Source organism: Promicromonospora sp. NFX87 (assembly GCF_048564965.1).
In the GTDB taxonomy this organism is placed as follows: Bacteria; Actinomycetota; Actinomycetes; order Actinomycetales; family Cellulomonadaceae; genus Promicromonospora.
The window spans coordinates 3,747,687-3,861,490 of record NZ_CP183413.1 but is presented as its reverse complement, the minus strand read 5'-3'; the positions used below and the strand labels follow the sequence as shown (position 1 = coordinate 3,861,490).

Below are 113,804 nucleotides of genomic sequence, written 5' to 3'. Positions count from 1 at the left end.
GCGCTGGAGGCACTCGACCGTGCCGTCGCACACGTGCCGATCTCTGTGGTGATGTCGGGCAACGTGGCGAACCCGGCCATCGGGTCGGTCGAGCTCGACCAGGTGGAGGGCGCGCGCCTCGCCACCCGCCACCTGCTCGACCTCGGCCACCGCGACGTCGTCCACCTGAGCGGACGCATGGAGACCTACGACGCCCGGGCCCGCGTGGACGGTTGGCGCGCCGAGCTCCAGGACGCCGGGATCGCCGAGCCGCGCGTCCTGCACGGCGACTTCAGCGCGCGGAGCGGCTACGCGCTGGCCACCGGACTGGTCGACGCCGGCGACCTGCCGACCGCGATCTTTACCGGTAACGACCAGATGGCGGTCGGCGTGCTGTCGGCCCTGGCCGCCCGTGGCCTCTCGGCGCCAGACGACGTGTCACTGGTGGGGTTCGACGATATGGCTGGAGCCGACTACCTCGTGCCGGCCCTGACCACCGTCCGGCAGGACTTCGTGACGCTCGGCCGCCTCTCGATCGAGGTGCTGCTGGACCTGATCGGCGGGGGAGCCGCCAGGCACCACCTGCTCCCGCCGTCGCTCATCGTGCGCGCCAGCACCCGCGCCGTCTGACGTCGCCGTGGGCGCGGCGTACCGGACGCCACGGAACACCAGCGGATCGGCGCTCTCGGGCGCCTCGTTCACCAGACCGAGCAGCACCCCGACGAACCCGCCGGCGGTCTCCGTGCTCAGCGCGGTGTGCGGGAAGGTCGCCAGCACGTCCTCGCCGATCCGCGTGACGCAGGAGAACGTGTAGGACTGCCCGTCCGACCGGATCCGCAGCACGACGTCGCTCGCGACCGGCACCTCCGAGCGCACGACCTCCGCGCCGCCCACCCTTCCGGCCACGCGGACGACGCACCCGTCGGGCCGACGCCGGACCCGCGCGGCGAGGTACGTGTTCTCGTCCTGGAAGGCGACCACCCCGGCGTCGTGCCCCGCTATCCGGTCGGTCTCGAGCATCGTCTCGAAGACGAAGCGGTGCATGTCCTGGCGTCGTGCGAGGAGCGCCGGCCTCCCGCGTCCGGAGAGAGGTTCCGGCCGAGGGCGGAGCGTGATCGTGTCGTCCGCGACGTCGGCGGGCACCGGGCCACGCAGCGACACCCAGGTCGCCGGCCGGGTGGTGGTGTCCGGCAGACCCGGCAGCACCCCCTGCACCCGGCCGGCGCCCGGCGCGAACACCGGGCCGTGCTCGTCCCACTCCACCGGCACGAGCAGCACCTCACGGCCGAGCGTGTGGTGCCCGTGCACCGGGCGGACGCCGAGCACCAGCGCCCAGGCCGTGCCGTCCGGCGCCTCCACGATGTCGGCGTGGCCGACGTTCTGCACGAGCTCACCGGCACCGAGGTGCCGGTGCGTGAGCAGCGGGCTGCGCGGGTCGGTCCGGTACGGTCCGGTCACCGCGTCGGAGGTCGCGCTCGTGACCGCGTGGTTGCGCTCCGTGCCGCCCTCCGCGCCGATCAGGTGGTAACGGCCGTCGCGCTCGTAGATGTGCGGGGCCTCGACCCACTGCCCGCTGAGGGCGCCGTGCCACAGGACGTGCGTCGGGCCGACCAGCGTGAGCGACGGGAGGTCGAGCTCCCGCAGCCAGATCTCGCCCGGCCCGGTGGCGTCGGGCGCTTTCGCGTCGCGGGCGGCGGTGAACCACGCCCGGCCGTCGTGGTCGAAGAAGAGCGACGGGTCGATCCCGTCGGCCTCCAGCGGGGTCGGGACGGCCCACGGCCCGCCGGGGGTCGTCGCGGTGGTGACGTATGTGGTCGCGCCCTGCCGGTCCCGGGCGATGGTGAACACAACGTAGAACACGCCGTCGTGGTGCCGGATCGTCGGCGCCCAGACGCCGTCGGACACGGTGCTGCCGTCCAGCGGGATCCAGCTCTCGCCGTCCAGCACGTGCCCGGCGAGGCGCCAGGTGGCCAGGTCACGGCTGTGGTGGACGGGGATCCCCGGGTGGTAGGTGAACGTCGAGGTCACCATGTAGTAGTCCTCGCCGACCCGGCACACCGAGGGGTCGGGATGGCAGCCGGGCAGCACGGGATTGGGGACCAGACGCATCTGCGCTCCTTTGCGCGACGGCTCGCGCTTGACGAAATGGCAACGTTGCCATCAGCATAGGGGCATTCCCGAGGAGCCCTGGAACGACTTACCGGGTCCGGTCTGTCCCACATCGAAGGAGATGTGCCATGAGCACACACAGCAGTGAACCCAGGCGCGCCCGGCGCACCCTCGGCGCCGGTGCGGCAGTGGTCGCGGCAAGCCTTGCCCTGGCGGGATGCTCTGGCGGAGCCTCCGACGAACCGGCATCCGACGGCCCGGTCACCCTGGAGTTCTGGACCTGGTCGCTGAAGGAGGCGGACCCCGCGGCGCAGGCGATCGTCGAGCAGTACGAGGCCGAGAACTCTGGCGTCACGATCAAGCTGTCCGAGGTGGGCGGCACGCCCGAGACCTCGTCAAAGCTTCTCGCGGCCGACCGCGCCGACGAGGTGCCCGACGTCGTGCAGGTCGAGTACCGCGCGCTGCCATCCCTGGTGACGGCGGGCGTCGTCCGCGACATCACCGAGGACGTCGAGCCGAACCGCGCCGCCGTCGCCGACAACATCTGGGCGCTCAGCACGCTGGGCGAGAGCGTCTACGGCGTCCCGCAAGACATCGGCCCCATGATGCTCACCTACCGCACCGACCTGTTCGAGGAGTACGGCGTCGAGCCGCCGACGACCTGGGAGAAGTACGCCGAGGCGGCCGAGAAGATCCACGCCGAGGACCCTTCGGTGTACCTGGCCAGCTTCTCGGCGACGCAGTTCGAGTTCTTCGCGGCGCAGGCCGCACAGGCGGGCGGGAAGTGGTGGGACACCGACGGTGACACGTGGTCGGTAGGCATCGGCGACGATGCCTCCCTCGAGACCGCCGACTACTGGCAGGACCTCGTCGAACGGGACCTCCTGTCGGTCGAGCCGCTGCTCACGCCGGAGTGGAACGCCAAGGTCAACGACGGCAAGATCCTCAGCTGGGCCGCAGCCGCCTGGGCCCCGAGCGTCATCCAATCGGTGGCGCCCGACACCGCGGGCAAGTGGGCCTCGATCCCACTGCCGCAGTGGACCGAGGGCGATGCGTCGGTGCCGTTCCTCGGCGGGTCCACCTACCTGGTGCCCGAGAAGTCCGAGAACGCGGCGGAGGCCGCGAAGTTCGCGGCGTGGCTCGGCGCGTCCGACGAGGGCTCCGAGCTGCTGCTCACGCTCGACCTGTACCCGGGCGGCAACGCCGGCCGCGAGGCGACGCTCACGAACGAGCCGCCGCGCCTGATGCCGCAGCAGAACGACTTCTACGAGATCGCCGACCAGGTCATCGACGACACGACCATCCCGGTCGTGTGGGGCCCCAACGTCAACGTCGCCACCAACGCCTTCGGTGACGCGCTTAACAAGGCCGCGCTGGACGGCACGTCATTCCGGGACGTCTACACCGCTACCCAGGACACGGTGGTGGCCGACCTGGAGAAGTCCGGATACACGGTCGAGCAGCCATGACGGCCGTCGAACTCGCCCGCGGGCGTGGGGCCGCGCGCCTCCGCCCGCGCGGCAGCCGGAACCGCGAGCTGACACCGTGGCTGTTCGCGACCCCGGCGATCGTGCTGTTCGTCTGCTTCCTGCTCATCCCGATCGGCTACGCGCTCTACCTGAGCTTCCGCGGGCTCCGCATCGAGGGGGCCGGCGCGTTCGGACGGCGGACCGAGGGTTTCGTCGGCCTCGACAACTACGTCGCGGCGGTCACCAACCCCGAGCTGCTCGCCGGCTTCGGCCGGTCGCTGATCTACGGCGCCATCGCGATCCCCACGGTGCTCGGGCTGGCCCTGCTGTTCGCGCACCTGCTCGACACCCCGCGGGCACGGCTCACGAGCTTCGCGCGGACGGCGATCTTCCTCCCGTACGCGGTGCCCGGCGTGATCGCGAGCCTGCTGTGGGGCTTCCTCTACCTGCCCAGCACGAGCCCGATCAGCTACGTCGTCCGCGAGCTGGGCGGCAGCAGCCTGGACTTCTTCGGCCACCCGACGCTGTACTTCGCGCTCGCGAACATCGCGCTGTGGTCGGGTGTCGGCTTCAACATGATCATCATCTACACCTCGTTGCGGGCGATCCCGCAGGAGATCTACGAGGCCGCGCGGATCGACGGCGCCAACGAGTGGCACATCGCGTGGCGGATCAAGATCCCGCTCGTCACGCCGGCGCTCGTCCTGACGGGGCTGTTCTCGGTCATCGGGACGGTGCAGCTGTACAGCGAGCCGGCCACGCTGCGCCCGCTGGCCAGCACCATCTCGTCGACCTGGGTGCCGCTGATGGCGATCTACCAGGAGGCGTTCGGCAACGACAACCTGGGCGGTGCGGCCGCCGCGTCGGTGCTCCTCGCGGTCGGCACGCTCGTCCTCTCCCTGGTCATCCTGCGCTTCTTCCAGCGCCGAGCGTTCGGAGACGCCTGATGAGTACCCTCACCGCGCCCCGCCGCCCTGCGACGGCGACCACCACGGCCCGACGTCGGCCCGGGTTCTCGCCGGTCGCCACGATCGTGCTGCTCGCGGGCGCCGTCTACTGCCTGGTCCCCGTGGCCTGGGTGGTGATCGCCGCGTCGAAGTCGCCCCGCGAGCTGTTCACCAGCTTCTCGTTCGTGCCCGGGTCGGGCCTGGCCGACAACCTCGCCGACCTGGCCACCTACGGCGGCGGGGTGTTCTGGCAGTGGGGCGCCAACAGCCTCCTGTACGCGGGTGTCGGCGCGGTCGCCTCGACGATCGTGTCGGCGATGGCGGGGTACGCGCTCGCGAAGTTCCGCTTCCGCGGCAGCGAGACCCTGTTCGCCGCGATCCTCGCCGGTGTCCTCGTGCCCGGGATCGTCCTCGCGATCCCGCAGTACCTCCTGCTCGCGCAGCTCGGCCTGGCGGGGACGCTGTGGTCGGTCTTGTTGCCGTCGATCATCAACCCGTTCGGCATCTTCCTGTGCCGGGTGTTCGCGCAGGCGGCGGTGCCCACCGACACGCTCGAGGCGGCACGGCTCGACGGCGCGGGGGAGGCACGCATCTTCACCATGATCGTGCTGCCGATGATGGCCCAGGGTCTGGTGACGGTGTTCCTGCTGCAGTTCGTCGGCATCTGGAACAACTTCCTGCTGCCGTTCATCATGCTCTCGGACCAGCGCCTGTACCCGATCACACTGGGCCTTTACACGTTCCTCTCGCGGGGCGCCGGTGACTCCGACCTCTACCCGCTCGTGATCACGGGTTCGGCCGTCTCCGTGATTCCGCTGATCCTGATGGTGCTGCTGCTTCAGCGGTTCTGGCGGGCGGACCTGCTGGCCGGCGGCCTCAAGGGCTGAGGGACCGGGATCGAGCAGCCTGCCCCCGCGTCGGGGGCTGGCTGCGCAGCGGGTCCTGACGGCGGCCGCTCAACCGGATGTGGGCGACACGTCGGCCGTGGTAGTGACCCAGGTGCGCAGCAGGTCGAGCGCGTCGGCGGACGGGGTGCCGGGCTCGGCGAGGTAGGTGACGAGCCGCGCGTCTGCGACCGACCCGAGCGCCATCGACTCGTACTCGACGGTGACGTCGCCGACGACGGGGTGGTGGAGGGCCTTGGTGCCCGCGGAGTGGACGCGCACCGTATGACCTGCCCACCAGGTGCGGAACTCCGGGCTGCGGGTGGCGAGCTCGCCCACCAGCGCCGTGAGGGCCCGGTCGCCGGGGTCGCGGCCTGCGACGAGCCGCAGGGTGGACACCACATGGTGGCCACTGCGTTCCCAGTCGGCGTAGAAGTCTTGGGCGCGGCCGTCGAGAAACAGATACCGGGTGTGGTTGAGCGGCGCCTCGCCATCGGGGAACAGGTGGGGGAAGAGGGCGCGGCCGAGCGCGTTGGACCCCAATGGGTCGCCCAGTCGGCCGAGGACGATCGCCGGCACGTCGCCCATGGTCGCGAGAAGATGGCTGATCCGTGCGGGCAACAGAGGCCGCGGGCGCGGTCTTCGCGGGGGACCCCCATCGAAGGCGCGGGCCAGATCGAACAGGTGCTGCGTCTCTGCGTCGTTCATGGCAAGGGCACGCGCGAGAGCATGCAGCACGCTGCCCGAGACCCCGCGAAGGTCCCCGCGTTCTATCCGGGTGTAGTAAGCGGTGCTGACCCCAGCGAGCTGGGCGACCTCCTCGCGGCGCAGGCCCGGGACGCGACGCTCGCCGCCGAACACAGGCACGCCCGCCTGCTCCGGCGTGAGGCGCGCGCGCAGGCCCGTGAGGTACTGCTTGACGTCCTCGTGGAGATCCACGTCGTCGACGCTAGAGCCTGTGCCGCCGTCGAGGGAGGCACTGTTATTCACCCCCTTGGGGGATAACGCCAGTGACTCCCACCCCGTCCGCCGGGGTGCCTAGTGTCGATGCCGGACGACTAGCCACCGAAGTCGAAGGGACGAGCCATGGTTCAGCACGAATCGCCGGCAAACGATCCGCAGCGTCTGGGGCGGCGCGGCTTCCTCGCCGCTGCGGCCGGAGCGGCTGTGGCACCTGCGCTGCTCGGCGCGGGCGCCGGCGCCGCGGCGGCGCAGGAGGGCGGACGCGGTGGGGGCCGTGGACACGGCGGTCGCGACGCGGTGCGGAAGGCGACCACCCTTACCGGACGGCGGAGGCTCGGGAGGCTGGAGGTCTCGTCCCTGGGGCTCGGCTGCCAGACCATGCCGGGGAACTTGTACGGCCCCGTGAGCAGTCGCGAGAACATGGTGGCGCTGATCCGCACCGCGTACGACCGCGGCGTGACCTTCTTCGACACCGCCGAGGCGTACGGGCCGTTCGAGTCCGAGCGGATCGTGGGCGAGGCATTGCAGCGAGTCCGCAGGCACGTGGTGATCGCCACCAAGTTCGGGTGGAACATCGATCCGGACACCGGCGAGCGGCTGGAGGGCCTGAACAGCCGACCGGAGCACATTCGTCGCGCGGTCGACGGGATGCTCGGGAGGCTGCGCACCGACTACATCGACCTGCTCTATCAGCACCGCGTGGATCCTCAGGTGCCGATCGAGGATGTCGCGGGCGCGGTCAAGGAGCTTGTCGACGCGGGGAAGGTGCGGTACTGGGGACTGTCGGAGCCAGGCCTGCAGACCGTGCGGCGAGCGCACGCGGAGCATCCGCTGACCGCGATCCAGAACGAGTACTCCCCGACGTGGCTCGGGCCGGAGGCCGAGGTGCTGCCGCTGTGCGAGGAGCTCGGGATCGGCTTCGTCCCGTGGAGCCCGGTCAGCGCCGGGTTCAGCACCGGGACCATCAACCCGTCCACCCGGTTCGCCAGGGGGGACTACCGCGTCGCCATCCCGCGGCACTCACCTGACGCGATGCCGCACAACATGCAGCTGGTGCAGGTCCTGAGCGACTGGGCGGTCCGCAAGGGCGCGACCCCGACGCAGATCGCACTGGCCTGGCACCTGGCCAAGCGGCCCTGGATCGTACCCATCCCCAGCACAACCCGGCTCTCGCACCTGCTGGAGAACCTCGGCACCGAAGAGGTCGAGCTCGGCCGCTCCGAAGTCGAGGAACTGAACCGAGACATCGAGGGCGTCGAGATCCAGGGCGCCCGTCAGCCGGAAGGGGTGTTGGCGGCCTGCGGGGTCGAAGCACCGCTGCGCGCCACGAGTTAGTGCTCGGATCGTCGGTGATCCACCTTCTTGCTGGTCGGAGGATCAGTCGGAAACCCAGATCTCAATCCTTCTTCGCAGCAGACACGTCGACGCACAGGACTCCCTTGTTACCGTCCTGGTCGGCGATCACGGTGAGCATGGGCGAGTTGCTGTCATCGGCGACCGTCCCGCCCGCGGCGAGCGCGGCGGCAATCCGTTGCTCGGCGACCTCGGGCGCGACATAGACCTCGACGTGGAACCGCTGAAGCGGGGTCTCGTGCTCCTGGGCGTCCCCGAACCACAGGTTCGGAACCCGTCCTGTCGCATCCCGGATCTCGTCGCTGGGGGACCCGCGGCCCTGGGACTCGGCGCTCCCGGTCAGGAGGGCGGCCCACACCGGGGCGATGGTCGCGGAGTGCGTCGTGTCGAGCCCGAGCTCGATGTGACTGACCGAAGCGGGCTGGGCGTCGATCTCGTGGTCGGCGGCGATCTCGGTGATCCGTCGCGCGAGGTCGATGTCCTGATGGGTCACCCATTCGACGACATGTTCGGTGCCCTCCGCGTCGCGGTAGACGGCGTCATCGCTGACCAGCTTGAGATCGACGTACCCCTTGCCGATCGACACGCGCGGGTGGTGGCCGAGCGTGTCGCCCGCCTCGCCGACCGCGACGACGAACCGTGCGCCGGCGCCGAAGTCGTCAACCACGTAGCGGGCATGCAGTCCCTGGGCTAGCTTGCGCCAGTCGGTCAGGTCGGCCGCGGCGATCTGTGCACCGGTCAGCATGTCCATGGACGAAGACACTAGTCCGCGGACCTGTCGGGTGTCAGGCGCTCGGCGACGGCGGACTCCTGTGCCAGGCGTCGCAGGGCGGAGAGGACCGCGTCACCGAGCACGGTCGCCGCGATGACGGCCTCGGCGCGGGCCTCTTCGCCGTCGAGGGCGAGGAGCTCGTCGGTCTCCCGCCGCGCCAGGGTGTCGGCGGCGGCCGCGTAGGAGTCGAGGGCCGCGAGGAGCTCGTCGCGGCCGATCTCCTGCAGGGTCACGAGGGCGGAGGCGAGGGCAGCCCGCGCGGGGTTGTGGTCCCGTACCTGCCAGCCCTGCCGCGCGATGAGGTCGTTCACCCGCTCCACCGCGTCCGGCGGCAGGTCCGCGCCGGCGGGGCCCCGACCGACGGACAGGCCGTACTGCACCTGGCCGAGGACGCCGAACTCGTTGCCGGACTTGGCCGCCATGGCCGAGATCACGCCCTTCGCGGCTTCCACCGAGAGCCCGCCGACCTCGAGCAACGCTCGCACCAGGCGGAGCCGGCGGACGTGCGAGTCGTCGTACGCCGCCTGGTTGGGGCTCGTGAAGTGCCCCGGGGCAAGGAGGCCCTCACGCAGGTAGTACCGGATCGTGGGGGCGGGGACGCCGCTTCGCTCGCTCAACTCAGCCATCCGCATGGGCCCACCCTACCTTCGAGAGAAGCACAGATACATGTAGTGCTACTACATGTATCTGTGCTACACATGAGGCCTCGGTTCTCGAAGGAGGAGCTCATGGCCGTCCCCGCCCGTCTCTCGTCCCCTGGTTCGACACCTGATGCGATACCACCCCGGTCACCGTGGCCGCTCCGGATCACCCTGGGAGCGATCGAGGTGCTGACGATGACTCCCGCGCTCGCGCTGATCTCGCCCGGGCAGCTCGCCGGGTACGGCGTGACGTCACCCGACCTGGTGGTGACCACGCTGCTGCAGCACCGAGGTGCGCTTCAGCTCGCGCTCGGGGCGGCGATCGTCTGGGCGGGCTTCGACAGCCGGGTCCGCGTACCGATCGTCCTCGCCGCGACCTTCACCAAGGGTGTCGGGGTGCTGCTCACCGTCACGCGGCCGGAGGTCTTCACCGCGTCGTCGGGCAATGTCGGCCTCTGGTTCGACATGGCCTGCCTCGTGGTTCTCCCGGCGGTCGCGGTCATGACCTTGCGTCGCCAGCGTCTCGAGCGCACGCGATGAACACGACCGCACGGCGCCGCCGTGGGTGGGTGATCGCGGTCGCCGTGGTCGTCGCCGTGCCGGTCGTCGGACTGGCGGTGTTCCTCCTGGCAGTCCCCGCGCCGGTGGACGGGTTCGACCCCGAACCGTGGCGGCCGGGGCCGAGTGTCGAACTTCCCGAGGACATCACGACGTCCGTTCGGGTGGAGGACTTCACGACCGAGCCGATCCACGGCCCGGAGGACATCGTGACGGACGCCGACGGGAACCTGTACACCGGCGACCGCGGCGGCGTCATCTGGCGGTACACGGCCACGGGCGGCGGGCCGGTCAGGTTCGCCGAGCCCGGCGGGCGTCCGCTCGGGCTGGCCTTCGCCCCCGACGGGCGGCTCGTCGTGGCCAACCACGGCCTCGGCCTGCAGGCCGTCAGCCCTGACGGTGATGTCGAGACGCTGGTCGACGAGGTCGCCGGGGACCGAATCCTCTTCGCGAACGACCTCGACATCAGCGAGACCGGCGTCGTCTACTTCAGCGACTCCAGCTTCCGCTACAACACCACGACCCTCGGCGCGGAGTCCTCGTCGTACCTCCTCCCGGACGCGATCGACGGGCGGGCCTCCGGACGCCTGCTGTCGTACGATCTCGTCACCGGGCGCAGCGAGGTCCTGCTCGACGGTGTCCACTTCCCCAACGGGGTCGCGCTGACCGACGACGGCTCGGCGCTGTGGGTCGCCGAGTCCAACCGCTACCGGGTGTTCGAGTACGACCTCGCCACCGGCGCCACCGGGACCGTCTACGAGGACCTGCCGGGTACCCCCGACAACATCGACCGTGACGCGGACGGGCGCATGCTGCTGGCGATCTACGAGCGCAACCCCGCCCTGGACAACCTCGTGCTGCCCTACGCGGTCTCGCGCCAGGTCCTGATCCGGCTCCCCACCGACCTCTTCGTCAACGAGGAGGACCCGCTCAGCGGTGCCGTCCTCCTCGCGCGCGACGACGGCACCGCGGTCCACTACCTCACCGGCCTGACTCCCGCCGCCACCAGTGTCTACCCCGACGGCGACCGCTGGTACCTGGGCGCGCTCCTGGGCCAGCCGGTCCGATGGATGCCGGCGCCGTGAACGCGGACACGAGCACGCCGAAAGGCAACGGGCCCGCGTCGTTCGAGCGCGGCCACTCGGGCACACGACGCCAGCGGGTCCCATCGCCCGTCCCATGAGGTGATCGAGACCGCACGCTCAGCACGTCACGCACGCCCTTCTCGACGTCAACTCAGCGTTGAGCGACGCGGCGGTTCTGCATGGATTGCAGAAGGCGTCGACATGGTGCGGGGCAAGCGTGTGACTGTCTGAATCGGAAGACGACGCTCGAATCTGTCCTTGACACGAGCGGCTCGGCGATAGGGCGCCGAGGTTCGTGGGAGCACGGCGTAGGCAGCATGCTGCCCACAGGGGGCACGACAGAACCTCCCACGCGCATCCGGACCGACGTACGTTGAAGAGAGCCGACCTGCTCGGTCTTGATGTCTCCGTAGCCTCGGGCCACGCTCCACCTGCCAGACATCAAGAGCGTTCGGCAACGTCGGAACGAATTGAGGAAGCAAGGAGCAGCACATGACAGACCCAGCATCTACACCGTCGGACTCGGCCGCGTTCAGACTGGTCGGTGACCTCTCACCCAAGCTGGCGCAGCTGACCGACGACGTGCTCTTCGGCGACGTGTGGGAGCGCGTCGGGCTGAACAAGCGGGACCGGAGCCTGGCGACCATCTCGACGCTGGTCGCGACGGGAGCGTTCGAGCAGCTGCGGTCCCACATCGCGATCGGGCTGGGCAACGGGCTGACGCGAGACGAGATCGTCGAGACGATCGTGCATCTGGCGTTCTACGCGGGCTGGCCCAAGGCGATGTCGTCGATCGGGGTCGCCCGCGAGGTCTTCCAGGCCCAGGACGCGACCGAGGAGGCCCGATGAGCACCCGGATCCAGCCGAAGACACCGACCGCCAAGGGCCCCGCCGAGTGGTTCACGGGCGACGTGTACTTCAATGCGTACTACGCGGGTCAGGAGCCGTCCCGGTCGCGGCTCAACCTCGTGCGGTTCACGCCCGGTGCGCACACCGCCTGGCACAAGCACGCCGTCGGGCAGACGCTGCACGTGACCGAAGGCCTCGGATACGTGCAGAGCCGTGGCGAGGAGCTGATCGAGCTGCACCCGGGCGACACGGTCTACACGCCCGCGGGGGAGTGGCACTGGCACGGCGCGACAGCTGGCAACTTCATGTGCCACCTCGCGATGTGGGAGGCACCCAGCCCCGGTTCGGACGAGCCCGAGACCACCTGGGGCGACCTCCTGACCGGCGAGTACCCCGGCTGACCAACTGTCGCCCTCTGCCCTACCCACCGCCGAACTCAGGAGAACTCCATGTCACACACCTTCGCCGTCATCGGTGCTGGACCCGGCCTCGGCGCCGCCGTCGCGCGACGCTTCGGGCGCGAAGGCTTCCACGTCGCGCTCGTGGCCCGCACCCAGGAGAAGGTCGACACCCTGGCCACAGAGCTCCGACGCGAGGGCATCGAGGCTGCAGGTTTCGCCGCCGACGTCCGCGACCGGGCAGCTCTCACGACAGCGCTCACAGCAGCGGCAGAACAGCTCGGACCGATCGAGGCGGTGCAGTACAGCCCCGTTCCGGCGCGCGAGTTTATGAAGTCACTGCTCGAGACCACCCCGGAAGACTTGGCGGGCCCGCTCGAGTTCTCCGTGCTCGGACCCGTGGCTGTCGTCCAGCACGTGCTACCCGGCATGCGTGAACTGGGCCGCGGTACCTTCCTGTTCGTCAACGGAGCCAGTGCTGTGCGCCCGCGCGGCGCAGTGACCGGCACCTCCGTGGCCTTCGCCGGAGAGAGCGCCTACGCGCAACTGCTCCACGACGAGCTGGCCGGCTCCGGCATCCATGTGGGCCAGCTCATCATCCCGCGCGGCATCGGCGGGGGAGAGCCCTCGCACGAGCCCGACGCGCTCGCGGACAGGCTGTGGGAGATCCACAGTGAACGTGGCCCGTTCCGGACCTACGCCGCGAACCTCGACTGACATTCGTCTCGCGCGTGCTACCTGGCGAGCGCGCATATCAAAGGAGCGCAGATCTGATGGCCTTGAACGAGACATACACGCTGTCGAACGACGTCCGCATCCCGAAGCTCGGCCTCGGCACGTGGTTCATCGACGACGACAAGTCCGCCGAAGCAGTGCGGGCCGCGATATCGATCGGGTACCGCAACATCGACACCGCGCAGGCCTACGGCAACGAGCGCGGAGTGGGCGAAGGGGTCCGGATGAGCGGCGTCCCGCGTGAGGATCTGTTCGTGTCCACGAAGCTCGCGGCCGAGATCAAGGACTACGACGGAGCGGTCGCGGCGATCGACGGCTCGCTCGCCACGCTGGGTCTCGACTACATCGACCTGATGCTGATCCACAGCCCGCAGCCCTGGGACGACTTCCGCGGCGGGGACTACGCCGAGGGCAACCGTGCGGCGTGGCGCGCCCTGGAGGAGGCATACGAATCGGGCAAGGTGCGCTCGATCGGCGTGTCGAACTTCGAGGAGGCCGACCTTGAGAACATCCTCGGTTCGGCCACGGTGAAGCCCCATGTCAATCAGCTGCTCGTCCACGCAGGGAATACTCCCGCCGAGCTGATCGCCTACTGCGGGAGCAACGACATTCTGGTCGAGGCGTACTCGCCCATCGCGCACGGTGAGATCCTCCGGAACCCCGACGTCCAGGCGATCGCCGACCGGTACGGCGTGACTGTTCCGCAGCTGTGCATCCGCTACACCGTGCAACTGGGCACCGTGTCCCTGCCCAAGACCGCCAACCCCGAGCACATGCGCAGCAACGCGGAGATCGACTTCTCGATCTCCGAGGAAGACATGGCGGCGCTGCGCGACCTACGCGCTCAGGACTACGGGGAGCACAGTGTCTTCCCGGTCTACAGCGGCAAGTAGCACCGACACGGGCGGTCGGTTGTCGCGCGTCGCTCGGGCCGCGCAGTGCGTCTAACTCCAGGAACTCCTTGGGTGCGAAGGCCTCGCTCTCGCTGAGAGACGTCCAGCGACGTCTGGATACGGGAGCCACGGGAATCCGCCCGAGGCTCTGACCAGTCAGAACGGGCTTGACCTGGTCGGACGGCCATCACCCCAGAAGTCACACGGAGAAGTACTTCGGCTTCATCATGCTCCTCGACCTGTACACGGTGACGGTGCTGGGCATCTACTTCTGGAAGAAGTGGATCGCACCCGACGGCTACCTGGCCGGAACGGTCGTGAGCAACGAGGCGCGCGGGCGATCGACCCGCCGCATATTGGTGGGACTCGACGCGACGGCGGTGAACGTCCGGCCCGGGGACTTCTTCTTCCTCCAGTTCGAGGACTCGGCAGCAGTGAGTCGGGAGTGGCACCCGTTCTCGGTCACGGACGACGACCGGGACACCCTGAGCTTCACTGTTCGTCAGCGTGGAGACTTCACGCGGCGCGTCGGTGGCGTCCGGGAGGGCCCCCGGGTGCGGCTGGAGGGACCGTTCGGTCGTTTCGAATCGATCGTCCGGAAGCACGACGAGGATGCGCCCCTCGTGCTCATCGGGATGGGCGCCGGCGTCGCGCCGCTGCTCAGCCTCATGGCCGGCCACCACACCAGGCGAAGGATCCACGTGCTGTGGGCTGTGCGCCGTCCGGAAGACGCGTACTACCGGGACGTCCTCGCGCAGTACCAGCTCGCATCCGGGCGCCGCATGCAGGTGACGATCAAGGTCGGACGGTTTCGCCGCCAGTACCTCGACGGTCTGCTCCCGACGCCAGTCCTCAGGACGGGGGCGTTCTTCGTCGTGGGTCCCAACCCGGCCGTGCTGGCGACCCAGCGTCTCCTGCGCCAGATGGGTGTCCCTGCGCGGCGGATCCATCAGGAACGCCTCACGATGTGAGCAACGCGCGAGCCGGCTTCACTCTTCCGTGACGAGGCTGCGGGACGACTCGGCCCGGCTCGCGGCAAGGCTCCCGAGGAGCTTCATGCGCTCCTCGGTCGGCGAGCCGGCCGCGGTCGTGAAGACGAACAGCGTCCAGCCGGGGTCGCTCGGCAGGACCGTTCCCTCGTAGACGAACTCCAGGTCACCGACGTCCGGGTGGTGGATCCGCTTGGTTCCGGTGTCGTGGTAGCGGACGTCGTGCGCGGACCAGCGGTACCGGAACGCGTCGCTGCGCGTCACGAGCTCGCCGATGGTGTCCGTGAGGCCCTTGTCGTGGGGATTGCGCCCGGCCGCCGAACGGAGCGACGAGACCGTGTTGTCCGCACCCTGTTCCCAGTCCGGGTAGAAGTTGCGGGAGCCCGGGCTGAGGAACATGTACCGGGGCATGTTGCGCCCCACCGAGGGGTCGTCCAGCATCGGCGCGAGCAGCGCCCGGCCGAGCTGGTTGGTGGCCAGGATGTCCCCGCGCTGGTCGGCGATCCACGCCGGCGCCTCGGTGACCGCGTCGAGGAACCGCTGGAGCGAGGGGCGGACCGTCGTCCGCGCCGTCGGGCGCCTGCGGCGCCGGGCCGCCGATGCCGGTGCGGACGCGCGGGCGAGGTCGTTGAGGTGTGCCGTCTCGGCGTCGTCCAGATGGAGCGCCCGTGCGAGCGCGTCGAGCACCTCGGCGGAGACCCCGGCGAGACTCCCGCGTTCCATCTTCGCGTAGTAGTCGACGCTCATGCCCGCGAGCATCGCGACCTCCTCGCGCCGCAGCCCGGGCACCCGGCGGCGGATGCCGCCGATGATCCCGGCCTGCTCCGGGGTGATCCGTTCCCGTCGGGTGCGCAGAAACTCCCGTATCTCGGTCTTGCTGTCCATGCCATCCACGGTACGACCCGGGCCGAAGCGGAAGGAGTGACGGCCAGTACACGGATAAGCCGTCACTCCCGCGGCCGCTCGCGCGGTGCTGTGCTGGTGGCACCGGAACGAACACCACCATCACGAAAGACCACACCACCATGAGTGACTCCCAGAACCGCAGCCGCGTCGCCGTCATCACTGGCGCCTCCTCCGGCATCGGCGCGGCGACCGCCCGCTCCCTCCACGCAGCGGGCTACCGCGTCGCGCTCCTCGCGCGACGCGTGGACCGGATCGAAGCGCTCGCCGCCGAGCTCGGCGACGGCGCCGTCGCGATCGAGGCGGACGTGACCGACCGCGACGCGCTCGTCGCGGCCGCCGCTCGGGTGGAGCAGGAGCTCGGCACAGCCGACGTCCTGGTCAACAACGCCGGAATCATGCTGCTTGGCCCGTTCTCGTCAGGACAGCGCGAGGACTACCGAGCCATGATCGAGGTCAACCTCCTCGGGGCGATCACAACCACGGAGGTCTTCCTCGACCAGATCAAGGACGGGGGTGGCGACATCGTCAACATCTCCTCCGTGGCCGGGCGCGTCTCCGGCCCCGGCAGCGGCGTCTACTCCGCCTCCAAGTGGGGCGTCAACGGGTGGTCCGAGTCGCTCCGCCAGGAGCTGCTACCGGCGGTGCGGGTCACCCTCATCGAGCCCGGCATTGTCGCCACCGAGCTGCCCACGCACATCACCCACGAGGCCACTCGCACGGGAGTGCAGCAGGCCTACGACGTGGCCACGGTCACCGCCGAAGACGTCGCGGAGGTCATCACCTTCACGCTCGGGCGCCCGCGCCACCTGGCCATCAACGAGATCATGCTCCGCCCCGCGGACCAGGCCCTCTGACGACCCTGCCAACAAGAAAGCTGGAGAACCGCAATGTCTGATGCCACCCTGACCCTCAACAACGCCGTCGAGCTCCCACCGATCGGCCTCGGCGTCTTCCAGACGCCGCCCGACGCCACCACGTCCGCCGTCGAGGAGGCGCTCCGAATCGGCTATCGCCACGTCGACACCGCCGCGGCTTACGGGAACGAGCGCGAGGTCGGCGAAGGGATCCGCCGGTCCGGTGTCGCCCGCGAAGAGGTGTTCGTCGAGACCAAGCTCTGGATCAGCGACTACGGCTACGACGCCGCCCTGCACGCGTTCGACAAGAGCGCCGGCAAGCTCGGCGTCGAGCAGATCGACCTGCTCCTGCTGCACCAGCCGCTGACGAGCCGGTTCGACCTCACCCTCGACGCGTACCGCGCGCTCGAGACGCTCCTGTCGGACGGCAGGGTCCGCGCGATCGGCGTCAGCAACTTCATGCCCGAGGTGCTGACGCGCCTGCTGGACGAGACGTCGGTAGTGCCGGCCGTCAACCAGGTCGAGCTGCACCCTTACTTCCAACAGAAGGAACTGCAGGCTCTGCACGCCCAGCACGGCATCCTGACCCAGGCGTGGTCGCCCATCGGCGGCATCACGAGCTACGGCGGCGGGGAGAAGAGCACGTTCGACGACCCGACGCTGGTCGAGATCGCCCGCGAGCACGGGAAGTCGCCGGCACAGGTAATGCTGCGCTGGCACCTGCAGGAAGGGCGGTCCGCGATCCCGAAGTCGGTCAAGGCAGTACGGATTGCCGAGAACTTCGGGGTCTTCGACTTCGAGCTCTCCCCGGAGCAGCTCGCCGCCATCGACGGGCTCGACACGGGCGTGCGCGGCGGCCCGGACCCCGACTCCATCACACTGGAGAACTACGGGATGCCCATTCCCGAGGCGTGACGCGGGCGCAAACTCGCTGTGTGCCGGTCGCCCCGTCTCGGGGCGACCGGCACACAGCTTTCCTGCTACTCCGCCGCGCCCGGTGTCTGGTGCCCCGTCGTCTCGGACGCCACGAACGTGAAGTGCCCCGAGCCGACCGAGTAGACCGCGTACTCGCCGTCGACGCGCTCGAAGGTCGCACGGGGCGGCGTCCGGAGTGCCCGCTCCCCGCCCGTCGGGACCCAGACCTCGGCGGTCGTGTTCGCCGGCACCTCGACGGTGAGCTCGAACCGCCCGTCCGACCTCTTCCACGCACTGGCGGCTGTCCCGCGCGGCGTCTCGAAGCTGCCCCTGACGTGGGTGAGGTCGCCGACGGGCTTGGGCTGGAAGACGAGCTCGCCGTAGCCGGTAGTGCCCTCGGCGGCGCGGATGCCGACGAGGCCGGTCTGGAACCACTCGACGATCTGGGCGAGGATCATGTGGTTCTTCGAGCTGCCACGGGTCCACCGTTCACCGATGGTGGTGAAGCCGCCGGGGTTCTCGACCGTCGAAGCCATGAAGTGACCGTAGCTGGGCTCGGTGTCCTGCTGGACGACGTCCCACAGCAGCTCGTCGTTGCCGGTCGCGGTGAGCTGGCGCACGGTGGCGGCGAGGCCGATGGTGCCGGCGCTGAAGTGCGGGCCGTCACCGTTCGGGTGGAATTCCTCGACCGCCGCGACCAGCCGCGCCGTCACCGACTCCCGGTACTGCTCCGGCACCAGCCCTGCGTCGAGGGCGAGCGCCTGGGCGGCCTGGGTCGCGCCGGTCGTGCCGGCGTCGCCGTCGGCCGTGTAGTGGCCGAGCGTGGTGTTGAGGAAGGTCTCGTTGTACGCGGTCTTGATGTCGGCGGCGAGCTGCGTGTACCTCGCGGCGTCCTCGTCGTGGCCCGTCAGGTCCGCCATCATCGCCATCTTGGTGACCATGACGTAGTAGCCCCACGTGCCGGTGATGCGGCCGGAGGTCTGCTCGGCGGCGACCCAGTCGGCCAGGGCCGCGTTGACGATGTGCTCGCCTCCGCCGGTGCCGGCCTTCTCCCGCTGGATGTAGTCGACGAAGTCGACCATCCGGTCGTAGTAGCGCGTCATGGTCTCGGTGTCGCCGTAGTACTCGTAGAGGAACGCCGGCACGAGCACGATGCCGTTGCCCCAGTTGATCTCGTCGCCGAACTGGCCGGTGTAGCCCCAGTCGTACACGGGCGTCTTGAGGGCGACGTTCCCGAACATCGGCGTGTCTGCGACCGACTGGCCCTCCACCAGGTGCCGGGCAGTGGTGCGCAGGTAGGCGTCCAGCTCGAAGGTGCGGTGGATGCCGCCCATCGGCATGGTGTAGTCCGCCGGGTAGGAGAGCTTCTCCCGGCCGGGGCAGTCGGTGAACACCGACATGAAGTTTCCCGCGAACGAGTAGTGCACCATCTCGTTGATGCGGTTGAGCCGCTCGCTGGAGGAGCGGAACGTGTTCACGTCGGGTGCGTCGGCCTGCAGCCGGACGCCGGTCACGATCTCCGGTGCTGGTGTGAAGCCCGTGGGCAGTCCCTCGATCTGCACCCACTGCATGCCGAAGTAGTTGAACCTCGGGTGGTTCACCTCGCCGCCGCGGAGCCCGGCGGTGGTGTAGGTGTTGAACAGGTCTGCGCCCCGGCCGCCCGGGCCGAGGGAGGACTGGTTGACGGTCCCGTCGGCGTTGAGGGACTCGGCCGGCTTGACCTTGATGACGGTGCCCGCGGGCAGATTCGGCAGCCTGAGCTCCGGCCAGCCGACGATGTTCTGCCCGAGGTCGAACACCCACACACCGTCGCGCGGGCTGGTCACGCTGACCGGGGTGAAGCGCTCGCGTTCCACGATCGGCTCGGCGTCACGGGCCACGAGCCGGGTGGTGAGGTTGGGTGGCGGGGCGATCCCCGCGGCGGTCCAGTTCGCCGGGCTCCCGTCGCGCCGGGTGGCGGACGGCGTGAGGTCCGCGCCGGGCCGGTCCCAGCCCACCGGCTCGCGGCGGGCGTCGTAGTCCGACCCCGAGTACCAGGCATCGGTGACCAGCGGTCCGGAGGCCGCCCGCCACGAGCGGTCGGTGACGATCGTCGTCGCCGTCCCGTCGGTGTACCGCACCTCGATCCGCCCGATGAACCGCGGCGTCACCGCCGCACCCGCGCTCGGGTCGCTGGCCGCGAGGTTGTTGCCGGAGCCGGTCACGGCCGCGCCAGCCCCGTGGCCGGTCGTGAGCGCCGGCTCGAACGAGATGCCCGTGCCGTCCGGGCCGGCGGTGCCGATCGTGGTGATGCGCCGGGACTCGAGCCGCTCCCCACCGTCTCCGGTGTCGATGTTGATAGTGCCGCCCACGTGGTAGCCGGTCACCGAGCTGACCAGGACGCCGGTCGCTCCCGCCGCAACGTCGGCGGCGAGGGTGCCGGATCCCTTGAGCTGGCTCTGCCACCAGGAGTACGGAGAGGTGCGGCCGACGGCGGGGTTGGTGACGCTGCGGCGGACGTAGGCGGGTCCGTTGCCGAGCGCGACGCCGACGGCGTTCTCGCCGCGTGCGAGGTGCCGGGTGACGTCGTAGGTGCGGTACTCGCTGGAGAGCTGGTAGTTCGAGTTGCCCGGCGCGAGCACCTCGTTGGTGATCTGCCGGCCGTTGGCCGTCGCGTGGTGCAGGCCGACCCCGGAGAGGTACAGCGTCGCTGCTGCGACCCGCTTGCGGGCGGGTACCTCGAACTGGCGGGCGAAGATCGGCAGAGGGTCGGACTCGGCGCGCCCCGCCTGCTCGATCCAGCGTGCCTCGCCCCAGTCGTCCTGGTCGAGCAAGCCCACGCTGAACGATTCCGGCTGGCTCCACGCGGTGCGCTGGTTCAGCGCGTCCCAGACGCGAACCCGCCAGACGACCGTGTCGCGCGAGGCGAGCTCGACGCCGAACGGGACGTTGGCCTGGGCGTCCGACTCGACCCGGCCGGAGGTCCAGATCAGTTTTCCCGATTCGAGAGCTCGCCGGGACGTCGCGGCCTCGACCTCGTAGGCAATCTGCCGGTCGAGCGCGCAGACGCCGTGGGCCGCCACGCCGGAGCAGGGGTCGCCGCGTCGGTTGTCCGCGGTCATCTTCCAGCCCAGGCCCGGTCGCGAGGTGCCGATCCCGAGCGGTGCGTCGGTGCGCCCGTCCACGCTCAGGTCGACGATCTGGACTGCGCTCGGCCTGTTCCCAAGAAGGGACGGTGGGGCGGCGGTCGCGGCCGGGGGAGCGATCAGGGCCAGCACGACCACAGCGATCGCCGGAGCCCGCAGGCGCCGCCGGACGGACAGCCGAGGTCGAGACGAACGTCGTCCCGTGAAGCGAGCGACGATGTGATGGAACCACGGTGCTGTCGACATTCCACACTCCCTTGTGTGTCATGGACGGGCTGAATCGATTCATTCCAGGGGTAATGAACACGGTCGACCCGGGCGAGGGACGGATGTGCGACCACGGTATGACGCGGCCGCGCAGCTGTTTCACGTACCCTGACCTGCATGGGGTGGTACGAGCGGTGGGCGCTCTGGTCTGACGGGCATCGATTCGCGATGGACCTCGGCACAACCCTGCTGGCAGCCCTGGTTGCGGTCGCCGGGTCACTGATCGTCTTCGCCGACCAGTACGACGCGCGGTGGATCGTCATTGCCTCCATCCTCGTGCTTGCGCCGCTGTCCTGGAGCCGCACACGCCCCTTCGCATCCGCTACGGCGGTCTTCGTCGCCTGCATGGTGCAGCTCTGGGTGTTCGACATCCCCTACCTCATCGCCGATCTGGGCGTCATCATGTCGCTGTACTGCGTCACGGTGTACGGCTCTCGGCGGGCCTATCTGGCGGCCTGCGGCATGGCCGTGTCCGGCTCGGTGGCTCTCGGGCTCTCGTTTTCCCCGTCCCTGCACAGCCTGATCACGATCATCCCTACGTGGGCGATCCTCGCCTCGTCCTTCGCCTTCGGGCTCGTGCGGCGCTCGCGTCGGACGATGTTCGAGGCCATGCGAGACCGCACCGAGCGCCTCAAGATCGAGCGCGACCAGCAGGCCCAGATCGCCACGGCCGCCGAGCGTTCCCGCATCGCGCGCGAGATGCACGACATCGTCGCCCACTCCCTGTCGGTGGTCATAGCCCAGGCCGACGGCGGGCGGTACGTCGCGCCGGTCGATCCCGCCGCCACTGCGCGGTCCCTCGGAACGATCGCCGAGACGGGCCGCGCTGCCCTTGCCGACATGCGCCGGCTGCTCGGCGTGCTGCGGGACGACCAGCCCGGCAGCGCAATTCCGCCAGGCCTTGTGGCGCAGCCGGGCGTTCCACGCCGCACCATGGCGACGGCCGGACTGGCCTCGGGCGCGGGCACCAGCGGCACTGTGGGGGCGGCTGCCGGGCGGGAAAGCGTCCGGCAAGAGGCTTTGGCGCCGTCGGGCGGAGCTGCGCCCTTGCGGCCTCAGCCCGACACGGCTGACCTGGGCGATCTGGTGGACCAGGCCCGCGACGACGGCCTTCGGGTTTCCTTCGCTCGGGTGGGTGTCGAGCGGCGTCTTCCTCCCGGCGTCGGGCTCACCCTGTACCGGGTGTGCCAGGAGTCGCTCACCAACGTGCGCAAGCACGCCGGCCCGCGGCCCGCCGTCACCATCCTTGTGCGCTGGGGCGAGGACCAGGTGGAGCTGCGCGTGGACGACCAGGGGCGCGGGCTGGCCGCCGACGCGCCCGGCTCCGACGCGGCGCCGCCGGCCGTCGGCTACGGTCTGCTCGGCATGCGTGAGCGTGCAGAGATGTTCGGCGGTACGCTCACGGATGTTCGGCGGTACGCTCACGGCCGGACCGCGCCAGGGTGGCGGATTCTCCGTGCAGTTGGTGGTGCCCATCCCGCGGGCGTCCAACGCGCTGCCTGACCGCGACCAGTAGAGGTCCGCTTGTGCCCGATCGGGTCGCCACGAACGCCCATCGTGCGAGCTCGGACGTCTGTGGGACGGCCCTGCCCAGCCGCTCGCGGAGCCGCAGGCCGGCGACGAACCGGGTGGGTGCGCCCAGGCGGTCGAGGACGGCGCGATGTCGGCGCGCGCGGTCCGGACGCTCACTCCGAGCTTCCGCGCGATCTGCGGCCTTGCTGGCGGGCGAGTTCCTCATCGTCGCGTGCGTCTGAGCGATACACCGGTCGCCTCTCCCGGGATGGCTCATGGCCGGGGCTGCCTTTTTCGCGGTCATGACCTGGTACCCGATCGCGCGGTCGACGCAGCACCTGATCGTGCCGGCCGAGAACCCGGCCCGGGTAGAGCGAGCCCACCGGGTGGCGAGGCGGCCGCCACCGGGCAGGCTTCCAAGGAGAAGACGCAGCCCGGCGTGGAAGGGGAGAGGGACCGTGCCGTGGAGCTCACCGGTGCTTCGGTCGCGGCGCTCCGTCCGCGTGCCGACATGCCAGACGTCGACGCCTACGGCCAGTGGCTCGTCGGGATTGCCGAGCATGTCGCGAAGGCCACAGGGTCCAGGGATGGTGGGTTCTTCAGCAGGAGGCCAAGCTCTCGCGGGCTGAGCGGGAGTTCATCGAGCGGCTCGCGGCCGCGGTCGGGCAATGACCGCGGCCGCTAGGAGTTAGCCGGTGTGGACGCGGACGTTGGCCTCCCTCTCCACTTCGGCGACTCCTTGGAAGATGGCTCGGTGGCACTGGTCGTCCTCGACCGGTTTGCCCCAGACCCCGGTGTGGATACCGCGCGCCTTGTGGTTGGAGTAGATGGCGCCGCCGCTGTCCCCCGGGCCATGGCAGTAGTGCGCACGCGCCCAGCCGCCCGTTCCGCCGAGATTGAGCTCGACGACGTCGCCGCACGACGTGCCTGTCGTCCTTCCCGAGAGGCAGACCCTGGTTCCTACGGGGCTCGTCTCCGTTGCAGTGATCGTGTAGGACTCGTTCGGAACGGTGTCAGCGGAGTCGTAGACCCTGACCCAGTTGCGGGGTGCCCAGCCGCTGACGTTGTTGATCGTCACGATGCCCCAGTCGTCATTGTTGCTGTCGTTCCGGTTGTGCATGTGCCCGACCCGGTGGTACATGCCGGTCTTCGGCTGGTAGACGTCGAAGACGTGGTCGACGTACCCGCAGTGGCCGGCGGTCATCATGTACCAGTTGCCGTCGCTGACGCTGCGAGCGTTGAACGCCGTCGAGCAGTCACCGCCCGAGGTGTTCACCGTATGGAAGTTGATCCCGCCGCGCAGGGGCGCATCGCAGGTGCGCGGGCTCAGCATGCAGGCCTCGTTGTGGATCGTGGTCGCGTCGATGCTTGAGTCCACGGTCAAGCGGGACCCGAGGGATTCCTGCAGGGACTGGACGACCGTCGAAGCCGAACGGACAGCGAGCACCGTGTCGGGAGCGTAGAGAACGTTCCGGTTCTCTGATGGCCTTGTCGCGATGCCGGCGACCGGACCGGCCTGGCCGGACAGGTAACTGATCTGCTTGGTTGCGTCCTCGAGCTCCGCGAGGTCCTCGGTGAGCTGGGCCCAGGTGTTCTGGACCGGGACGATTGTCGTGGCTTCGCTGATCCCGGCGGCGTCGACCGCTTCTTGTGTCTCGGATGTCGAACCGACGACGCCGATCTTGACCTGGCCGCCCTCGGCCTGGTCGATCCAGAGGCCACCGAAGTGCTCGGCATCCTCGACCGCGAGCCTGTCGTGGAGTTCGATCGCGGCTTCCTGCCAACCGATGCGGGCCTGGGCCTCCTCGATCGAGATGTCGAACTCGGCGGCCAGCGACGTGACCGCGGGGTCGGTGGGATCGGCGAGATAGCCGACCGGAACCCTGGGATCTGATGATGTCCCCGATGCGGCGCTCGGACTCGCGAGCGCCATCACCAGGGTCGCAGCCGCGGCGGACACGACGACGGCGACCTTTGTTTTGCGCATACCTGCTCCTCGACATCGTGTTTGGTCGGAGTGCTCGGAGTGTCTGCGTACTCGGGCAGGACCTCACAGGTGTGTTCCGGTCGATACCCGGCAACCGTACGGAGACCGGGCATATCGGCGATGAACATCGAGTGAAATCCTTGACCGTCCGGACCGCGCCTGGTGGGGCGGAACGAAGTTGACGAGACAGCGATCGCTCAGACGTCGGGACTTGGCACGGACGAGCTGCGCGTGGCACTTACCGCGCTGGAGAGGGACAGGCTGGTCGTCCAGGTGCCGAGCGCACCGGGAACCTCGACGGACGGTCGTTGGACGGCCGGGCGTAGGCGTACGCCCACCTGGTCGAGGCCGCCCTGGCGGCCGATGGGATGCTCAAGTCGCGGGTGCAGCACCTGATCGAACCGGCTGTACCGGTCGGCGAGCGGACCGACGTGCCCGCCACCGCCCACATGTGCGGATGCTGGTCGAGCGTGCCCAGGCTGATCCGCCCGACTGGCTTGCCAACTCCGTCTGAGGCCTGCGACAGGAGCCGACGCTCAGCTCAGTGCCGTAGCGTCATCGGCGGCGGACACCGCGAAGCAGGTGATCAGCTGGTACATCTCCGCTCGTCCCTAGCAGCAGCGTCAGTTCGTCACGGGAGTGCTCCGGGCGGGGGGAGCGGCGTGTGGTCCACGACTTCGCAGTACTCCCGGCGGGTGACGCCGCGTGCCTGGCGGCAGCCCGTGGTTACTGGGATGCCGTGGCGGCCACGAGTTACCCATGCAACGCGGAGACGGCGGCGCTGGTCGAGGTGTCCCTGCGGCAGCGCCGCATCGTGACGCTCATGCTCACCAGTTCCTCGGACGAGCAGATCGCCGGCAAGCTCGGCGTGAGCGTTCGGACCGTGCGGGGGGGACATCGCTGCCGTTCTCAGCGTGCTGGACGCGCCCACGCGCTTCGTCGCCGGTCTTCGGCTCCGTGAGCGCCTCGGCGTTCCTGCTCCAGGGCCACCGGATTCGGTGCGCTAACCCAACGCCGTTCGGTCGGACGTCGTTTGTCGGTGCATCGTCGCGGGCGCCGATCTTTCGTAGTGGGTCACCAAGGGTGTCTTCGTGGCTTGCCGAAGAGGACGAGCGTGCGCACCTCCGGCACGCCGGATTCCTTCAGTGACTTGGAGCAGGGGATAGGCGTCCTCCTTCGTGCATACCAGACAGTGGTCTCGCATCGAGGCCGCGCGCCGCCCAGGAATTCGTCTCGCCTCTTGTCATGCGGGAATTTCATGCGCTACGTACTCTTCCTTCTGGAACACACCCGAAAGTCAGGTATCCGCGGAAAGGGGCCGTCGTGGCTCAGCAGGACGTTCCTTCCACACCGGTGTCCTCGGAGGGTGTTGCAAATGAATCGGCTGGCAAAGGCAGCGGCGCGCTGGACATCGGCGTCCACGGGCGCGACCGTGAATGCCGGGCGATCGGTGTGTTCGCAACAGACCTGGACTCGACGACACTTGTGGTGAGCGGCCTGAGCGGCACAGGAAAGACCTCGACAGTGCTTGCCGCTATGCGCGGTAGTGGTGTCCAGGAGTCGGTAGTGCGGCTGGTGCGCTCCTGTTCGTCCCGGCCGTACGCGCAGGTGCTGGCCGGCGGGCCGTGGCTCGATCTGTCGAGCTGGGTGGTGTCAGCCGGCGAGCAGTTCGAGCTTGACCCGGAGGGGCTGCTGGAGGCCCTCGAAACGGATCTTTCGACCGCGCGGCAGGACACTCGTCGTGTCTTGTTTGTCGATGACGTCGAAGTGCTCACACCTGACCGTGTCGGATGGTTGCAGCGACTGGCCGACCTGGCGTACGAGTGTGGTTGGCGTGTGATCGTCGCGGTCCGGCACGTCCCGCAGGATCGGTTGCCGGACGACATCCAGGTTCTCGCCCTCGGGCCGCTGGACGACGCGTCACTGCGTGCGGTCCTGGAAGAGGGGCTTCGAATGCCGGTCGCGAAGGACGTCGTGGCGCGACTGCGCTGGTGGAGCTCGGGTAATCCTCGCATTGCACTCGAGCTCAGCGGTGGTCTCAGTCCCGCTCAGCTGCGCGGCAGCACCGAGTGGGCCGGGCCGGGTCGTGTGGGTCGCGCTGCGCGGCGGGCCTATCGGGTGCTGCTGGACGGCCTCGATGTGCCCGAGCTCTCCGCACTTGCGCGAGCCACCGAGCACCCCCTGCTCGCGGTGCTGTGCCGGGAGATGGACGGCGGCTCGGAAGATTCCGCCGAGACGAGCATCGCGGACGACGAGGTCGATCTTCCCGGGGCGGTAGAAGCGGCACTGGACGCGCTTCATCTCGAGGACCTGGCGGGCATCTCAGCAGCCATGGTCACGCCGCGGGTCACGGCGGGCGTGGTCGGCGTCGCGCTCCTGACCGGGACCACGCTGATGACCGGGAGGGCCGGCGAGCGCTTCCTGAGACAGATGAGCACCGCGTGGACCGACCAGATCTGGTGGCGAGAACCCGCCGCCGTGGACGACGCGACGCGTGCTGCCGGTGCCCGCGTCGTCGTGGCCCTGATCGTCCTGGAGTGCACCGGCATTCTGATAGACCCCGTCGGTCTTCGCCGCGACCTCGCTCTGATCGACCTGGCGCCCGACCCGCACTGGGTCGGGCTCTGTATCCGGGTGCGGAGCCGCCTGCTGCTGGGCGAGCCGTTCGAGGCACGGAAGCTCCTGGAGGACCCGATCGGTGGGACTTCGGGTCGGTCGGTCGCGGAGATCGTGGCCAGAGACCTCGCGGGCGCGAGTGTCGCGCTCGCCGAAGGCCGCCCGGCGACTGCGGACGAGCATCTGTCGCACGCCGCGCAGCTGCGGCCCGGTATCGACAACTGGTTGCCGGTGCTGGGGCTGCGCGCAGTGACGGCGGCGTTGCTGGACGGGCAGGTGCCGACCGATCGCCTGCCCTCGACCGACGCCTGGTCGGTGCGGGCGGCGGGGGAGTTCGCCGTGAGCCTCGGAGTGGCACATCTTGCCGTCGGGCAGCCAGTGCAGGCTGCCGAGTTTCTGGGCACCGGGCTCGAACGCTGCGCTTGGTCATACTGGGGCCGGGCGCAGGCCCGGGCAGACCTGGTCGAGGCCGCCCTGGCTGCCGACGGCGTGCTCAAGCCGCGGGTGCAGCGCCTGATCGAACCGGCCGTACCGGTCGAGGAGCGGACCGACGTCCCCGCCGCCGCGGCGCATGCGCGGATGCTGGCCGTCCTGCGTGGCGCGAAGGCCCCGGCCGACCTTGAGGAATGGCTTCCCGCTCTGCGATCGCCGGTACCGCCATGGTTGCGGCTGCGGTCGCTGACCATCTACGGGCAGCACCTGCTGCTGGTACACGGCGACCGTGAGGCGTCCCGGCGAGTCCTGCGCGAGGCGCGATATCTCGCGAGCCTCGCCGGGGTGCCCGGTTGGCGGGCGGCCGTCGACGCACTGCTCGCTGGGTACACCCGTAGCCGGCCGGGCTGGGAACGCCTGAGTGATGACGAGCGCGCCCTTGTTCGGCTGGCCGTGCAGGGCGCGACCAGCGCGCAGGTCGCCGACGTGGTCTACCTCTCCGTGCGGTCGGTGGCCAACCGCTTCCGTCAGATCTACGAGCTGGTGCAGGTCCGAGACCGCAGGGAGCTGGTCGAGCGTGCCCAGGCCGATCCGCCCGACTGGCTTGCCGACTCCGTCTGAGCCATGGGAGTCGGCCGGTTCAGCTCAGCGCTATGGCATCAGCGGCCGCGGTCACCGCGAAACGGTTGATCAGCTGGTACATCTCTGTCCGTTCGTAGACCTGGCGGCCGAGCAGCAGCGCCAGTTCGTCGCGGGCATGCGCCGGGCAGTAGGCGCGGATCTCCGCAGCCTCGAACAAGTCCCATGACGGCATCATGTTCGACATGCACCCAGTACGGGCGAAGACCGCGGCTGTGGCGAGGTCGTCGAAGAATGCCCAGCGGTCTCCGACGTCGACGGCGGCCCCGCGCAACACGCTCACTCCGGGAGCGTTCTGTGCCGGGGGAAGCGGTGCGTGATCCAGGACCGTGCTGTACTCACCGGGATCCGACCGTGCAGGGGATCCGGGATACCGGCTGGAGCCTGGGCAGCTCAGCGCTCCGAGCTCGTGGTCAATGGCGGACAGTGGCATGAGGGTCACCAGAGGGGTCCTTCAAGGGTCGACGGCGTGATCGCGGCACGGCGAAACTGCCCGAGGGCGACCTTTTCGGCAGGGCTCTGGAGCACGTTCCACGTTAGCGGCAATTGGGGCAATTCGCGCGTTTTGGGCGCGGGGTGATGCCTGGGGTCGAGCGGTGAGCGGGCACTCACGTTCAACGCTTGAGTTCAGCTGGTGGATACCAGGCTGTCGGGCTTGAACTCGGTCCAGTCGACAGATGAGCTCAGTAGGTCGGTCAGGCCGATTTTTCTGACCGGGACATCTTGGTCCGAGATTGCGGTCTCGGCGTCGCTGTCCCAGGTGTCGGTCGTTGCGACCACGAGCCGTCCGGTGAACGGTGCTTTGCCCGACGCCGAGAGAAATTTCTCGATGTCTTTTTTCGGCAGCGGTGAATCCGGGTCGTGGAATACGCACCGGACTGCCGACAGGTCGCCGGTTTCCTGCTTGCGGGCGACCAGATCGACCCAGGCCTTGTCGCCCTCGCCGTCCGGCCACTGCTCCCACGTCCATACCTCGTCGAACTCCGCCGACCATAAGGTGTCGGTCCTGAGGAATTCCCTCACGAGGCCCTCGAACTTACGATCACGGTCTGCCTCGGAGGTGGACCTGAACAGGAAGTCGTCGAGGAGAGCGCCAAGTGTTGTCACACGGAAATCATGCCAAGAACCGATCCCGGACGGACGGGCAAGAGGCAAGGTGTGCACTTGCTTGCGTTGCTGCATGCGCGAGTCCTGTGGACCATTGCCCGCGCTGGCGAGGTACGTCGAGGCGGTGGTGTCCAGGTCCTGACTAGGTGGCCTCGATGGTGGATGCGCGACGAGCGCGGATCCGGTGGACGATTTCGATCAGGCCGCTCAGCATGAGTGCCAGGCCGATCCCGACACCGATGGCCAGCAGTTCGTTGTCCTGGAAGAGAGAGCCGCCGACATAGCCGGCAAGCGTGCGGTAGCTGCTCCACGCGAGCGCGGCGACGGCCGTGTAGCCCATGTACGTGACGATCGGGTACCGAACCAGACCCGCGCTGAGCGTCGGCAGGAATCGGAGGGGCAGGAACCGCGTCGAGACCAGGAAGAAGCCCCCACGGGCCTCCAGCTGGCGAGCGACCCAGTCGTGGGCCGTCCTGCGCTTCGTGCCCTCGGGCAGCCGCTTCAGCAGGCGGGGGCCGAACAACCTCCCGACGAGGTACGGGAACATATCGCCGAGAAATACCCCGAGTGTGACGCTGGCGACGACGAGGGCCAGATTCGTCTCACCGAGCGCGGCGTAGACGCCGGCCAGGACGATCACCGGTTCGCTCGGCACCACGGGTAGGAACGCGTCCAGCACGGAGATCCCGATCAGGACGAGATAGAGCCACGGTGAGCTGATCAACGACTCGGCGAGCTGTAGCCAGTCCATCAGAGGACCTCGGCCATCGAGTGCGTCGCGACCGAGATCTCGACGTCCTTGTCGAGATCGAGGGACATGAAGCGACCTGAGCTGCGGACGTGGTCGAGGTAGTCCGGAGCGCCATGGGCGTTGTCCGCCACGAGCAGCGATCCGGCGTCCAGGCGGGGCTCGAGCAGCCGGGCGATCTTGAGGTAGAGACTGCCGGCTCCGTCGAGGAACACGAGATCGATACTGTCGGGCAGGTCCCGCGCCAACGTCTCGACGGCGTCGCCCTCGCGGATCTCGACGATGTCGGACAGATGGGCCTCCGCGATGCTCGCACGCGCGGCGGCCACCTTCCCCGGCTCGAACTCCGTGCCGATCAGTCGGCCCCCGCCGTTGTCCCGGAGGGCGGCACCCAGGTGGAGGGTCGATATCCCGAACGACGTCCCGAACTCGACGATCGACCGAGCTCCCCGCGTGCGCGCGAGGATGTACAGCAGCGTTGCAGTTCGGCGGGACACCGCGAGGTGGATGTCCTTCGCCTTCGCGTAGAGCGCGCGATAGTCCAGCGTGTTCCCACGCCATGCCTCCAGCTCCTGCGGCGACAGATCGGCGAGGCGCGCCCGGAATACCGCCTTCGACGCCTCTGCGTCGACGTACAGCTTCTCGATCACGGCTGACACAGGATCTGATGTGAGCGCAGTACTCATTCTGGCCTCCAGCACGACGGGGACGGGTGGCGGCGCCAACGTTAGGAGGGAAAGCGAACTTGCATCAAGTGCATGTTGGTGAAGGGGTGGGTTACCCGGGTGCAATTTACTGGGGTTGGCGCGAACTGACGGCCCCGGCTCAGGCCTTGGGGGACAGGTGTCCAGGGGAGCAGGTCAAGCGGTGCATCCGGGTCTGCAGGTCGGTACGTCGTACTGCGCGCACGCCGGGATCGAGGACGAGAACGCTTGACGGAGAGGGGGTGGGAATCGATGTCGACGGCCGGGCCGTGGCCTGGTGTGGACGAGCGCGCAGGACAACGAGGGGACCGGGTATCTGCTTCTCGACGGCCGGATGTATCGGCTGCCCAAGCGGGCTAAGGCGCGCGCGTTCCCGTCTCACGCGGGCGGTTCGGTGTGGTCCTCGATCCAGTCGAGCATGGTGGCGAGGTGGCCGCGAAGCCCGCTGCCGAGGGGCGTCAGGCCGTAGGTGACCTGGGGCGGCGAGGTCGGCTCGACCTTGCGCCAGACCAGGCCGTCCTTCGCCAGGTTCCGGAGCGTCTGGGACAGCATCTTCTCGCTGATGCCCTCGATGTGGTTGCGTAGCTCGTAGAAGCGCAGCGGCTGCTCCTGGAGCCTGAGCAGGACCCAGACACCCCAGCGACTCGTCACATGGTCGAGCAGCTGCCGTGCCGAACAGTCGGTGTGAAACGGGTCACGATGCCTGGTCGTCCCGGGCTGCCCTTCCAAGATTCCGGTGCTCATGTCAGGACCTTACTTCGAGGTACGTCCTTTCGAGAAGTAAGTGCCTTTCCTAGAGTCTGCCGCGTACCTGACTCTGGAAGGAATTGTCATGATCGTAGTCACCGGATCCACCGGCAACATCGGGCGCCCGCTGCTCGATGCGCTCACCGCTGCGGGAGAGTCCGTCACCGCCGTGTCCCGCAACCCGATCGAGGTCCCGGACGGCGCCCGGCACTTCGCGGGGAGCCTCGCCGCCCCGGACAGCCTGGAGCCCGCCATCCGGGGCGCGGACCGGATGTTCCTCATGGTTCCCGACCCGGCGCTGCCGGTGGCGAGGATCGTCGAGACTGCGCGCGCCGCCGGCGTCGGCCGCATCGTCCTGCTGTCCTCCCAGCGCGCGCAGTCGAGGCGGGACCCTGTCCTGACGGACATGGAACGGACGGTCACCGAGGCCGTCCCGGAGTGGACGGTGCTGCGTCCGGGAGGCTTCGCCTCCAACGCGCTGCTATGGGCCGGTTCGGTCCGTTCCAGCAGGACGGTCCGAGCACCATTCGGCGACGTCGGGCTACCGCCGATCGACCCGGCCGACATCGCCGCCGCGGCCGCGGCGGCTCTGCTGGGCGACACCCATCTCGGCCGGACCTACACGCTGAACGGCCCGACCGCGGTGACGCCGCGCGAGCAGGTCGCCGCGATCGGCGCCGCGCTCGGGGAGGCGGTCGAGTACGTCGAACAGACCCGCGAGCAGGCGTTCGCCGAGCTGTCGCGGATCTGGCCGCCCGCCGTCGTCGACAAGACCCTCGACGCGCTCGGTACCCCGACCGACGACGAGCGCGAGCCCTCGCCCGACACCGCGCTGGCACTGGGCCGTGCCCCGCGTAACTTTACCGACTGGGTCGCCCGTAACATCGACGCCTTCCGGTAGACCCGCGAATCGCGCGTCTCGCCGCAACGCGCAGTGCCGGTCTGAAGGCGATGCGCCCGTCACCCCAGGAGGTGACGGGCGCATCGTCGTCCGCGCCCTCGGCCGCGGCGGCTACTTGCGGGCCCTGCCCCACGGCTTGAACACCGAGAGCACCATCGCGAAGCTCAGCAGGGCCAGGGCGGTGGTGGCAAGGAACGCGACGAACCAGATGTCCTGCAACGGCTGTTCGCCCGTCGATAGCTCCGTGATCGGTCCGAGGAACGCGACCAGCAGCACGCAGGCGACGACGTTGAGGACCAGCTTCACGGCGACCCACCAGTAGCGGACGAGACCCCACTTGGTCGCGAGGCCGAGAACGACACCGGTGGCGAGGCAGACGACTCCCGCGACGAGAGCCGCGACCAGCAGGGGAACCACGAAGAAGTCCGCAAGTGCCTGGTACACCTCGGCGCGGTCGCCGCCCGCGCGCAGCCAGCCGATCGCCACCAGGGCGACGGAGACGATGTCGATGCCGAGCCAGACGCCCGCCGACGCGACGTGCGTGACCAGGATGCTCTTGCGCAGTGCGGTCGGGATGTGCCAGAGGGCTCGGTTTGCCCTTGCAGCCGGGGTGGCTCGGGGAGCGGTGAGCGTGGTCATTGTTGTCCTTGTCTACGGATGCGAGGGGGGCGGTCGACGTCCGAGCGGGATCGGCTCACTCGACGGTGCGGGCCAGGATGCCGAGGGTCGCGCGCAGCGCGGACTCCCCGACGGTCGGGAAGGAGATCTTGCCGCGATAGCGCGGGTCGATCTGGCTCCAGTCGTAGTAGGAGCGGACAAGGGTTCCGGTGCCGAGCGGTTCGAGGCGGTAGCCGTAGCGGTGTCCGACCGGTACTTCGGTCCGTGCGGACAGGACGGTCCATTCCAGGTGGCTGTTCGTCTCGTAGCGGGTGATGAGCACGGTGACGTCGTACTTGCCGATCGGCGCGTCGTTGAGTGCCTCGCGGTCCATGTGGACGACGAACTCGTCTCCGACTGCTTCGACGAGCTTGCCGTCGGCGGCCTGGAGCATGCCGGAGCTGTCGATGGCGACGTGCCCCCGCGGTTCTGTCAGGAGCGCGAACACCTTCTCGGGCGGTGCGGCCACACTGCGGGACACCTCAAGACGTTCTGTGCTCTTGACGGACAGCTTTTCGCTCATGGGGTCCTCCGGGTGCTGATCGGTGCGGAACTAGGATCTGGTCTCGTGCGATGGGACCTGAATCTGCTGACAGTGCTGGACGCTCTGCTCGAAGAGGGCAGCGTGATGGGCGCGGCCGACCGGCTGCACCTGTCCTCACCTGCGGTCAGTCGCACCCTCGGCCGCCTTCGCGCTGTCACCGGGGACGACATCCTGGTGCGTACGGGGCACTCGATGGTTCCCACGCCGTACGCTCTGTCGGTCCGGGAGGACGTGCACCGGCTGGTCCGGCAGGCGCACGAGCTGCTGTCGCCGGTCCGCGAGCTGGATCTCGCCGCGCTGGAGCGCACGTTCACGATCCAGTGCCACGACGCGTTGGCCGCGTCGCTGGTACCGGTGCTGGTCGGGCGCATCCAGCAGCACGCTCCAGGGGTGCAGCTGCGGATACTCGCGGAGAAGCCCGTCGACACCGACGACCTACGACAGGGCCGCGTCGATCTCGAGCTGGGTGGCGACACGCCTCGTCTGCCCGAGTTCCGGTCCGAGCCGCTCGGCAAGGATCGGCTCGTCGTTGCGATGCGCGCGGGCCACCCCTGTGCCTCCGGTCTCGACCTGGCCGGCTACGCGGCGTACCCGCACGTGGTGATCTCACGGCGTGGCCGTCTCGCCGCGCCGATCGACGACGCCCTGGCCGCCGAAGGCTTGCGTCGCCGTGTCGTCGCGGCGGTGGCCACGGTGTCCACCGCCCTGCAGATCGCCGCCCGCGGCGACATGCTGGTCACCTGTACGGCGAGCCTCGGCCGCCCGCTCATGGAGGTGTTCGGACTTGTTGCCCGGCCGTTGCCGATCGAGGCCCCGGCGGCCACGATCAACAGCATCTGGCACCAGCGCTACGACTCCGACCCCGCCCACGCCTGGCTCCGCGAGCAGGTCCGGGCGTCGCTCGAGGAGATCACCGGTCCCTGACGGCTCCGCCAGCGGCAGTGCTACGGCACCGGGAAACCTGGGTGTCTCTGCCTCGTCGAGCATCGCCGCGGCGACGGTCTCCCGGCTCACCTTCGCACCGAGGTCGAAGGGAGGTGCTGCGTCGAGGCCGACCGTGCGCCGACCGGGACTCTCGGCTCCGTCGTCGAGCATCCCGGCGTGGAAGACGGTGCCCCTGGCCGCGAGAACCGTGTTGTCGGCTTCGATCTTGTCCGGGAGCCGGTCGCCCAGGACCTTGGCGAGTATCGCCGCGCCGGGCCCCGCTACCTCGGCTGACCTGCCGGTGCCGTAGGCGCCCAGCCAGATGATCCGCAGGGGGCCGGCGGCGGCGACCGCCCGGGCGCCGGCCAGCAGAGTCCCGGCCCGGTCCGTGCCGAGTGCGGACACGAGCACGGAGTCATGGTCGACGACAGCGGCGATGCTTGCCGTGTCGTTCACATCGCCCGCGACCTTACGCAGGTTCGGAGACTCGGTTAGATCGATCCGCTCGGGATCGCGGGCGACGGCGGTCACGGTGTGACCCCGCCGCAGGGCCTGTCGGGTGAGGGCGATTCCGGTCCGGCCGGAGGCCGCGAGGATGGTGAGGTGCATGCCAAGAACGGTAGGGATCGCGATACTTAACATCAAGTGCACGTAATTGACTCAATGAGTTACCCAGACACAATTTACGCCCCGGGCTGCGCAGATGAGCGGGTGAAGGATGTCGGGGCGGCCTGACCGAAAAGGCGATCGCCCGGACCCATGAGATCAGCCGGCGCACAGTCCAGACAGAGGTCACCGCGCTCGCGGAGGAACTGGGTGCGCACGAGGTTCCAGATCGGATCGTTCGATCACCACGTCAACGGTTCCTCGAGCCCCGCTGGGGTCAGGCTCCTCGTACACGATGCGGTAGGCGACCTCCGCTGAGCCCCCTGTCCGAAGGACCCTCTGGCGGTGGCCGCATAGGCCAGGACGCGGCCGAGCGAGAAGACGTCGCTGCGCTCGTCCACCCGCCGTAGGCAGGCCTGCTCCGGGGACATGAAGGCCACGGTCCCGAGCACTGTGTGACTGGGGGTGTAGGACGTCTCGTCGAGCGCGCGCGATGCCGAAGTCTATGAGGCGTGGTCCGTCTCACGTGAGCAGCACGTTCCCGGTCTTGAGATCGCGGGGCACGAAGTGCCCTGGGCATGGACTGCTGCCAGCCCCTCGGCGACGCCGGCACCGATCGCGACAACCTCTGCGGGCGGGGAGCGCGCCGCGCTCGGCGACGGCGTCCGCCAGCGAGGGCCCTTCGATGTACGCGGTCGCCAGCCAGGGTGCGTCGGCGTCGACACCGGCGTCCACAACCTGGGCCGTATAGAAGCCGCCGCCCCGACGGCTTGTCCGCCAGCTCGGCCCGGGGGACCTTGACCGCCACCTTGCGACCCCCGCGCGACTGGCCGAGGTGCACGTGGCCCATTCCAGCGGATCCCAGGCACGCCACGAGTTCGTAGTCACCCAGTAGCGTCGGCTCACCTGGACGTAACGACTCCACTCGGACTCTTCCTACCTCGTACGACGCGCCCGCGGTGAGCTCGGCGGTGTCGGGCTGTTCGCTCGATCGCCCGGAGCCGTGTCGATATGTGCCAATGGCGCCCATAGTAGATCGCGCATATCTCGCGCAATTCACCCAGCGTTGTACGCTCCATTCGGTATCTTCTATCCAAAATCATGGAGTGTGCTGGAAGGGGACAGCCGTGGGTCCAGATAGCGAGTCTTCAACAGGAGCGCATTCGTCCGAATGGGTCGAGGGTATGGGTGTCAGAGGGCTGGACCGCATGGTTCATGGACGTGACCGGGAGCTGAGAGCGATCAGCGCTTTCGCCACCGAACTGGACCCGACAACTCTTGTCGTGAGTGGCCTCAGCGGTGTCGGCAAGACTGTGACGGTGCTGGCGGCACTGCGGCAGATCGGTGCGCACCCGACGACCGTGCGAGTGGTGAGATCGTGCTCCTCGCGACCGTACGCGCAGGGGCGCTCGGGACGAGAACGCCTTGACCTGGCCAGGTGGACCGCGCCGGCGGAGTCGGAGCCAGGGTACGAGATCGATGCGGATGGGCTCCTGGATACTGTGGGTGCCGGATTCGAGCTCGCCGGCACGGGCCCTCGCGTACTGTTCGTCGACGACGTGGACGTGCTCTCGACGGGTCGGGCAGCCTGGCTGCAGTACCTCGGTGACCTGGCCTATGGGCGCGGCTGGCGTGTGGTCGCCGCGGTCAGGCACGTTCCCGAGGGGCCGCGGCCGGACGACATGGACGTCCTTGATATCGATCCGCTGGACGAAGCGTCGCTGCGCCTTGTCCTGAACGGGGAGCTCGGGCTACCGCTGGCTGTCGACGTCGCAGAACGACTGCACTGGTGGAGCTCGGGGAGTCCAAGAATCGCGCTCGAGCTGGCGGATGAGCTGAGTCCTGCGCAGCTGCGGGGCGATGCCGGGTGGATCGGACCCGAGACGGTAGGACCGGTGGCCCGGCGCGCTTACCGCTATCTGTTGGACGGTCTCGCTGTTCCGGCTCCCGCAGGACGCGAGCTGGGCGAAGTTCGCGCAAACCGTCCTACCTCGTACCATCCGCTGTTGGCACTCCTGCGTGGGGAACCGGTCGCTGGAGTGCCCCAAAGCGACGGGTATTCCGTCTTCCCTGGTTCGGCGACCCTTGCCGAGATGATCCTGGACGGCCTGCACCTCGACAGCCTCTCCGGAATGCCGCAGATCGACGGTGAGCCCCGCGCCGCAGCACGCGCGGCGGGAGTGACGCTCCTGACCGGGACGACGTGGGCGGACGACAGCGCCCGCCAGTGGGTACCGGCCTCGGTCGGCCCGGAGTGGACCGACCACCTTTGGTGGCGAGAAGGTGCCATCGTCAACCACAGGCAACGTGCCGCCGGATCCCGCGTTGCCGCGGCGCTGATCAAGCTCGAGCGCACGGGCCGGATTTCCGATCCTGATCGGCTTCGTACCGATCTCGGCGTCATCGGATCTACGAGCGACCTGCACTGGGTTGGGCTTTGCATCCAGGTACGGGGCCGTCTGCTCCTGGGCGACGGGCCGGGGGCGCGTCAGCTGCTGGAGGATCAGCAGGGCACCGTGTCAGGCCGCTCGGTCGCCGAGATCGTGGCCAGGGACCTGGCCGCGGCCAGGGTCGCGATGTTCGACGGTCGTGCAGAGGACGCCCGCGCGCGCCTGGCGCATGCAACGGAACTCCGGCCGAGTGTTGCAGACTGGCTCCCGGTTCAGGGGCTGCGCGCTGCCGCTGCCGCGATGCTGGACGGAAGAGAGCCCACAAGTCAGCGGCCGCCACGGCCAGGGACCTGGTCGACCAGGGCGCTGGGCGAGTTCGCTGTCGATCTTGGTGCGGCACATCTCGCAGTTGGGCACGCCGCGCGGGCCGCCGAGCTGCTGACGATCGGGCTTGAACGTTGCGCCTGGCCGTACCGCGGCCGTGTCCAGGCGAGAGCCGATCTGGTCGAGGCCGCCATGCACTCCGGTGCGATCCGCGATGAGGTTCCACGGTCGGTCCGCCGGCTGGTCGAACCACCCACCGAACCCCAGGAACGAGCCGACGCCGAGCCTCGCGCCGCCCACGCGCGGATGCACGCCATCCTTGCAGGCCAGGCCGTAGGCCCGGCAGGTGTCGAGGAATGGCTGCCCGCAGCACCGCCGTCGGTCTCGTTGTGGCAGCACCTGCGGTTCCTGGTCGCCTACGCGGGGTACAGCAAGGCGCGCGGCAACCACGAATCGACCGAGTCCGCAGTCCAAGAGGCACGGGCACTGGCAGCCCTGGCCGGGATGCCCGGCTGGCGGGTGGCGATCGATACCTACGCGGCAGGTCTCAGCACTGCTGACAGGCCTGACTGGAGCGGCTTGAACACTGGCGAGCGCGAACTGGTCCGGCTGGCGCTCGGAGGAGCGACCAACGTGCAGATCGCCGAGATGACCTATCTGTCCTTGCGGACCGTCGCCAACAGGTTCCGCCAGATCTACGCGCACCTGCAGGTGCGCGACCGGCGGGAGCTGAACGAACTGGGTACGGTCAACCCGCCTGGATGGCTTGCTGACCAGCGGTGAGGTATTTTCACGCCCTCGCCTCCTTTGTTTGCCGCGCATTATGTGCATCTTTCGGGAATTGCCTCTGGTGGGCGCTCAGAACAGCCGTCGATTGCATCAGCGCAACAGAAATGCACTTTCGTGCGTTCGTGCATGGTTGTCCATTACGGGTGGCGGGCCATTGTGATCCTGTGTGTTCTGAGGGCTGGACCTGTATCGCATCTGGTGCCGTCTGGGGTTGCCCAGATGCGATACAGGCCCTCAAATGTGAGGCGTGATCCTCGGGTGTCGAGCGGGCCTCACCGCCGGAGCGAGGGAAGCACGACCTCGTCGACGATCGCGCTCACGTCACGCTGCCCGAGCGGCCCCGCGACGAGATGACGGGCGAGGACCAGGGCCGCACCGGCGCCTGCTCGTGACGGGGTCACGGCGTCGGGACTGATCTCGCCACGGGCCGCAGCCCGCTCGAGAGCTTCGGTGACGAGTCGTTGCCGCGGTTCGACCAGGAGCGCGACGATCCGGTTCCACAGCTCGGGTCGGCGCTCGCGCTCCAGGAGAATCGGTGTCAGCGCCCGTCCGACCGGGGTGGTGAGGCCGTCGGCGAGGTCGCTGAGGAAGGCAAGCAGCTCGGTCCGGAGATCGCCCGCGGGCTCCAGACGCGTACCGCCGGGGTGGAGGCTGTCCTCCGCGTCGTCCTCTGCTTGTGCGAGGGCGGCCAGGACGAGCTGGCCGGTATCGGTCCAGCGACGATAGAGCGACGCCTTTCCCGCTCCGGCGCGGGCGGCGATGCGCTCGAACGTGAGCCCGGTCATGCCGTGCGCGGCGAGCTCGGCGAGAGCGGCGTCGTACACGGCGGCCTCGAGTGCGGTGCCGCGCCGGCGGCTGTCGGCGTTCATCGCCACGTCCGGACAGCCCAGGGGTGTGGTCGCATGTCGATCCGGATCATGACACCGCCGTGCCGGCGACCCAGATCGCGTCCGGCTGCCGGAGAATCTCGGGAGAGCGGGTCGGGTCAGCGCTGACGAGGACCAGGTCCGCGCGATGGCCCACGACGACACGGCCGCGGTCGGTCAGGCGGAGCGCGTCGGCCGCTGCGCTCGTGGCGGCACGGAGGGTATCCGAGGCGTCCAGTCCCGCCTGCCGCAGGTAGGCGAGCTCGTCGTGCAGCGAGGCCCCGTGCGCAATTGGCGCCAAGGGTATCTCGTTGGCGTCCGTCCCGGCGATGATCGGGACGCCAGCGGCATGCATCGCCCGGACGCACTCGACCGCGTTCCGGAACGCGCCTTCGGCGTGGCCGCCGAGCCGCGCGTGCGCCATCGCGTGCATCATGATCAACGTCGGTGACGCCACGGTCTTCTGGTCGAGCATCCGCTGCACCGTCGCGTCGGAGAGCGGGCGGTCAAGAGGGGAGTGCGTGAGGATGTCGGCGCCCGCGTCGAGGCCCCGGTCGAACGCTGCGGCGGTCACGACGTGTGCGACGGTCAGCAGCCCGCGCTCGTGCGCGCCCTCAACCAGGGCGGTGATCGTCGCGACGTCGAGGGCAGGAACATCCGTCGCCGAGGGGTCCTCGATGATGACCTTGACGAGGTCTGAACCGTGCTGGGTGCGCCAGTCGAGGTACCGCGCCGCATCCGCGGGGCCTGCGACCCCGCTCGCGGCAGGGAATCCCATGCGGGCGATCTGGAGGCTTCCGGGCGCGGACGCGGCAGACCCGGCACTGAGGATCGACGGCACGCCGTGCTCGGCGCGCTGGGCGTCGATCACAGAGTCCGGATGGGTGCCAAGGTCTACGACCGTGGTGATCCCGGCGCGAGCGGCCGCGGTGAGTGCGTCTCGGCTTCCGAGGTGCACGTGCGAGTCGATCAGCCCGGGGAGCAGGAACCGGCGAGCTCCGTCGGTCGCGTCGGCCGGGCGTACCGCGCGAGCGGCGGGCCTGACCTCCAGGATCGTCTCCTCGAACACGACGTCGACCGGCCGCCCGGGTGAAGGGCTGTCCGTATCGATCAGGTGCACGTTGCGTAGTGTCGGCATGCTCGTAAGATACAGTTTCGTTCACTATTTACAAGAGAGTGGTTCAGATCGAGGGAGACAGATGACCGTCGTCGCCAGCAGGCACGCATGGCTCACGTGGATCGTCCGGGCGGTGGCGGCGGCAGGGGTCGGCGTCGTGGTGTGGGCCTGCTCGACCGGATGGGGAGCGGTGGTGCACGGGCACCCCGCGTTCGCGGTGCTGCTGGGGCTGACGGTCCTGGGAAGCGGTCTCGTTCTGTGGCGCAGCCTGCGGCCCCGCAACCCCCGCCAGGGCCGGCACGTGGTGCTCGACCTCGTGCTGGTCGTCGTGGGCGTCGGGTGGGTCGCCGTCATGGCCTGGCTGCGCCCGTTCGTCGCCGTCGAACCGGCACTGACCGCGATGGTCTCGGACACTGACGTCACGGTCACCGAGACGGCGACGCGTGTCGAGCTCGCCCCGGCCGGGGGCATGAACGCAGGCGGGACCGCCGTCTTCTTCCAACCGGGCGCCAAGGTCGAGGCCAGGGCCTATGCCGCGGTCCTGCGTCCGCTGGCCGAGGCTGGGCACACGGTGGTGATCGCCAAGCAACCGCTCGGTGTCGCCTTCCTCGCCACTGGGGCGTTCGACGACGCTCGGGCGCAGTACCCCGACGCCGACCGCTGGGTCGTGGGCGGGCACTCGCTCGGCGGCGTCGTCGCGTCGACGCAGGCGGACGCCGCCGATGTAAACGGAGCGGACGCCGCGGACGGTGCGGCGCCCGCCGTCGGCCTGCTGCTGTACGCGTCCTATCCGTCGGGGGACGTGAGGGTGTCGCTGACGGCGGCGGTGGAGTCCGTCTCGGGTTCCGAGGACGGGCTCTCGACCCCGGACAAGGTCGCGGCATCCCGCGCGAGACTGCCGGCTGAGAGCACTTTCACGGTGGTGGACGGCGCGATCCATGCCTTCTTCGGCGATTACGGTCCGCAGCCAGGGGACGGGATCTCGGCCATCTCCCACGGCGAGGCCCGGTCCCAGATCTCGTCTGCCAGCACACAGTTCGTCGACTCCCTGAGCCGGTAGCTTCGCCCGGTCCGCCGCCCGCACGTCGGCGCCCCCGGATTCGTTCGTCTGACTGCCGGACAGGGTGGGCGGTGACCGCGTAGCTGGTCGCCGCCCACCTGCGGATCCGACGTCAGATGGCAAGCTGCCTCTCAGTAGCTCAGGGTGCGCTGTGCCTGATCAGGCAGTCCAGATCCAGTTCTGGCGGTGGTAACGGACCGCGAGTCCGGCCTTGATCTGGTTGTCGAGGGAGGGGTTGGACTGCCCCGGCTCGGGTAGCACGGCTTCTCCGACCACCCAGGCTGCGCCGGCCTCGCGGGCGGCTTCGAGGCGCGCCGCGATGAGCGCTGACTGCGCGCCGCGGCGGCGGTGCGTCGGCAAGGTTGCACCGGAGTTCAGCGACGCGACGCTGCCGTGCAGGTAGAGGTTGGCACCGGCGACGATCTGGTCACCGTCCCAGGCGGCGAACGGCCGGGTGGCAGGGTTGTGCACGCTCTGGGCGATCATCGTGTCCACGCGCTCGTCGTACATGCCGAAGCTCCGGTTCACCGCGGAGGCCCACTCCGCGGCGTCCGACGGCTCCACAGGTCCGACGCGCAGGTCGGTCAGCGCGTTCGCCCTGGTCTCCTGGATCGGTGCAGCGAGCTTGGCCCAGTGACCTCCGGCCTGGAGGCCGTGGATCGCGGAGATCTCGTCCCAGTCCTCGGGCAGTACGGACGGTGCGATCTGGATGACCGCCATCGGCGCGCCGTGCTCCCGGTAGAACCCCACCACCTGATCCATCAGGCTCCGTGTCACGGGCTCGGCAAAGCCGAACCCGAGTGCTTTGTTCCAGTACTTGTAAGGGTCGTTGCTGGCGGCCAGGACCACGCCCCCACCGATTCGTGCGGTGGCGATACCCAGCCCCTGCCGGGCCGGCTCGGGAGCCTGGCTCTCGTAGCCGTGCATCATCTCGGCCTCGACGGTCTCGGCGAGCTCGGTCGGGTCAGTCGTCTGTGTGTTCACGATGTATCGAGAGTCCCGTCCCGGCAGAAGTTCGATGGCTCGGGTGTGATGTGCGTCACGTCAGGCGCGGTGGGCTCGAGGGCGGTGCAGCATCCGGGCGCGGCGTACCTGGCCGCCGTCGACCTGGAGCACCCAGAGAGCGCCCGGCGGGCAGTGGAACGGAGCCTCTGGCGGACTGAGCAGGTCCATGTCCCACAGGACAAGGCCCCCACCCGCGATCACGTCGACGAGTCGATGGCGTACGCCGTCTGCCATGTTGGACTCGACCGCCCGGACGACGGAGTCGTGACCGGTCGTCATGCGTCCGCTGGGCCAGGACGAGGCCAGGTCTGGAGCCCAGTACTCGGCCAGGGCGCCGGCCATCGCGCCGCGCTGGGCCGCCGCGAGCGACTCGACGGCCTCTTGCCTGCGGGCTCGGGTGAGCTCCGCTACGTCGTCGTGCGCGCTGTCGGCGGTGGCGAGCAGCGCGGCCGCCAGCTTCCGCCGCGCCGCCGCCAGCCTGCTCCGAACCGTACCGACCGGGACTCGCAGTGCCTCGGCGATGTCCTGGTAGGCGGTGAGCCCTGTGAGATGCCGCAGGACAATCACGAGGCGCTGTTCCGAGGGCAGCTCGGCGAGAGCGGTCCACACCCAGTCGCGCGTTGCGAGTTCGTCCAGGAGCTCGGCCGGGTCCGGTTCTGTGGATCCGACCGCGGTGAGGACCCCGCTGTCCGCCGGCAGGTCGACCCTGGCACGTAGGCGTGCCAGGCTCGCGTTGCGGGTCACGGTTCGCAGCCACGGGCCGACGGCGGAGGGGGCGCGCAGGCCGTCGATGTGAAGCAGGGCCACGACTGCGGCCTCCTGGACGGCGTCCTCGGCATCTGCCCGGTGGCGCAAGATCCTCGTTGCGACGGCGAGCATCGCGGCACGGTGCCGGGCGATCAGCAGTCCGAGTGCGGCGGTCTCGCCGCGCCGTGCCGCATGGACGAGGTCTACGTCTGTCGGGGCGTCGGTCTCGGGGGAGAGCAGCACGCTGGCGAGTCTATGGGTGGCACGATCCCGGGTGCTACAGAGGTGGGGCCGTCTCCCTCGACGGGACGGGCGACAGGACGGCAGTGGGGCCCTGGAAGTTCCAGGGCCCCACTGCATTCGGTCGTCGGGACGCTCAGCCCCAGTTCTGCTGCTCGCCATCCTGCTCCGGCGAGCCGTACTGGCCCTCGTCCGAGCCGAACTCAGCTCCGGTCTCGGTGCCACTCTCGGGCTGCTCCGCGGACTGCACGTCGCCGGCCTGGTCGTAGGCCGAACCCTCGCCCTGCCCGTAGGCCGGGCTCTGGTCTGACGACGACTCGCCGTACGACGAGCTCTCGGCGGACGAAGCGTTCTGGTACTCGGCGGCGGGCTCGGACTCGCCGTAGGGCGCGCCATCGGAGGGCCGGGACTGCTCGTAGCCGGACGACTCGCCCTGGCCGGCGGTCTCGGACTCGCCGTACGAAGATCCCTCCTGAGTCCCCGTCGACTCGTCGAACGAGTCCTCGGAGCGCTCCGAACCGTAGGCCGCGGTGTCGCCCTGGTTCTCGCTCGAGCCGAAGTCCGACGTCGGCCCCTGGTCGAACTGGCCCTGCTCGGACTGCTCGTAGTTCTCGGTCATGATGACTCCTCACGTCTGCACGTGGAGGTGTGCCGAATTGCATCCCCCTGCGAAGCTCGGGACGTATTCCCGAACACACAAGAACGTACATAGGCCGCTGAGCGTGTGCCACCGGGGCAGGGAAACGTGTGGTGCACAGAATGCGAATGGCTGGTCAAGTTGACAGGCTTCGCGGACGTGATCTCGCTGACGTACCTATGGGGCGATGTGCTCGTCAAGAGCTGGCTCCAGGCATGTCCACGTCAGGCACCGGGTGGAAGTATTCGGCGGGCCGGTAGCTTCGGAGAGGGATTGAGGCCGATCCTACGAACTCGGCGACGAATTGGCTCAGCTCAGTTCGTTCGTAGACCTGCCGACCCAAGAGGAGTGCAGCTTCCTCGCGTTGGTGCGTTGCACAGAAGGCGCGAAGCTCTGCCGCCTCGAACAGTTCCCAGGTAGCCGCCAGGTTCGACATGCGTCCTGCACGCGCGAAGCTGGCCGCGGGAGGAAAGCTGTCGAAGAACGCCCACAGCCCGTCGATCTCGACGGCGGCTCCACGTAGTACTTGCACAACCGAGGTCTCGTGCGCCCCCGGCAGTTGCTCGTGGTCGACGACGGCCCAGTACTGACGGTCCGGCGTGCCGGGTCCGGCGTCGTCGGCGTACGCGCTGCAGATTGACGTGGTGAGACCAACGTCGATCGGTGCGGCGGAGTTGTGTGGCATGTCGATCCTTCACATAATCTTGCCCGATTCCAGTTCGCGGGCATACAGGGAGAATGTCCATGCATTTGCATGGGATTCCGGTGACTCTTTACCCGGTGGCGGAGCGGTATGGGGGTGCTTCGCGGAGCAGATCTGCGGGTGGTTCTTCTGGCGGTGCTGTGGTCCTGCTTGTGGGGATCGTGGCGGCGACTTCGGGGTTGACGTGGCCGTCGACGCCTATCCGGCGGCTGCCACGGCCTTGGGCTGGTACTGAGCCCAGTCGACGGATGAATCGAGCATCTGCGTCAGGCCAACGCGCTTCACAGGAATCTTTTCGTCCTTGATCGCGATCTCGAGCTCCTCGTTCCACGTGTCAGTCGTCGCGACCACGAGCCGTGCGGTGAACGGCGGCTTGTTCGACGCCGTGAGGAACGGGTCGATATCCGGCTTCGTGAAAGACTTGCTCGGGTCGTGGAATGCGCACAGCACGGCCACCAGGTCCTCCGTGTCGTGCTCGCGCGCGACCAGATCGATCCCGTCGCCCGTGCCTTCGTGCTCGGGCCATTCGTCCCACGACCACACGTGGTCGAACTTGCCTTCCCACTCCTCGTCGGTGCGAAGGAACTCCTTTATCAGTTCCTCGAACTTCTGGTCCCGGTCGGCCTCGGACTCGGTCCTGAACATGAAGTCGTCGAGGAGCCTCTCGAGTGCGGTCATGGGGGACATTCTGCCAAGACGGGGTCGTCCCCGCCCTTCGTGCCGTGGTAGTTAACGTGTCGTTCACCTGACTCGTGGACGCAGCAGTGGCCCTGGCTGATGGCGGGGAGGGCGCCGAGGCACAGGAGGCCGCCCCGGCCACAACTACGTCTTCGACCTGTGGATCCGGCGCTATCCCGAGCTGAGGGCCGTCCGCGTCTCCGAGACGCCCAAGACGTGGGCGGCGTATCGATCGAGGGGGGAGCGAGGCTGCCTCCGACATCCCGGTCAGGTCGTGCCTGTGGGCGGTCGATCGCGCCGTGCGATCCGGCGACCGGCGGCGACGGCGCTCCGGCCACGGTGCACCCGGGCCGCCTCGCGGACGTCGGTGAGTGCGCGGATGCACTCGGCGCACTCGTAGAGGTGGGCTTCGAGGCAGCCTCGCCGCCGCGGGAGCAGGCGCCCGGCGAGGTAGTCGCGTATGGCAGCACGGGTGCAACGGCACTCCGGCTGGTTGACACCGAAGGCGTGTGCCGGAGCGGGCGCGGACGCACCGGATGGCATGGTGATGGCGGACAATGCGATCCGGAGCCTGTTCACGGAGGCCTGGCGTACGTCGCTCGGGGTGCTGCCCGTGCCGTCGTCTGCGTGGTCACGCTTCGGTCCGGCGATCGGCAGGACGCTGATGAGGATCACGTCGGCCCGCTCTCTCTGCGCTGAGTACCGACATCGGTCGGCGGAGCCATCATCGCACCGCGATCCCTGATCGGTCGCGACGAGTGTGGATGCGTCACGACGCTGATCGAGGGGTCCCGGGCAGACCTACAGCTGACACTCGGTGCACCGTCGGTCCGCCGGCTACCTTGGGCACCGCGGCGGGCGGAGACCTCTGGCTTCGCGAGCGCCGAGGCTGCTACCCGCTCGCCAGCATGCTCAGCTCGCTGACAGTCGTATCGCGTAGCCATCGGTGCGCTGGGTCGCCGTCGTTGCGAGTGTGCCAGCTCATGGTGAGCGGGAGCTCGGGGATGGTGAGCGGCAGGGGTGTGGTGATGAGGTCGAGGGCGTCGATGTCTTGCTGACAGATCCCCTCGGGAACGGTCGTCAAGCTGTCCGTGGTGTGCACGATCCGCAGGGCGGCGGTGCTCGATGGTGCGGTCGCGATCACAGTGCGCGCAAGGCCCAGCTCGTGGAGGGCATCGTCGACGGGATCGGCGAAGCGGCCGCGTCGCGAGACGTTCACATGTGTGGCCGCTGCGTACTCCGCAGCGGCCAGCGGTCTGCGGGCCAGAGGATGGTCGCTGCGCATCGCGACGACGATCCGGCCGGCAGCGATCGTCTGCGACGCGACGTCCGTGGTGACGCCGGCGGAGGACCCGATCTCGATGTCGGTGCGCCCGGTGCGGAGGCCGTCCGCGTCGGTGCTGGACTCACCGAGGAACCGGATCCGTACGCGCGGCGCTTCCGCGATCACTCGCCTGATGAGCCTCGGCGCGAGCGCGTTGGTGATGGCGTCATGGCAACGGTACGTGAACGTCGTGGCAAGCCTGTCGAGTTCGAGCTCGTGACGTGGCGTGAGGACGGCGCGTACCTGCTCGGCAAGCTGGTGCACCTGGTCGCGCACCGCCAGCGCATACGGGGTGGGCATCATCGTCCGCCCCGAACGCACCAGGATCTGATCCCCTGTCGATTTCCGGATCCTCGCGAGCGTCCTGCTCATCGCCGGCTGGGAGAGGTGCAGGCGCTCGGCGGCGCCACTCACGCTGCCCTCGTCGAGCAGGACGTCGAGGGCGGCGAGCAGGTTCATGTCTAGTTGCACACAGGTAATAGTACAGATGCAAAGCATGCATTGGACATCATGAACTGGTCGTTCTTGAATTGACCCAGCAGGAACACGCGACAGTCACTTTCTGAGAGAGGTCCAGATCATGATCACGAGCCCTACCCTGAACGATGTCAGCATCGACGCCGCCGAGGACGCCATGCTGGTTCCGGGCATCCGGTCCGCGCTCGCTGCCGCCGGCGAGGTGCTGGTGCAGCGGTTCGAGTCGAAGACCGAGTTCGTGACACGGGACGACGTCGTCGAGGGGATCTATGCGAACGACCGAGCGTCGCTGGATGTGATGCGACCTGCCCTGACCGCGCTCCGGCCTGAAGCGGGGTGGGCTGAGGACGAGCTGGAGAGCGGTGCGCTCCCGGACGGGGAGTGGTGGGTGACCGACCCCGTGGAGGGCAACATCAACCACATCCACGGCATCGCCGACTGGGGCGTCACCGCGACCCTGGTGCGGGACGGTGTCCCTGTCGTGACCGTCGTGCATCTTCCGTTGACGGGGCAGTTCTACACCGCGGTGCGCGGAGGCGGAGCCTTCCTCGATGGTGAGCGGATCACCCCGTCGGTCAAGGCGAAGCTTGATGCCGCGCTGGTCGGTTCCGGTCAGGCCTCGCCGCGCGAGACCAGCGAGACGTTCGCCAAGATCGCCCGCTCCACCGAGGCGATGCTCAACGCAGGACTGGTGTTGCGCCTCTCGGTCCCCGCGACCCTGCAGCTCATCCATGTCGCGACCGGCCGCATGGACCTGTTCTGGCAGCACAGCGCCGTGCGGTCCGGCCTCGTCTCGGGCGCACTGCTCGTCTCCGAGGCCGGCGGGGTCGTCTCCGACCTGCGCGGCGGCCCGTGGGCGCTCGACAGCACAGGCTTCCTCGCCACCACCCGTGAGCTCCACGGGGAGGCGGTTGCGATCCTGGCGCCCACCGCCTGAGTGTTTACGCCTCGTGGCTCTGCTCCCGCCCGACCCGCCGACCGCTCATGGCCGGCGGGTCGAAGCGTCCCAGATCCAGCTGACTCACGGCCAAGCCCCGGCGTGGCCATGGCGAACCCGTGAACTGTCGGCAGGCGCGCGCAGCCGGCGTACGCGGGCGAAGGCGTCGTCGAAGAACGCACGGTCCCCATCGAGTTCGACCGCCGCACCCCGGTATATGTGCATGCCGTCCGAATCCTGGTTCCAGGGAGGTAAGGGGGTCGAGGACGGTCAGATACGCGCGTCGTCGAACGCCCCGCCCGCGAGGCCAGGGCCCAGATCTCGACCGCTAGCCCGCGGTTCGTCGAATCCTGGAGCGGTTCGTCCAGCTACTGATCTGGGTTGATGGTCGGTACGAACGTCACGGGGAGCCTGGCCGCGGACCGGGACCAGAGCGAGGTGCCGAACTCCAGCTCGTCGGCGGGGACCGCGAGCCGTAGCCCGGGCAGGCGGATCAGGGCCTGCTCGACGCCGGTCTTGGTGATGATGCGGGAGAAGCGGTCGGCGGGGCAGCGGTGCACTCCGGCGCCGAAGCCGAGGTGGGCCCGCGACGTGCCGGACCAGATCGGGTCCGCGCCCCGGTGCGCGGACGCGGTGGCCTCGGCGATGGCCACGACGACCGCCTCACCCTTGTGCAGCCTGCGGCCACCGAGGTCGACATCGGCGGTGACGAAGCGGCATGTGGCGTTCCACATCGGGGATTTCTGGGTCATGACCGTGTCGATGGCCTCGTCGATGCCCAGCCGGCCGCTGCGGACGCGCGCGCCGAAGCCAGCGTCCGACAGGAGCTGGACCAGGGACGTGGTGAGCCAGCCCACGGCCAGCTCGTGGCCGGCGACCTGGACGAGCGCGGCGGCGTGCACGGCCTCGGTGGGTGTGCGGGCGTTCGGGTGGTGGACGATCGTCGACAGCGCGTCGTCGGTGGGGTGCGTCCTGCGTACCGCGGTCTGCTCGGAGAGCACCGTCATCACCCCCATGACACCCGACATCGTGCGTCCGGCGTCGTTGGAGAAGGCGTCGCTGACGTGGTTGACCAGCCGGCTCGCCAGCTCGGGGTCGAGACCGAACATGGTGGCGACCGCCTGGGACGGGATGAACTGTGTATAGGCGGAGACGAGGTCGGCGGTGCCGTCCTCGGCGATGCGGTCGAGCATCCGGTCACAGGCGGTGCGCAGCTGTGCGGCGAAGGCTCGCTCGTCGATGACGTCGAACGCGTCGTCGACGATCGCGCGCAGCCGGGCCTGCTCCGCGCCGTCGACGAAGTAGGCGCTTTCCCGTGGTTCCAGGAAAGCGTGCAGGGCGCTGCCCGGTGGCACGCGGCCGTCGTGGAACGGCGGCCAGTTGACCACGTCGCGGGAGAACGTGAGCTGGTCGCGGAACACGTGCATCGCGTCGGCGTAGTCGAGGACGAGCCACGAGTTCACACCGGTGACCAGCTCGACCGGTGGCACCGGTCCCCACTGGGACCGAAGCTGCTCGTAGACCGGTTCCGGATCGTGCGTGAGGGTTGTCCGGGCCAGCGGGGTGAGCCCCGACAGCTCGTCCAGCCGGACATCGCTCCCGGTGCGGTCACCTGAGAGTGTCGACACCGTATTCCCTGTCACGTCTTCGTTCCTCGTCTCGTCGAATACGCCTGGTCAGTGCCCGCACCGTGGTGTGCGGGGCAGTGCCCGCCCGGAAGCACGGTAGCGACTGCCCCCCGGGCGGGCGTGCCTCATGGTTCTAGGACCACGGGTACGCCGACGTGGCCGTTCATGATGAAGCCCGGGCTGGCCGGGATCGTGGCGGCGTCCTGCGCGAGCCGCATGTTCGGGTATCTGTCGAACAGCGCCGGCAGCGCCATGATGGCCTCCAGGCGGGCCAGCGGCGCGCCCAGGCAGTGGTGCACACCGTGGCCGAAGGACAGGTGGTCCGTGCGCTCCCGGCTCGGGTCGAAGGCGTCGGCGGTGGCACCGTGCACCTGGGGGTCGCGTCCGGCTCCGGCGAACGACGGCAGGATGGCCTCGCCCTGGGCGATCCGCACGCCTCCGATCTCCAGGTCCTGGACCGCGTACCGCAGCGGGATGGCCGCGGCGGGGGCGCGCAGGCGCAGGGTCTCCTCCACGACCGCTTCCCAGGTGATCCGCCCGTCGAGGACCGCGGCCAGGTGCTCGGGGTGGCTCAGCAGTGCGACGACGGCCTCGTCCAGCAGGTTCACGGTGGTCTCGTAGCCCGCCACGATCGTCATGCGGATCGTTACGGCGAGCTCCTCCGGGGTGTACCGGTCGTCGCCGTCGTGCGTACGCAGGAGGTCCGAGGCGAGATCGTCACCCGGGTTGGCCTGCTTGCGGGACACGAGCTCCTGGATGGTCTCGTTCAGCTCGATCAGCCGGGCGACTGCCGCCTGCGGCGTGATGGTGGAGTCGAACAGGGCGTCGGAGCAGATCTTGATGGTCGGGTACAGGTCATCGGGCACCCCGAGCAGCGCGCCGATCACGTCGATCGGGATCGGGAAGCAGAACGCCGCACGCAGGTCGACGACGCCCGGCCCGTACCGCCCGGCCAGGGCGGCGGGGTCGCCGTTCTCGATGGCGGCGAGCGCGGACGCGGTGGCCACCTCGATCATCGGGGCCATGGCGCTCGTCCGGCGCGCGGTGAACGCGGGTGCCCCCAGCCTCCGCAACCGCCGGTGCTCGGACCCGTACGCCGTGAACATCCCGACCTTCATGACCCACTGCATGAGTGGCCAGTCCTGCGGGATCCGGCCCTCGGTCATGTCGGCCCAGTGCACCGGGTCCTTCGACACCATCGGGTTGGTGAGCAGCTCGCGCAGCTCGCCGTAGCCCGTCACCATCCAGGCGGGTACCCCGCCCGGGAGCTCGACCCGCGACACCGGGCCGTCGGCACGGAGCATCGCGATCTCGGAGTAGATGTCCTGGCCGGTCGGTTCGAGCACGTGTGCGGTTCTGGTCATGACTCTCCCCAAGGACATACCGCGACATAGTGTGACATGCGGCGCATGGTACGGGGTCGATGTGAATCAGAAAGACAGAGCATCGCGCACGAACCAGCCGGCTCGACAGTCGTCCTGAACCGTGGTTGGTGTCATTTGTGCCGACGCGGGCAGGTACGCGCTCTCGCGCGTTGGTCACCGCCGCCAGCAACATTCTCACGCGTTACCGGCGGTTCTGGCAGCAGGCTTGGCCACGCGACCAGTAGCCGGTGAACGTGGGAGACTGGGTTTCCCATGCCATCGGCCCGACCGGAGACCAAGCACGCCCCGTGAACAGCAGCGCAGAGAGCCCGACCCGGCGTCAGCGCCTTCGCGAGGAGGTGCTGAACAACTCGATCGCTGCGGCGCGCGGCCTGCTCACGGAGGGCGGGCTCGAAGGTGTAACCATGTTGGCGGTCAGTCGGGTCGTCGGGATCGCCGGGCCTGGGCTCTACCGGTACTTTCCGAGCCGTGCCGATTTGCTGAAGGCGACGTACCGGCACGTGCTCGACGAGCTGGTCGCGCACGTGCGTGCCGCAGTCGCGCGTCAGCCAGCCGGTGACCGGGCTGCCGAGCTGCACGCGATGACGTACGCGATGTTCGCCTGGTGTGTGGCGCATCCTCACGAGTTCGATCTGTTGCTGGGAGCCGGCTTGCGTCTCAGGGACGACGCACCGGTAGGTGGCGGCACGTTCTACGAGGTGGCGGCCCTCGCATTTCCTCCGGTAGCTGCGCAGTGGGCCGACGGCGCCGTCCGGTTCGACGAGCCAGTTCCTTCGGAGCTTGAGCCGGAGCTGGCTGCCCGCCGCGATCTCCTCCTCGCGGTGTTCCCCGACGCTCCCCGGGAAGTGCCGCTGGGGCTGGTCGCCGCAGTCCGCGTCGCCTGGCAGCGCACCTTCGGCCTGCTGTGCATGACGGTGTACGGGCACATCGCCGAACCGGACGGCCCCGTCAGGCGCGACTACGTCATGGCTCTGCTCGAGGAGCTGAACGCCAGCAACCTCGCGATCTTCGGCCTGGAGATCAGCTCCGCAGTCGTCCTGGAACCGGTCTTCACGGGCACCACCGGCGGGGGGCGGGCATGAGCACGCAGGGTGCCCCGGGCCGTCGCGCGCGTCTGCGCCGCGAACTGCTGACTGAGGCGTTGGCCGCCTCACGCCGGCTGCTGGAGGAACACGGTCCGGATGGCGTCACGATGCAGGCTGTCGCGAAAGCCGTCGGGATCGCCGGGCCTGGGCTGTACCGTTACTTCGACGGTCGCCCAGGCCTGCTGCAGGCCACCCACCAGGATGTCGTCGACGAGCTCCGGGCCTTCGCCGAGGAGGCCAGGATGCGGCAGGCCGCCGACAATCCCGACGCACAGTGTCATGCTGTCGTCCACGCGCTGTTCCGCTGGTGCCTTGCCCACCGCAACGAGTACGACCTGCTGATGTCGGGGCGGCTACGCATCTCCGGCTCGGGTGAGGCCGCGCCCGGCGACGCTCGTCACGCGCCCCTGATGACTCTTGACCGTGTGGGCGCGGTGTTCACGCCGATCGCGCTGGCGTGGTGGCAGGCGGGCTGCCGGCTGATCCCGGACGACGCGCTCCCGCCTGCCCTGGTGCCTCACCTGCGGGCCGCCCGGGACGCCATGCTTGCGATCCCGGGCTTCCCGCAGGACGTCCCGCTCGGGCTGCTGCACATGATGAACCTGTGCTCGGCCCGGCTCTGGGGGCTGCTCACGCTGACCGTCTACGGTCACCTGGGCGACGTCGACGGCCCAGGGGGCGTGGCGCACGTGGACGGGCTCGTACGAGACCTCGTCGTCGACCTTCTCGCGGTCTTCGGCAGGGAGGTCTCCGACGACGTCGTGCTGGTCCGGAGCGCCGTACGCCGATCGTGATCTCGCGGCCCGGTGGTGTTCGCCGTCGGGCCGCGGCCGGCTGGGCGCCTACTCCAGGGACGCCGCGCCGAGGCGGTCTGCGACGGCCACCAGCACGAGGAAGTTCGGCACGTCGTTTGCCAGCACCGACGACCGGAAGAGCTTGCCCTGGCGCTTCACCTGCAGGTATCCGTTGTCGATTCGCAGGCTCGTGATCTCTGACCACGGGGTGAGCTTCTTGCCGAGGACCAGCCCTTCCGGCGTCGCGGACGCCGGCCCGAAGTCGACCGGCCTGCCGGCGGTGAGCTCGGCGAGGACGCGGGGCGCATTTGCGCGGGTGATCCCGTCCTCGAGCGCGGGGCCCCAGATGTCGATCCGTTCGAACTCCGCTGCGCGGGTGATGTTGCCGAGGTCGACGCCGTCGCTGTTGGCGATCATCGTGCTGAAGGCGACCGTCTGGCCCATGACCACCGGTGGTGTCGTGGCGTTCAGCAGGCCGTAGGACCATCGGGCCTGACCGTCCGTCTCCCACGAGGCCCGGACGCCGACTCGGACCAGCCGGGTCTCGTCCCAGCGGTAGGGCAGCACGCGACCCTTCGCACCGAGGACGACCACGCCTTCGTCGTAGATGTGCATCGCCTGGTCGCCCTGGGCCTCCTTGGCCTTGATCGTCATGCCCGCCACGGCGCCACCGATCAGCACGACGAACAGGACGATGAAGCCGATCCCGATGACGGATGCGAGCAGGCCAGTGGACGCGAGCATCCAGAGGACGAGGCCGAAGAGGATCAGGGGCGGGATCAGCATGACGGCAGGGCTCCGTCTCGGCTTGTTGCCCGCCGCGGTGAACTCCGCACGGTGCTCTCCGAGCCGTAGTGCCTGAGCGGCCTCGTCGATCGACTGCTGGCTGATGGGGTCGGGCATGGAAGGCGTCTCCTTGTGCTGGGCCGGCGTGTGCTCGAAACCTAGCGAATCGGTGCCCGACTTTCAAAGAGGCTCTATTGATGGGAGGGGGTATAACATAGCGCGGCAGGCGACGAAGGCTCCTGGCGTCGCGTGGGGCGCCACGGCGCAGGGTGAGATGCGCTGGTGGCGCAAGTGCGGTCCTCGTCCACGGCTCCGGCGGGCTTGACGCGCTCCGGGCCTACTGGCCGCCGTCCGCCACAAGGCGAGACGGCCGAACTCGTGATGGAAGGAAGTCGTTGAGCGAGCATTCCCCCAGCAAGGTGCCCTCGCCCGGGCAGAACGAGCAGTTGAGCCCCGCCAAGCAGACCTTCGGGTGCCTGGTCGTGCTGCTCGTCGTTGTCGGCATCCCCGCCGCCGGGATCTACGCGTTCGTCCAATGGAGCAACAAGCCGCTGCACCAGGTCGCGGAGGACCTGCGGGACTACGGCACGCTCTGTAGCGGCCGGGAGATTCCCGGAGCGCCCGCATACACACCCGGTTCGGGACCACACCCCATTGCCGTGTTCGAGAGCGTCCGAGAGGGTGACGAGGGGCTGTCGGACGTGTGGATCCGATCAGGAGAGACAGGTGACCCGTTCAACCCGGAAAATCCGGGCGTCGTGGAGCTCGTCGCGTGTGCGGAGCGCACCGATGCCGGAGAGGTTGTCGCCACGTGCGACTTCACGGGCGAGTCGGTTGGAATGCGGAGCGCGACTGCGGAGATTACGGTGTATGAGGCTCGCACCGCCAATCAGGTGGGAGAGTCGGTCAAGGTCGTGGGTGAGGACACCAGCTGTCCGGGCTTCGTCACCTTCAAGGGCGCGCTGAAGCTGTACTCCATCCCCTCGGAGAGCCAGTTTCTCGGTGTGCTCGAGTCGGTGGTGAACGACTGACCGATCTGGCACGACGATGGGCCCCGGACCACAGGTCCGGGGCCCATCCGCACGACCTGCGCGACTGGCTGCTTCACCTGCTGTCGTCGAGATGGTGCGTTAGTGTGACTTCGCTGGTCAGACCACCCAGGGAGGGCATGTGGCAGGTGTCGTCGTGGGTCCACGCCGTGCCGATCCGTTTCTCGACCGTGTCGATCCTCGCGCGGAGATGCAAAGAGTGTCGACAGAGCAGTGGGCGCGGGGGCGCACATCTCTGTTGTTCCTGCACGGTCCGGAAGGCATCGGCCGCTCGTGTCTCGTGGCCGAGTACTTCCATGCCAACCGGGCGTTGTTCGATCTGTACATCGACGTCGTTGCGCGCCAACCCGACGACAGGCCGGTGTCGCAGGGGGAGCTTCTCGGGCAGGCCTTGCGTGGGCTTGGAATGGCCGACGCCGACCTGCCGATCTCTGACGCGGCGCGGTTGGAAGCGTATCGGCGGCTCTCGGCGCGCAGGCGATTCCTGATCGTCGTCAAGGACCCCGTGAGCGCTGAGCAGGTCCGCAACCTGATCCCGGCCGACGCGCCGGAAGCAGCGGTCGTCGCGACGACGCGCACGATGCAGCGCGACCTGCTGACGCTGGAGTTCGCGGACGTGTTGCTGAGCAAGCTGCCGCCTGCGGAGTCACGGGAGCTGTTGGAGCACTGCATGGGCGCCGCTGCGGCCCAGGTCTCCTCGGCGACCATCGATGAGCTCGCTCGTCTGTGTGACGGCTTTCCGCTGCTGATCCGTATCCTCGGTGCGCAGCTGAAGGGGCGACCGCGTGTTGCCCAACGGTATCTGCGGGATCTCCGCGCATCGCAGTCCGCTCTCCTGATGATGGGTGAAGCGCGGCGCTTCGCCAGTTTCCTGGACGTTGCCTACGGCGACCTGGAGGAGGTGCTGAAGCGTGCGTACCGACATCTGGCGTTGCTACCCGGCTCGAGCTTCGGCGCCGACGCGGCTGCGGTCGTGCTCGGGGTCGACGTCGATCAAGCCGAGCGTCTCCTGGATGATCTCGTGGACAGGAATCTGGTTCTGTTCGACGACGACATCGGCCGGTACTCGTTCTACCGGATCGTGCAGGCGGACGCCCGCCGGCGGTTGCTGGAGGCCGACGGTCCCGAGGTCGTTCGATCGTCGACGGGGCTGATCACGATCTGGTATCTGCGCGAAGCCGTGCCTCGTGACGCGGTGCTGGCGAGCCGTTGGCGGGTCGGTGCAGAGTTCGATCGGCATGCCGCCGCGGATCTGGAACCCCTGTCGCGTGCTTCCGCGACAGAGTGGTTCGATGCCGAATGGGAGTCGGTGGTTGCCTGCGTGGGTGCCGCGCACGATCAAGGGCTGCACGACGTCGCGTGGCAGCTCTGCGTCGCCGTGTTCAAATACCTGCATCTGCACGGGCACGTCGACACCTGGCTCGACAGCCATCGGCTCGGTGTCGCCTCGGCGCGGGCATGCGGGGATCACCTGGGCATGATGCAGGTCACGTCCCAGCGTGGCGCGGCCTACCTCGCGATCGGTGACACCGATCGAGCGCGTACTGATTTCGAGGCGTCGCTCCGCGCGGCGGTTCAGGCCGGGCACCGGCTCGGTGAGCAGAGCGCCTGGGAGTGGTTGGGCAAAGCGGCAGCGGAGGCCGGTGAACTGAGCACGGCGTTCCGCTGCTACGACGAGTCGGAGTCGGTGATCGACCGGTCCGTCCTGGAGATACCGGCCGAACAGCAGGCCCGGATGCGGGCACTGCTGGGCCTCCATCGCGCCAGGGCGCGGCTGGTTCGCGGGGAGCTCGAGCGCGCGGATGCTGAGGCCACCGACGCGCTCGAGTACTTCCGGTCTACCGAGGAGCTGGACAACCAGGCCAAATGCCTGATGGCCATGGGTGGGGCTGTTTCCGGTGGCGAGGACTTCGTCAAGGCCGCGGAGTACTATGAGCGGGCCGCCGCTCTGTTCTCTGCCGACGGCGCCCGCCGCGCTCAAGCGGGCGCCATGCTGAAGCTCGGCGATGCCAGGAGAGCGGTCGGCGACGACCGCGGCGCCGCGAAGGCGTTCAGCGTCTCGCGGGAGCTCTACACCGCGCTCGCCGACGCGACCGCGGACGAGGCGGGGGCGCGCCTTACTGACCTGAATGAACAGTGATAGTTGCTTGGACAGGGCGCGCCCCGAGTCGCACGGTGATGCTTTTCGGGAGTGACTGCCAGGTGCGACCATCGGACAACCAGGTTCGGATCGCAGATGCGCAGGCTATGAAGGCGCTCTCGGCCGTCTTCGCCGTCTCGGGCAAGGCGATGGACGCGATTCCGCCATCACGATGCATCACCCGGGCCCCGGCCACGGCCAGCGTGCAGGCCGGCCGGTCCGCGAAGACCGCCTCGGCCTCATCAGGGTGATCGAGCAGCACGATCGCCGCATTGCCGTACAGGTCCCGCCGCGGATGGCGGTGGTGGACTACCAGGTGACGGTCATGGTTGTTCGGGGGGTGCTCGGGACGTGCGTCGACGTCTGCCGGCCACCGTGCCACGGCAACTTCCTGTTCGCACCAGTCAGCGGTGACCCACCACGCCTCGACCTGCGACTGGTCGGGGACAAGAGCGGTTGGGGCGTACGGTGCGACCAGCGGTGCACGACCTGGTTCAGGCAGCCCCATGAGCTCGTAGAAGAGGTTCCTCAGCCGACCGGCCGACTGACCGGGCAACGAGGACGCCAGCTCGCGGACTTCTGTGAACTCGGCGGCAGCGCCGACGGCAGCGTCCAACTGCGCCGCGAACGGTGACAGGAGATCCAGGCGTCTCGCGGCGCGTCCCAGGGCCTCCACCGCGGATCCTGCGGCGACCTGGTGCCCGGGAAACGACGCGAGCAGGACGGCCCGCTGTACGGCCGCCGCATACGCCGTCACTGCGCCGTGATCACCGATCGCCACGTCTGAGGCCAGCACCGCCTGCTGCCATCCTTCGGCGGGCGGGACCAGGCGAAGGCCCGCACGGAGGCAGTCGCCGAGCCACAGCCTTATCTGCGCGGGCCCGTGACCGAACCAGGTATTGGGGTGCAAGGCCGCGACGACCGTGTACCTGTCCGTCGGCAGCTCGGCGAGCAGTTGCGCGATCAGGTCCGGATTTCGTCCGAGCAGTGAATCGGGACCCCAGGTCGACGTCACGAGGACGATCGTCGTGTCGTCGTCTGCTCCGAGGGCATGTCGGTAGCGGTGTCGGCCCGGTTCGCTCACGATCATCCGGTCAAGACACGGGTCGCCAGCTATCAGCGCGGAGTCCAGCGCCTCAGGTACCGCGACTGCGAGTCGGGCATGCTGCTCGTCATGGGACAGCACGATCGCGCTGGGGACGACTGCGTCGTCGTGTACCAACCATTCGCGGGAAAGGCCGTAGACGGAACGGTTTCCCGGTTTCCCGGTTTCCCGGTTTCCCGGTTTCCCGGTTTCCCGGTTTCCCGGTGAGTATTTAGTATAACCCATTCCGTGTGACAAAATTATCAGCGGCGCGTTGATGTCGTGCAGATTCCCACTGTTGTGAACTGAGAGTGCGAGATCGAACTCGGTCGCGACCACCTGTTCCCAAGGCATCACCAGCGCGCCGATCGCAGCTAAGTGCTGTTCCACGCCGTTGGTGACGGCAGACGCCCACGGGCAGGTATAGACGACCTGTACACGCGGGTCGCTGTCGAACACTGGCAGGATGTCAGCCAGCCGATTCGCCGCTGTCACCGTGTGGACCACGGCGAGAACCGACCGCTCCGACGCGACGGTCCGCCACCGTGGACCGTCGGGTCCGAGCGGAACCCTGAGCCACTGGCTTGCGCGCACGATCCTCATTCCCGCGATTGCTGACGTCCATGGCACCCTACCTGCCGTTGGTCGGTATCGTGATCGCGTGATTCCGATCTGGGTGACTATCGTCGTAGCGGTGCTGAGCACGCTGGGTGCACTGGGTGCACAGTGGCTGAACGGTCGGCAGTCCGATCGGCGCGTCGAGATCGAACAACGAGCCAAGCGTGAGGAACGCCTTCAGCAGCACCGCGAGGAGACCAATGCCGCGTTCCTCATCGCCGCGCGGTCGTTCCAGCGGGCCATTCGTTCAGCATCCAGCATCGACGCCGGTGACGACGCATTGAACTCCCTGCGTGACACCGCGACGTATATCGAGCTGAATGCGCCGGAGCTCGCCGACGGGCCCCTCGCGTCTGTGCTTGACGCCGCGGTGCGCCTCCACGACCTTGTCATCCGAAACGCGCCCACGGCTCCTGCTGTCCAGGAGGCCGACGCCGAGTTCCGGCAGGCGCTTGGCCACCTGGTTGAACTGATGCGCGACAATCTGGGAACCGGAGATCGGCTCTAGTACTACAGCCGTAGATCGGGCCGTTGATCTGGGGTGATGCCTGGACGTGGGGCGGCCACCACGGCCTGCTGGTGCGCCGCAACGACACCACCGGTGAGCTGGCCTGGTACCGCTGCTGGACCCCATGCCCGGCCGGGATCGGCGACGTCGTGCGGGTCGTGGGACGCCGCTGGACCGTCGAGGAGAACTTCCAAGCCGCCAAGGGCCACGCCGGCCTGGACGAGCACCAGGTCCGCCGCTGGAGCTCCTGGCACCGGTGGACCACACCCTGGCGATGCTCGCCCACGCCTTCCTGACCATCCTCGCCACAGTGATGAACGACGCCGAACCTGCCGACGACGCCGCCGGCCTGATCGCGATCACCCTCGGCGAGGCGCGACGACTGTTCGCCGCCCTAGCCGCCACGGTCACCAACACCGCGCCCGACGCGCCCACTACCAACGACGCGAAGGTCTTCAACCCTCAAACCATCCTCACGACCAGTGACGCCGACGTCCTCATCCACAGCGTCGGTCAACACCCCACTGGGTCGGCCGCGACACCAACCTGCTCGACGGCCGCAACCCGAGCGACACGATCGGCGCTCGTCGGCCGAGCACCATGCACTCTGATCGCGCCGGTCCGAGCGCTCTTTCGCCCTCAGGATCTCTGGACCAGATGGACGGAGACCCTGAGGGCGAAAGGGTGTTCAGGTGGGACCGGGAGGGGAAAGGCGTCCGCGCCCTGCCACTCACACGGTTTCGACGAGGTCAGCCGCAGTGGACGTTGTAGCGCCAACCGCCGCCACTGTGGATGTACCAGCCGAGGTTGATGCAGCTTGATCCGGCGTCGGTGAGGATCACGGCACCTGCATAACTCGAGTAGGACCCGCTGTCCACGGCGTAGTCCCCAGTGTTGCTGGAGCGCTCGATCCGTACAGTCATGTGCGTACTGCTGCCGGTCAGGTTGATGAGCTGGGCGCAGTTGGCATTCTTCGAACGGCTGTAGAAGACCTGGAGCCGCGCTGCGCCGTTCGACACCGTCTCGTTCCGGATCCGGTTGTCGGTGGTGTACCCGAGGCCTCCGCAGGTGCTGTTCACGTACCGACCGTCTCCGCCGCTGCTGCCAGCGGCATATGCGCTGGACGGCGCCATGAGCAGCAGCATGGTGGCCGCCATGACCAGCGCGAGGGCGGCCGAGGTCAGGCGTCGGCCTGAAGAAGTGAGTGCGGTGAGGGGTGTGCTCACATTTCTCCTTTGATTGTGTGTGACTCGGGACATAGGGGATGTAGCGGCCGAAATTTATCAGGAGCGGCGACAGGAGGGCCACCAAACATCCGGCTCGCCAACACCAGAGCGATAGTCCAAGCTATGACCTCAGCCCATCGACCCGATCTACGGCTGTAGTACTAGGCCACGTGGGGTCAGGGCCGCCACTCTGCCCGAGCCCCGAGCGCGTAGATGCCGACCGCCCAGGTGGTCACATCGTGAAGGCCCTGACGGCCACGGCGACCGTCCCGTCGCCCTGGTCGGTCGTGCTGATGTTCAGGTTCCAGCCGTTCTCCAGCGTCTCCAGCTCGTCGCCGCTGAACTGCAGGCACGTGTCGCCGTCGACGCAGTGCCCCGGCTCCGGCTCGGTCCAGGGGAGCTCGGACAGGAGCCACGCGTCGACGTCGTCCTGGGGCGCGACGAAGTCGATGGTGACATACGGGTCCTGGAAGCCGCCGGAGGCACAGGTCGCCCCGGCGCCGGGGCCGCCGTTCGTGTCCGCGTCCACGGGCAGGGTCTTGAGCCCGGCGGCGCGTATGGCGCCCCCGCAGTCGTGCGCTGCGGGCGGAGGCTTCGGGGCGCTCCAGCCGCCGGTCGTCAGGAACAGTACGACAAGTCCGACGATCGCGAGCACCGGCAGTGCCAGCACGCCCAGCACCACCCAGAACCACACCCTGCGGTGCAACGGCTTGCGTTGGGGGAGGAACGGTCCGGTCGTGGACGGCCCGGCCGCGGACTGGGCGGTCATGGTGGCAGGCTACCGCCATCGTCAGGTGTGCGAAATGTTCGTGCATGGTTGAATTGTTCGATATGGGTTTCGCGCGGGGCTGATCGGCCACGATGACGGGGGACAGGACTATGAGCGCGGTTCATGCCATAGGTCTCGCCCTGATCGTGACGATCATCGTGGGCACGGTGGCCGTCGTGGTGATCATGCGGAGCGGACCCATCCTGCCCCCGGTGGTCAGGCACCCGGTGTGCGCCACGTGCGGGCACTTCGAACCTGAGCACTACCGGGGCCGATGCCGTCATCGTTACGGGCACCCGAGCTGGAACAACGATAGCTACGGCTACAGCCAGCGGTACAGCGACGAGGTGTGCCCCTGTACCGAGTTCCGGCACGAGGGCGGCACTGAGAGCCCTGCTGAACGACCATGAGGGCGATGCTCGAGATGCCCCGGATGTGCTTGACCGTGTGTCAGGATCTGCGAAATGTCAGTTGTGCGAGGGCGGATGACGCGCTGGAGATCGTTGAGTGATTCCGAGGTTGTCGAGCTCGCGACGCGGTTGAGGTCGTTGGACTGTACGTGGGAGCTGGGGGCTACACGGAGCGCGAGGAGTTCGACCGGTAGCGCGAGCCCTACGGTCCTTGAGCCGCTGCAGATCCTCTCCGAGGTCGCCGCCGCATTCCCGGCGGCCGGCACTCCGGCCACGCCGCCCTGTGTGCGGCGGTTCGGGCAGTACTGGATGCCACCGCCGTGGTGGCGGCTGGGGACGAAGCGGCACCGCGAACCTGAGACCACGTGGTTCCGTAGTACTAGGTCTCGTCTCCCATGTTTGCCAGGTCGTCCAGGAAACGGGCGACGATCTCCCTCTCGACCGGGCTCAAGCGAGCGGCGGCTTCGAACCGACGGCCGTGGTCAGCACCCACGGTGTGCAGGGCGACCCGGCGGGTCTCCTCCGTGACCTCGATGATGAGACTGCGCCGGTCGGAGGGATGGGGGAGCCGGCGGATGTGACCGGCTCTGGCAAGTCTGTGGAGCAACTTCGTCGTCGAGGCGGAGGTGATGCCCAGATGGGTGGCGATTGCTCCCGGCGTCACCGTCTGTGCTCGGTTCTGGGCGGCGATGACGAAGCGCAATGTACGTATGTCGGTCTGGCCGAGCTCCATATGGCGGCGGGATGCCTCGCTCAGGCGGCGTTCGGCCTTGCGCCAGTTCCGCAGTCCTTGCAGAACGCGTACGACTTGGTCGGTCTCGTGGTCCTCAAGTTCCGTTTGCCGTGCGGTCTCTTGCTTCGGATCCAGCGCCGACGGTTCAGGTGGGTCCGGCGGCTTAAGTTCAGAAACCATGTCTGGTCTTCCCCTGGGACAGCGCTTTGCTTGAATGTAGTCTGGCTAGACAAAACGAACGGAGAGGACGCGCGGCGGACAGTGAGGTCCTGCTGGACGAGAGCCGGACAGTGCCCCGTTTGAAGGTGGACCGGCAGTTCTGGCCCGCAGTGCACGGCTCGATACGTGACGGGCGGCGATGGCGCGGTCGGTCCTGAAGTCGGAAGCCGAGCCCCACGGTCCGAGGGCGGAGCAACCTTTCATTCGTACATGGTCACCTGCCTCCACCCGTAAGGCGCCCTGCTCTCACAGGTACGGTCACAGGCCCCCGCTCCTCCTCGCGCGCCGCTGGACCTCGGGGCGATCTCGGTGGGCTGAGTCATGCTGGTGCCTCCTGCGGGCCTGCTCAAGCGTTGTCGCCGACAATCCTTGCCCAGGCACGGTCGGAGGTTCAGCAAGCCCAGTCGAACACCCCGGACTCGAGGTCGATCTGGCAGTTCCCGCCGCCGATGTTCACGCCGGGCAGCTCTTCCAGCTCCAAGTAGTAAGGAGTCAGCCCTTCGGGCAGTTCCTGGACCGGCATCGCCGTGCCGCCGAGGTGGCACGTGCACGGGTCGGCGAACGGCCGGGCCCAGTCGCGCAGCCCGTGGTCGTCGTCGTCACCGTACGGGGGCAGGTACCCGGTGACAGGGTCGCCGTCGGCGGGCGCGTCGTCGACGGGCGCCCGGCCCGCGTTGGGGTCCTTCCGATCGACGAGCCAGGCCGGGACCGTGGGGTGGTCCTGGTCCCAGGCGTTGGGGCCGTCGTCGTCGGCGACGTGCTGACCGGGGCGGCGCGGGTCGGCGGGCACCTCGCCGGGGCCGGAGGCGAGCTGCTCGGGTGTGAGCCAGACGAGAGCCCAGGAAAAGCCCATCTCGTCGGTGTACTGCTGCTCGTTCGGGTTCTTGGTGGCCGTGGTCAGGTCGGTGAAGAACGGGTCGTCGAGGTCCGTCTCCGGCGCCAGCGGGCGGGCGGCGTCCCCCTCGCCCGCGAAGAAGGACACGGCAGGCAGGACTGCTCCGCGGCGCTGATACTCCGCGGGGAGCTCGAGCGTCAGGACGTGCATCATGGGTAGTCGCGTCAGGGCGCCGCGGGGCCATGCCGTACCCAGGCGCGGCCCGCGTGTGCCGATCCAGCCAGCCCGGAACGCGTCCGGGACCGGGGCTCGGGTCCCCGCGGGGTGGGTCGAGATCGAGAGGGCGTCCTGCTCGTGCCCGAAGAGGATGTCGTAGGCCTTCAAGGGTCGCAGCGTAGAGCCAGACCCTGACACCGACCCTCGGACGCTAGCCTGCGGGTTGGTCCAACGTCGTCGGGTCCGGTGCGGCGAAGGGTGCAGGTCACGGCAGGACCTTGTCAGGCAGTGAGGGAACCGGGACCACGACGCCGGTTGAGGCGCTGGCCGGCGAGAGCCGCTCGCCCGGTGCGACTACGACCGCGAGCCGTAGGCCGGAGCACACACCGGCCACCGTGGCCGTCTCGGGCGACCACGTCACAGCATGCATGTCAGGACGGGGTCGCGTCGGGAACAAGTTTGGCTATCTGGTCCCGGGATCGGCTGAGGAGGTCCTCGGAGAAATGTGGGTCGTCGCCATACTTGGTGGCGAAGGCTATGTCGACGGCGTCCTTGACGGCGTCGTCGGTAACGTGCTCGTAGGTCACCGGGCCGGCGTAGCCGCCGCCGGAGGCCATACCTGCCTTCTGGCGGACGGCTGCGGCGAACCATCGGGATGCCGGGTTGTTGCTTCGCACGTAGACGGCGTCACCGACGGGGACGGACCAGACCCAGATCGCCGTACCAGGTGTGATCCCGTCCTCGCGGTACGGTGCGATGTGGAAGTCGTCCGTGGCGGCGACCCTGGCGAGCTGGGCGGGTGTCCATCCCGGCATGTGAACCTTCTCCTGGCGGTGATTCCTCGGGGTTACGCGCTTCGGACTACTTGCTGTCGATGCGGCCGAGTGCCGCACCGGTCTCGGCCAGTGCTGCGGTGGCCTTTCCCCACCCGGTGTCTGCCGGGTTCAGCGTGCTGCGCAGGTAGGCGGTGGTCAGTCGCTGCAGGACCGCGACGCGCTCCGGGTTCTCGTCGGTGGTCTCGGCGGCTTCCCAGTTCGGGATGCCGCCCAGGGAGTGCTCGGCGCCGAACAGGGTCAGCAGGTCGGTCGCGCCCGGGCTGTGGACGTACGCGTCGGTGAACCAGTCCGGGCCGCGGCTGGACATCTTCGACTGGTCGTGGTCGCCGGCCACCACGAGCGTGGGCGTGGTCAGCTCGGTGAACGACGGGTTCATGAACGGGAAGTGCTCCTGGGCGAACGGGTGCAGCTCCTCGCCCCCGGTCCCGGTGGCGGCCAGCAGCACGCCGGCCCGCACACGCCGGTCCGCGTAGTCCTGGCCGGCCTTGCCCGTGCTGTCGAGAACGCGGGCGCCGAGCAGCATCTGCACGGTCTGGGCGCCCCAGGAGTGTCCGGCCGCGACGACCCGGTCGCGATCGACCCGCCCGGCAAGGCCTGGTAGGGCACGTTCGATCGTGTCGAGCTGGTCCATGGTCCGCACCAGGTCGGCATGCCGCTCGGTCCAGACCTGTCCGAACCCGGGGTGGTCGAAGGCGATGCCGTCGCGACGGGAGTCCAGGTGCGTCGGCTGGACGACGACGAACCCGCGAGAGGCCCAGAAGCTCGTGAGGGGTGCGTAGCCGTCGAGCGACCACCCGTTGCCGTGCGAGAACAGGAGCACCGGGAGGTGCTGCCCGGTCACGGGGGCGGAGACGCGCACGTCGAGCGGAAGCGCCCGCCCCGGTGCGTCGAGGCGCACCGGGGCGACCGAGACGACCGGGTCACCGGCGCCGACGACGGCGTCGAAGGTATGGACGACCGGGGTGTCGGTCGTAGCGGGAGCAGCATCCATGGGAGATCACTCGTCCTTTGCGTTCGGGGCCTCCGCCGAGCACAATCGAAGCGGAGCGCCGCTCCGAAACGATACGGAGCAGCGCTCCGTTTTGCAAGCCTCGACGAAGGTGCCCTATGACGACTCCCGGTCCTGCCGGCTCGACACACCGCGTGAAGCGCGTCGATGCCAGGCGCAACGAACAGACCCTGCTGGAGGCTGCCGCCGCCGTCTTCGTGACGGACGGCGTGGATGCGCCTGTGCGGCTGATCGCCGAACGCGCGGGGGTGGGCATGGGGACGATCTACCGGCACTTCCCCACGCGTCCCGCACTGGTAGCTGCGGTGTATCAGCACCAGGTAGAGGCGCTGGCTGAAGCAGGCCCTGCACTCCTGCGCGAGTCCGACGACCCCGGAGTCGCCCTCCAGCGTTGGGCGGCCGGCTTCGTCGACTTCCTCGTGACCAAGCACGGGCTTGCCGGTGCCCTCGGGCCCGACACCGAGGGCGTGAACACCCTGCACCAGTACTTCGTGGACCGGCTCGTCCCGGTCTGCGACGCCCTGCTCGACGCCGCACTCGAACCGGAGGCCTCCGGCCGGGTGTCCGGGTACATGCTCATGCGCGGCATCGGGAACCTCTGCATCGGCGGCGGCAACGACCCTGACTACGATGCCGCCCGCCTGGCCGGCCTCCTGGTGGCCGGGGTGCTGACCGGGGACAGCACAGGCATGACCCAGAGCGCGTCTGGCTGACGCCCGCGCGCCGATCGCCCGAACGGCGCTGAGTGTCGGAGCCTCCCGCGGAACAAGGGTTGTCTCCGGCGACGGCACCGTCGTCGGGCGCAACGCCGATGTCGGGACAGTCGACCGGGTGAAATCAGCTCGAGTGCCTGCGGCAACGAGCTAGGGTCTGGCGAAAACTCAGCGGGCGAGTCACGGCGACCGCCCGTCGCCGAGGCGATGGGGGCTTGGTGCGACGACCCGTGCCAAGGAGGCAGCACCATGATCCCGGACGACCTGCACCGCTCGCTCCAGACGACCGCACCGCCTGCGGTCCGGGTGCTGGAGCACCTGGTAGGGCGGGATGCCGCCGACGAACCGACCGTGACCGAGGCCACGGGCCTCGATGACGCCACGGTGCGCACGGCCCTGACCACGCTCGAACGGGACCGGCTCGTGGTGCGGGTCCCTTCCCCGGGCGGGGACGGCACGCGCTGGGCGGCGCTCCCGCCACGGTCGGTGCTCACGACCCTGCTTGCCAGACGGCGCCTCGAGGTCGCGCTCTGGGAGGTGCACCTCGACGAGCTGGAGCGCGCGTACCAGGAGTCGACGGGCCAGGCCGACCCGACCGGGCTCGTCGATGTCGTGCTCGGGACCCAGCAGGTCAGTTCCATGTACTGGCACCTGATGGAGACCGCGACGCACGAGGTGCTACACCTGGCCCGGCCCCCGTACCTCCAGCCCACCACACAACTGCTCGACCAGGTGGACCGGCCGCCCATGGACCCGGGCGTCCAGATGCGCAGCGTCTACGAGAGCGCGACGTTCACCGACCCGGTCTCGCTGGGCACGGCCCTCGGCGGGCGGTCGACCGGGGCCGGGGTGCGGCTGTCGCCGCAGGTCCCGCTCAAGCTCGTGCTCGTGGACCAGAAGATCGCGATGCTGCCCGCGAGCGGGGACGACGCCGGGGCCGCCTCCCTCGTGGTGCGCGCCCCCGCGCTGGTGGAAGCGCTCGCCGAGCTCTTCGAGCGGGTCTGGAACAACGCGCTGCCCCAGTCGATGTGGGCGGACGCCGACACCGGACCGGAGCCGCACCACGACGCGCCCTCGAAGCCGGTGACGCGGCTGCAGCTGGAGCAGCGGACCAGGTCCATCCTCGACCTCATGGCGGGCGGGCTGACGGACGAGGCGATCGCCCGGACCCTCGACATCAGCCGGCGCACCGTCCAGGCGGAGGTCACCGCGCTCGCGGAGAGGTTGGGCGCCCGCACACGGTTCCAGATCGGGCTGTTCGCCGCCGAGCAGGGCCTGCTGACGCGTACGCGCGCGTAGTCGCCGCCCCGCTGCTCATCTGCGCAGGTGCGCATTCTTCTCCTTGTTCGCGATGTCCAGGGATCACACAGTTGTCCCACTGGAGGACGCAAGGACGCGGTTCTCATCACTGCGACCGGTCCGTGAGGGCCGAAGGAGGAACCATGCGCATCCAGAGACCACACCGCGCCGTCGCGCTGGTGGCGGCGGCCGCGCTGCTCGGGGCCGGGATCCCCACGGCTCACGCGGCACCGGCCGGGCAGGAGATGGTGTCCGCCACCGACACGTCCGGGACCGACACTTCCGCCACCGACACCCCAGCGCTCGTGGACGGGCTCGACGAGCCCGTCCGGGCGGATCTCGCTCCGGCGACGGCGGCCAGGACGCACCTCGAGGGGCACCGGTCGCGCTACGGGATCGCCGATGCCGACGCCACGCTGGCCACGGCGGACGTCCAGCGGGAGGGAACCCGCGAGACGGTCCGCCTGGACCAGCGGTACCGGAAGCTGCCCGTGGTGGGCGGCCAGTACGTCGTCCGCATGGAGAAGCGGGACGGCGAGCGGACCGTGACGGGTACCTCGGGCTCCTACTTCACGGAGCTCGACGTCGACACGACCGCGCCGGTCCTGCCCGCGGCGGCCGCCGTCGAGCGGGCCGTCGAGCAGACAGGCAAGAGTCTGTCCGCGGGGCTCGCCGTCGTGGCGGGCGGGGTCCGCCCGGGCAGCACGCCGTCGGCCGGCGCGGCGGGCCTGAAGGGGACCGACGAGGGCCTCGCGGTTGTGCCCACCGGGTCGGGCGTCCTGGCCCGGCACGTCGTCGTCCGCGGGACCGCACCCGGCACGGCCGAGCCCGTGCTCACGGACGTGTGGGTCGACGCCGCGACGGGGGCCGCGCTCCTCAGCTCGAGCCGCGTGCGCACGCTGGCGGCACCGGGCCGGCTCACCGAGGGAGCAGCAGGGACGGACACCGCGGAGGTGACCGAGCCGCCGCCGTCGGGTACTGGCGTCACAGCCGTCGTGGGGACAGGTAGCAAGGCGGACGGCACCGTCGTGGAGGTGGCGCTGCAGCGGGACGACGCCACGGGCACCTACCGCACGGCCGACCTCACGCACACCCTCGCGGACGGTCGGACCGTCCCGGTGACCACCTGGGACGCGACGAGCAACGACTACTTCGACACGGCGGGCACGTGGCCCGAGGGGATCGCGCCGTTCGTGTCGCCCTCCAGCACGCTGGGTGCCGACCTGACAGATCTCGGCGCGGTGGACGCCCACTGGGCGGCGGCGCGGGTCCTGGAGTACTACCAGGCGGAGCACGGGCGGGACAGCCTCGACGACGACGGCATGGCGATCGACTCGTTCGTCGGGATCACCTACGGGGGCAACCCCTTCGTGAACGCCTTCTGGGACGGCAGCAAGATGGTCTACGGCACCGGCGACGCCGAGTACAAGTCGCTCGCCGCTGACCTCGACGTCGTCGGTCACGAGATGACGCACGGTGTCGTGGAGCACACCGCGGGCTTCCTCTACAGCGGGCAGCAGGGGGCGCTGAACGAGGCCATCGCCGACTACTTCGGCAACGCGATCGACGTCGACGTGTCCGGGATCTCGATGAGCGACCCGGAGGCGAGCCTGCTCGGCGGCGACCTGTGCCGCACCACGGCTCCGGCCGACTGCGCCCTGCGGGACCTCGACGACGGCATGACGACGGCGGACTTCCACCACCTCATCGAGACCGGCCAGTTCGACAACGGCGGCGTGCACCTGAACTCGACGATCCTCTCAGGTGCCCTGTGGGACGTCCGTGAGGCGCTGGGCGGCGAGACGGCCGACAAGATCGTCTACCGGGCGCTGACCGAGTACCTGACGCCGCTGTCCGACTTCGTCGACGGACGCGAGGCGGTCATCGCCTCGGCGCGGTCCTACGGGCTCAAGGGCAAGCAGCTCAAGGCCGTGGAACGGGCGTTCGACGTGCGCGGCGTCACCGAGCAGTGGGAGAAGAACCTGCCCGGCAAGGGCACGAACCTGCTCCTGGACCGACTGGACACCGGGCTCTACGTCGACATGCAGCCCGCCACGGGCGGCGGCTGGTGGGCGGTCCCGCGCTCGAGCGCCGACGGCACCGAGCCGACGTCGATCTGGGTGGGCCGTACCAACGGACGGGGCGAGGCCCGGCGCGTCTCCGCGGACGACGGCCGGTTCAACAGCTTCGCGCAGACGGACGGCCGGCGGGTCGTGTGGCTGTCGGTCGCCGCGGACTACGCGGACGCGCGGATCATGTCCGCCCCGCTGTCCGGCGGGCAGGTGACCGAGCTGTACAGCACGACGGCCCGGATCACCGGACTGGGCATGGACGGGGACCTCGTCGCCTGGTCGGAGTCGGACTACGAGGCACGGATCGAGGACGTGCGCTACCTCAAGGGCCGCTCGGCGCAGGTGCACACCGTGGAGCGTGACTGGGTCGGCAGCCCGTCCGCACCCGTCGTGAAGGCCGGCCGGATCGCCTTCGTGCGGTACGAGATCTTCCTGCACGACGACTGGAGCTGGGACTGGGCGCTCGGCGTCGAGGTACACGACACCCGCACCGGCGAGACCGCGGTGGCCGGCCTGGACGCGGGGGCGGAGAGCGTCAGCTACCCGTCGCTCACGACCAAGGGCGTCTACTGGGTGACCGACCTCGACCCGGGGTACACGGAGGCCGGGGCATGGAACAACTCCGTGCGGGCGTACACGTTCGCCACGGGTGAGAGCGAGATCCTGTTCCACGAGACCACGTCGCCCGAGCCGAAGCGGGCCTGGGTGCTGACGGCGTCCGACACGACGCTCACGGTCACCGAGGACGCGCCGAAGGAGGCGTGGCAGTCCGCCACGATGCCGACGGACGCGCTCATGCCGCGCCTGAAGCAGTACACGCTCGACGGCCGGTACCTCGGGGAGGCCTCGTGCAGCCCGGGCGCGCAGATGTTCGCCGCGGCGGGCCCGGGGCGGACCGTCGTCTTCAAGTCCTCCGCGACGTCCGTCACCGGCCTGGCGGTCGCCTCCGGCGCGAAGCGCTGCGGCTGACCACGCCGTCCCACAAGCTCCGTACCTAGCTCAGGAGACCACGTGCTCATACCACGTTCGCATGCCCGAAGGGCGGTGGCGGCAGTCCTGTCCGCCGCCACCGTCCTGACCACGGCCCTGTGGGCCGTGCCGTCGGCGGGGGCCGCACCGGCCACCGATCCGACGCCGCCCGCGGGCCCCGACCGACCGGCCGAGAAGGTCACCGACGAGGTGGCCGAGACGCTGGCCGAGGAGGTGCGCGCCGACTTCTGGGTCCAGCTCGCCGACCGGCCGGACCTGGAGCCCGCCACGGACATCGCGGACTGGGGTGAGCGTGGGCAGTACGTCTACGACGCCCTGGTCGAGAACTCCGAGGCATCCCAGGCCGGCGTGACCGCCCAGCTCGACGCCGCAGGCGTCGAGTACCAGACGTTCTGGATCAGCAACGCGATCCACGTCCAGGACGGTACCGAGGCGCTCGCCGAGCGTGTCGCCGCCAGGAGCGACGTCGCCCTCGTGCACGAGGAGATCGCGATGGAGCTGGTAGACCCGCCGACCGGGTCGGCGGCCCCCACGGGCCGCACGGCGGCGAACGAGCGGGCAGCTCAGGCCGCCGAGGCCGCCGAGGGCTCCGTCACCTGGGGCATCGACGAGATGAACGCGGACGACGTCTGGGACCTCGGGTTCACCGGTGAGGGGATCACCGTGGCAGGGTTCGACACGGGTGTGGACCTGGAGCATCCCGCGCTGCGGGCGAAGTACCGTGGTATGCAGCCCGACGGGTCGGTCGAGAACGACTACAACTGGTACGACCGCCCCGGCCTGTGCGGCGGCTCACCGTGCGACCCGATCATCAACCAGACGGGCGGCCACGGCACGCACACGATGGGCACGATGGTGGGCGACGACGGCGCGGACCACCAGATCGGCGTCGCGCCGGACGCCCGGTGGATCGCGACAAACTGCGTGGACCGGTGCAACGGCTCGATCGAGCGCGCCGACTACCTGCGCAGCGCGCAGTGGCTCCTGGCGCCCACCCGCGCCGACGGCAGCGACCCCGACCCCGCGATGCGCCCGCACGTGGTGAACAACTCGTGGGGCATCCCGCAGTCGCAGGAGGACTCGCTCCCGATCGCCGACTGGATGGGCGACGAGACCGAGGCGTGGGAGGCCGCCGGGATGTTCGGCGTCTGGGCCGCGGGCAACGAGGGCGAGGACGGCTGCGAGTCCGGCCGGCTCCCCGCGCGCTACCCGCACACCTACTCCGTGGGCGCGTACGACGCGGCGGGCGACATCGCGTACTTCTCGTCACGCGGCCCGGGCAGCGACGGCAAGCTGAACCCCAACATCGCGGCGCCTGGCGTCGACGTGCTCTCGTCGGTGCCCGGCGGCGGCTACGGCACGAGCAACGGCACCTCGATGGCGGCCCCGCACGTGGCCGGCGTCGTGGCGCTGCTGTGGAGCGCCGTGCCCAGCCTGGTCGGTGACATCGAGGGCACCATGACCCTGCTGGACGGCACCGCGCACGACACCGAGGACCTGACCTGCGGCGGCACGGCCGCGGACAACAACGTCTGGGGCGAGGGCAAGATCGACGCCCTCGCCCTGGTGCAGGAGGCCCTCGCCTCCGGCGGAGCCGGCACCCTGGCCGGTACGGTGACCGACGCCGACGGCGCGCCCGTCGCAGGCGCCACCGTCGCCGCGGAGGGCCGCCACTCGCCCCGGACCGTCACGGGCCGCGACGGCAGCTACACCCTGAACGCGATCGCAGGCGACTACGAGGTGACCACCAGCGCCTTCGGCTACCTGCCCACCTCCGCGGGGGTGACGGTGGCGGTCGACGAGACGAGCACGCTCGACGCGACGCTCACCGCCGCGTCGCGGCACGACGTGACCGGCACCGTGGTCGACCCGGACGGCGCGCCCGTCCCGAACGCCGACGTGGCCGTGGACGGCACCCCGCTCGACGTCGTCCGTACCGGTGCCGACGGGACCTTCACCGTCCCCGCCGTCCCCGAGGGCGACTACACGCTCGCCGTGCGCCCGAACGCCTGCCTGTCGCCCGCGACAACGGCGTTCGCGGTGGACGGCGCCGAGTCCCTCACCGTCACGGTGGGCCGCGTCGTGGATCTCGGCGGGTACAGCTGCACGGTGTCGGAGAGCGACTACCGCCGGGGTACCGACAAGGTCGCGCTCCGGACCAGCGGGATGATGACCGAGGTGGCCCTGCCGTTCCCGGTCGCCTTCTACAACGGCACGCACGACACCCTCGCCGTCGGCAGGCGCGGGCTCATCTCGACCAGCCTCTCCGACCCGGCCGGGCCGGGCACCGGTGGGGCGGCCATCCTCCCGTTCTGGATCAGCCGGCCGCTGACGATCGACGAGCAGGGCGGCGTCTACACGGGCACCACCACCGTCGACGGCCAGGACGCCTTCGTGATCGAGTACCGGAACGTCCAGGCGGAGGCGGTCGACAACATCACCACGGCCCGGATCAGCTTCTCGGCCACGATCACCCGCTCGGGCACGGTGATCCTCGCCTACGGCGACGGCGTGGGGGAGGACGGCCCGCTCAGCGCCGGCTCGACAGCCACGACCGGGATCCAGGGCTGGGCGGGCGTGGACGGCATCCGGTTCTCGGAGGACGCCCCGGTGCTGCACGACGGGCTCGTGGTCACCTACGACCTGCCCGACTTCGGCTACCTGGACGCCACGATCGTCGACGACAACGACGGGCTGCCGGTCGAGGGTGCCGACGTGGCCTTCACCCGGGACGGCAAGCTCGTGGAGAGCGTCGTGACGAACGGCACCGGGCGGGTGCACCGCCAGCTCCCGACCGGGGACTACACCATGACGGTCTCCGCGCCGGACTACGTCACGCGGTCGTACGAGTTCTCGCTCGGCGAGCTCTACGGCAAGGCGCGGGTCGACGCGCGCATCACCACGGGCGTCGCGGACCTGGCGGCCGACGGCCTGGAAACCCTGCTCGGCACGGGCCAGCACAGCACGGGGTCGCTCACGCTGACCAACACCGGGTCGGCCCCGGTCACGTTCGACCTGGCCGAGGTGGCGCGGCACCCCGAGCTGGACGGTGCCGGGGCGACCACGAGCACCCTGAAGGGCACCAGGAGCAGCATCGACCTGGACGCCTGGGAGGCAGGTGCCGACCAGCGGCACGCGGCGTCGAGCGCGGACGTTGCGCAGGCGGACGCGGCGGCGGACAAGAACGCGGACGCGGACACGCTCGCCACCGACACGCTCGCCGGCGGCGACGTGATCACCCGGTTCAAGCCGTCGGGGAACGTGGACGACGGCGAACCGACCGGCCTCGGCTACGACGGCGACGTCTGGGTCCACGACTACGAGGCCAGGACCAACACGGCCTTCACTGTCACCGGCAAGAAGACCGGCAAGACGTTCGCGGCCGACTGGAACCCGGACTACCGGGCCTTCGACCTGGAGCTCGACACGCGGACCGGCGACATGTGCCAGATGGAGGACAGCCGGGCCAGCTACATCCACTGTTTCGACACCGAGACCGGTGTCAAGACGCGTGAGATCAAGGGCGACTGGTCCACGGTGCAGCTCACGGGTCTGGCCTACGACGCGGGCCGTGACGTGTTCTACGTGGGCGGCCGGGCCAACGGCCTGATCGGGACGGTCGCCGGTACGTCCCACGAGACGCCGGGCGAGCTGCTGTCCTACTGTGCGCCGCCGCTGCCCCAGGTCATGGGCCTGGCGTACAACGAGGCCTCCGACACGATCTGGTACACCGACCGTGCCGCCCGGGACAGCCGCCTGCTCCAGGTGGACCCGGTCGACTGCTCGCTGGTCAACGCCTGGTGGTTCCCGGATCGCAAGGGCTACCAGGGCGGCGGCCTGGCCACCGACGCCAGCGGCGCCCTGTGGGCCACCGACCAGATCTCGGACGAGGTGCTGCTCGTCGACGTCGAGGACGACCAGGTCACCGACCTGCCGTGGCTGTCCCTGTCCACGACCCACGGCACGCTCGCACCGGGGGAGTCGACCACTGTCGACGTCGCCGTCTCCACGGACGGCGTCGACGCCGGGACGCTCGCCGCGAACATCGTGGTGCGTTCCGACGCGGGCCGGCAGTCCAAGGAGTACGTGCCCGTCACCGTGACGACCACCGCGTACCAGGTGGCCGTGAACGCGGGCGGTGGCGTCCTCACGGACGGTGCGGGCTTCGCCTGGTCGGCCGACCAGGCCCACCGCGACGGCGGCTGGGGCTACGAGGGCCATACCCGGACCGTCTCCACGCGGTCCGCCATCGCAGGCACGGCGGACGACGCGCTGTTCCAGACCCAGCGCACCCCGGCGCGCAGGGATCTGACCTACTCGTTCGACGACGCCCCCGCCGGCAGCTACCGGGTCGATCTCGGGTTCGCGGAAATCGAGCGGGCAGCGCGGGGAAAGCGGGTGTTCGACGTGCTCGTCGACGGCGCCCTGACGCACTACGCCTACGACCCGGCTGGTACCGCCGGCCAGCGGACGGCGGACGTGCGCACCGCCGTCGTCGAGCACGACGGCGGCCCGCTGACCGTCGAGCTGCGGGGGACGAACGGCCTGCGGGCCCCGAGCATCGCGACGCTGCTCGTGACCCTCGACCCGCGCGCCGCGGGCGAGGGGCCGCAGGAGCCGGCCGAGCCGGAGCGGCCGGAGGACGTCCCCGTGTCGCCCGCCGGCCGCACCTATGAGCAGAAGGTCACCACCGGTCTGTACCGGGAGGGCACCACGCGGACGCCGTGGACCGGCACCAGCGGGTGCGGGCCGCTGTTCTTCACCTTTGACTTCCCCTTCTACGACACCGCGTGGGACGGGGTGTGCGTGTCGCCCGCCGGGGCGCTGACCTTCGACAGGTATCGAGGGAGCGGGCAGAACTCCGACCTGCCGTCGTCCGACGGCGCCGACGCGATCTACCCGTTCTGGGACACCCTGGAGGTCGATGACGCGGCGGGCATCTACATCGGCGTGACCGAGGTGGACGGCGTGGATGCACAGGTCATCGAGTACCGGGACGTCACCTTCCAGGACGCGCCCGAGGAGCGGATCAGCTTCTCGGTCACGCTGGTGGCGGACGGGCGGATCCAGATCGGCTACGGCCCGGGCGTGGGCGGTGAGAACCCGCTTACCCAGGGTTCGTCGGCCACGGTCGGCGTCGAGAGCCTGACGGACGCCCACCAGGTCTACTCGTACAACCAGGCCGTGCTCGGCGCGGGCACGGGCCTCGAGTACGTCCTTCCGGCGTCGGGAACGCTCGAAGGTACCGTCACCGACGCGAATGACGGCAAGCCCGTCGCGGGCGCCGTCGTCGTGCTCACGGCGCCGGACGGCGGTACGCGGACGATCACCACGACGAAGCAGGGGCGCTGGACGGCCCAGGCGCTGCTCGGCGAGAGCACCGTGGAGGTCCGGTCGCCGAACTACGTGGCCGCGACGCGCACGGTGACCCTCGGCGAGGGCGGACAGGCCGAGACGCTCGACACCGAGCTGACCACGGGCGTGGCCGAGGTCTCGGGTGACGAGCTCGACTGGCTCCTCGGACCGGACCAGACCGCGACCGCCGAGGTGAAGGTGACCAACACGGGCTCGGCGCCGCTCCGGGTGTCGTTCGCGGAGCAGGACGGGGCCGTGGACCTGCCCTGGCTCGCCCTCTCCGGAGCGACGCCGGACAGCCCGGCGGCGCTCGCCGTCGGCGAGTCGACGATGGTTACGGCGACCGTGGACACTGCGGCGACCACGCCGGGCAAGCTGACCGGCGACGTCCTCGTGTCGTCCGACGCCGGACGAGACGCGGAGCAGCTGCTGCCCGCCACGCTGGGCGTTTCGGCCTACTGGCTCGGAGTCGACGTGGGCGGCAAGGGGCTCACCGGGGCGGACGGCACGGTCTGGTCCGCCGACCAGGCCCTCGACCGGCGGAAGCCCGGCGCGACGTGGGGCCACGTGGGCGGTCGAGTCTTGTCCACGCGGGCCGGCATCGCAGGCACGGACGACGACACCCTGTTCCGCACCCAGCGGACCGGGCACACGTTCTCCTACCTCTTCGAGGACGCACCGGCCGGCACCTACCAGGTGGGCCTCGGCTTTGCCGAGCTCGACCGGGTCGGTGCGGGCGCGCGCACCTTCGACGTGCTGGTGGACGGTGAGGTCGCGCTCTACGAGCACGACGTGCACGAGGCGGTGGGCCGGCTCACCGCCGACACGCGTACCGCCACGGTCACCCATCCGGGCGGTGACCTGACGGTCGAGCTGGTCGGCGAGCTCGGCGACGGCGAGCCGATCCTCAGCTCGCTCAGCGTCCACGAGGACCCGCGAGGCTGACGCGCCAGAGGCCCGGTCGTGAGTGTGCGACCGGGCCTCGGGCGGGGGCTGCCGTCGAGGATCTTTTGGTGCATTGCCGGTGTACCTGTTCGCTGCCGACGTCATCAGCGAGGACCTTGTCCGCCAGGTCGACGCCGGGCTCCGGCTGGCGGACTGACCGGGGAAGGGCGAGGCGTGAGTCCCCGAGGGCTCACGCCTCAGTCATGCCCGGTCGGGTGTCTCGAGCGCGGTGATGCAGCGCTGGATCCATTCGGCGAGGAGTCCTCGTTCGCCGGTGGTGAGCGGGGAGAGCTCGTCTATGACCGCGCTGACATGCACGAGCGCTGTCAGCGTGCCGTGCGGCAGGTCGCCGTCGGATTGGCTGTGCCGGCTGATCGCTGCGAGCACGGCGTCGAAGACCATGTCGACGAGGCCGAGGTCACGGTTCTGGGCGGGTTGAGCGATCAGCGCCAGGACGGTCCCGTTGCCGGTCGCGTGGATCATGTCCACCGCTCGCCGTTCGCTGACGACGAGGAGCCCGGCGGAAGCCATCCGGGCGACGTGTCGACGTAGCATCTCGATGCCCTTGGCCGTCGCCGGGGACAGCTGCTCGTGGGTGTGGGCGGCGAGCATCACGTACAGATCGGGGTTGGCGAGCCCGAAGTCGATGTGCCGATGCCAGGCGGCACGCAGTGCAGCGGCCGGATCCAGGTCGTCGTCCGCATCGACCGCCTTGGCCGCGGAGTGCTTCTCCATGGCCGCCTCGGCAACTGCTTGGACCAGGCCGTCCTTGTCGCCGAAGTGCCGGTAGATCGTGGGCGCCTGGAAACCGGCCCGCTCCGCCACGGCACGTGTGGTGACCGCGCGGGCCCCTCCGTCGCGCAGCAGCTCTGCGGCGGCGTCGACGATCCTCGCGCGAGCGGTGTCGCGTTCCAGGGCTGGTTCGACTCTCTCCATGAACCAATGATATCAGGCTGGTGGTACCACCGTTATTTCCCGTGATACGTTTGTCGGGTTATCACTGGAAACACGATCGCGGCCGAGTCGATCACCGACTTGCCGGGGAGGACCAGACAACATGCCGAACAAGATCAAGATCGTCGCCCTCGAGGAGCATGTCGCGCTGCCGGCGAACCTCGACGGGTGGAGCAGGGCCGGGATCCCGGCGAACCCGCACATGGGCTACGGCGACGACCCCTTCGCCCGCAGGCTGCGCAGCCTCGGCGAGGAGCGCATCGCTGACATGGACAACCAGGGCATCGATGTCGCGGTGCTGTCACTCAACTCGCCTGGCGTGCAGAACCTCAAGCCGGTGGACGCAGTCGCTGTCGCCCGTGACGCCAACGAGCAGCTCGCCGCGGCGGTCGCACAGCACCCGGACCGGTTCCAGGCGTGGGCTGCGATCCCGACCCCCGATCCCGTGGCAGCAGTCGAAGAGCTCGAGTACGCGGTCACCCGGTTGGGTCTACGGGGAGCGATGCTCTACGGGCGAACCGGCGAGGACCTCGCTGACCACCCGGCATTCGACGACCTCTACGCTGCGGCGGAGCGCCTGCGCGTGCCCCTGCACTTCCACCCCCAGACACCCGCTCAGCCCGTGATCGACGGGTACTACTCGGGCCTCGGCCCGGTCGGCATGGGCCTGGCGACCGCGGGCCTGGGCTGGTACTACGACCTCGGCGTGCAGTACCTGCGCATGATCTTCTCGGGCGTGTTCGACCGTCACCCTGACCTGCAGGTCGTCGCCGGGCACTGGGGCGAGCTGGTGCTCTTCTACCTCGACCACACCGGCATCCTCGCTCGGAACGCCAACCTCCAACGGCCGCTGCTCGACTACTTCAAGCACAACTTCTGGATCGCCGGGAGCGGCACCGTCAGCGAGCGATACCTGCGCTGGACCGCTGAGGTCGTCGGTACCGAGCGAATGGTCTACTCCACCGATTACCCCTACACCTTCGGCACCCGTCCCGGTGGTTTTCCGTTCCTCGACACCAGCGAGGGCGTCGGGCGCAGCTTCCTGGAGAACGCGCCCTTCAGCCACGAGGAGAAGGTGGCGATCGGATCCGGCAACTGGGAGCGCCTCACCGCACACCTCGACAGCGACACCACGGCAGGGAGCGCCTGACACGTCGAGAGTCACCGGCGCAGGCGTACCCCTGGCGGGGTGTGGCTAGCACCGCGACCCGGCCGAATACTGGGGGCGTGGACGAGAAGCGACAGCTCGGGGAGTTCCTGCGGACCCGCCGCTCACAGCTCAAGCCGGAGGACGTCGGCCTGACCGCCTATGGCGACCGGCGGCGGGTGCCCGGGCTGCGCCGCGAGGAGCTGGCGCTGCTTGCCGGCGTCAGCTCCTCGTACTATTCCCGGCTCGAGCAGGGCCAGTCGTCGAACGCCTCTGCGGAAGTCCTCGATGCGATAGCGGTGGCGTTGCGTCTGGACGACGCTGAGCGTCAGCACCTGCACAACCTGGCGGCCGGGACCCGCCGTCGGACCCGGGGTCGACGGGCCGCCCCTGAGCGGATCACCCCGGCGGTGCGCCAGCTCGTGGAGGCGCTGGGCGAGGCGCCCGTGCTCGTCCTCGGGCGACGTAGCGACGTGCTGGCCTGGAACCTCGCAGGACACGCCCTGTTCGCCGGGCATGTGGATCTCAGGAGTCCGGATCAGCCGGGCAACCGGCCCAACGTCGCCCAGATGGTGTTCCTCGACCCGCACACCCGTGAGCTCTACGCGGACTGGACCAAGAAGGCCCGCGCTGTGGTCGGAAACCTGCGCCTGGCATCCGGGCAGCACCCCGACGACCCGTCCCTCGCCGTGCTGATCGGTGAACTGTCCGTCAAGAGCCCGGAGTTCCGCCGCATGTGGGCCGAGCACCGCGTGAAGTCCGGGGCTGAGCCGGTGTACGACATGCGGCACCCCCTGGTCGGCACGATGAGGGTCACCCAGCAGAGCCTTCGCACCGAGCGCGGGCAGAACGTCGTCGTCGCCACCACGGAGGTCGGATCCCCCTCTCGTGCGGCCATGGCGTTGCTGGTGCACGCGGCCGCCACGGGCCCGGGGGACCGTCCGGCTACGACGGCGGCGCACGTGGCGCGTGCCGACAAGCCGCTCCGTACCTGACGTCGGATGGCACGGCTCCGCGCCGATCCCGCCAGTCCGCACTACCGCACTGTGAACGCGCCCTCACGGCGTGCGGCTCACGTGCGCCCAGAACCGCACCACCACCGATGCCACCCCGGCGCGCATGTCGTCGCCGAGCAGGGCGGTACCAACGAAAGGAAATCTGATGCGCAGAAGGATGACCATCGCTTCAGCAGCCGCGACGGCTGCCGGGCTCGCCCTCGCGGGGGTACTGGCCACCGGCGCGGCCGCGGAACCGGGCCTCGGCGCGGCGCCCGTCCCGGGTGTCGCCGCCGGGCAGACGGCCGAGGCGGGCCAGTATCGCCCGGTCATGTCCGACGCCGCGCGCCGTGCCCGGATCGCCGTGCACTTCGACCTGGCCGCGGGGCAGATGCCCGAGAACATCGCTCTGTCGCCCAGCGGCACCGCGTACGTCACGTTCGCCGGGGCGCGACAGGTGGCCGCCGTCCACCGGGACGGCACGATCCGCACGCTGGCAACTCTGCCTGCTCCGGCCGACGGCGGCGCAAGCACCCCGGCACTCGGCTTCGCCCTGACCACAGGCATCGTGCGCATGCAGGACGGCACGTTGTACTTCCTTTATGCCAGCGGAGACGCTCGGTCCACCGGCCTCTACCGGCTCGAACGTGGCAGGTCCCCGGAGCGGGTCGCGGCTCTGCCCGCGAACGGGCTGCCGAACGGTCTGGCCTTCGACGAGCGCAGCAAGACCTTCTACATCGCGGACTCGGTCCTCGGGACGATCTCGACCGTCCGGGCGGGCGGCGGGCGGGCGACCGTGTGGTCGTCGGCGCCGGAGCTCGCCTCGACGGGCTACCTGGGTGTGAACGGGATCAAGGTCCGTGACGGCGCAGTGTGGGCCAGCAACCTGGACCAGGGCACGATCGTGCGGATCGCCGTGCGCGACGGCCGCCCGTCGGGCGTGCGGGTGCTGGCCGACGGCCTGGTCGGCATCGACGACTTCGCCTTCGTCGGCAAGGACACCGATCACCTGGTCGCCGCTCTCGTCGGACAGAACACGGTGGTGCGCATCGACCGGCGCGGGCGGGCCACGACCCTGCTCACCGCCGCTGACGGGCTGCAGAACCCGACCGCAGTTGCCGTCCGCGGGGCGGCCCTCTACGTGACCAGCGCCGCGTACCTCACCGCCACGGATCCCAACCTGATCGTCGCGGTCGCGGCGCGGCGCTGAGGTCCGACGTTCTGCTGACCCTGCGCCGCTGCGCAGGGTCAGCAGAACGGCTCAGCCCCCCATGTTCCCCAGGGCCGTCTGGACCCACAGGATCGAGGCGCCGACGATGCCCAGGAAGGTGAGCGCCGACAGGCCCGCGGCGGTACCGAGGCCCAGGCGCCGGCGAGAGACGAGGAACACCGCTACGGACGCGGCGACTGCGAACAGTGCCAGATAGATCGAGAATGTCATTGTTCCTTCTTCGGTTCTAGGGGCTTGGTGTGGTAGGGGGCGTGGTCGGTTCACTCGGCGTAGGGCAGCACCTGCAGACCGGTGTCGCTGCCCCCGGCGGTCGTGATCCGTCCGTCCTGGACACCGACGACGCCGTACGCGCCGTGCAGCTCGAACAGGCCGGAGTCGCCCGCCAGGACCACCTGCCAGACCTGCGCCGCGTCACCGGCCTTGCAGGGCTCGAGCGCCAGCGCGGCGCCCTCGGTGTCGGTGACGCAGTAGCCCCCGGTGGGCTCCTCGTACCAGAACGGGGGCTTGATGAGCACCCGGTTCTCCTCGGGCACCGCGGCGGGGTGGAGCGACATCATGGTGGTGTCCGTTCGTCCGGTCCCGGTGAAATCGACGCCGTCCGCGCCCACCTCCAGGAAGCGGTCGGCGCCGTCCCCGGCGACGTCGATCAGGACGCTCGTACCCTCGCTGATCCCGGTGATCCCGAGACCGGACAGGTCCGAGACCTCGGGCGCGCCTGGTTCGCCGGTGGACGGCGTGGTCACGGTGTCGTCCACGTCGTCGGCAGGCGGCTCCGGGGCGGCTGGTTCGGCCGCCGGGGTGTCCGCCGGACTGGCGGCGGGGGTGGGGGTGGCGGACAGCTCTTGGGTGACCGGTGCTGACGAGGCCGGTGACCCGCTGCCGGCGGGCTGCCCGCCAGAGCACGCGGTGAGCAGGGCCGCGGAAGCGGCGAGGACCACCCCGACGGTCGAGGGACGAAGGCTACGCACGGACTTCGCCGGCTTGGGCAGTGGTGTCGGGTTCATGCCGCAGAGCCTGCCGGGCAGCGGCCGACGGGGGTTCCACCTGCGAGCCGGGGCCGGCTCAGCGCTAGGCCGATCCTCGGGCCGGCCGCTCCTCCGAGTGGTGGAGGGGTAGAGGTGTACGCGGGACTCGTGCCGCGCGCGGGAACGCGTCCGCTCAGGCGTCGACCAGGCCCGCCCGCCATGCCCAGGACGCGACCTCGACGCGGTTGCGCACACCGAGCTTCGCCTGCGCGGCGGCCAGGTGCGTCTTGACGGTGGACACCCCGACGAAGAGCTCGCCCGCGATCTCCAAATTGGTCAGCCCGCGCGCCACCGCCCGCACGACGTCGTTCTCGCGGTCCGTCAACGGCTGCCCGGGGGTGCCCGTCCGGATCTGTGGCCGGTCCCGGAAGCGTTGCAGAAGCCGGACCGTGACCTGCGGGGACACCAGGGCGTCGCCTCGCAGGGCCGCGCGGACCGCCTCGACGAGCAGGGTCGGCCCTGAGTCCTTGAGCAGGAACCCTCTCGCCCCGTGCTGGAGCGCGGTGTCGACGTACTCGTCGTCGTCGAACATGGTGATGACGACGACGGCCATGGGGTCGGCCACGTCGGGCCCTGCGAGCAGCCGGGTGACCTCGAGCCCGGTGAGGCCGGGCATCCGGATGTCGAGGAGGCAGACGTCCGGGCGCAGCCGCCGTGCCTCGGACAGGGCCGCGTGCCCGTCGGGCACGTCGGCCACCACGGTGATGTCGGGCTGGGCCTCCAGGATCATGCGGAACCCGACCCGCATCAGCTCCTGGTCGTCGGCGATCAGGACGCGCACTGTCGTCTCCCGGCGATCATGCACGAATGATAGGGCGCCAGGCCGGGGGACCGGACCACCGGGCCTACCGGCCGGAGAGATGCAGCGGTACCTCGGCGGTCACGCGCCAGCCGCCGGGCGTGGGGCCGGCGTGGAGCTGTCCGCCGAGCAGGCGGGCCCGTTCGCGCAGGCCCACCAGGCCGGATCCACGACGCCGGGACCTGGTGGCTGGGCCGGGCCGGCCGTCGTCGGTCACCTCGATCCGGACGCGGCCGTCCGCTGCTCGCACCGAGGCCGAGATCTCCCGGGCACCGGCGGCGTGCCGGCGCGCGTTGGCCACCGACTCCTCCACGACGCGCAGGACGGACGTCGCGACCTCGTCGCCGACCGGCTCCGCGAGGTCGATCGTCAGGCGCACCGGCGGGTCGCCGGCCGAGGTCATCCGGCGCAGGTCGGCCGCCAGGTCGGTGGTCCGTGCCTGCGGCACCGCCGGGTGGCCGTCGTCCTGCTCGCGATCCCGCAGCGTGGCGACCAGTCGGCGCATCGCGGCGAGCGCCTCCATACCCGAGCCTTCGATCGCGGGCAGTGCCCGCGCAGCTGCCCCGGGGTCCGTGACCGACAGCTCCTGTGCGGCCTGGGTCTGCTCCATCATCGCTCCGACGTGCCCCGCCACCACGTCGCGGAGCTCGCGCGCCAGCCCCAGGCGTTCGCGGTGCTGCGCCGCGACCACAGCGGCTCGGCTCGCCCGGGCGCGGTCGCCGTCACGGATCCGCAGGTAACACCCGTACGCCGTCGGCAGCAGCGCCATCGCCGCCCCCGAGAGCGACACGCTCCACCACGGCTCCGGGAGCGACCCCTCGGGCAGGGACCAGTACCGCGGGCGCAGCTGCGTCGCGGCCACGCCGGTCGCCACGACGAGCCCGACGAGCCCGGCCGCGCCGAGCGGCCGGACCTGGCGGACCACCGACGCGATGACGGCACCCAGGGCCGCGAGCTCGGTCAGCGCCAGCCCCGCCAGCATCTCGGCGCCGGCCGTCCGCAGCACCACAGGCGAGGCCACGAGCATCGCCGCGGCCCCGACCGCGGCGATGACCGGCCTGGCCCGGGCCAGCAGGGCCAGTCCCGCCAGCACGACGACGGCGGGCGCCACCCACGCCTGACCCGCGGTCCCGAGCTCCCGGGCGAGCTGGAGGTCCAGGACAGCGAGGACCACGAGCGCGACGACCAGCGGCCACTGCCGCCATACAGCAATGAGCACGGTCTCCACCCTTCCCTCGGGTGCCCGCACGGTCCATGCCGGGCCGTCGCCAGAGCGTCGGGACACAGTACTGGTTCCAGAGAGCACCGGCCGGCGCCTGCGCTATGGTCGGGCGTCCGCGTGGCGCCTCTGGTCTCCGACCGGGGCACGGCTTGGGGTGGTGAGCGTGTGAGAACCGAGCTGCTGGGCATGGTCGCACGGGGATGGCCCCTGGCCGGATTGCTCCTGCTCGCGTTCGCGCTGGACAACGCAGCGGCGAGCGACGTGCCCGGCGTCGGCCGGCCGGTCGAGGTGGTGGGCTCGCTGACGGTGAGCGTGCTGGCGATGGCGGCCGCTCGCTGGCCGGCCGTCGCGGGCATCGGGACCGCGTCGGTGCTGTTGCTGTCGTCGTCGGCGCTCCGGGTAGCCGACGTGGCCCCGGAGCCGGCCTCGGCCGGGCTCGGCGCGGTCGAGGCCGTGGCGACCCTGGCCGTCGTCGTCGCGGTCGCCCGCCGGTCGCCCCGCTACACCGCCGTCGGTGTCGTGGTCCTGCTGACGCTCTGCTGGCTCCTGGTCCCGGCCCTGCGGTCCGGGCAGCAGCCGCAGGTTCCGGGCTGGGGTGCGGTCCTGCCGGTGCTGGCGATCCTGGCCGGCTGCTCCCTACGTGCGCGTGACGCCCGGCGGGCCCGGGAGCTGCAGGCGGTGGCGGACGCCGCGCGGCTGCGCGAGCGGGTGGCCCTGGCGCGGGAGCTGCACGACGTCGTTGCGCACCACATCGGGGGGATGGTGGTGCAGGCGCAGGCCGCGCAGGTGGTCGCCGGGCCCGACCCCGGCGCGCCGGCGCGAGTGCTCCCGGCGATCGAGCGTGCGGGTACGCAGGCGCTGTCCGCGATGGAACGCATGATCGCCACGCTCGGGAGCGCCGACCACGGGCCAAGCGCGCGGAGCTCTGACCTGGCCACGGACCTGCGGATCGTGACGGCGGTACCCGACGGCGGCACGCCGACCCGGCTGTCGGTCGAGCTCGCCGAACCCGTTCCGGCGGAGGTCGCCACCGCCGTCCTGCGGATCGTCCAGGAGTCGGTGACCAACGCGCGGCGGTACGCCACCGGCGCGCACGAGATCGCTGTGACGGTACGAGCCGGGAACGGGACCGTCCGGGTGTGGGTGCGCGACGACGGCCGGCATCCAGGACCGTCCAGGCGATCCGGCGGGGGCGGCTACGGCCTGGTCGGCATGCGGGAGCGGGCCGAGCTGCTCGGCGGACGGCTCGACGCGGGCCGGGCCGCCGCCGGTGGCTGGCAGGTCCTTGCGGACATCCCGCTGCGGGCCGCGGAGACCGGAGCGCACGGGACGGGCGGGTGAGCACGCGGACCCGCCCGGAGCCGGCCCACGGTGACTCCCGTCCCTGCCGGGCTCCAGCACGCCGGGTAAGGAGCCCGGCGGCAACCCTGACAGCAGCGGAACCATGACTACGGCTTCGTAGGGGTTGGCGACGCCCCAGCAACCTGCCAGGATGGCTGCCGCTGTGCTGAGTCGGACCATCGTCCGCACGCTTCACATGCCCTCACCCTGCCCGGTGGCGAACCAGTCAGGGGCGGGTCCGCAATGGTCCACGTGGTGGTCTGTGCAAGCCGTGGAGCGCTACGTGGTCGGCGCGGCGGCAGTGGGTTCGAGTACGACCACGGGGATCGACCGCTCGGTGTAGGAGGCGTAGGTGGCGTAGGGCTTGTAGACCGTCACCGCCCGCTCCCACAGACGTGCCCGCTCCGCGCCCTCGGCGACGCGGGGTCGGACGTGCCGACGCTCGCCGCCCGGTAGCTCCACCTCGGTGGTCTCCATCGCCATCAGATTGTGGAACCACGCCGGATGTGCGTCCACCCCACCTTTTGACGCGATGACGACCAGCCGAGGCGAGTCATCGACGTAGATGAGCGGGCTGATCCGCGCCTCGCCGGACCTGCGGCCGACATGGTGGAGCAGCAGCACGGGTGCGCCGCCGAGGAATGACCCGCCTACCCTGCCGCCGGTCCTGCGGAACAGGTACGAGTTGAGGTGCGCCAGCTTGCGCTGGAACTTCCAGTAGGGGGACGTCGGCGCGGGAGGCTTCGGCATGGCTCGAATATGGCATGGGCTGACAAGTGTCGTCAACTGCCAACTGTCTCCTGGTGACGTGATGAGAGTATGCTGACCCGCATGGAGAAGCCCGGCCTGCGCGAACGGAAGAAGCAACGGACGCGCGAGGCGCTGATCGACGCGGCCCACGACCTGTTCTGTGCCAACGGTTTCGACGCCACGACCGTCGACCAGATCGCCGAGGCGGTGGAGGTCTCCCCACGCACGTTCTTCCGGTACTTCGCCTCGAAGGAGGACGTCGCGCTGTCGCGCGCGGACGAACAGCTCACCGCCGCACTCAAGGCGTTCGCCGCGCAGCCGGCGGACATGCCGGTGCTGACCGCGATGCGGGCGGCTGCCGTCGACGTCATCCGGAGGTACGAGACCGACGCAGACTTCCAGAGCCTGCAGAGCGTGATCTCGGCCCACCCGGCACTGACAGCCGCACGCGTCGAACGGGCCACTGCCCGGTTCGACGAGGTGACGCGCCTGATGGGTACCCGGATGGGGGTCGACCCGGCCGAGGATCCACGCCCGCACCTGGTCGCCTCGGTCGCGCTCTACGCGGTACAGGCGACCGTCGCGGCGTGGCGTGCCAGCGGCCGTCAGGGCCAGGAGTCTGAACTGACCGGCCAGGCGTTCGATCTGCTGTCCGAGGGTCTCGACTACCCGGCCGAACCGGTGTCCACCCGCCGGTAGCCTGTTCGGCAGCCGCGCTCTGACAGGCTCTGAGCCGGCTCGGATGGCCAAGCCAGACCCGCCGGTGTGGGTCTGTGAGAACCCGCAGGTGGTGCAGGCGACGGCCCGTGCCGGTCGCGTCTCGACCGTTGTCTGCACGGGGCGGAAGCGCTCGGGGCGACCGGGCCTCAGTAGCTCGGCCGGTCGCCGTCATGCACGGTGCCGAACCGCGCAGCGAGCGACTCCGACCCGCGGGCGAGCAGCGCGACATCCGCGCCGACCAGCACGAACGAGGCGCCTGCCGCGAGATACGAGTCGGCGCGAGCCGGGTCGAACGCGTTGACCCCCACGGGCTTGCCCTGGTCCCGGACCGCGTCGAACGTCCGCAAGACCGCTGCGATGACAGCAGGGTGGCTCTGCTGTCCCAGGAGGCCCATTGACGCTGCGAGGTCGGACGGGCCGACGAAGACGCCGTCGACGCCCTCTACGGCGGCGATCTCGCCCGCCGCCTCGACCCCGGCGGTGCTCTCGACCTGGACGAACAAGGACGCGTACTCGTTCGCGTCGGTGAGGTAGCCGTCTACCCGGTTCCATCGGGCCGATCGAGACAGCGCCGAGCCGACACCGCGTCTGCCGATCGGTGGGTAGAGCACCGCTTCGACGGCGGCACGGGCCTGGTCGGCCGACGACACCATGGGCACGAGCAGGTTCTGAGCGCCGAGGTCGAGCACCTGCTTGATGATCACGGGGTCGTTGACCGGCACGCGGATCATGGGTGTCGGCGGGTAGGCGGCGACGGCCTGGAGCTGGGTCAGTACGGATTCAAGGCCGTTGGGTCCGTGTTCCATGTCGATCAGCAGCCAGTCCAGGCCGCCGCCCGCGCAGATCTCGGCCACGAGCGCGCTGCCGCTGCAGACCCACATCCCCGCGAGCGGGCGGGACGAGCTTTCCAGGGCGGAGCGGAAGGTGGCGTTCAGATGAAGCGGCATGTGATTGTTCCCATCGGTCCAAAGTCGCACAGGACGCTGTCGCCGGGGGCTACCCACATCGGCCGGGTGAATGAGCCCGACAGGATGATCTCGCCCGCTTCGAGCCGTGCCCCGTGCTGGTGGAGCTTGTTGGCGAGCCACGCGACACCGTTGGCGGGGTGGTTGAGCACCGCGGCGGCGACCCCTGTCTCCTCGATGGTCTCGTTGCGATAGAGCAGGGCGGAGACTCGCCGCAGGTCCAGCCGGCCGGGTCGGGTCGGGTTGCCGCCCAGGACCATGCCGCCGTAGGCGGCGTTGTCCGCGATCGTGTCGACGATGGTCCGGCCCTCGAGCTCGATGTGTGAGTTGAGGATCTCCAGGGCGGGGGTCACGTACTCGGTGGCGCGCAGCACGTCGAACACGGTGCAGTGCGGACCTTCGAGCCGGGTCGCGAGGACGAACGCGAGCTCGACCTCGATACGCACGTTGGAGTACCGGTCGTGCGGCACGAGCGAGCCGCTGTCCCAGACCGTGTCGTCGAACATGACGCCGTAGTCGGGCTCTGTGATGCCGGTCGCGGCCTGCATGGCGCGCGATGTCAGACCGATCTTGCGGCCTACCAGCCGGCGGCCCGCGGCGAGCTCCGTGTCACGCCACACACCCTGGATCGCATACGAGTCCTCGACAGTGGCCTCGGGGTGGCGCGCGGTGATGCGTGGGACGACACCACGGGTGCGGCCCGCCTCGGCGAGCTCCGTCGCGATGGCCGTGATCGTCTCGATGGGCAGCATCAGCCCTCCTCGTTGTCGTCGGCAGGGTTGTCGTAGGCGGGGTCGTCAACGGTGGGGCCGTCGGTGGTCGGTGCGCCTTGCCGTGCCTCGTACCGGGCACGCCACTCGGAGTTCATCGGGAACAGTCCGTCGATCGGGTTGCCCTCGGCCACGCGGTCCGCTGTCCACGCGTCCTCGTCCTCCTTGGCGAGGGCCTCCTCGACGACCGCCTCGGCGAGGTCCGGCGGGATGACGATCACGCCGTCGGCGTCGCCCACCAGGATGTCGCCGGGCTGGACCGTCGTCCCCCCGCAGGCGACGGTGATGTCGGCCTCCCACGGCACGTGCTTGCGGCCCAGGACGGCGGGGTGCGCGCCGGCGCAGTAGACGGGGAGGCCGACTGCGGTGACGGCCACGACGTCACGTACCCCGCCGTCGGTGACGATCCCGGCCGCGCCCCGGGTGTGGGCGCGGATCGCGAGGACGTCGCCGAGCGTTGCCGAGCCGCGCTCGCCGCGGGCCTCGATCACCAGCACCTCGCCGGGGCCGACGGAGTCGAACGCACGCTTCTGCGCGTTGTACCCGCCGCCGTACCGGGCGAACAGGTCCTCGCGGTTAGGGACGAAGCGCAGGGTGCGCGCGGTGCCGACCACTTTCGCGCCCGGGTGTAGCGGCACGACACCGTCGACGGTCACGTTGTCGAGCCCGCGGCTGCGCAGCTGCGCCGACAGAGCCGCCACGGGCGTCCGCAGGAGCTTGTCGCGCAGGTCGCCGGACAGCGTGGGGGAGCCGGAGCCCCAGTCGGCTCCGGCAGGACGGCGAGCGCCCCAGGCATCGGCGCGCAGGGCGTTGTCGGCGGCGGGCAGCGAGCCGAGGGCGTCGTCGAACGGGGCCTCGCCCTGGATCACCGTCGTGACAAGCCGGCCGGTGGTCGGTGCGCCCGGGGTTGCGGGGGAGTCGACCTCGACCTCGCAGACGTCGCCGGGTACGAGGACGCTGGATCCGGCAGGTGTCCCGGTCAGGACGATGTCGCCCGGCTCGAGCGTCATGTGCTGGGAGAGGTCGGCCACGATCTGGGCCAGCGGGAACAGCAGGCCGGCGCTCGTGTCCTCCTGGACGAGCGAGCCGTTGACCCACGTGCGCACGCGGAGCCCTGCAGGATCGAGCTCGCGGGCGTCGAGGAGCGCCGGGCCGACGGGCGTGCAGCCGTCCGCGCCCTTGGACCGCACGTTGGAGCCTTTGTCGTTCGGTCGCAGGTCGTACAGGCCGAGGTCGTTGGCTGCCGTGACCCAGCCGATGCACGCCCAGGCCTGGTCGATCCCGACCCGGCGTGTTCGGGAGCCGATCACGAGGGCGATCTCGCCCTCGAAGGCGAGGAGCTCGGTGCCGGCGGGCCGCTCGACGACATCGCCCGAGCTCGCCATCGAGCTGGTCGGCTTGAAGAAGTAGGACGGGTGCTCGGGGAGCCGCCCCTTCTCCCGCGCGCGTGACGCGTAGCTGAGATGGACCCCGATGACCTTGCCGGGGCGGCGGGGAAGCACGCCGAACCGCGGGTCGGGATCGCCGTGGGTGGTGGTACCGGGGTCTGCGCTGGGTGTCATGGGCTTCCTCGTTGCCGGGGCGGTGGGCCGATCGTGCGTGTGGGCGATCTGCGGATCAGTGCAGGCCCAAATAGTCCTCGAGTGTGGCGGGCGAGGCCTGGAGCAGTGGTTCGTGCACCGGCTGACCGGGGAACTCGCTGGCCTCGAAGAACCAGCGCCGCGAGGCCGGCATGCCCCAGAGCTGCGCACGCCGCGGGTTGCTGACGTCCCAGCGGATCGGCTCCTCCTCCAGGTCGATGAACTGGTAGTGCGTGGTGAAGAGCTCGATGCGGTGCTGGTCGGGGTCGCGCAGGTAGAGGAACAGCGCGTTGCTGATCCCGTGCCGTCCCGGACCCCTGTCGATCTCCTCGCCGAAGCCGAGCGCGCCGGCGACGTCGGCCGCGTGCAGAAGCGCCGACGCGTCGGGGACGGTGTAGGCGAAGTGGTGCAGCCGAGGTCCGCGGCCGTTGGTGAAGACGAGGTCGTGGGTGTTGCCCTTGACCTCCATCCAGGAGCCCCAGAGCTCGTCGGTCCCGTCCTTCGCGGTGTACTCGGACAGCCGCATGCCGAGGCCCGCCCAGAAGTCGGTGGCGGTCTGCACGTCGTGCGTCACCACCTGGTAGTGGTCGAGCCGCTGGGGCGCACCGGCCACGAACTCGTGGAACTCCTGCATCTTGCGCGGTACGAGCTCCATCGACGACGTGAGCTCGATGTGGGTACCGACGGCATCGCGGAACCGGAGGGTGGGGCCCTGGTGGTCCCTCTCCACCCGTTCGTGCTCGATGCCGTGGGTGGAGAAATACCGCTCGGCCGCCGTGATGTCCTCGGACGCACGGACGCGCAGGCCGATGTGCAGGGCCTTCGCCTCGGCAGCGCGCTCGAGCACGAGGCTGTGGTGCGCAGACTCCTCCAGACCGCGGAGATAGACGACGTCGTCCGTCTCCTCCGTCACGACGAGTCCGATCGTGTCGCGGTAGAAGTCGCGGCTCTTCCCGAGGTCGGTGACGGCCAGAGACACATGACTTGCCCGGGTGACGGTGAACGGCGGCGTGTGGCTCGTGATGGGAAGCATGCTGAAAGGCTGGCACCCGAACTGGGTGGCACGGAAGAACGAAGTGGCTCTGGCTGCCATAGGGGATCGCTATAGCAGGCGCCGTCGAACTAGGCTCTGTGTATGGAACTGCGGCAGCTCCGGTATTTCACAGCTGTGGTCGCGGCCGGGTCGTTCACGGCGGCGGCCACGGAGCTGCACCTGTCTCAGCCGCCCCTGAGCGTCTCTGTCTCCAAGCTGGAGTCCGAGCTCGGGGTGCCGCTGCTGGTCCGCACGTCGCGCGGCGTCGAGCCGACCAGCGCCGGACGCTTTCTGCTCGACGCGGCGTCGCGGGTGCTCGGCGACGTCGACGACATCACAGCAGCCCTGCGGCGGTTCGGCGCGGGGGCGGCCGGCTCGCTCACCCTGGCGGCCGTCCCGGTGCTCATGTGGCACCGCGTACCCGACCTGATGCGCGAGCTGTCGCGGGAGGCGTCAGACCTGGAGATCCGGCTCGTCGACCCCCCGCCATGGACCGCGATCGAGATGCTGGAGCAGCGAAAGGTGGACCTCGCCGCCGTCGTGGTCGACGATCCCCGCCGGTTCGCCGCGCGGCACGGCGACACGTTGGACATCCTCGACTGGGGGCCGGTCCCGCTGGTCGCGGTGCTGCCTACGGAGGCGTGCGATGCGCCGGACCCGTTCCCGCTGCGGGCGTTCGACGGCGAGCCGGTGCTGCTGCCGCGGCGTGCACCCGCGGTCCGGAGCCTCCCGGAGGCGGTGGAGGAAGAGTTTCGCCGGCACGGGGTCGTTCCGGGCTTGGTACGCACGGTCGACACCATCCAGGCCGGGCTCCCGCTGATCGAGGCAGGGGTCGCCCGCGCGATCCTGCCCGACCCGGACCGAGCGAGCCTGGCCCGGTTCGACGTCACCGTGCGCGCGCTAGATCCGGCGCCGCGGCCGTTGCGGGCGCTGGTGCTCTCCCGTCGCGGCGGTGACGCCGACCCAGGGGTCGCGCGCGTGCTACGGCACGTCGCGGCCCGACAGGAGAAGTAATCCTGTGTGATTTCCGATAGGATCGACGCATCGATGAGTTCGCCCTGTCCTTCCGCGACGACGCGGTCCCGACGGCGCTGCTCTGACTGAGGAGGGAGTGGTCGTGGCTCTGAGCAAAGCCGACCAGTGCTACGAGATTCTGCGCAAGGGCATCATGGAGGGCACCTTCAGCCCTGGCTACCGTCTGGTGATCGACCAGCTCGCGCGCGAGTACGGGATCAGCTCGGTGCCGTGGCGCGAGTCGCTGCGTCGGCTCGAGGCCGAGGGCTGGGTCGAGATCGTCCGCAACGCCGGAGCGGTGGTCAAGACGTTCGACACCGGCTCGTGGGAACGGACCATGCAGCTCCTGGCCAGGCTGGAGGGATACGCGACCGCGCTGTCCGCCCCCCGCCTCACCACGGCCGACCTGAAGCAGGCGCGCACGCTCAACCGCGAGATGGGCGAGTCGCTGTCGAACTTCGACCCGGCGCGGTTCGGTGTGCTCAACAGGGAGTTCCACCTGCTCCTGTGCTCCCGGTGCGACGACGAGCGCCTGAACGCGTTCGTCGAGGACGAGTGGACGCGGCTCGAGCTGATCCGCCGGTCGGCCTTCTGGTACGCGCCGGGCCGGGCACACGCCGCACTTGCCGAGCACGACGGGCTGGTCGACCTGATCGAGGGCGGCGCGGACCCGGACGTGATCGAGACAGCTGCTCGTCGGCACGAGCTCAACAGCGTCATCGCGGTCGCCGAGCACGAGGCCCAGCTGGCGCAGGAGGCGGCCGGTCCCGTGCAAGCAGGCTGAGCGTGACCAGCCGGCCCGGCAGCGCCGAGCCGGCTGATCCGGCCTTGCTCAGGTTCGGGGTAGGTCAGTCGTCCGCAGCCTCCGGCCCTGCCACCAGCTGTTGCACGTAAGCCCGCCCGTAGTCGTTCCCGTTCGGCAGCCGGAGCGTGGTGTGGACGTGGAAGCGCGCGGGCAGCTTGTTGGCGAGCCAGACTCCGGCGTGGTGGTCCAGCTCCGCCAGCACCACCGGACTGTGGACACGCAGGTAGAACGGCTGGGAGCCGTCCGTGGCCCCGTACCAGGCGAACCAGGTCTCGTCCCGGTGGTCGTCGACCTCCTGGAGCGCGAGCTTGCGCTGCGGCTCGGTCAGCAGGAGGAAGAAGTCCTCCACGATCGCGCGTAGCACTCTCCACTGGTCCTCCGACAGCGCGTCCGCGCGGAGTCCTTCGTACGGGATCACGCGGTTGTCATGGAACGCACCGGCGACGTGCCGTTCGTCCGCCGGATGCAGCCGCCCCTCGGGCATCGCCGGGTCGAGCACCGACGCGTAGACGACCGCCTCGGCGCGCTGCTCGGTCGTGAGGGAGGACGCCAGCTCGATCGCCAGGCGCTCGCGGGCGTCGAAGAGCGGTGGTCGAGCGTCGTCGGACAGCGCCGGCTCCGCCCCGAGGAACACGGGTGCGACGACGTGGCGCCCGGCGACCGAGACGAAGCTGACGGCCACGTGGTGGCCGAAGACCTGCCAGCCCCAAGCGCCGTGCAGTGACGGGACGCCGAAGAGCGAGACCCAGTAGCTGCGGTCGTTCATCAGCGCGGGCAGGCCCACGAGATCCCCGAGGAAGCCGTTGAGTGCCATGGCCTCCTCAAGACGTTCGAAGCCCTCGGGGCTCAACGAGGCGCGGACCATGTCGAGAACCGCACGCACGGCCGGCTCGTTCAGCTCCTCCAGGCGTAGCCCGACACGATGGATGACGAACTCGGGGTTGCTCCACGCGCGCCACTCGGACGCGTCGACCGGATGACAGAACTGCTTCCGTTCGTCGGCCGTCAACGCGTCGAGCAACTGCTCGGCGGCCCGCACCGGCGCCGCGTCCGGCATGTCGACCGGCCGCAGCCGGTGCACGTCGTCGCGGACCACCCCGTCCGATGTCACGCCGACAAAGGGCTGGTCGTATAGCTCCTGCCACGATGCGAGCAGCTCCTGGACGAAGTCGGGCGACCGCTTGCGGCGCGAGAACTCCTCGTACCCGAGCCCGCGCCACTGGACCACGTCCGGGTCGTCCGGGTCGGGGAGGTAGGCACGGAAGCTCTCGTCCGTGAGCAGCACCTCCTCGTGGCGCCCGGTCACCCGCGCCGTCGAGAAGAAGCCGTCGATGTCCTGGTCGCCCTGCCTGTCCTGCGGTTCCGTCACGATGAAGCCTCTCTCGTCATGCCGCCGCGGCGGTCGCGGCGCGGCGTGCCACCCTGGTGGCGCGCCGTTCCTCGCGGCCAGCCGGGTGCGCCGCGGGGCTCGCGGCGAGCAGCGCCTTGGTGTAGTCGTGCTGCGGCGCTTCGAAGATCTCGCGGGTCGTGCCCTGCTCCACGAGCTCGCCCTGGCGCAGCACACCGATGCGGTGCGACACGTGGCGCACCACGCCCAGGTCGTGGGTGATGAACAGGTAGCTGACGCCGCTCGCTGCCTGCAGGTTGGTCAGCAGGTCGAGGATCTGGCTCTGCGTGGACAGGTCGAGCGCGCTGACCGCCTCGTCGCACACGACCAGGCGTGGCCGGAGCACCAGTGCCCGGGCGATGGCCACGCGCTGGAGCTGTCCGCCCGACATCTCGGACGGGAACCGCGACAGGTGCGCCTCGGTGAGGCCGACCTGCTCGAAGGCCTCCACGGCACGGAACCGCTGCTTGTCCCGGCCGCGCAACCCGTGACGGGCGAGCGTGTCGGTGACGGCCTTGCCCACCCGGTGACGAGGGTTCAGGGACGCGACCGGGTCCTGGTAGACGGCCTGGACGTCACGGCGGTACGACAGGGGGGTCCGGCGGCCCAGTCCCGCGACGTCCCGGCCGTCGAACACGACGGACCCGCCGCTGACGTCCGCGAGGCGCAGGATCGCGCGGCCGGTAGTGCTCTTGCCCGAACCGGACTCGCCCACGAGCCCGTAGGTCTCGCCCGGCGCGATGGTGAAGCTGACCCCCTTGACCACCGTGAGCGTGCGGCGGCGCCATGCGGCGGCGCCGGCGACGTCGTAGTCGACCCTCAGGTCCCGGACATCGAGGAGGGGCTGGGTGTCGCTCATACGGGCCTCGCTTCGTCGTGCGCCACGTCGCCGTGCGCCGAGGGATGTGCTGCGAGCAACGCCGCGGTGTACGGGTGCCGCGGGTGGTCGAACAGCGACCTGACGTCGTCGACCTCGACGAGCTCGCCCTGGTACAGGACGGCCACCCGGTCACAGGTCTCGGCGGCCACGCCGAGATCGTGGGTGATGTTGATGATCGACATGCCGAGCCGATCGCGCAGGTCGAGGACGAGGTCTAGCACCTGGCTCTGCGTCGTGACGTCCAGGGCGGAGGTCGCCTCGTCGAGGATAAGGAGATCGGGCTCACCGGCCAGGGCCAGGGCGATCGCGACCCGCTGCGCCATGCCGCCCGAGAACTGGTAAGGGTAGTGGTCCAGCCGGCGCCCCGGGTCCTTGACACCCACGAGGTCGAGCAGCTCCGTGGCGCGGGCACGAGTCTGGGCCAGGGACAGCTCGTGGTGGATACGCAGCACGTCGGTCAGCTGCCGCCCCACCGTGTGCACGGGGGACAGGTTCGCCTGCGGGTTCTGGAAGACGACGCCGAGGCCCGCGCCACGCAGCGCGGTGAGCTGATGCTCGGAGCAGCCGGTCAGCTCGGTGCCACCGAGCGTGACGGAGCCGCCCGCTACGCGGACCCCCGGCGGCAGCAGACCGAGGATGGCCTTGGCGAGCATCGACTTGCCCGAGCCGGACTCACCCAGCAGGCCGAGGATCTCGCCGCGCCGCACGGTGAGCGAGACGTCGCGCACCAGCGCGACGGTCTCACCGTCGGGCCGGTCGGCCACGATGCTCACACCGCGCACATCCAGGACGACCTCGGCGTTGTGCCGGCCGGCCGGGCCGGCCGCCTCGGCGGCGCGGACGTCGGCGAGGGTTGGCGCGGCCTCGCCCTCGGGCGGCAGGACCCGGCCGAGCAGCTTGGTGCGGCGATAGGGCTTGCGTCGTCCGGAGAGCGCGTCGTTGATGCCGTCGCCCAGCAGGTTGAGTGCCAGCACGGTCACGACGATCGCGATACCGGGTGGGATCGCCATGAACGGGTGGTCGGCCTGGTGCTCGGTCGCGACGCCCAGCATCCCGCCCCAGGACGGCTGGTCGTCCCCGAGCCCGAGGCCCAGGAAGGACAGGGCGGCCTCCACCTTGATGGCGGAGCCCAGGAAGACGGCGGCCTGGACGATGAGCGGGCCGACCAGGTTGGGCAGGACCTGCCCGAACAGCACATGCTGGCTGCGCATCCCCGACACGCGCGCGGACTCGACGTACAGCTTCTTGCGTTCGGTCAGTGTGATCGCGCGGGTCAGGCGGGCGAAGTTCATGGAGAAGATGAGGCCGATCGCGAGGATCAGGACCGGCATGCCTCGGCCGAGGATCGCGATCACGACGAACCCGACCATCAGGCCGGGCAGTGCGTCGGCGATGTCCAGCGCACGGGAACCGATCCGGTCGTACCAGCCGCCCTTGTACCCGAGGACCAGGCCGACCGGCACTCCGACGAGCATGGCGACGAGGACCGAGCCGCCGGCCACTACGAGCGCGGTCCGCGCCCCGTAGATCAGCTGGCTGAGCAGGTCACGGCCCAGGTCGTCGGTGCCGAGCGGGTGCGCGGCGGTGGATCCGGACAACGGGGCACCGAAGTCGGTCGCCTCGGGTGCATACGGCGCTACCAGGGGTGCCGCCAGGGCGACGAACGCGAGGACTGCTAGGGCGACGATCGCGAGGAGCGTCGCGGGCTGGTGGCGCAGTCGGCGCCATGCCTGGGAGATCCCGTTCGCCGGGGTGCGGGGGAGGGGCGCACCGGTCTGCGGGCCGGCGGCAGCAGCGGTACTCACTGAGGCCTCGCTTGGGGGTTGATCAGTCCGTAGCTGATGTCGAGCAGGAGGTTGACGACGATGACGAGGACCGCCGTGATCATCACGACGCCCTGCACCACCGGGAAGTCCTGGCCGATGACGCTCGTCAGCATGACGCTGCCGAGGCCCGGTAGGGCGAACACCTTCTCGACCACGAAGCTGATCCCGATGAGGATGGCGAAGGTGACGCCGGTGGTTGCCAGGACCGGCACGAGGGCGTTCTTCACGCCGTACCGTGCGACCAGTAGTCGGCGGGAGACACCGGCAGCCGTGAGGGTGTCGGTGTACGGCGCGGCGAGCGACGTGACGACGGCGGCGCGCGTCTGGCGGGCGATCATCGCGCCGCCGGTCAGGCCGAGCGTGATGGACGGCATGACCAGGCCGCGCAGCCAGGCGAGCGGGTCGTCCGTGATCGGCGTCCACGCGACGATCGGGATCCACCCGAGGTGCACCGCGAAGACGGAGGTGAGCAGCAGGCCGAGCCAGAACTCCGGGATGGCGAGCCCGACGACGGTGCCCCCGGTGACCAGGCGGTCGGCCAGAGTCCCGGGGCGGGTACCGGTGTAGATGCCGGCACCCACCCCGAGGACGATCGCGACGACCATTCCCCCGAGGACGATGGAGAGTGTGGCGGGTAGTCGCTGGGCCAGCATGTCGGCCACCGGGATGCCTGCCCGGAACGACATGCCCAGGTCACCGGTCAGCAGGCCGCCGAACCACTCGGCGAACCGTTCGACCGGTGGCCGGTCGAGGCCCAGCTGGGCCTCGACCTGGGCGATGGCCTCCGGTGTCGCGGAGGCGCCCAGGATCGCTGCCGCCGGGCTGCCGGGCACCAGGTACGTCAGGGAGAAGACGACGACCGAGATGATCAGCAGCTGGGGTACGGCGAAGAGCAGTCGGTAGGCGATGAGCTTGCCCATCGGATGGATCTCCTCGTCTCGAGAGAGGGTCGTGCTCGGCTGTCAGGAGCCGGCGGGGCGGAGGTCGCGATAGTTGACCAGGTTGGTCTCCCAGGTCTCGCTGGGCGCTGCGACACCGGTCACGGTGTCCGCGTTCCAGGCGAGGAGCTCCTCCCCGGCGACGTGGGCGCAGGTGAGGGCCTCGTCGGAGATGATCTTGGTGACGTCGGCCCAGAGCGCATCGGCCTCGGGCGAGCTGCCTGCGGCGATCGCCTTCTCGGCGGCGGTCTTGAGCTGGTCACTCTCGACACCTGTCGGGTTGCCCGGTGCGTCGGCGGCGAACCAGGACGAGTACCAGTCGAACGGTGTCAGCTCGTCGTTGCCACCGAGCCCGATCGGGTAGCGGCCGCTGTTCCACTCCGAGAAGTACTGGGGCGGGGGCGCGCTCTCGACCGTGATCTTCATCCCGAGCTCGCCCACCTGCTCGGCGTAGATCTGCATCTGGCGCTCGTTGAACATCGTGGCCAGCATCTTCACGTCCACCGTCGGGTTGCCGGCCCCCTCGTAGAGCTCCTGCGCCTGGGCCAGGTCGTGCTGGTAGCCGGCGATCACCGGGTTGTATCCCTGCTCACCCTCGGCGAAGTGCTGGGTGCGCACCGTCCAGTCGGGCTCGAGCTCCGCGAGCACCTCCGTGTCGATCGCGTAGCAGACCGCCTTGCGCACGGCGACGTCCTCGAAGGCTCCGCCAGGGCCGCGGTCGAAGAAGATGGGGTTGTTGCGGATGGCGGGATAGGCCAGGCGCTCGACGTTCGTCGCCGCGTCGAGGGTGCTGAACTCCGAGACCTCCGTGTCCGTGAGGTCGATCTCGCCGCTGGTCAGTGCCGCTGTCGCCGCGGAGTCCTCCGGGATCGAGACGAGCTGGATGGTCTCGAAGCCCACCGGGTCGCCCCAGTAGTCCGCGAAGGGGCCGAACGACAACCGGGTGCCCGCGACCGACGCCGCCTCGTCGTAGGCCCAGGGGCCGGTGCCGACGGGTGTCTGCGCGATCGTGCCCGCCTCGATCGCGGCGGGGCTGGCCATCGGCGCAGCGCGGGTCGTCAGCGTCGTGAGCAGCGACGGCGTCGGCTCGGACAGGTTGAGCCGGACGGTCAGGTCGTCTATGACGTCGATCGACTCGATCACCTGGAACGGTCCGGCGTACGGGCCGGGCGTGTCCTGGATCGTCTCGATGTTGAGCTGCACCGCGTCGGCGTCGAACGGGGTGCCGTCGTGGAACGTGACGCCCTCGCGCAGCGTGAGCGTCAGCTCGAGGCCAGACTGCTCCCACTTGGTGGCGAGCACCGGCTTGATCTCGCCGTCCTCGAGCGCGACGAGGTTCTCGTAGGGAACGCGCAGGAAGCCCGCTTCCATCTCTGCGCCGGGTGCCCAGCTCTCGGGGAAGCCGCCCCAGTTGACCCGCAGGACCGAGCCGGCCGCGGAGCCGTCTCCGGCGGTGGGGTCGTCGCCGGAGCTCGTACCCGAGCAGGCGCTCACCGTCAGGGCGAGCACCACTGCGGGGACCAGCACCCGCGAAAGGCGTGTCTTCTTCATCATGGTCAGGCGCCTCCTTGCGCCGTCATACACAGGGGAGAAGGGGTCGACGGAACCCGGGCGACGTCGTCGACGCCCGATCGGTCCCTCAGTGGGTGGCTGTCTAGATCGGCAGGTTGAACAACCGCTTCGCGTTGCCGGACAGCACGAGCTCGCGGTCCTCGTCGCTGATCTCCAGGTCGTTCTGCACGAAGTCGACGCCCTGGCTCATCCAGCCGTAGAACACGGGGAACGAGGAACCGAAGAGGTAGTGGTCGGCGCCGTTGATCTTGAGCGCCGCCTCGACCTGGACCTTGCCCCAGGAGTGCGGATGGGTCAGGTCGAAGTAGATGTTGTTCTCGAGGTAGCTCTTGATCCTGTCGCCGCCGGTCGGGTCAAGGCGGTCGATCGCCTCGGCCTTGTTCGACTTGTGCGGGGTCAGCAGCGCCGTGTTGGCGAACCAGTTGCCGCCCAGCATCGTATGGACGAACCGCAGGTCAGGCATCCGGTCGAACATCCCGCTGAACAGCTCGCGGCCGACGGCGATGCCCTGGTCCATGATCCGCCCGTACTCGCGGCGCAGGTTCGTGTAGTCGACCACCGACTTCCACTCGACCGGCAGCGGCGTGTGGTGGACGATCACCGGGATGTTGAGCTTCTCGATGACCTTGAGATAGGGCTCGAAGGCCGGGTCGTCGAGGTAGAGCTGGCCGTAGTGGCAGGCAAGCTGCACACCCACCACGCCGAGCTCGCCCACGCAGCGTTCCAGCTCGTAGACGTTCTCCTTACCGCCCCACGGCGGCACGCAGGCGGTCGAGAAGAGCCGGCCGTTCGAACGCTGCACGATGTCGAAGGCGTTGTCGTTGACCTCCTTGCAGATCTCCAGCGGCAACCACTCCTGCCACACCGGCACCCGCATCACGCCGTAGTCCACACCGGCGTCGTCCATCGCGGCGAGCTTGGCCGCCACGGAGTAGTCGCCGTCGACGTAGTTGAGGTTCTGGAAGCCCGCGGGCTTCTCCAGGATCAACTGCTGCTTGCCGCCCTCCGTGGTGGCGACGCGGGCGATCTCGCCGAAGCCGCGCGGGGCGCTGTCGAGGAAGCCGTTGAGGATCTTCTCGTTGGAGAACAGGTCCTCGGGCAGGTGGTGGATGTTGATGTCGACGACGGCCATTGTCGTTCGCTGCTCCCGTCTTGCGGTGGATCCCTGAGCACCTCTGCGTGCCCGGACAGGGACGGATCGTGTGGGAAATCATATGCAGATCGACGCAGGGGCGGCAAGGGTCGTTCTCTCCGCGAGCGCCAAACTCGACCAGCAGGCCCTGAAATTCAGCCATTCCCCAGAATTGATGGAGTAGAAGCGTCGTCGGAGCGGACGGTTCACACTTGAAATCGTGTAGGAAATGATCCTACGATGCCGCCACGCTTCAACGTCGAGCGAGAGTCCAGCGGTCACCGGCGACAGCACAGATTGCCACGCCGGCCTGCGGCCACCTCCCTCGAACCTCTGTCAGACGGAAGGTGGCTGATGAACGACCTGCTCACGCGGGATGTCGAGTACGAGCACGACGGCACCCGGATGGTCGGTGCCCTGTGCGCGGTGCCAGGCGCTCGGAACGCGCCCGGGGTCCTGCTGATCCACGACGCCTTCGGGCTCTCCGAGGAGATGTTCGCGGTCGCCCGCCGGATCGGGCGTCTCGGCTTCGCGGTGTTCGCCGCGGACGTCTGGGGCGACCGGACCCAGCCTGCGACCGAGGCGGAGATCAGGCCGCTGCTCGGCAGCATGGTCGGCGACCGGAGACGTTGGATGGGGCGGGTCGCGGCGGCGCATGCCGCTGCGACCGCCCAGCCGGAGGTCGACGGGTCCGCCCTGGCCGTGCTCGGCTACTGCTTCGGCGGGTCCTCCGCGCTGGAGTACCTGCGCACAGGTGGGGACGTGCGTGGCGTCGTCAGCATCCACGGCGGTCTCGACCTCCTCGACGCCGAGGGGGACTGGTCCGTGGCACGCTCGGGCGTCCGGGTGCTGCTGTGCACGGGCGCGGACGATCCGATGGCCACCGCCACCCAGCGGGTTGCGCTCGAGACGGCGATGAGCCGCTTCGGCGTCGACTGGGAGGCCGACCTGTACAGCGGGACCAAGCACGCCTTCACGAGCCCGAAGGCCAAGAACTCGCCGAACCCCGACGTCGTCGCCTATCACCCCCGCAGCGCCGCGCGGGCGTGGGAGGCGACGGCCCGGTTCCTGCGCGAGCAGTTCCCCCAGGCAGCCCCGGTCGAGGACCAGGCCGTGCCGGACCGCCTGGACCGTCGATGACCACGACACCACCAGAGAACGAGGACATCATGCTCGACATCGCCATCATCGGAGCCGGCCCGGCAGGCCTGGCCGCCGCGCTGCGCCTGCACCAGCAGGGCTTCCGCCCCCGCATCTACGAGAGCGTCACCGAGCTGAAGCCGCTCGGCGTAGGCATCGACGTCAAGGTGTACGGCGCCAAGGAGCTCGACGAACTTGGGCTGCTCGAGGAGTTCCGGGCCATCTCCGTCGACGCCAAGGAGTCGATCTTCTACAACAAGTACGGCCAGGAGATCTACGCCGAGCTATGCGGGGTGCACATGGGGTACCTGTACGAGCAGCGGTTCGTGCACCGCGGCTACCTGCAGATGCTGCTCTATCGCACGGTGCTCGAACGGCTCGGCCAGGACGCCGTGGTTACCGGCGTGCGCTGCCTCGGCTACACGCAGGACGCCGACGGCGTCACGCTCGACGTCCGCCACGGTGACGGCACCGAGGGCACGGTCAGGGCCGACGTCGTGGTCGCCGCCGACGGCATCAAGTCGACCGTACGGGCACAGATGCACCCCGGGATGTCCGAGCCGGTGTACTCGGGCATCACCATGTGGCGTGGCACCACGCTCATGGAGCCGTTCCGGGACGGGCACACCATCCTGCACATCGGCGCCCCGCAGAGCTCCAGCATGATCGTCTACCCGATCGCCGATGACTTCGAGGGCACCGGCAAGACGCTCGTGAACTGGGTGGTCGAGGCCACCCGCACCGAGTCCGTCGAGGACTGGAACCAGCTCGGGGCCGTCGAGGAGATCATCGGCTACTACGACCAGTTCGAGCTCGACTTCCTCGACGTCCAGCAGATGCTCCGCGACGCGCGTGAGGTCTACCTCTTCCCGCTGATCCGGCACGACCCGCTGGAGACCTGGGTCGACGGACGTGTGGTGCTCATCGGCGACGCGGCGCACGCCATGTACCCGCGCGGCGGCAACGGCGCGTGCCAGGCGATCGTCGACGGCGGCGCGCTGGCCGAGGCGCTCGCCACGCACGACGACCCGCACGAGGCGCTCAAGGCCTTCGAGGCCGCACGCATCGACCAGGTCAACGGCATCGTCATGGCACACCGCGGCGAGGGCTACGAGGTGATCCGGCGGATTGTCGAGGACCGCACCGAGGGGCAGCCGTTCGAGGACATCGAGCAGATTCTTCCCCTGGCCGAGGCCGACGAGATCTTCAGCAAGTACCACAAGCTCGTCGGCCAGCCCCGGCCGGGCTGGGAGTCGGGCCAGGCCACCGGGTTCCGTACCTGGGAGCGCGCGGGGGAGACCCGATGAGCGCCGTCGTGACGGCCGACGCCGCAACCCGGGCGGAGCTGCTCGCGGTCGAGGAGCGCCGGCGTCAGGCCCTGATCGACGTCGACCTGCCCGCCCTCGACGACCTCTACGACGACTCGCTCGTGCACATCCACGCGCCCGGCCTGACGCACACCAAAGCACAGCTGCTTGAGCACGTGGAGACACACCGCGCCTACCTCGACATGGTCCGCGGCGAGCTCTCCGTCCGGCTCGTCGGGAACGTCGCGGTGATCACGGGACGGCTCACCAACCGTATGCGGGCCCCGGGCGGCGGGGAGCGGGTTCTGGGTGGCGTCGCCACCCAGGTGCTGTGCCGCTGCGCCGACGGAGCTTGGCGGTTCATCAGCTTTCAGATGACACCCGACGGGGAACAGGTCTGGCCCGCCCTGCCCTCGCAGCAGGAAGACGCTGCCGGGGCGCACGACACAGCACAAGACACAGCAGAAGAGGGAGACCAGGAACGATGAAGATCGCACGATTCCACGTCGGCACCGGCCCGACCCGGCTCGGCCTGGTCGACGGCGACACGATCACCGACATCTCCGACGTGCCCGGTGTGGGGACGTCATTGCGCGCGATCCTGCCCGTGCTCGACTCCCTCCGCGACGCCATCCTGACGGCCGGCGGTGAACGGCACCCACTCGACGCCGTCGTACTTGAGGCGCCGGTCGACGATCCCCAGAAATACCTCGGGATCGGCATGAACTACCGCGAGCACGCCGAGGAGGCCCGGCAGGCTGGCATCCCGATCCCGACCAGCCAGCTCTGGTTCAACAAGCAGGTCTCGTGCATCGTCGGACCACGCGACGACATCCACAAGCCTGCGGTCTCCGACGAGCTCGACTACGAGGTGGAGCTCGCCGTCGTCATCGGCCGGCGCTGCCGGCACGTGGCCCCGGCAGACGCGCGCTCCGTCATCGCGGGCTACCTCGTCGCGAACGACGTCTCCGTGCGCGACTGGCTCATGAAGCGCTCGCCCACGTTCACCCTCGGCAAGTCGTTCGATACCCACGGCCCGCTCGGGCCCTGGCTCACCACGGACGACGAAGTCGCAGACCCGCTGGCTCTGCGCATGCGCCTGACGGTCAACGGCGAGGTGCGCCAGGACTGGACCACCGACGACATGATCTACGACATCTACGAGCAGATCGCCTACCTCACGCAGGTGATGACGCTGATGCCGGGAGATGTCATCGCCACCGGTACACCGTCCGGGATCGGCGCTCCGACGGGCCGGTTCCTCAATGTCGGCGACGTCGTGCGCGCAGAGATCGACGGCCTCGGCGCCCTCGAGAACCGCGTCGTAGCGGAGCCCTGAGCGATGGTCATCAGGGAAAGCATCGAGCTGCCCGGGTTCGCGCACGCGAATCCCGTGCCGGTCGCCAGCCGTATCGGACCCTTTCTCGCCACCGGCGTGCTCACGGGCCGCGATCCGGTGACCCGCGCCATGCCGGAGACGCTCGCCGACCAGTGCACGAACGTGTTCACGCACGTCCGCGCTGTGCTGGCTGCCGCAGACGGCAGCACCGACGACATCCTCAGGATGACGTTCTGGCTCGCCGAACCCGGAGACCGCACTGCACTCAACCGCGAGTGGACTGACATGTTCCCCGAGCGGGCACACCGCCCGGCCCGCCAGGTCGTGGCGGCCCGACTCAACGGCGGCGCGCTGGTCCACTGCGACCTGCTCGCCGTGCTCAAGACACCAGAAGCAGGAGAACGATGACGAAGGAGAGCCCGATGAACGTCGACCACGAGGCCAGGCTGCTGGCCAAGGTGCCGGACGGCCTGTTCATCGGCGGACGGTGGCGGCCCGCCACCGACGGGACACGGTTCGACGTGCACGACCCGGCGACCGGCAAGGGTGTCAAGGAGGTCGCGGACGCGACCGTCGCGGACGGCACCGCCGCCCTCGACGCCGCATGCGACGCATTCCCAGTCTGGGCGGCCGCGCCCGCACGGGTACGCGCCGAGATCCTCCGCCGTGCGTTCGACCTGGTACAGGAGCGAGCCGAAGAGCTCGCCCTGCTGATGACCATCGAGATGGGCAAGCCGCTCGCCGAGGCCCGCGGCGAGGTCGCCTACGGCGGTGAGTTCCTCCGCTGGTTCAGCGAAGAAGCGGTCCGCGTGCAGGGCCGCTACGGCCCCAACCCAGCCGGCACGGGCCGCATGGTCGTCACCCACCACCCCGTGGGGCCGTGCTTCCTCATCACCCCGTGGAACTTCCCCTTGGCGATGGTCACCCGCAAGGTCGCCCCGGCGCTCGCGGCCGGGTGCACCGTCGTGATCAAGCCGGCGGCCCTTACTCCGCTGACCACGCTCGCGATGGTCCAGATCCTGCACGAGGCAGGCGTGCCGGACGGCGTCGTCAACGTCGTCACCACGACCAGGACGGGCGTGGTCTCGGAGGCGATCATCCGTGACCCGCGCCTGCGCAAGCTGTCGTTCACCGGCTCGACGCCGGTGGGCCAGAAGCTTCTGGCGCAGGCGGCGACCGGTGTGCTGCGCACGTCGATGGAGCTGGGCGGCAACGCGCCCTTCGTCGTGTTCGACGACGCGGATCTCGACCGGGCGGTCGACGGTGCGATCGCGGCGAAGTTCCGCAACATCGGCCAGGCCTGCACCGCCGCCAACCGGATCATCGTGCACCGGTCGATCGTCGACGAGTTCACCCACCGCGTGACCGAACGTGTGGGAGCCTTCCGCACCGGCCGCGGCACGGAGCACGGGGTGACGATCGGTCCGCTGATCGACGAGCGAGCCGTCGTCAGGACGGGCGAGCTGGTCGACGACGCCGTGGGCCGTGGTGCCACTGTGCGTGCGGGTGGCGGCGCCGTCGACGGCCCTGGGGCGTTCTTCGCCGCGACCGTGCTCTCCGACGTCCAGCCCGGCAGCGCGATTCTGCGTGAGGAGATCTTCGGCCCGGTGCTGGCGATCGTGCCGTTCGACGACGAAGACGAGGCAGTCCGGATCGCCAACGACACCGAGTACGGGCTCGTCTCGTACGTCTACACGGAGAACCTCGCACGTGGGCAGCGCATGGTCGAACGGCTGGAGACCGGGATGATGGGCCTCAACGTCGGCGTCGTCTCCGATGCTTCGGCGCCCTTCGGAGGCTGGAAGCTCTCCGGCCTGGGTCGTGAGGGCGGCACCGAGGGCATCCACGAGTACCTCCAGACCAAGTACACACTCACGCCCGACCCATTCGTATGATCCATGTCGGCCCCGCCCCACGAGGAGGGCGGGGCCGACGGCGTGCGCGTGCCCCGGGCAGGCAACCGCGGGTTCAGGCGTGTCCGGCCTGGCCCTCGACCGTCTCGGTGACGACCTGCCCCCCGGTGGCCCGGCGAGCTCCGCGCAGCGTGATGAGCGCGACGACGGCGACGGCTGCCGCCACGGCCGCAGCCACGAGGAACGCGGCGTGCATGCCGGAGACGTAGGCGCCCTCGGCGAGCGATGCTGCCCCCGCGTCCAGGCCCGCGGGCACGGAACCCTGCGCGAGACCCTGGAGCTCAGCTTCGCCAAGACCGAGCGACGTGGTGCCGGAGTGCACGTTGGCCGCGACGACGGCGGACATCACGGCGGTGCCGACGGCGCCGCCGATCTGGATGCAGGTGGACTGGAAGCCACCGGCGACACCGGCGAGGTGGACGGGGGCGGACCCCACGATCGCCTCGGCGCCTGCCGTGATCGTCATGCCGGTACCCATCGCGAGGACCACGAAAGCGACTGCGGTGACCACATAGGGCGACGTCGCGGAGACGGTCAGGAGCGCGAGCAGGGCCACGACACTCAGCCCGAGGCTGAGGACCGCGGTCGCGCGTGTGCCAATCCTCGTGACGAGGACGGAACCGACGGGCGCCGAGACGATCGAGACCGCGGACATCGGTAGCAGCATCAGTCCTGCCTCCAGGCCCGTGGCCCCGCGGAGGTTGATGAAGTACATGGGCAGCACGAACGTGACGCCCATGAGGACGAAGAAGTTGGTGGCGATCATGAGGCCGCCGGTGCCGACCGAGGTGCCACGGAACAGTGACAGGGGCAGCAGCGCGTCGCCGGTTCGGGCCTCGGTACGAGACTCCAGGGCGATGAAGCCCACGACCACCAGGATGCCGGCGGCAAGCAGCCCCAGCGTGCGCAGGTCGCCCCACCCCCAGGTCTCGGCCTGCACGATCGCGAAGACCGTGGCGACCAGGCCCGCCGCGAGCACGACGACGCCGCGCACGTCGAAGCGCCCCGATGCGGGGAAGCTGGTCCGCGGCAGGAGGCACAGCCCGTAGACCAGGCCGACGGCGGCGACAGGCACGTTGACGAAGAAGACGGACTGCCAGCCGAGAACGGACTCCAGCGCCCCGGCGAGCGTCGGGCCGACAGCGATGGCGATTGAGGAGATGCCGCCCCAGATCCCGACAGCCATGCCGAACTTCTCGCGCGGGAACGTGGCCCGCAGGAAAGCGAGGGTCTGCGGCATGAGGATGCCCGCCGCGACACCTTGCGCGACGCGGAAGGCGATCAGGCCGCCGGCGGTCGTGGACAGTCCGATGGCGACCGAGGCGAGCGTGAACAGGACCAGGCCGACGAGGTACAGCGTGCGGTGTCCGTACCTGTCGCCGAGCTTGCCGGCCAGGATCAAGGTGGCGGCGAGGCCGAGAAGGTAGCTGTGGGTGACCCACTGCAGCTGGGCGAATGTGGTTCCGACGTCCGCGGCGATCGCCGGGTTGACGATCGACACGACGGTTGCGTCGAGGCCGACGAGGAACAGTCCGAAGGCGACGCCGATGAGCGTGAGCCAAGGTCGGCCGCGCAGCGGCGTACGTACGGGCGGCTCGGCGGACTTCCGAGGGGCAGACGAGGTCGCGGTGCTCAATGGTCTCCTTGGAAATGGTGCGGTGCGGTGCGGGGCGAGCGGTCAGCGTCCGCGCGGCAGCGAGAAACCCGGGGGACCCGAGAGCTCGGTGGTGATTATGAAAGTATAACTACTCTGCCGACTTAGGATGTGACCATGTCCGACGAGATCACCGTCACGCCCGACGAGGACGTGACCCTTGGCCTGATTGCTCTGGCCGACGTCGTGATCGAGCTGTGCCGCCATCTCGACCTCCGGTCCGCGGGGCTCCGGGGGATCGTGCCCATGACGGGCACGGACGTCGCCGTGATCCGCGCGATCCACCAGACCCCGCGCACGTCACCGTCTCGCATCGCCGAGGCGACAGGTCTCGCGCGCAGCAACGTGAGCACGGCACTGCGCGCGCTCGAGGGTCGCGGGCTGGTGGTGCGTGACCACCCGACGGGTGACGGGCGCACGGTCGAGATCGTGGCGACACCCCTCGCGGAGGAGCATCTCGCTCAGATCCATGAGTTCTGGGCCGGTCGGCTCAAGCAGGCGCCTCCGGCGATACGCACTGCCGCACTCGACGCGCTGCCCGCCCTGACGGACCTGCTGGCCGCCCTCGCCCGGCCGGGCCACGTGGACAGCAGCAGCGCGGCCAGCACGGCGACGCCGTGACCGAGAGCGAGTCCGGTCAGCAGCCGAGCCCTTGAGCGATAGGGCCGGTCGTGGCCGAATGACTGCCGCGCCGCGCCGCGGCGGGCACCCAGGCGGATTTATCAGCGATTTGATGAAGCGTTGCGGTGCGGCTGAGCCGTCCTCGCCGAGTGTGGTTCCACCACCAAGGACGACCACTCGGAGGACAGCCCCATGAAGACGAAGATCCGCAAGGCGGTCGCGATCGGCCTGCTCGGCCTGATGCTGCCGCTCACCGCTTGTTCGGCGCTCGTGGCCGAGAGCAGCACGGAGACTGCCACGACCAGCACCGAGAGCAGCGAGTCCACCACGGACACCAGCACCGAGGACTCCACGACCGAGTCCGACGATTCAGGGATACCGGCTGCTCCTGAAGGGGCTGCGCCAGAGGGCGGAGCCGGGCCAGGTGGTGAGGCGGGCGCAGACACCGTCGCCACGTCCACCGACGACCTGGACGCGCTGATCGAGACCGCGCTCGGCGACGCGAACCTGGGTATCCACCGGGGCCACCAGCCGATCGAGACGGTGCTCGACGAGGTGCTCGCGATCAGCCACGACGAGCTCCACGTCCGGATGGACTCGGGTCAGAACCTGGCCACGGTCGCCGAGGACCTCGGCATCGACCCGCAGACACTGATCGACGCACTGGTGGACTATTTCCAGCCCGTGATCGACCAGGCGCTGGAGGACGGGGTGATCGACGAGGCACAGGCCGAGGACTACCACCAGCAGCTGGTCGACGCCTTCACCGAGCGCGTCAACTACGAGGGTTGAGCGGCACCCGCCGCGCGAGGTCCGACATGAGCCACCTCCTGCGCATCGTCCGGCGCGCCGCCGCTACCCTGGTGGTGGCGGCGCTCGCGCTGACCCTGTTCTTCCCTACGTCGGTCGAGGCGCACTCGCTCGACAGCACCACCGCCTCGGTCGTGGTCGGCGAGGACGGGGTCGACACCTCGTTCACGATCGCCCTCGCAGCGCTCGACGACGCCCTCGGAACGACCCTGGCCACCGACCCGAGCTCGCTCGGTGAGCATACCGACGAGGTCACCGACTACCTCGCACAGCATCTGACGGTGACCGGTGCCGACGGCTCGGTGTGGGCCGAGTCCTTCTCGGACCTGACGGTCGAGTCGGTCGAGGGCATCGACTCGCTCACGGTCGACGTCTCGGCCGACGCGGCAGATGCCGACCCGTCGTCCTTCACGTTCGCCTACGACGGTGTGGTGGAGGCGGTCGACGGGCACGAGGTCGTCGTCGTGCTCACCGACGCCTCGGGCGACATCTCGACGGCCGGGGTGATCGACCAGGCTGGCGGGAGCGTCACCGTAGGTGACGTCACCTCGGCCGCCGTGGGCACGACCGAGGCGAGCACGGGCGTCCTCGACATGATCGGGTACGGGTTCCACCACGTGCTCGACGGCGCGGACCATCTGCTCTTCCTGCTGGCGCTCCTGCTACCGGCGCCGTTGCTCGTGGCCGGCCGCCGCTGGGCCGCCGGCAAGTCCGCGGCCCGGTCGCTGGGCTCGGTGGTCCGGATCGCAACGGCGTTCACCGTGGGCCACTCGGTGACGCTCGTCGCGGCGGCGATGGGCTGGGTGAACGTGCCGAGCGGGCCGGTCGAGGTGCTCATCGCGCTGTCGGTCGCCGTGGCCGCCGCGCACGCGGTCCGTCCGCTGGTCCGCCGGGGCGAGAGCGTCATCGCCGCCGGGTTCGGCCTCGTCCACGGTCTGGCCTTCGCCGGGATCCTCGCAGACCTCGGTCTGGACGGCACCGCCTCCTGGACGGCGCTGCTCGCGTTCAACGTGGGTATCGAGCTGGCCCAGCTCGTGACGATCGCGCTGACGTTCCCGGCGCTGTACGTCCTCTCGCGCACCCGCTGGTACACCCCCGCGAGGTTGACCGGCGCCATCATCGCGCTGGTCGCGGCGGCCGGGTGGGCACTGGACCGGCTCGGCGTCCTCGCCAACCCGCTGACGGGGCTCGAAGAGGCGGTGATCGCCCGCCCCTGGGTCGTCGTCGCGGGATTGGCGGCCGTCGCCGCCGCAGCCCTGGTGCACCAGCGCGTCGCGCCGGACCGCGACCGGGTGGCGGCGTGACGCTCCCGGGCTACTCTGCGGACATGCCCACGATCTTGCTCGTCGAGGACGACCCGGCCATCCGGGCGTCCCTGACGCGCGGGCTCGTCGAGCAGGGTGCGACCGTGAGCGCGGTCGGGTCGGCGGTCGAGGCGATCCGGGCGCTGTCCACCGACCGCCCGGACGTCGTCATGCTCGACCTGGGCCTACCGGACCTCGACGGTTCCGACGTGCTGACGATGGTGCGCGCCACCAGCGACGTCCCCGTCGTGATCGCGACCGCGCGGGACGACGACGCCGAGGTGGTACGGCTGCTCGACGCAGGAGCGGACGACTACCTCGTCAAGCCGTTCTCGGCGGCACAGGCCATGGCGCGGGTACGCGCCGTCCTGCGGCGCTCGACCGCCCCGGGCGAGGCGGCGACGGACCACCGGGTGGTGGTGGGCGAGCTCGTGATCGATCCGCCGGCACGCACGGCGACCCTCGCGGGCCGCGAGCTCGACCTCAACCGCAAGGAGTACGACCTGCTGCTCGCCCTCGCCACCCGGGCCGGCGCCGTCGTGTCCAAGCGGCAGCTGCTGGCCGAGGTGTGGCAGCTGCCGTGGGGCGGCGCGGACCGCACGGTCGACGTCCACCTGTCGTGGCTACGGCGCAAGCTCGGTGAGACCGCCGCGGAGCCGCGATACCTGCACAGCGTGCGCGGTGTCGGCGTCAAGCTGGTGGACCCGGCGAGCAGGTCGTGAGCCTCAGCCTGCGCGCACGCGTCCTGACGCTCGGCATCGGCGCCGCCGTCGCCGTCCTGCTGCTGCTCACCGTGCCGACGGTGCTGGTGGTGTCGCAGGACGCGCGCGAGGACGCCGACCGCGGGGCCGAGATCACCGCACAGTCCGTCGCCGACGCCGCGGAGAACAGCAGCGGTACCGCGACAGACCTCGAGGACCTCGTCACGCTCACCAACGAGCGCGACGACGCGGAGGTCACCGTTCTGCTCCCGGACGGCACGGCCCTGGGCGCCGAGCGGCCCGAGTGCGTCGCCACCGCCGTCGAAGCCGCTCCCGACGGCGACGGCGACGGCAGCGGTCCGGGTCGTGGGCCGGAGGACAGCCCGCCCGACCAGATCGACGGTGGGCGGCTCGTGACGCTCGCAGCCCGGTCGTCAGCCGGTGACGTCACGGTGTGCGCTTTCGTGCCGTCCTCGACGGCTCGGCTGCAGACCCTGACCCGGCTCGGCGCGATCGGCGGAGCCGGGCTCGCGGTGCTGGTCGTCGTCGCCGTGGCGGCCGTGCTGGTCGCTCGCCGCATCGCCCGGCCGCTGGCCACAGTCGCGGACACGGCCGACCGGCTCGGCCGTGGCGACCTCGGCGCCCGCGTCCCGGACGAGGGACCGCCGGAGGTCCGCCGCGTCGGGGCCGCGCTCAACGGCTTGGCGACGCGTATCGAGGAGCTGCTCCGGACCGAGCGCGAGACGGTTGCCGATCTTTCCCACCGGCTGCGCACCCCGCTGACCGCGGTCCGGCTCGACGTCGAGTCCCTGCCCGACTCCCCGGCCCGGACGGAGCTCGAGGACCACGTCGCGCAGCTGCAGCGCACCCTGACCGCCGTGATCCGGGCCGCCCGGCGGCCTCAGCGGGAGGGCGCCACGCCCCGGTGCGACGCCGCGGCCGTGGCTCGCGAGCGCTTCGGCTTCTGGGCCCCGTTGCTGGAGGACCAGGGACGGGTCACGACGTTCGCCGCCCCGCCCGGGACGTGGCCGGTCCGGTGCGCGGCGGAGGATCTCGCTGCCGCGCTGGACGCCCTGCTCGAGAACGTGGCTGCGCACACGCCGGACGGTAGCCCGGTCGCCGCCGAGGTTACCCGGGGGGACGGTGGCACGGTCCGCGTCGACATCAAGGACCAGGGGCCTGGCCTGCCTGCCTTTGCTCTCGAGCGAGGGCGCAGCGACCGTGGCTCGACGGGCCTGGGGCTCGACATCGCCCGTGCCTGCGCGGAGGCGACCGGAGGACGCCTCGAGGTGCGGTCCGAGCCTCCGTGGTCGACCGTCCGCCTGGAGCTCGGCACCACCTGACGGGCCGGTCGCCTTCAGTCCGTATCCGGCTACAACCCGGCCAGGCTTCGACGCGTCCTGGTCGGTCCGGCCACCGTTTCCGCTCGGATCGTCTCGAGTCCGGCGCGATGGCTGGTGCCTTCGAATCCCGGGAACCGCGCCTTGAACTTCGTGGAGTCGAAGCGGTTGTCGTGCTCGTATCGCGGCAGCAGCTCCCCGAGCTCGCGGACCTGCGCGAAGACGAGGCCGGCCGCCTGCAGAGCCCACTTGGGGAGCACGGTGTGTCCAGGGTCTCGGCCGAAGACCTCGCTCGCCATGGCGACGAACTCCCGGTAGGTGGGCCGGTCGTTGCTGACCGGGAGGTGCCAGGTCTGCCCGAAGGCGTCCGGGGTGTTGGCCAGGACTGCTAGTCCGCGGCTCGCGTCGGGCGTCCAGATGAGCGTCCGCATCCTGTCGTCGCGCACCGGCACGCGCGGCTTCTTGCCGACCTTGAGGTTGTCGACGATCAGGGAGTTCGTGATGCTCTGGGTCCGGCCCGGACCGTAGAACTCGGGAGCTCGGGCGACAAGGACCGGGATGTCCCCCCGCGCCATCTCTTCGAGTGCCATCGATGCCATCGCTGCGCGGACCCTGCCCTTGCGTCCCACCGGCGCGAAAGTCGTGTCCTCGGTCTGGACGCGGTCGTCCTGCGGGTACATGTAGGTGTTGTCGAAGTACGCGAACTTCGCGCCTACGTTGCGGGTCGCCTCCAGCGCGTTCTTGAGCATGGTGGGGAACTGCTTCTCCCACAGTGC

At 69.7% G+C, this 113,804-nt stretch carries 99 protein-coding genes and 4 pseudogenes (2 of these 103 cut by a window edge); 50 read left to right on the top strand and 53 right to left on the bottom strand.

Features of this window, described 5'->3' with window-relative positions; all coding sequences use genetic code 11:
- A pseudogene (locus ACNYC2_RS17305) lies at window positions 1–537 on the top strand (LacI family DNA-binding transcriptional regulator) (its annotated part extends 405 nt beyond the left edge of the window); the annotation flags it as partial.
- Here the strand turns inward: ACNYC2_RS17305 and ACNYC2_RS17300 are convergent.
- On the bottom strand, window positions 418–2,088 hold the full coding sequence (locus tag ACNYC2_RS17300; RefSeq protein WP_419702977.1) for a family 43 glycosylhydrolase: 1,671 nt from the start codon (window positions 2,086–2,088) through the stop codon (window positions 418–420). The pseudogene ACNYC2_RS17305 and the gene ACNYC2_RS17300 sit on opposite strands and share 120 nt — an antisense overlap.
- A 128-nt stretch (window positions 2,089–2,216) precedes the next feature.
- Here ACNYC2_RS17300 and ACNYC2_RS17295 point away from each other — a divergent pair, with 128 nt between their 5' ends.
- The 3 genes from ACNYC2_RS17295 to ACNYC2_RS17285 are packed head-to-tail and all read left to right on the top strand — an operon-like array spanning window position 2,217 to window position 5,391.
- Complete coding sequence (locus ACNYC2_RS17295; protein WP_419702976.1) at window positions 2,217–3,557, top strand: ABC transporter substrate-binding protein; 1,341 nt, start codon at window positions 2,217–2,219, stop codon at window positions 3,555–3,557.
- On the top strand, window positions 3,554–4,504 hold the full coding sequence (locus ACNYC2_RS17290) for a carbohydrate ABC transporter permease (protein ID WP_419702975.1): 951 nt from the start codon (window positions 3,554–3,556) through the stop codon (window positions 4,502–4,504). Before ACNYC2_RS17295 ends, ACNYC2_RS17290 begins: the two co-directional genes overlap by 4 nt.
- Window positions 4,504–5,391 carry a carbohydrate ABC transporter permease gene (locus tag ACNYC2_RS17285; protein ID WP_419702974.1) on the top strand — a complete coding sequence of 296 codons (888 nt, stop codon included), beginning with the start codon at window positions 4,504–4,506 and terminating at the stop codon, window positions 5,389–5,391. The genes ACNYC2_RS17290 and ACNYC2_RS17285 overlap by 1 nt, the downstream gene beginning before the upstream one ends.
- Before the next feature lie 69 nt (window positions 5,392–5,460).
- Here ACNYC2_RS17285 and ACNYC2_RS17280 read toward each other — a convergent pair whose 3' ends face one another.
- Window positions 5,461–6,327, bottom strand: coding sequence for a helix-turn-helix domain-containing protein (locus tag ACNYC2_RS17280; protein ID WP_419702973.1), 867 nt, complete (start codon window positions 6,325–6,327; stop codon window positions 5,461–5,463).
- A 147-nt stretch (window positions 6,328–6,474) separates the two neighbouring features.
- Between ACNYC2_RS17280 and ACNYC2_RS17275 the strand changes: the two genes are divergently transcribed.
- Complete coding sequence (locus ACNYC2_RS17275) at window positions 6,475–7,686, top strand: aldo/keto reductase (RefSeq protein WP_419702972.1); 1,212 nt, start codon at window positions 6,475–6,477, stop codon at window positions 7,684–7,686.
- A gap of 61 nt (window positions 7,687–7,747) precedes the next feature.
- Here ACNYC2_RS17275 and ACNYC2_RS17270 read toward each other — a convergent pair whose 3' ends face one another.
- Both ACNYC2_RS17270 and ACNYC2_RS17265 read right to left on the bottom strand, forming a co-directional pair.
- On the bottom strand, window positions 7,748–8,455 hold the full coding sequence (locus ACNYC2_RS17270; protein WP_419702971.1) for a VOC family protein: 708 nt from the start codon (window positions 8,453–8,455) through the stop codon (window positions 7,748–7,750).
- A gap of 11 nt (window positions 8,456–8,466) precedes the next feature.
- Window positions 8,467–9,102, bottom strand: coding sequence for a MerR family transcriptional regulator (locus tag ACNYC2_RS17265; RefSeq protein WP_419707850.1), 636 nt, complete (start codon window positions 9,100–9,102; stop codon window positions 8,467–8,469).
- A 102-nt stretch (window positions 9,103–9,204) separates the two neighbouring features.
- On the opposite strand from ACNYC2_RS17265, the gene ACNYC2_RS17260 reads away from it, so the two are divergent.
- The 7 genes from ACNYC2_RS17260 to ACNYC2_RS17230 all read left to right on the top strand — a co-directional run bounded on the left by ACNYC2_RS17260 (window position 9,205) and on the right by ACNYC2_RS17230 (window position 14,606).
- A complete protein-coding gene (locus tag ACNYC2_RS17260) occupies window positions 9,205–9,657 on the top strand; it encodes a hypothetical protein (protein ID WP_419702970.1) in 453 nt (150 codons plus the stop codon).
- A complete protein-coding gene (locus ACNYC2_RS17255; protein ID WP_419702969.1) occupies window positions 9,654–10,760 on the top strand; it encodes an SMP-30/gluconolactonase/LRE family protein in 1,107 nt (368 codons plus the stop codon). Before ACNYC2_RS17260 ends, ACNYC2_RS17255 begins: the two co-directional genes overlap by 4 nt.
- Window positions 10,761–11,252: 492 nt before the next feature.
- On the top strand, window positions 11,253–11,609 hold the full coding sequence (locus ACNYC2_RS17250; RefSeq protein ID WP_419702968.1) for a carboxymuconolactone decarboxylase family protein: 357 nt from the start codon (window positions 11,253–11,255) through the stop codon (window positions 11,607–11,609).
- On the top strand, window positions 11,606–12,010 hold the full coding sequence (locus tag ACNYC2_RS17245) for a cupin domain-containing protein (RefSeq protein ID WP_419702967.1): 405 nt from the start codon (window positions 11,606–11,608) through the stop codon (window positions 12,008–12,010). The genes ACNYC2_RS17250 and ACNYC2_RS17245 overlap by 4 nt, the downstream gene beginning before the upstream one ends.
- A gap of 48 nt (window positions 12,011–12,058) precedes the next feature.
- On the top strand, window positions 12,059–12,724 hold the full coding sequence (locus ACNYC2_RS17240) for an SDR family NAD(P)-dependent oxidoreductase (RefSeq protein WP_419702966.1): 666 nt from the start codon (window positions 12,059–12,061) through the stop codon (window positions 12,722–12,724).
- A 56-nt stretch (window positions 12,725–12,780) separates the two neighbouring features.
- A complete protein-coding gene (locus ACNYC2_RS17235; protein ID WP_419702965.1) occupies window positions 12,781–13,635 on the top strand; it encodes an aldo/keto reductase in 855 nt (284 codons plus the stop codon).
- A gap of 227 nt (window positions 13,636–13,862) precedes the next feature.
- Window positions 13,863–14,606 (top strand): FAD-binding oxidoreductase, encoded by a 744-nt coding sequence (locus ACNYC2_RS17230; RefSeq protein ID WP_419702964.1) that lies wholly within the window; start codon window positions 13,863–13,865, stop codon window positions 14,604–14,606.
- Window positions 14,607–14,624: 18 nt separating this feature from the next.
- Here ACNYC2_RS17230 and ACNYC2_RS17225 read toward each other — a convergent pair whose 3' ends face one another.
- Window positions 14,625–15,509, bottom strand: a complete 885-nt coding sequence (locus ACNYC2_RS17225; RefSeq protein WP_419702963.1) for a helix-turn-helix transcriptional regulator — start codon at window positions 15,507–15,509, stop codon at window positions 14,625–14,627.
- A 140-nt stretch (window positions 15,510–15,649) separates the two neighbouring features.
- On the opposite strand from ACNYC2_RS17225, the gene ACNYC2_RS17220 reads away from it, so the two are divergent.
- Together ACNYC2_RS17220 and ACNYC2_RS17215 are read left to right on the top strand one after the other, a co-directional pair.
- Window positions 15,650–16,384, top strand: coding sequence for an SDR family oxidoreductase (locus tag ACNYC2_RS17220; RefSeq protein ID WP_419702962.1), 735 nt, complete (start codon window positions 15,650–15,652; stop codon window positions 16,382–16,384).
- A 33-nt stretch (window positions 16,385–16,417) separates the two neighbouring features.
- Entirely contained in the window at window positions 16,418–17,299 is an 882-nt protein-coding gene (locus tag ACNYC2_RS17215) for an aldo/keto reductase (RefSeq protein ID WP_419702961.1), read from the top strand.
- Window positions 17,300–17,364: 65 nt separating this feature from the next.
- Here ACNYC2_RS17215 and ACNYC2_RS17210 read toward each other — a convergent pair whose 3' ends face one another.
- Window positions 17,365–20,670, bottom strand: a complete 3,306-nt coding sequence (locus ACNYC2_RS17210) for a family 78 glycoside hydrolase catalytic domain (protein WP_419702960.1) — start codon at window positions 20,668–20,670, stop codon at window positions 17,365–17,367.
- 138 nt (window positions 20,671–20,808) lie between these two features.
- On the opposite strand from ACNYC2_RS17210, the gene ACNYC2_RS17205 reads away from it, so the two are divergent.
- Entirely contained in the window at window positions 20,809–22,194 is a 1,386-nt protein-coding gene (locus ACNYC2_RS17205; protein ID WP_419702959.1) for a sensor histidine kinase, read from the top strand.
- A 697-nt stretch (window positions 22,195–22,891) separates the two neighbouring features.
- Here ACNYC2_RS17205 and ACNYC2_RS17200 read toward each other — a convergent pair.
- A complete protein-coding gene (locus ACNYC2_RS17200; RefSeq protein ID WP_419702958.1) occupies window positions 22,892–24,190 on the bottom strand; it encodes a S1 family peptidase in 1,299 nt (432 codons plus the stop codon).
- Window positions 24,191–25,513: 1,323 nt separating this feature from the next.
- On the opposite strand from ACNYC2_RS17200, the gene ACNYC2_RS17195 reads away from it, so the two are divergent.
- Complete coding sequence (locus tag ACNYC2_RS17195; protein WP_419702957.1) at window positions 25,514–27,859, top strand: AAA family ATPase; 2,346 nt, start codon at window positions 25,514–25,516, stop codon at window positions 27,857–27,859.
- Window positions 27,860–27,878: 19 nt separating this feature from the next.
- Here ACNYC2_RS17195 and ACNYC2_RS17190 read toward each other — a convergent pair whose 3' ends face one another.
- From ACNYC2_RS17190 to ACNYC2_RS17170, 5 genes are all read right to left on the bottom strand, one after another.
- On the bottom strand, window positions 27,879–28,160 hold the full coding sequence (locus tag ACNYC2_RS17190; protein ID WP_419702956.1) for a hypothetical protein: 282 nt from the start codon (window positions 28,158–28,160) through the stop codon (window positions 27,879–27,881).
- 344 nt (window positions 28,161–28,504) lie between these two features.
- Window positions 28,505–29,059: a hypothetical protein gene (locus tag ACNYC2_RS17185; protein WP_419702955.1), complete on the bottom strand. Its 555-nt coding sequence runs from the start codon at window positions 29,057–29,059 to the stop codon at window positions 28,505–28,507.
- Between the two features lie 67 nt (window positions 29,060–29,126).
- A complete protein-coding gene (locus tag ACNYC2_RS17180) occupies window positions 29,127–29,735 on the bottom strand; it encodes a DedA family protein (RefSeq protein ID WP_419702954.1) in 609 nt (202 codons plus the stop codon).
- Entirely contained in the window at window positions 29,735–30,382 is a 648-nt protein-coding gene (locus ACNYC2_RS17175) for an O-methyltransferase (protein WP_419702953.1), read from the bottom strand. Before ACNYC2_RS17175 ends, ACNYC2_RS17180 begins: the two co-directional genes overlap by 1 nt.
- Window positions 30,383–30,814: 432 nt before the next feature.
- Window positions 30,815–31,180, bottom strand: a complete 366-nt coding sequence (locus ACNYC2_RS17170; protein WP_419702952.1) for a winged helix-turn-helix transcriptional regulator — start codon at window positions 31,178–31,180, stop codon at window positions 30,815–30,817.
- An 88-nt stretch (window positions 31,181–31,268) separates the two neighbouring features.
- Between ACNYC2_RS17170 and ACNYC2_RS17165 the strand changes: the two genes are divergently transcribed.
- Entirely contained in the window at window positions 31,269–32,084 is an 816-nt protein-coding gene (locus tag ACNYC2_RS17165; RefSeq protein WP_419702951.1) for an NAD(P)H-binding protein, read from the top strand.
- A gap of 111 nt (window positions 32,085–32,195) precedes the next feature.
- On the opposite strand, the gene ACNYC2_RS17160 is transcribed toward ACNYC2_RS17165, so the two are convergent.
- Together ACNYC2_RS17160 and ACNYC2_RS17155 are read right to left on the bottom strand one after the other, a co-directional pair.
- Complete coding sequence (locus ACNYC2_RS17160) at window positions 32,196–32,723, bottom strand: hypothetical protein (protein ID WP_419702950.1); 528 nt, start codon at window positions 32,721–32,723, stop codon at window positions 32,196–32,198.
- Between the two features lie 55 nt (window positions 32,724–32,778).
- Entirely contained in the window at window positions 32,779–33,264 is a 486-nt protein-coding gene (locus tag ACNYC2_RS17155; RefSeq protein WP_419702949.1) for an SRPBCC family protein, read from the bottom strand.
- A 45-nt stretch (window positions 33,265–33,309) separates the two neighbouring features.
- On the opposite strand from ACNYC2_RS17155, the gene ACNYC2_RS17150 reads away from it, so the two are divergent.
- On the top strand, window positions 33,310–34,209 hold the full coding sequence (locus ACNYC2_RS17150; RefSeq protein ID WP_419702948.1) for a LysR family transcriptional regulator: 900 nt from the start codon (window positions 33,310–33,312) through the stop codon (window positions 34,207–34,209).
- 54 nt (window positions 34,210–34,263) lie between these two features.
- Here the strand turns inward: ACNYC2_RS17150 and ACNYC2_RS17145 are convergent.
- Window positions 34,264–34,818: pseudogene (locus ACNYC2_RS17145) on the bottom strand (NAD(P)-dependent oxidoreductase); the annotation flags it as partial.
- 1,205 nt (window positions 34,819–36,023) lie between these two features.
- Between ACNYC2_RS17145 and ACNYC2_RS17140 the strand changes: the two are divergent.
- A complete protein-coding gene (locus tag ACNYC2_RS17140) occupies window positions 36,024–38,312 on the top strand; it encodes a helix-turn-helix transcriptional regulator (RefSeq protein WP_419702947.1) in 2,289 nt (762 codons plus the stop codon).
- Between the two features lie 278 nt (window positions 38,313–38,590).
- Here the strand turns inward: ACNYC2_RS17140 and ACNYC2_RS17135 are convergent, their stop codons facing one another.
- On the bottom strand, window positions 38,591–39,187 hold the full coding sequence (locus tag ACNYC2_RS17135) for a TetR/AcrR family transcriptional regulator (protein WP_419702946.1): 597 nt from the start codon (window positions 39,185–39,187) through the stop codon (window positions 38,591–38,593).
- A 46-nt stretch (window positions 39,188–39,233) separates the two neighbouring features.
- The gene (locus tag ACNYC2_RS17130; RefSeq protein ID WP_419702945.1) at window positions 39,234–40,322 is read right to left on the bottom strand and encodes an amidohydrolase family protein; all 1,089 of its coding nucleotides are present in this window, start codon (window positions 40,320–40,322) and stop codon (window positions 39,234–39,236) included.
- A 61-nt stretch (window positions 40,323–40,383) separates the two neighbouring features.
- Here ACNYC2_RS17130 and ACNYC2_RS17125 point away from each other — a divergent pair, with 61 nt between their 5' ends.
- Window positions 40,384–41,361 (top strand): alpha/beta hydrolase, encoded by a 978-nt coding sequence (locus ACNYC2_RS17125; protein ID WP_419702944.1) that lies wholly within the window; start codon window positions 40,384–40,386, stop codon window positions 41,359–41,361.
- A 159-nt stretch (window positions 41,362–41,520) separates the two neighbouring features.
- Here ACNYC2_RS17125 and ACNYC2_RS17120 read toward each other — a convergent pair whose 3' ends face one another.
- The 7 genes from ACNYC2_RS17120 to ACNYC2_RS17090 all read right to left on the bottom strand — a co-directional run bounded on the left by ACNYC2_RS17120 (window position 41,521) and on the right by ACNYC2_RS17090 (window position 47,154).
- Window positions 41,521–42,345 (bottom strand): GNAT family N-acetyltransferase, encoded by an 825-nt coding sequence (locus ACNYC2_RS17120; protein WP_419702943.1) that lies wholly within the window; start codon window positions 42,343–42,345, stop codon window positions 41,521–41,523.
- 60 nt (window positions 42,346–42,405) lie between these two features.
- Entirely contained in the window at window positions 42,406–43,356 is a 951-nt protein-coding gene (locus tag ACNYC2_RS17115) for an RNA polymerase sigma factor (protein WP_419702942.1), read from the bottom strand.
- A gap of 133 nt (window positions 43,357–43,489) precedes the next feature.
- Entirely contained in the window at window positions 43,490–43,972 is a 483-nt protein-coding gene (locus ACNYC2_RS17110) for a hypothetical protein (RefSeq protein ID WP_419702941.1), read from the bottom strand.
- A gap of 214 nt (window positions 43,973–44,186) precedes the next feature.
- Window positions 44,187–44,675 carry a hypothetical protein gene (locus ACNYC2_RS17105; protein ID WP_419702940.1) on the bottom strand — a complete coding sequence of 163 codons (489 nt, stop codon included), beginning with the start codon at window positions 44,673–44,675 and terminating at the stop codon, window positions 44,187–44,189.
- 216 nt (window positions 44,676–44,891) lie between these two features.
- Window positions 44,892–45,371 carry a hypothetical protein gene (locus tag ACNYC2_RS17100; RefSeq protein WP_419702939.1) on the bottom strand — a complete coding sequence of 160 codons (480 nt, stop codon included), beginning with the start codon at window positions 45,369–45,371 and terminating at the stop codon, window positions 44,892–44,894.
- Between the two features lie 267 nt (window positions 45,372–45,638).
- Complete coding sequence (locus ACNYC2_RS17095) at window positions 45,639–46,046, bottom strand: hypothetical protein (RefSeq protein ID WP_419702938.1); 408 nt, start codon at window positions 46,044–46,046, stop codon at window positions 45,639–45,641.
- Between the two features lie 217 nt (window positions 46,047–46,263).
- On the bottom strand, window positions 46,264–47,154 hold the full coding sequence (locus ACNYC2_RS17090) for a LysR family transcriptional regulator (RefSeq protein WP_419702937.1): 891 nt from the start codon (window positions 47,152–47,154) through the stop codon (window positions 46,264–46,266).
- Window positions 47,155–47,275: 121 nt separating this feature from the next.
- Between ACNYC2_RS17090 and ACNYC2_RS17085 the strand changes: the two genes are divergently transcribed.
- Window positions 47,276–48,109, top strand: a complete 834-nt coding sequence (locus ACNYC2_RS17085; RefSeq protein ID WP_419702936.1) for an inositol monophosphatase family protein — start codon at window positions 47,276–47,278, stop codon at window positions 48,107–48,109.
- 368 nt (window positions 48,110–48,477) lie between these two features.
- On the opposite strand, the gene ACNYC2_RS17080 is transcribed toward ACNYC2_RS17085, so the two are convergent.
- Together ACNYC2_RS17080 and ACNYC2_RS17075 are read right to left on the bottom strand one after the other, a co-directional pair.
- Window positions 48,478–49,737 (bottom strand): hypothetical protein, encoded by a 1,260-nt coding sequence (locus tag ACNYC2_RS17080; RefSeq protein ID WP_419702935.1) that lies wholly within the window; start codon window positions 49,735–49,737, stop codon window positions 48,478–48,480.
- A 125-nt stretch (window positions 49,738–49,862) separates the two neighbouring features.
- Window positions 49,863–51,101 carry a cytochrome P450 family protein gene (locus tag ACNYC2_RS17075; protein WP_419702934.1) on the bottom strand — a complete coding sequence of 413 codons (1,239 nt, stop codon included), beginning with the start codon at window positions 51,099–51,101 and terminating at the stop codon, window positions 49,863–49,865.
- 308 nt (window positions 51,102–51,409) lie between these two features.
- Between ACNYC2_RS17075 and ACNYC2_RS17070 the strand changes: the two genes are divergently transcribed.
- Window positions 51,410–52,204, top strand: a complete 795-nt coding sequence (locus tag ACNYC2_RS17070) for a TetR/AcrR family transcriptional regulator (protein ID WP_419702933.1) — start codon at window positions 51,410–51,412, stop codon at window positions 52,202–52,204.
- Window positions 52,201–52,338 (top strand): annotated as a pseudogene (locus tag ACNYC2_RS17065) (TetR family transcriptional regulator); the annotation flags it as partial. The gene ACNYC2_RS17070 and the pseudogene ACNYC2_RS17065, both read left to right, overlap by 4 nt.
- Here the strand turns inward: ACNYC2_RS17065 and ACNYC2_RS17060 are convergent.
- A complete protein-coding gene (locus tag ACNYC2_RS17060; RefSeq protein ID WP_419707929.1) occupies window positions 52,273–52,500 on the bottom strand; it encodes a hypothetical protein in 228 nt (75 codons plus the stop codon). The pseudogene ACNYC2_RS17065 and the gene ACNYC2_RS17060 overlap by 66 nt on opposite strands.
- A gap of 117 nt (window positions 52,501–52,617) precedes the next feature.
- Here ACNYC2_RS17060 and ACNYC2_RS17055 point away from each other — a divergent pair, with 117 nt between their 5' ends.
- Window positions 52,618–53,001 (top strand): hypothetical protein, encoded by a 384-nt coding sequence (locus tag ACNYC2_RS17055; protein ID WP_419707928.1) that lies wholly within the window; start codon window positions 52,618–52,620, stop codon window positions 52,999–53,001.
- A 48-nt stretch (window positions 53,002–53,049) separates the two neighbouring features.
- On the opposite strand, the gene ACNYC2_RS17050 is transcribed toward ACNYC2_RS17055, so the two are convergent.
- Window positions 53,050–53,904: a DUF6585 family protein gene (locus ACNYC2_RS17050; protein ID WP_419702932.1), complete on the bottom strand. Its 855-nt coding sequence runs from the start codon at window positions 53,902–53,904 to the stop codon at window positions 53,050–53,052.
- Between the two features lie 278 nt (window positions 53,905–54,182).
- Between ACNYC2_RS17050 and ACNYC2_RS17045 the strand changes: the two genes are divergently transcribed.
- Both ACNYC2_RS17045 and ACNYC2_RS17040 read left to right on the top strand, forming a co-directional pair.
- Window positions 54,183–54,818: a hypothetical protein gene (locus tag ACNYC2_RS17045; protein ID WP_419702931.1), complete on the top strand. Its 636-nt coding sequence runs from the start codon at window positions 54,183–54,185 to the stop codon at window positions 54,816–54,818.
- A gap of 217 nt (window positions 54,819–55,035) precedes the next feature.
- Window positions 55,036–56,976 carry an NB-ARC domain-containing protein gene (locus tag ACNYC2_RS17040; RefSeq protein WP_419702930.1) on the top strand — a complete coding sequence of 647 codons (1,941 nt, stop codon included), beginning with the start codon at window positions 55,036–55,038 and terminating at the stop codon, window positions 56,974–56,976.
- Here ACNYC2_RS17040 and ACNYC2_RS17035 read toward each other — a convergent pair.
- Entirely contained in the window at window positions 56,954–58,567 is a 1,614-nt protein-coding gene (locus ACNYC2_RS17035; protein WP_419702929.1) for a hypothetical protein, read from the bottom strand. The two genes, ACNYC2_RS17040 and ACNYC2_RS17035, sit on opposite strands and share 23 nt — an antisense overlap.
- 154 nt (window positions 58,568–58,721) lie before the next feature.
- Between ACNYC2_RS17035 and ACNYC2_RS17030 the strand changes: the two genes are divergently transcribed.
- Window positions 58,722–59,186 carry a hypothetical protein gene (locus ACNYC2_RS17030; protein ID WP_419702928.1) on the top strand — a complete coding sequence of 155 codons (465 nt, stop codon included), beginning with the start codon at window positions 58,722–58,724 and terminating at the stop codon, window positions 59,184–59,186.
- Window positions 59,187–59,332: 146 nt separating this feature from the next.
- A pseudogene (locus ACNYC2_RS17025) lies at window positions 59,333–59,496 on the top strand (IS701 family transposase); the annotation flags it as partial.
- 439 nt (window positions 59,497–59,935) lie between these two features.
- Here the strand turns inward: ACNYC2_RS17025 and ACNYC2_RS17020 are convergent.
- From ACNYC2_RS17020 to ACNYC2_RS16995, 6 genes are all read right to left on the bottom strand, one after another.
- A complete protein-coding gene (locus tag ACNYC2_RS17020) occupies window positions 59,936–60,412 on the bottom strand; it encodes a hypothetical protein (RefSeq protein ID WP_419702927.1) in 477 nt (158 codons plus the stop codon).
- Window positions 60,413–60,644: 232 nt separating this feature from the next.
- Window positions 60,645–61,181 carry a hypothetical protein gene (locus tag ACNYC2_RS17015; protein ID WP_419702926.1) on the bottom strand — a complete coding sequence of 179 codons (537 nt, stop codon included), beginning with the start codon at window positions 61,179–61,181 and terminating at the stop codon, window positions 60,645–60,647.
- Between the two features lie 789 nt (window positions 61,182–61,970).
- A complete protein-coding gene (locus ACNYC2_RS17010; RefSeq protein WP_419702925.1) occupies window positions 61,971–62,504 on the bottom strand; it encodes a MarR family winged helix-turn-helix transcriptional regulator in 534 nt (177 codons plus the stop codon).
- 430 nt (window positions 62,505–62,934) lie between these two features.
- Window positions 62,935–63,762 carry a hypothetical protein gene (locus tag ACNYC2_RS17005; protein ID WP_419702924.1) on the bottom strand — a complete coding sequence of 276 codons (828 nt, stop codon included), beginning with the start codon at window positions 63,760–63,762 and terminating at the stop codon, window positions 62,935–62,937.
- A gap of 263 nt (window positions 63,763–64,025) precedes the next feature.
- On the bottom strand, window positions 64,026–64,409 hold the full coding sequence (locus ACNYC2_RS17000) for a DUF2255 family protein (protein ID WP_419702923.1): 384 nt from the start codon (window positions 64,407–64,409) through the stop codon (window positions 64,026–64,028).
- A 46-nt stretch (window positions 64,410–64,455) separates the two neighbouring features.
- Complete coding sequence (locus ACNYC2_RS16995; protein ID WP_419702922.1) at window positions 64,456–65,421, bottom strand: alpha/beta hydrolase family protein; 966 nt, start codon at window positions 65,419–65,421, stop codon at window positions 64,456–64,458.
- Between the two features lie 116 nt (window positions 65,422–65,537).
- On the opposite strand from ACNYC2_RS16995, the gene ACNYC2_RS16990 reads away from it, so the two are divergent.
- From ACNYC2_RS16990 to ACNYC2_RS16975, 4 genes are all read left to right on the top strand, one after another.
- On the top strand, window positions 65,538–66,152 hold the full coding sequence (locus tag ACNYC2_RS16990; RefSeq protein WP_419702921.1) for a TetR/AcrR family transcriptional regulator: 615 nt from the start codon (window positions 65,538–65,540) through the stop codon (window positions 66,150–66,152).
- 249 nt (window positions 66,153–66,401) lie between these two features.
- The gene (locus ACNYC2_RS16985; protein ID WP_419702920.1) at window positions 66,402–67,451 is read left to right on the top strand and encodes a helix-turn-helix transcriptional regulator; all 1,050 of its coding nucleotides are present in this window, start codon (window positions 66,402–66,404) and stop codon (window positions 67,449–67,451) included.
- Window positions 67,452–67,594: 143 nt separating this feature from the next.
- The gene (locus ACNYC2_RS16980; RefSeq protein ID WP_419702919.1) at window positions 67,595–70,492 is read left to right on the top strand and encodes a M4 family metallopeptidase; all 2,898 of its coding nucleotides are present in this window, start codon (window positions 67,595–67,597) and stop codon (window positions 70,490–70,492) included.
- Window positions 70,493–70,534: 42 nt separating this feature from the next.
- Window positions 70,535–76,813: a carboxypeptidase regulatory-like domain-containing protein gene (locus ACNYC2_RS16975; RefSeq protein ID WP_419702918.1), complete on the top strand. Its 6,279-nt coding sequence runs from the start codon at window positions 70,535–70,537 to the stop codon at window positions 76,811–76,813.
- A gap of 201 nt (window positions 76,814–77,014) precedes the next feature.
- Here ACNYC2_RS16975 and ACNYC2_RS16970 read toward each other — a convergent pair whose 3' ends face one another.
- Window positions 77,015–77,749: a TetR/AcrR family transcriptional regulator gene (locus tag ACNYC2_RS16970; protein ID WP_419702917.1), complete on the bottom strand. Its 735-nt coding sequence runs from the start codon at window positions 77,747–77,749 to the stop codon at window positions 77,015–77,017.
- A gap of 121 nt (window positions 77,750–77,870) precedes the next feature.
- Between ACNYC2_RS16970 and ACNYC2_RS16965 the strand changes: the two genes are divergently transcribed.
- The 3 genes from ACNYC2_RS16965 (at window position 77,871) to ACNYC2_RS16955 (ending at window position 81,119) form a co-directional block, all read left to right on the top strand.
- On the top strand, window positions 77,871–78,917 hold the full coding sequence (locus tag ACNYC2_RS16965; RefSeq protein ID WP_419702916.1) for an amidohydrolase family protein: 1,047 nt from the start codon (window positions 77,871–77,873) through the stop codon (window positions 78,915–78,917).
- 77 nt (window positions 78,918–78,994) lie between these two features.
- Complete coding sequence (locus tag ACNYC2_RS16960; RefSeq protein WP_419702915.1) at window positions 78,995–79,909, top strand: helix-turn-helix domain-containing protein; 915 nt, start codon at window positions 78,995–78,997, stop codon at window positions 79,907–79,909.
- Between the two features lie 166 nt (window positions 79,910–80,075).
- Window positions 80,076–81,119 (top strand): hypothetical protein, encoded by a 1,044-nt coding sequence (locus ACNYC2_RS16955; protein WP_419702914.1) that lies wholly within the window; start codon window positions 80,076–80,078, stop codon window positions 81,117–81,119.
- Window positions 81,120–81,170: 51 nt separating this feature from the next.
- Here the strand turns inward: ACNYC2_RS16955 and ACNYC2_RS16950 are convergent, their stop codons facing one another.
- The 4 genes from ACNYC2_RS16950 to ACNYC2_RS16935 all read right to left on the bottom strand — a co-directional run bounded on the left by ACNYC2_RS16950 (window position 81,171) and on the right by ACNYC2_RS16935 (window position 84,183).
- Window positions 81,171–81,350, bottom strand: coding sequence for a hypothetical protein (locus tag ACNYC2_RS16950; RefSeq protein ID WP_419702913.1), 180 nt, complete (start codon window positions 81,348–81,350; stop codon window positions 81,171–81,173).
- A gap of 50 nt (window positions 81,351–81,400) precedes the next feature.
- A complete protein-coding gene (locus tag ACNYC2_RS16945; protein ID WP_419702912.1) occupies window positions 81,401–82,144 on the bottom strand; it encodes a hypothetical protein in 744 nt (247 codons plus the stop codon).
- Window positions 82,145–82,298: 154 nt separating this feature from the next.
- On the bottom strand, window positions 82,299–82,913 hold the full coding sequence (locus tag ACNYC2_RS16940; RefSeq protein WP_419707849.1) for a response regulator: 615 nt from the start codon (window positions 82,911–82,913) through the stop codon (window positions 82,299–82,301).
- Window positions 82,914–83,010: 97 nt separating this feature from the next.
- The gene (locus ACNYC2_RS16935; protein ID WP_419702911.1) at window positions 83,011–84,183 is read right to left on the bottom strand and encodes a sensor histidine kinase; all 1,173 of its coding nucleotides are present in this window, start codon (window positions 84,181–84,183) and stop codon (window positions 83,011–83,013) included.
- A 168-nt stretch (window positions 84,184–84,351) separates the two neighbouring features.
- Here ACNYC2_RS16935 and ACNYC2_RS16930 point away from each other — a divergent pair, with 168 nt between their 5' ends.
- Entirely contained in the window at window positions 84,352–85,527 is a 1,176-nt protein-coding gene (locus ACNYC2_RS16930; RefSeq protein WP_419702910.1) for a sensor histidine kinase, read from the top strand.
- A gap of 279 nt (window positions 85,528–85,806) precedes the next feature.
- Here ACNYC2_RS16930 and ACNYC2_RS16925 read toward each other — a convergent pair whose 3' ends face one another.
- On the bottom strand, window positions 85,807–86,277 hold the full coding sequence (locus tag ACNYC2_RS16925; protein ID WP_419702909.1) for a nitroreductase/quinone reductase family protein: 471 nt from the start codon (window positions 86,275–86,277) through the stop codon (window positions 85,807–85,809).
- An 81-nt stretch (window positions 86,278–86,358) separates the two neighbouring features.
- On the opposite strand from ACNYC2_RS16925, the gene ACNYC2_RS16920 reads away from it, so the two are divergent.
- Window positions 86,359–86,976, top strand: coding sequence for a TetR family transcriptional regulator (locus ACNYC2_RS16920; RefSeq protein WP_419702908.1), 618 nt, complete (start codon window positions 86,359–86,361; stop codon window positions 86,974–86,976).
- A 167-nt stretch (window positions 86,977–87,143) separates the two neighbouring features.
- Here ACNYC2_RS16920 and ACNYC2_RS16915 read toward each other — a convergent pair whose 3' ends face one another.
- From ACNYC2_RS16915 to hpaD, 4 genes are read right to left on the bottom strand one after another with little or no spacing between them, the layout of a single operon-like run.
- On the bottom strand, window positions 87,144–87,944 hold the full coding sequence (locus ACNYC2_RS16915) for an HpcH/HpaI aldolase family protein (RefSeq protein ID WP_419702907.1): 801 nt from the start codon (window positions 87,942–87,944) through the stop codon (window positions 87,144–87,146).
- Complete coding sequence (locus ACNYC2_RS16910; RefSeq protein ID WP_419702906.1) at window positions 87,929–88,714, bottom strand: fumarylacetoacetate hydrolase family protein; 786 nt, start codon at window positions 88,712–88,714, stop codon at window positions 87,929–87,931. The genes ACNYC2_RS16915 and ACNYC2_RS16910 overlap by 16 nt, the downstream gene beginning before the upstream one ends.
- The gene (locus ACNYC2_RS16905; RefSeq protein WP_419702905.1) at window positions 88,714–90,294 is read right to left on the bottom strand and encodes a fumarylacetoacetate hydrolase family protein; all 1,581 of its coding nucleotides are present in this window, start codon (window positions 90,292–90,294) and stop codon (window positions 88,714–88,716) included. Before ACNYC2_RS16905 ends, ACNYC2_RS16910 begins: the two co-directional genes overlap by 1 nt.
- 55 nt (window positions 90,295–90,349) lie before the next feature.
- Window positions 90,350–91,345 carry a 3,4-dihydroxyphenylacetate 2,3-dioxygenase gene (hpaD, locus tag ACNYC2_RS16900; protein ID WP_419702904.1) on the bottom strand — a complete coding sequence of 332 codons (996 nt, stop codon included), beginning with the start codon at window positions 91,343–91,345 and terminating at the stop codon, window positions 90,350–90,352.
- Between the two features lie 102 nt (window positions 91,346–91,447).
- Between hpaD and ACNYC2_RS16895 the strand changes: the two genes are divergently transcribed.
- Both ACNYC2_RS16895 and ACNYC2_RS16890 read left to right on the top strand, forming a co-directional pair.
- Complete coding sequence (locus ACNYC2_RS16895; RefSeq protein WP_419702903.1) at window positions 91,448–92,359, top strand: LysR family transcriptional regulator; 912 nt, start codon at window positions 91,448–91,450, stop codon at window positions 92,357–92,359.
- 103 nt (window positions 92,360–92,462) lie between these two features.
- The gene (locus tag ACNYC2_RS16890; RefSeq protein ID WP_419702902.1) at window positions 92,463–93,143 is read left to right on the top strand and encodes a GntR family transcriptional regulator; all 681 of its coding nucleotides are present in this window, start codon (window positions 92,463–92,465) and stop codon (window positions 93,141–93,143) included.
- A gap of 64 nt (window positions 93,144–93,207) precedes the next feature.
- On the opposite strand, the gene ACNYC2_RS16885 is transcribed toward ACNYC2_RS16890, so the two are convergent.
- The 6 genes from ACNYC2_RS16885 to ACNYC2_RS16860 all read right to left on the bottom strand — a co-directional run bounded on the left by ACNYC2_RS16885 (window position 93,208) and on the right by ACNYC2_RS16860 (window position 100,899).
- The gene (locus tag ACNYC2_RS16885) at window positions 93,208–94,533 is read right to left on the bottom strand and encodes a DUF3500 domain-containing protein (RefSeq protein WP_419702901.1); all 1,326 of its coding nucleotides are present in this window, start codon (window positions 94,531–94,533) and stop codon (window positions 93,208–93,210) included.
- A gap of 16 nt (window positions 94,534–94,549) precedes the next feature.
- Window positions 94,550–95,410: an ATP-binding cassette domain-containing protein gene (locus ACNYC2_RS16880; RefSeq protein ID WP_419702900.1), complete on the bottom strand. Its 861-nt coding sequence runs from the start codon at window positions 95,408–95,410 to the stop codon at window positions 94,550–94,552.
- A complete protein-coding gene (locus ACNYC2_RS16875) occupies window positions 95,407–97,236 on the bottom strand; it encodes an ATP-binding cassette domain-containing protein (protein ID WP_419702899.1) in 1,830 nt (609 codons plus the stop codon). Before ACNYC2_RS16875 ends, ACNYC2_RS16880 begins: the two co-directional genes overlap by 4 nt.
- On the bottom strand, window positions 97,233–98,177 hold the full coding sequence (locus ACNYC2_RS16870; RefSeq protein WP_419702898.1) for an ABC transporter permease: 945 nt from the start codon (window positions 98,175–98,177) through the stop codon (window positions 97,233–97,235). Before ACNYC2_RS16870 ends, ACNYC2_RS16875 begins: the two co-directional genes overlap by 4 nt.
- 42 nt (window positions 98,178–98,219) lie before the next feature.
- Window positions 98,220–99,749 carry an ABC transporter substrate-binding protein gene (locus ACNYC2_RS16865; protein WP_419702897.1) on the bottom strand — a complete coding sequence of 510 codons (1,530 nt, stop codon included), beginning with the start codon at window positions 99,747–99,749 and terminating at the stop codon, window positions 98,220–98,222.
- Between the two features lie 100 nt (window positions 99,750–99,849).
- Complete coding sequence (locus ACNYC2_RS16860) at window positions 99,850–100,899, bottom strand: amidohydrolase family protein (RefSeq protein WP_419702896.1); 1,050 nt, start codon at window positions 100,897–100,899, stop codon at window positions 99,850–99,852.
- Between the two features lie 354 nt (window positions 100,900–101,253).
- Here ACNYC2_RS16860 and ACNYC2_RS16855 point away from each other — a divergent pair, with 354 nt between their 5' ends.
- Genes ACNYC2_RS16855 through ACNYC2_RS16830 form a run of 6 tightly spaced genes read left to right on the top strand, consistent with a single transcriptional unit; the run spans window position 101,254 to window position 106,580 of the window.
- Window positions 101,254–102,039, top strand: coding sequence for a dienelactone hydrolase family protein (locus ACNYC2_RS16855; protein WP_419702895.1), 786 nt, complete (start codon window positions 101,254–101,256; stop codon window positions 102,037–102,039).
- On the top strand, window positions 102,036–103,346 hold the full coding sequence (locus ACNYC2_RS16850; protein ID WP_419702894.1) for an FAD-dependent monooxygenase: 1,311 nt from the start codon (window positions 102,036–102,038) through the stop codon (window positions 103,344–103,346). Before ACNYC2_RS16855 ends, ACNYC2_RS16850 begins: the two co-directional genes overlap by 4 nt.
- Window positions 103,343–103,834, top strand: a complete 492-nt coding sequence (locus tag ACNYC2_RS16845) for a nuclear transport factor 2 family protein (protein WP_419702893.1) — start codon at window positions 103,343–103,345, stop codon at window positions 103,832–103,834. The genes ACNYC2_RS16850 and ACNYC2_RS16845 overlap by 4 nt, the downstream gene beginning before the upstream one ends.
- Window positions 103,831–104,685 carry a fumarylacetoacetate hydrolase family protein gene (locus ACNYC2_RS16840; RefSeq protein ID WP_419702892.1) on the top strand — a complete coding sequence of 285 codons (855 nt, stop codon included), beginning with the start codon at window positions 103,831–103,833 and terminating at the stop codon, window positions 104,683–104,685. Before ACNYC2_RS16845 ends, ACNYC2_RS16840 begins: the two co-directional genes overlap by 4 nt.
- A 3-nt stretch (window positions 104,686–104,688) precedes the next feature.
- Window positions 104,689–105,093, top strand: coding sequence for a RidA family protein (locus tag ACNYC2_RS16835; protein ID WP_419702891.1), 405 nt, complete (start codon window positions 104,689–104,691; stop codon window positions 105,091–105,093).
- On the top strand, window positions 105,090–106,580 hold the full coding sequence (locus ACNYC2_RS16830; protein WP_419702890.1) for an NAD-dependent succinate-semialdehyde dehydrogenase: 1,491 nt from the start codon (window positions 105,090–105,092) through the stop codon (window positions 106,578–106,580). The genes ACNYC2_RS16835 and ACNYC2_RS16830 overlap by 4 nt, the downstream gene beginning before the upstream one ends.
- 73 nt (window positions 106,581–106,653) lie before the next feature.
- On the opposite strand, the gene ACNYC2_RS16825 is transcribed toward ACNYC2_RS16830, so the two are convergent.
- Window positions 106,654–108,234: an MFS transporter gene (locus tag ACNYC2_RS16825; protein ID WP_419702889.1), complete on the bottom strand. Its 1,581-nt coding sequence runs from the start codon at window positions 108,232–108,234 to the stop codon at window positions 106,654–106,656.
- A 135-nt stretch (window positions 108,235–108,369) separates the two neighbouring features.
- Between ACNYC2_RS16825 and ACNYC2_RS16820 the strand changes: the two genes are divergently transcribed.
- The 5 genes from ACNYC2_RS16820 to ACNYC2_RS16800 all read left to right on the top strand — a co-directional run bounded on the left by ACNYC2_RS16820 (window position 108,370) and on the right by ACNYC2_RS16800 (window position 113,031).
- On the top strand, window positions 108,370–108,873 hold the full coding sequence (locus ACNYC2_RS16820) for a MarR family transcriptional regulator (RefSeq protein ID WP_419702888.1): 504 nt from the start codon (window positions 108,370–108,372) through the stop codon (window positions 108,871–108,873).
- A gap of 192 nt (window positions 108,874–109,065) precedes the next feature.
- Window positions 109,066–109,665 carry a hypothetical protein gene (locus tag ACNYC2_RS16815; protein WP_419702887.1) on the top strand — a complete coding sequence of 200 codons (600 nt, stop codon included), beginning with the start codon at window positions 109,066–109,068 and terminating at the stop codon, window positions 109,663–109,665.
- Window positions 109,666–109,691: 26 nt separating this feature from the next.
- Window positions 109,692–110,987 carry a HupE/UreJ family protein gene (locus ACNYC2_RS16810; RefSeq protein ID WP_419702886.1) on the top strand — a complete coding sequence of 432 codons (1,296 nt, stop codon included), beginning with the start codon at window positions 109,692–109,694 and terminating at the stop codon, window positions 110,985–110,987.
- A gap of 23 nt (window positions 110,988–111,010) precedes the next feature.
- Entirely contained in the window at window positions 111,011–111,709 is a 699-nt protein-coding gene (locus ACNYC2_RS16805; RefSeq protein WP_419702885.1) for a response regulator transcription factor, read from the top strand.
- Window positions 111,706–113,031, top strand: a complete 1,326-nt coding sequence (locus tag ACNYC2_RS16800; RefSeq protein ID WP_419702884.1) for a HAMP domain-containing sensor histidine kinase — start codon at window positions 111,706–111,708, stop codon at window positions 113,029–113,031. Before ACNYC2_RS16805 ends, ACNYC2_RS16800 begins: the two co-directional genes overlap by 4 nt.
- A gap of 29 nt (window positions 113,032–113,060) precedes the next feature.
- On the opposite strand, the gene ACNYC2_RS16795 is transcribed toward ACNYC2_RS16800, so the two are convergent.
- On the bottom strand, window positions 113,061–113,804 hold the 3' portion of the coding sequence (locus ACNYC2_RS16795; RefSeq protein ID WP_419702883.1) for an NAD-dependent epimerase/dehydratase family protein. 222 nt of this gene lie beyond the right edge of the window; 744 of the gene's 966 nt are visible here — the last part of the coding sequence; its start codon lies off the right edge, out of view — the gene reads right to left on this strand; it ends in the stop codon at window positions 113,061–113,063.

Coding starts and splice junctions, on each gene's coding strand:
- ACNYC2_RS17300 (WP_419702977.1), bottom strand. CDS start 2,088: ATGCGTCTGGTCCCCAATCCCGTGCTGCCCGGCTGCCATCCCGACCCC.
- ACNYC2_RS17295 (WP_419702976.1), top strand. CDS start 2,217: ATGAGCACACACAGCAGTGAACCCAGGCGCGCCCGGCGCACCCTCGGC.
- ACNYC2_RS17290 (WP_419702975.1), top strand. CDS start 3,554: ATGACGGCCGTCGAACTCGCCCGCGGGCGTGGGGCCGCGCGCCTCCGC.
- ACNYC2_RS17285 (WP_419702974.1), top strand. CDS start 4,504: ATGAGTACCCTCACCGCGCCCCGCCGCCCTGCGACGGCGACCACCACG.
- ACNYC2_RS17275 (WP_419702972.1), top strand. CDS start 6,475: ATGGTTCAGCACGAATCGCCGGCAAACGATCCGCAGCGTCTGGGGCGG.
- ACNYC2_RS17270 (WP_419702971.1), bottom strand. CDS start 8,455: ATGGACATGCTGACCGGTGCACAGATCGCCGCGGCCGACCTGACCGAC.
- ACNYC2_RS17265 (WP_419707850.1), bottom strand. CDS start 9,102: ATGGCTGAGTTGAGCGAGCGAAGCGGCGTCCCCGCCCCCACGATCCGG.
- ACNYC2_RS17260 (WP_419702970.1), top strand. CDS start 9,205: ATGGCCGTCCCCGCCCGTCTCTCGTCCCCTGGTTCGACACCTGATGCG.
- ACNYC2_RS17255 (WP_419702969.1), top strand. CDS start 9,654: ATGAACACGACCGCACGGCGCCGCCGTGGGTGGGTGATCGCGGTCGCC.
- ACNYC2_RS17250 (WP_419702968.1), top strand. CDS start 11,253: ATGACAGACCCAGCATCTACACCGTCGGACTCGGCCGCGTTCAGACTG.
- ACNYC2_RS17245 (WP_419702967.1), top strand. CDS start 11,606: ATGAGCACCCGGATCCAGCCGAAGACACCGACCGCCAAGGGCCCCGCC.
- ACNYC2_RS17240 (WP_419702966.1), top strand. CDS start 12,059: ATGTCACACACCTTCGCCGTCATCGGTGCTGGACCCGGCCTCGGCGCC.
- ACNYC2_RS17235 (WP_419702965.1), top strand. CDS start 12,781: ATGGCCTTGAACGAGACATACACGCTGTCGAACGACGTCCGCATCCCG.
- ACNYC2_RS17230 (WP_419702964.1), top strand. CDS start 13,863: ATGCTCCTCGACCTGTACACGGTGACGGTGCTGGGCATCTACTTCTGG.
- ACNYC2_RS17225 (WP_419702963.1), bottom strand. CDS start 15,509: ATGGACAGCAAGACCGAGATACGGGAGTTTCTGCGCACCCGACGGGAA.
- ACNYC2_RS17220 (WP_419702962.1), top strand. CDS start 15,650: ATGAGTGACTCCCAGAACCGCAGCCGCGTCGCCGTCATCACTGGCGCC.
- ACNYC2_RS17215 (WP_419702961.1), top strand. CDS start 16,418: ATGTCTGATGCCACCCTGACCCTCAACAACGCCGTCGAGCTCCCACCG.
- ACNYC2_RS17210 (WP_419702960.1), bottom strand. CDS start 20,670: ATGTCGACAGCACCGTGGTTCCATCACATCGTCGCTCGCTTCACGGGA.
- ACNYC2_RS17205 (WP_419702959.1), top strand. CDS start 20,809: ATGGGGTGGTACGAGCGGTGGGCGCTCTGGTCTGACGGGCATCGATTC.
- ACNYC2_RS17200 (WP_419702958.1), bottom strand. CDS start 24,190: ATGCGCAAAACAAAGGTCGCCGTCGTCGTGTCCGCCGCGGCTGCGACC.
- ACNYC2_RS17185 (WP_419702955.1), bottom strand. CDS start 29,059: ATGCAGCAACGCAAGCAAGTGCACACCTTGCCTCTTGCCCGTCCGTCC.
- ACNYC2_RS17180 (WP_419702954.1), bottom strand. CDS start 29,735: ATGGACTGGCTACAGCTCGCCGAGTCGTTGATCAGCTCACCGTGGCTC.
- ACNYC2_RS17170 (WP_419702952.1), bottom strand. CDS start 31,180: ATGAGCACCGGAATCTTGGAAGGGCAGCCCGGGACGACCAGGCATCGT.
- ACNYC2_RS17165 (WP_419702951.1), top strand. CDS start 31,269: ATGATCGTAGTCACCGGATCCACCGGCAACATCGGGCGCCCGCTGCTC.
- ACNYC2_RS17160 (WP_419702950.1), bottom strand. CDS start 32,723: ATGACCACGCTCACCGCTCCCCGAGCCACCCCGGCTGCAAGGGCAAAC.
- ACNYC2_RS17155 (WP_419702949.1), bottom strand. CDS start 33,264: ATGAGCGAAAAGCTGTCCGTCAAGAGCACAGAACGTCTTGAGGTGTCC.
- ACNYC2_RS17140 (WP_419702947.1), top strand. CDS start 36,024: ATGGTTCATGGACGTGACCGGGAGCTGAGAGCGATCAGCGCTTTCGCC.
- ACNYC2_RS17135 (WP_419702946.1), bottom strand. CDS start 39,187: ATGAACGCCGACAGCCGCCGGCGCGGCACCGCACTCGAGGCCGCCGTG.
- ACNYC2_RS17130 (WP_419702945.1), bottom strand. CDS start 40,322: ATGCCGACACTACGCAACGTGCACCTGATCGATACGGACAGCCCTTCA.
- ACNYC2_RS17125 (WP_419702944.1), top strand. CDS start 40,384: ATGACCGTCGTCGCCAGCAGGCACGCATGGCTCACGTGGATCGTCCGG.
- ACNYC2_RS17110 (WP_419702941.1), bottom strand. CDS start 43,972: ATGACCGAGAACTACGAGCAGTCCGAGCAGGGCCAGTTCGACCAGGGG.
- ACNYC2_RS17105 (WP_419702940.1), bottom strand. CDS start 44,675: ATGCCACACAACTCCGCCGCACCGATCGACGTTGGTCTCACCACGTCA.
- ACNYC2_RS17100 (WP_419702939.1), bottom strand. CDS start 45,371: ATGACCGCACTCGAGAGGCTCCTCGACGACTTCATGTTCAGGACCGAG.
- ACNYC2_RS17090 (WP_419702937.1), bottom strand. CDS start 47,154: ATGAACCTGCTCGCCGCCCTCGACGTCCTGCTCGACGAGGGCAGCGTG.
- ACNYC2_RS17085 (WP_419702936.1), top strand. CDS start 47,276: ATGATCACGAGCCCTACCCTGAACGATGTCAGCATCGACGCCGCCGAG.
- ACNYC2_RS17075 (WP_419702934.1), bottom strand. CDS start 51,101: ATGACCAGAACCGCACACGTGCTCGAACCGACCGGCCAGGACATCTAC.
- ACNYC2_RS17055 (WP_419707928.1), top strand. CDS start 52,618: ATGACTCTTGACCGTGTGGGCGCGGTGTTCACGCCGATCGCGCTGGCG.
- ACNYC2_RS17050 (WP_419702932.1), bottom strand. CDS start 53,904: ATGCCCGACCCCATCAGCCAGCAGTCGATCGACGAGGCCGCTCAGGCA.
- ACNYC2_RS17015 (WP_419702926.1), bottom strand. CDS start 61,181: ATGACCGCCCAGTCCGCGGCCGGGCCGTCCACGACCGGACCGTTCCTC.
- ACNYC2_RS17010 (WP_419702925.1), bottom strand. CDS start 62,504: ATGGTTTCTGAACTTAAGCCGCCGGACCCACCTGAACCGTCGGCGCTG.
- ACNYC2_RS17000 (WP_419702923.1), bottom strand. CDS start 64,409: ATGCCGGGATGGACACCCGCCCAGCTCGCCAGGGTCGCCGCCACGGAC.
- ACNYC2_RS16995 (WP_419702922.1), bottom strand. CDS start 65,421: ATGGATGCTGCTCCCGCTACGACCGACACCCCGGTCGTCCATACCTTC.
- ACNYC2_RS16990 (WP_419702921.1), top strand. CDS start 65,538: ATGACGACTCCCGGTCCTGCCGGCTCGACACACCGCGTGAAGCGCGTC.
- ACNYC2_RS16985 (WP_419702920.1), top strand. CDS start 66,402: ATGATCCCGGACGACCTGCACCGCTCGCTCCAGACGACCGCACCGCCT.
- ACNYC2_RS16980 (WP_419702919.1), top strand. CDS start 67,595: ATGCGCATCCAGAGACCACACCGCGCCGTCGCGCTGGTGGCGGCGGCC.
- ACNYC2_RS16970 (WP_419702917.1), bottom strand. CDS start 77,749: ATGGAGAGAGTCGAACCAGCCCTGGAACGCGACACCGCTCGCGCGAGG.
- ACNYC2_RS16965 (WP_419702916.1), top strand. CDS start 77,871: ATGCCGAACAAGATCAAGATCGTCGCCCTCGAGGAGCATGTCGCGCTG.
- ACNYC2_RS16955 (WP_419702914.1), top strand. CDS start 80,076: ATGCGCAGAAGGATGACCATCGCTTCAGCAGCCGCGACGGCTGCCGGG.
- ACNYC2_RS16950 (WP_419702913.1), bottom strand. CDS start 81,350: ATGACATTCTCGATCTATCTGGCACTGTTCGCAGTCGCCGCGTCCGTA.
- ACNYC2_RS16945 (WP_419702912.1), bottom strand. CDS start 82,144: ATGAACCCGACACCACTGCCCAAGCCGGCGAAGTCCGTGCGTAGCCTT.
- ACNYC2_RS16940 (WP_419707849.1), bottom strand. CDS start 82,913: ATGCGGGTCGGGTTCCGCATGATCCTGGAGGCCCAGCCCGACATCACC.
- ACNYC2_RS16925 (WP_419702909.1), bottom strand. CDS start 86,277: ATGCCGAAGCCTCCCGCGCCGACGTCCCCCTACTGGAAGTTCCAGCGC.
- ACNYC2_RS16920 (WP_419702908.1), top strand. CDS start 86,359: ATGGAGAAGCCCGGCCTGCGCGAACGGAAGAAGCAACGGACGCGCGAG.
- ACNYC2_RS16915 (WP_419702907.1), bottom strand. CDS start 87,944: ATGCCGCTTCATCTGAACGCCACCTTCCGCTCCGCCCTGGAAAGCTCG.
- ACNYC2_RS16910 (WP_419702906.1), bottom strand. CDS start 88,714: ATGCTGCCCATCGAGACGATCACGGCCATCGCGACGGAGCTCGCCGAG.
- ACNYC2_RS16905 (WP_419702905.1), bottom strand. CDS start 90,294: ATGACACCCAGCGCAGACCCCGGTACCACCACCCACGGCGATCCCGAC.
- hpaD (WP_419702904.1), bottom strand. CDS start 91,345: ATGCTTCCCATCACGAGCCACACGCCGCCGTTCACCGTCACCCGGGCA.
- ACNYC2_RS16895 (WP_419702903.1), top strand. CDS start 91,448: ATGGAACTGCGGCAGCTCCGGTATTTCACAGCTGTGGTCGCGGCCGGG.
- ACNYC2_RS16880 (WP_419702900.1), bottom strand. CDS start 95,410: ATGAGCGACACCCAGCCCCTCCTCGATGTCCGGGACCTGAGGGTCGAC.
- ACNYC2_RS16870 (WP_419702898.1), bottom strand. CDS start 98,177: ATGGGCAAGCTCATCGCCTACCGACTGCTCTTCGCCGTACCCCAGCTG.
- ACNYC2_RS16865 (WP_419702897.1), bottom strand. CDS start 99,749: ATGATGAAGAAGACACGCCTTTCGCGGGTGCTGGTCCCCGCAGTGGTG.
- ACNYC2_RS16860 (WP_419702896.1), bottom strand. CDS start 100,899: ATGGCCGTCGTCGACATCAACATCCACCACCTGCCCGAGGACCTGTTC.
- ACNYC2_RS16855 (WP_419702895.1), top strand. CDS start 101,254: ATGAACGACCTGCTCACGCGGGATGTCGAGTACGAGCACGACGGCACC.
- ACNYC2_RS16850 (WP_419702894.1), top strand. CDS start 102,036: ATGACCACGACACCACCAGAGAACGAGGACATCATGCTCGACATCGCC.
- ACNYC2_RS16845 (WP_419702893.1), top strand. CDS start 103,343: ATGAGCGCCGTCGTGACGGCCGACGCCGCAACCCGGGCGGAGCTGCTC.
- ACNYC2_RS16840 (WP_419702892.1), top strand. CDS start 103,831: ATGAAGATCGCACGATTCCACGTCGGCACCGGCCCGACCCGGCTCGGC.
- ACNYC2_RS16835 (WP_419702891.1), top strand. CDS start 104,689: ATGGTCATCAGGGAAAGCATCGAGCTGCCCGGGTTCGCGCACGCGAAT.
- ACNYC2_RS16830 (WP_419702890.1), top strand. CDS start 105,090: ATGACGAAGGAGAGCCCGATGAACGTCGACCACGAGGCCAGGCTGCTG.
- ACNYC2_RS16820 (WP_419702888.1), top strand. CDS start 108,370: ATGTCCGACGAGATCACCGTCACGCCCGACGAGGACGTGACCCTTGGC.
- ACNYC2_RS16815 (WP_419702887.1), top strand. CDS start 109,066: ATGAAGACGAAGATCCGCAAGGCGGTCGCGATCGGCCTGCTCGGCCTG.
- ACNYC2_RS16810 (WP_419702886.1), top strand. CDS start 109,692: ATGAGCCACCTCCTGCGCATCGTCCGGCGCGCCGCCGCTACCCTGGTG.
- ACNYC2_RS16805 (WP_419702885.1), top strand. CDS start 111,011: ATGCCCACGATCTTGCTCGTCGAGGACGACCCGGCCATCCGGGCGTCC.